The sequence below is a fragment of the Geobacillus lituanicus genome, assembly GCF_050994965.1.
In the GTDB taxonomy this organism is placed as follows: Bacteria; Bacillota; Bacilli; order Bacillales; family Anoxybacillaceae; genus Geobacillus; species Geobacillus stearothermophilus.
In genome coordinates, this window is sequence record NZ_CP194773.1 from 3,061,205 (window position 1) to 3,174,876 (window position 113,672).

Annotated in this window: 109 protein-coding genes, 1 other RNA gene, 10 pseudogenes and 1 riboswitch (2 of these 121 running past the window's edge); of the genes and pseudogenes, 28 read left to right on the top strand and 92 right to left on the bottom strand. The window is 53.4% G+C overall.

All coding sequences use genetic code 11. From position 1 onward, the window contains the following. The 8 genes from ACR1UW_RS15690 to ACR1UW_RS15725 all read right to left on the bottom strand — a co-directional run. On the bottom strand, window positions 1-113 hold the beginning of the coding sequence (locus ACR1UW_RS15690) for a Na+/H+ antiporter subunit D (RefSeq protein ID WP_498934016.1). 1,360 nt of this gene lie to the left of the window's left edge; the window shows 113 of its 1,473 coding nt (coding positions 1-113); it begins with the start codon at window positions 111-113; its stop codon lies beyond the left edge, outside the window. Continuing rightward, window positions 106-447, bottom strand: coding sequence for a Na(+)/H(+) antiporter subunit C (locus ACR1UW_RS15695; protein ID WP_237420770.1), 342 nt, complete (start codon window positions 445-447; stop codon window positions 106-108). Before ACR1UW_RS15695 ends, ACR1UW_RS15690 begins: the two co-directional genes overlap by 8 nt. Then, complete coding sequence (locus ACR1UW_RS15700; RefSeq protein ID WP_055358299.1) at window positions 448-864, bottom strand: Na(+)/H(+) antiporter subunit B; 417 nt, start codon at window positions 862-864, stop codon at window positions 448-450. Then, window positions 857-3,253: a Na+/H+ antiporter subunit A gene (locus ACR1UW_RS15705; RefSeq protein WP_498934019.1), complete on the bottom strand. Its 2,397-nt coding sequence runs from the start codon at window positions 3,251-3,253 to the stop codon at window positions 857-859. The genes ACR1UW_RS15700 and ACR1UW_RS15705 overlap by 8 nt, the downstream gene beginning before the upstream one ends. 563 nt (window positions 3,254-3,816) lie before the next feature. Then, the gene (locus tag ACR1UW_RS15710; RefSeq protein ID WP_033017188.1) at window positions 3,817-5,001 is read right to left on the bottom strand and encodes an RNA-guided endonuclease InsQ/TnpB family protein; all 1,185 of its coding nucleotides are present in this window, start codon (window positions 4,999-5,001) and stop codon (window positions 3,817-3,819) included. Window positions 5,002-5,167: 166 nt separating this feature from the next. Continuing rightward, on the bottom strand, window positions 5,168-6,826 hold the full coding sequence (locus tag ACR1UW_RS15715; protein WP_498934021.1) for an IS1634 family transposase: 1,659 nt from the start codon (window positions 6,824-6,826) through the stop codon (window positions 5,168-5,170). Between the two features lie 233 nt (window positions 6,827-7,059). Next, complete coding sequence (locus ACR1UW_RS15720; RefSeq protein ID WP_429903820.1) at window positions 7,060-8,718, bottom strand: IS1634 family transposase; 1,659 nt, start codon at window positions 8,716-8,718, stop codon at window positions 7,060-7,062. A 648-nt stretch (window positions 8,719-9,366) separates the two neighbouring features. After that, entirely contained in the window at window positions 9,367-9,525 is a 159-nt protein-coding gene (locus ACR1UW_RS15725; protein WP_498934023.1) for a hypothetical protein, read from the bottom strand. Window positions 9,526-9,697: 172 nt separating this feature from the next. Here ACR1UW_RS15725 and ACR1UW_RS15730 point away from each other — a divergent pair, with 172 nt between their 5' ends. Beyond that, window positions 9,698-10,303: a biotin transporter BioY gene (locus ACR1UW_RS15730; protein WP_498934025.1), complete on the top strand. Its 606-nt coding sequence runs from the start codon at window positions 9,698-9,700 to the stop codon at window positions 10,301-10,303. Window positions 10,304-10,362: 59 nt separating this feature from the next. Here the strand turns inward: ACR1UW_RS15730 and ACR1UW_RS15735 are convergent, their stop codons facing one another. From ACR1UW_RS15735 to ACR1UW_RS15745, 3 genes are all read right to left on the bottom strand, one after another. Then, window positions 10,363-11,361 carry an inorganic phosphate transporter gene (locus ACR1UW_RS15735; protein WP_044742701.1) on the bottom strand — a complete coding sequence of 333 codons (999 nt, stop codon included), beginning with the start codon at window positions 11,359-11,361 and terminating at the stop codon, window positions 10,363-10,365. A gap of 17 nt (window positions 11,362-11,378) precedes the next feature. After that, a complete protein-coding gene (locus tag ACR1UW_RS15740; protein WP_033006732.1) occupies window positions 11,379-11,999 on the bottom strand; it encodes a DUF47 domain-containing protein in 621 nt (206 codons plus the stop codon). Window positions 12,000-12,191: 192 nt separating this feature from the next. Beyond that, window positions 12,192-13,685: a leucyl aminopeptidase gene (locus ACR1UW_RS15745; RefSeq protein WP_498935335.1), complete on the bottom strand. Its 1,494-nt coding sequence runs from the start codon at window positions 13,683-13,685 to the stop codon at window positions 12,192-12,194. Between the two features lie 184 nt (window positions 13,686-13,869). On the opposite strand from ACR1UW_RS15745, the gene ACR1UW_RS15750 reads away from it, so the two are divergent. After that, window positions 13,870-14,682 (top strand): cobalamin-binding protein, encoded by an 813-nt coding sequence (locus ACR1UW_RS15750; protein WP_498934027.1) that lies wholly within the window; start codon window positions 13,870-13,872, stop codon window positions 14,680-14,682. 17 nt (window positions 14,683-14,699) lie between these two features. Here ACR1UW_RS15750 and spsC read toward each other — a convergent pair whose 3' ends face one another. The 5 genes from spsC to ACR1UW_RS15775 form a co-directional block, all read right to left on the bottom strand. Further along, on the bottom strand, window positions 14,700-15,338 hold the full coding sequence (spsC, locus tag ACR1UW_RS15755) for a stationary phase survival protein SpsC (RefSeq protein WP_276521810.1): 639 nt from the start codon (window positions 15,336-15,338) through the stop codon (window positions 14,700-14,702). A 275-nt stretch (window positions 15,339-15,613) separates the two neighbouring features. Next, window positions 15,614-15,937 carry a YuiB family protein gene (locus tag ACR1UW_RS15760; protein ID WP_033010687.1) on the bottom strand — a complete coding sequence of 108 codons (324 nt, stop codon included), beginning with the start codon at window positions 15,935-15,937 and terminating at the stop codon, window positions 15,614-15,616. 55 nt (window positions 15,938-15,992) lie between these two features. After that, the gene (locus ACR1UW_RS15765; protein WP_158236219.1) at window positions 15,993-16,130 is read right to left on the bottom strand and encodes a YuiA family protein; all 138 of its coding nucleotides are present in this window, start codon (window positions 16,128-16,130) and stop codon (window positions 15,993-15,995) included. A 128-nt stretch (window positions 16,131-16,258) separates the two neighbouring features. Continuing rightward, on the bottom strand, window positions 16,259-16,756 hold the full coding sequence (locus ACR1UW_RS15770) for an NUDIX domain-containing protein (protein ID WP_328062704.1): 498 nt from the start codon (window positions 16,754-16,756) through the stop codon (window positions 16,259-16,261). 155 nt (window positions 16,757-16,911) lie between these two features. After that, window positions 16,912-18,135: an NAD(P)/FAD-dependent oxidoreductase gene (locus ACR1UW_RS15775; protein WP_498934030.1), complete on the bottom strand. Its 1,224-nt coding sequence runs from the start codon at window positions 18,133-18,135 to the stop codon at window positions 16,912-16,914. Between the two features lie 278 nt (window positions 18,136-18,413). Here ACR1UW_RS15775 and ACR1UW_RS15780 point away from each other — a divergent pair, with 278 nt between their 5' ends. Then, window positions 18,414-19,412 (top strand): NAD(P)/FAD-dependent oxidoreductase, encoded by a 999-nt coding sequence (locus ACR1UW_RS15780; RefSeq protein ID WP_498934032.1) that lies wholly within the window; start codon window positions 18,414-18,416, stop codon window positions 19,410-19,412. A 161-nt stretch (window positions 19,413-19,573) separates the two neighbouring features. Here ACR1UW_RS15780 and ACR1UW_RS15785 read toward each other — a convergent pair whose 3' ends face one another. The 4 genes from ACR1UW_RS15785 to ACR1UW_RS15800 form a co-directional block, all read right to left on the bottom strand. Further along, a complete protein-coding gene (locus ACR1UW_RS15785; RefSeq protein ID WP_011232425.1) occupies window positions 19,574-19,876 on the bottom strand; it encodes a LapA family protein in 303 nt (100 codons plus the stop codon). A 220-nt stretch (window positions 19,877-20,096) separates the two neighbouring features. Then, window positions 20,097-20,462 carry a HesB/IscA family protein gene (locus ACR1UW_RS15790; RefSeq protein WP_011232426.1) on the bottom strand — a complete coding sequence of 122 codons (366 nt, stop codon included), beginning with the start codon at window positions 20,460-20,462 and terminating at the stop codon, window positions 20,097-20,099. 151 nt (window positions 20,463-20,613) lie between these two features. Next, entirely contained in the window at window positions 20,614-21,486 is an 873-nt protein-coding gene (dapF, locus tag ACR1UW_RS15795; protein WP_237420781.1) for a diaminopimelate epimerase, read from the bottom strand. Window positions 21,487-21,619: 133 nt separating this feature from the next. Then, the gene (locus ACR1UW_RS15800; protein ID WP_011232428.1) at window positions 21,620-21,859 is read right to left on the bottom strand and encodes a YuzB family protein; all 240 of its coding nucleotides are present in this window, start codon (window positions 21,857-21,859) and stop codon (window positions 21,620-21,622) included. A 171-nt stretch (window positions 21,860-22,030) separates the two neighbouring features. Here ACR1UW_RS15800 and ACR1UW_RS15805 point away from each other — a divergent pair, with 171 nt between their 5' ends. Beyond that, on the top strand, window positions 22,031-23,101 hold the full coding sequence (locus tag ACR1UW_RS15805) for an NAD(P)/FAD-dependent oxidoreductase (RefSeq protein ID WP_011232429.1): 1,071 nt from the start codon (window positions 22,031-22,033) through the stop codon (window positions 23,099-23,101). 424 nt (window positions 23,102-23,525) lie between these two features. Here the strand turns inward: ACR1UW_RS15805 and ACR1UW_RS15810 are convergent, their stop codons facing one another. Beyond that, on the bottom strand, window positions 23,526-23,894 hold the full coding sequence (locus ACR1UW_RS15810; RefSeq protein WP_498934035.1) for a YuzD family protein: 369 nt from the start codon (window positions 23,892-23,894) through the stop codon (window positions 23,526-23,528). A gap of 84 nt (window positions 23,895-23,978) precedes the next feature. Between ACR1UW_RS15810 and ACR1UW_RS15815 the strand changes: the two genes are divergently transcribed. Continuing rightward, window positions 23,979-24,221: a NifU family protein gene (locus tag ACR1UW_RS15815; RefSeq protein WP_011232431.1), complete on the top strand. Its 243-nt coding sequence runs from the start codon at window positions 23,979-23,981 to the stop codon at window positions 24,219-24,221. A gap of 236 nt (window positions 24,222-24,457) precedes the next feature. On the opposite strand, the gene thrB is transcribed toward ACR1UW_RS15815, so the two are convergent. From thrB to yutH, 5 genes are all read right to left on the bottom strand, one after another. Beyond that, window positions 24,458-25,372 (bottom strand): homoserine kinase, encoded by a 915-nt coding sequence (gene thrB, locus ACR1UW_RS15820; RefSeq protein ID WP_498934038.1) that lies wholly within the window; start codon window positions 25,370-25,372, stop codon window positions 24,458-24,460. Beyond that, complete coding sequence (gene thrC, locus ACR1UW_RS15825; RefSeq protein ID WP_498934040.1) at window positions 25,369-26,430, bottom strand: threonine synthase; 1,062 nt, start codon at window positions 26,428-26,430, stop codon at window positions 25,369-25,371. The genes thrB and thrC overlap by 4 nt, the downstream gene beginning before the upstream one ends. Then, window positions 26,430-27,728, bottom strand: coding sequence for a homoserine dehydrogenase (locus tag ACR1UW_RS15830; RefSeq protein WP_498934042.1), 1,299 nt, complete (start codon window positions 27,726-27,728; stop codon window positions 26,430-26,432). The genes thrC and ACR1UW_RS15830 overlap by 1 nt, the downstream gene beginning before the upstream one ends. Window positions 27,729-27,820: 92 nt before the next feature. Continuing rightward, complete coding sequence (locus ACR1UW_RS15835; RefSeq protein ID WP_498934044.1) at window positions 27,821-28,795, bottom strand: 2-hydroxyacid dehydrogenase; 975 nt, start codon at window positions 28,793-28,795, stop codon at window positions 27,821-27,823. Window positions 28,796-28,941: 146 nt separating this feature from the next. Then, the gene (gene yutH / locus ACR1UW_RS15840) at window positions 28,942-29,943 is read right to left on the bottom strand and encodes a spore coat putative kinase YutH (protein WP_055358899.1); all 1,002 of its coding nucleotides are present in this window, start codon (window positions 29,941-29,943) and stop codon (window positions 28,942-28,944) included. Between the two features lie 289 nt (window positions 29,944-30,232). On the opposite strand from yutH, the gene ACR1UW_RS15845 reads away from it, so the two are divergent. Continuing rightward, window positions 30,233-30,730 carry a phosphatidylglycerophosphatase A family protein gene (locus ACR1UW_RS15845; protein WP_055358898.1) on the top strand — a complete coding sequence of 166 codons (498 nt, stop codon included), beginning with the start codon at window positions 30,233-30,235 and terminating at the stop codon, window positions 30,728-30,730. Window positions 30,731-30,875: 145 nt separating this feature from the next. Here the strand turns inward: ACR1UW_RS15845 and ACR1UW_RS15850 are convergent, their stop codons facing one another. Both ACR1UW_RS15850 and ACR1UW_RS15855 read right to left on the bottom strand, forming a co-directional pair. Then, entirely contained in the window at window positions 30,876-31,646 is a 771-nt protein-coding gene (locus ACR1UW_RS15850) for a 5' nucleotidase NucF (RefSeq protein WP_033010393.1), read from the bottom strand. Continuing rightward, on the bottom strand, window positions 31,643-32,113 hold the full coding sequence (locus ACR1UW_RS15855; protein ID WP_033010392.1) for a DUF86 domain-containing protein: 471 nt from the start codon (window positions 32,111-32,113) through the stop codon (window positions 31,643-31,645). The genes ACR1UW_RS15850 and ACR1UW_RS15855 overlap by 4 nt, the downstream gene beginning before the upstream one ends. Window positions 32,114-32,206: 93 nt before the next feature. Between ACR1UW_RS15855 and ACR1UW_RS15860 the strand changes: the two genes are divergently transcribed. Both ACR1UW_RS15860 and ACR1UW_RS15865 read left to right on the top strand, forming a co-directional pair. Then, a complete protein-coding gene (locus ACR1UW_RS15860; protein ID WP_033010391.1) occupies window positions 32,207-32,476 on the top strand; it encodes a DUF3055 domain-containing protein in 270 nt (89 codons plus the stop codon). Between the two features lie 57 nt (window positions 32,477-32,533). Further along, a complete protein-coding gene (locus ACR1UW_RS15865) occupies window positions 32,534-32,818 on the top strand; it encodes a hypothetical protein (protein WP_033010390.1) in 285 nt (94 codons plus the stop codon). Window positions 32,819-32,852: 34 nt separating this feature from the next. Here the strand turns inward: ACR1UW_RS15865 and ACR1UW_RS15870 are convergent, their stop codons facing one another. Then, the gene (locus ACR1UW_RS15870) at window positions 32,853-33,128 is read right to left on the bottom strand and encodes a YutD family protein (protein ID WP_033010389.1); all 276 of its coding nucleotides are present in this window, start codon (window positions 33,126-33,128) and stop codon (window positions 32,853-32,855) included. A 112-nt stretch (window positions 33,129-33,240) separates the two neighbouring features. Between ACR1UW_RS15870 and ACR1UW_RS15875 the strand changes: the two genes are divergently transcribed. Beyond that, window positions 33,241-33,927, top strand: coding sequence for a YhcN/YlaJ family sporulation lipoprotein (locus tag ACR1UW_RS15875; RefSeq protein WP_033010388.1), 687 nt, complete (start codon window positions 33,241-33,243; stop codon window positions 33,925-33,927). A 186-nt stretch (window positions 33,928-34,113) separates the two neighbouring features. On the opposite strand, the gene lipA is transcribed toward ACR1UW_RS15875, so the two are convergent. After that, a complete protein-coding gene (lipA, locus tag ACR1UW_RS15880; protein ID WP_498934049.1) occupies window positions 34,114-35,010 on the bottom strand; it encodes a lipoyl synthase in 897 nt (298 codons plus the stop codon). A gap of 136 nt (window positions 35,011-35,146) precedes the next feature. On the opposite strand from lipA, the gene ACR1UW_RS15885 reads away from it, so the two are divergent. Continuing rightward, window positions 35,147-36,163, top strand: coding sequence for a M23 family metallopeptidase (locus ACR1UW_RS15885; protein WP_498934051.1), 1,017 nt, complete (start codon window positions 35,147-35,149; stop codon window positions 36,161-36,163). 59 nt (window positions 36,164-36,222) lie between these two features. Here ACR1UW_RS15885 and ACR1UW_RS15890 read toward each other — a convergent pair whose 3' ends face one another. From ACR1UW_RS15890 to ACR1UW_RS16030, 29 genes are all read right to left on the bottom strand, one after another. Beyond that, window positions 36,223-36,930 (bottom strand): ABC transporter ATP-binding protein, encoded by a 708-nt coding sequence (locus tag ACR1UW_RS15890; RefSeq protein WP_033016329.1) that lies wholly within the window; start codon window positions 36,928-36,930, stop codon window positions 36,223-36,225. 1 nt (window position 36,931) lies between these two features. Then, entirely contained in the window at window positions 36,932-37,711 is a 780-nt protein-coding gene (locus ACR1UW_RS15895) for an ABC transporter ATP-binding protein (RefSeq protein WP_044742717.1), read from the bottom strand. Then, entirely contained in the window at window positions 37,686-38,660 is a 975-nt protein-coding gene (locus ACR1UW_RS15900) for a branched-chain amino acid ABC transporter permease (RefSeq protein WP_429880303.1), read from the bottom strand. The genes ACR1UW_RS15895 and ACR1UW_RS15900 overlap by 26 nt, the downstream gene beginning before the upstream one ends. A 16-nt stretch (window positions 38,661-38,676) precedes the next feature. After that, on the bottom strand, window positions 38,677-39,555 hold the full coding sequence (locus tag ACR1UW_RS15905; RefSeq protein ID WP_033010381.1) for a branched-chain amino acid ABC transporter permease: 879 nt from the start codon (window positions 39,553-39,555) through the stop codon (window positions 38,677-38,679). Between the two features lie 105 nt (window positions 39,556-39,660). Then, on the bottom strand, window positions 39,661-40,857 hold the full coding sequence (locus tag ACR1UW_RS15910) for an ABC transporter substrate-binding protein (RefSeq protein WP_498934055.1): 1,197 nt from the start codon (window positions 40,855-40,857) through the stop codon (window positions 39,661-39,663). Between the two features lie 735 nt (window positions 40,858-41,592). After that, window positions 41,593-42,339, bottom strand: coding sequence for a sporulation protein YunB (yunB, locus tag ACR1UW_RS15915; RefSeq protein WP_063210254.1), 747 nt, complete (start codon window positions 42,337-42,339; stop codon window positions 41,593-41,595). Between the two features lie 52 nt (window positions 42,340-42,391). Continuing rightward, complete coding sequence (locus ACR1UW_RS15920) at window positions 42,392-42,694, bottom strand: YunC family protein (RefSeq protein ID WP_033010377.1); 303 nt, start codon at window positions 42,692-42,694, stop codon at window positions 42,392-42,394. Window positions 42,695-42,755: 61 nt separating this feature from the next. Further along, window positions 42,756-44,138 carry a bifunctional metallophosphatase/5'-nucleotidase gene (locus ACR1UW_RS15925; RefSeq protein ID WP_498934058.1) on the bottom strand — a complete coding sequence of 461 codons (1,383 nt, stop codon included), beginning with the start codon at window positions 44,136-44,138 and terminating at the stop codon, window positions 42,756-42,758. Between the two features lie 17 nt (window positions 44,139-44,155). After that, on the bottom strand, window positions 44,156-45,058 hold the full coding sequence (locus ACR1UW_RS15930; RefSeq protein ID WP_498934060.1) for a sulfite exporter TauE/SafE family protein: 903 nt from the start codon (window positions 45,056-45,058) through the stop codon (window positions 44,156-44,158). A 17-nt stretch (window positions 45,059-45,075) separates the two neighbouring features. Next, window positions 45,076-45,924: a DUF72 domain-containing protein gene (locus tag ACR1UW_RS15935; RefSeq protein ID WP_498935337.1), complete on the bottom strand. Its 849-nt coding sequence runs from the start codon at window positions 45,922-45,924 to the stop codon at window positions 45,076-45,078. A gap of 324 nt (window positions 45,925-46,248) precedes the next feature. Further along, window positions 46,249-47,436: an IS701 family transposase gene (locus ACR1UW_RS15940; protein ID WP_050368573.1), complete on the bottom strand. Its 1,188-nt coding sequence runs from the start codon at window positions 47,434-47,436 to the stop codon at window positions 46,249-46,251. A gap of 108 nt (window positions 47,437-47,544) precedes the next feature. Then, on the bottom strand, window positions 47,545-47,865 hold the full coding sequence (locus tag ACR1UW_RS15945; RefSeq protein ID WP_498934062.1) for a hypothetical protein: 321 nt from the start codon (window positions 47,863-47,865) through the stop codon (window positions 47,545-47,547). Between the two features lie 314 nt (window positions 47,866-48,179). Further along, window positions 48,180-49,577, bottom strand: a complete 1,398-nt coding sequence (gene sufB, locus ACR1UW_RS15950; protein WP_015375743.1) for a Fe-S cluster assembly protein SufB — start codon at window positions 49,575-49,577, stop codon at window positions 48,180-48,182. Between the two features lie 22 nt (window positions 49,578-49,599). Further along, window positions 49,600-50,034 carry a Fe-S cluster assembly sulfur transfer protein SufU gene (gene sufU, locus ACR1UW_RS15955; RefSeq protein WP_015375744.1) on the bottom strand — a complete coding sequence of 145 codons (435 nt, stop codon included), beginning with the start codon at window positions 50,032-50,034 and terminating at the stop codon, window positions 49,600-49,602. Then, complete coding sequence (locus ACR1UW_RS15960) at window positions 50,024-51,244, bottom strand: cysteine desulfurase (protein ID WP_061580700.1); 1,221 nt, start codon at window positions 51,242-51,244, stop codon at window positions 50,024-50,026. The genes sufU and ACR1UW_RS15960 overlap by 11 nt, the downstream gene beginning before the upstream one ends. Further along, a complete protein-coding gene (gene sufD, locus ACR1UW_RS15965; protein ID WP_063193246.1) occupies window positions 51,241-52,551 on the bottom strand; it encodes a Fe-S cluster assembly protein SufD in 1,311 nt (436 codons plus the stop codon). The genes ACR1UW_RS15960 and sufD overlap by 4 nt, the downstream gene beginning before the upstream one ends. A 17-nt stretch (window positions 52,552-52,568) precedes the next feature. After that, the gene (gene sufC, locus ACR1UW_RS15970; protein ID WP_011232465.1) at window positions 52,569-53,348 is read right to left on the bottom strand and encodes a Fe-S cluster assembly ATPase SufC; all 780 of its coding nucleotides are present in this window, start codon (window positions 53,346-53,348) and stop codon (window positions 52,569-52,571) included. Window positions 53,349-53,727: 379 nt separating this feature from the next. Next, window positions 53,728-54,582: a MetQ/NlpA family ABC transporter substrate-binding protein gene (locus ACR1UW_RS15975; RefSeq protein ID WP_498934066.1), complete on the bottom strand. Its 855-nt coding sequence runs from the start codon at window positions 54,580-54,582 to the stop codon at window positions 53,728-53,730. Window positions 54,583-54,596: 14 nt separating this feature from the next. Continuing rightward, on the bottom strand, window positions 54,597-55,265 hold the full coding sequence (locus ACR1UW_RS15980) for a methionine ABC transporter permease (RefSeq protein ID WP_020961126.1): 669 nt from the start codon (window positions 55,263-55,265) through the stop codon (window positions 54,597-54,599). Next, window positions 55,255-56,283, bottom strand: coding sequence for a methionine ABC transporter ATP-binding protein (locus tag ACR1UW_RS15985; RefSeq protein ID WP_063329821.1), 1,029 nt, complete (start codon window positions 56,281-56,283; stop codon window positions 55,255-55,257). Before ACR1UW_RS15985 ends, ACR1UW_RS15980 begins: the two co-directional genes overlap by 11 nt. Window positions 56,284-56,375: 92 nt before the next feature. Next, window positions 56,376-56,485, bottom strand: a riboswitch (SAM riboswitch). Between the two features lie 73 nt (window positions 56,486-56,558). Further along, a complete protein-coding gene (locus ACR1UW_RS15990; protein WP_498934069.1) occupies window positions 56,559-56,903 on the bottom strand; it encodes a sterol-binding protein in 345 nt (114 codons plus the stop codon). Window positions 56,904-57,056: 153 nt separating this feature from the next. Further along, window positions 57,057-57,371: a thioredoxin family protein gene (locus ACR1UW_RS15995; RefSeq protein WP_094239171.1), complete on the bottom strand. Its 315-nt coding sequence runs from the start codon at window positions 57,369-57,371 to the stop codon at window positions 57,057-57,059. After that, the gene (locus tag ACR1UW_RS16000; protein WP_429880296.1) at window positions 57,368-57,727 is read right to left on the bottom strand and encodes a toprim domain-containing protein; all 360 of its coding nucleotides are present in this window, start codon (window positions 57,725-57,727) and stop codon (window positions 57,368-57,370) included. Before ACR1UW_RS16000 ends, ACR1UW_RS15995 begins: the two co-directional genes overlap by 4 nt. Before the next feature lie 76 nt (window positions 57,728-57,803). Continuing rightward, on the bottom strand, window positions 57,804-58,040 hold the full coding sequence (locus tag ACR1UW_RS16005; protein ID WP_429880295.1) for a YusG family protein: 237 nt from the start codon (window positions 58,038-58,040) through the stop codon (window positions 57,804-57,806). Between the two features lie 74 nt (window positions 58,041-58,114). Next, window positions 58,115-58,498, bottom strand: coding sequence for a glycine cleavage system protein GcvH (gene gcvH / locus ACR1UW_RS16010; protein WP_033016348.1), 384 nt, complete (start codon window positions 58,496-58,498; stop codon window positions 58,115-58,117). Between the two features lie 93 nt (window positions 58,499-58,591). Further along, a complete protein-coding gene (locus ACR1UW_RS16015; protein ID WP_429880294.1) occupies window positions 58,592-58,969 on the bottom strand; it encodes an arsenate reductase family protein in 378 nt (125 codons plus the stop codon). Between the two features lie 79 nt (window positions 58,970-59,048). Further along, window positions 59,049-60,833 (bottom strand): acyl-CoA dehydrogenase FadE, encoded by a 1,785-nt coding sequence (locus ACR1UW_RS16020; RefSeq protein WP_033010365.1) that lies wholly within the window; start codon window positions 60,831-60,833, stop codon window positions 59,049-59,051. A 232-nt stretch (window positions 60,834-61,065) separates the two neighbouring features. Then, window positions 61,066-62,241 (bottom strand): acetyl-CoA C-acetyltransferase, encoded by a 1,176-nt coding sequence (locus ACR1UW_RS16025; RefSeq protein ID WP_050367772.1) that lies wholly within the window; start codon window positions 62,239-62,241, stop codon window positions 61,066-61,068. A 28-nt stretch (window positions 62,242-62,269) separates the two neighbouring features. Further along, window positions 62,270-64,657, bottom strand: a complete 2,388-nt coding sequence (locus tag ACR1UW_RS16030; protein ID WP_498934073.1) for a 3-hydroxyacyl-CoA dehydrogenase/enoyl-CoA hydratase family protein — start codon at window positions 64,655-64,657, stop codon at window positions 62,270-62,272. A gap of 184 nt (window positions 64,658-64,841) precedes the next feature. On the opposite strand from ACR1UW_RS16030, the gene ACR1UW_RS16035 reads away from it, so the two are divergent. Beyond that, window positions 64,842-64,991, top strand: a complete 150-nt coding sequence (locus ACR1UW_RS16035; protein WP_011232479.1) for a YuzL family protein — start codon at window positions 64,842-64,844, stop codon at window positions 64,989-64,991. A 62-nt stretch (window positions 64,992-65,053) separates the two neighbouring features. On the opposite strand, the gene ACR1UW_RS16040 is transcribed toward ACR1UW_RS16035, so the two are convergent. Beyond that, a complete protein-coding gene (locus ACR1UW_RS16040) occupies window positions 65,054-65,971 on the bottom strand; it encodes a proline dehydrogenase family protein (RefSeq protein WP_033010362.1) in 918 nt (305 codons plus the stop codon). 164 nt (window positions 65,972-66,135) lie between these two features. On the opposite strand from ACR1UW_RS16040, the gene ACR1UW_RS16045 reads away from it, so the two are divergent. After that, complete coding sequence (locus tag ACR1UW_RS16045; RefSeq protein WP_033010361.1) at window positions 66,136-66,393, top strand: hypothetical protein; 258 nt, start codon at window positions 66,136-66,138, stop codon at window positions 66,391-66,393. A gap of 15 nt (window positions 66,394-66,408) precedes the next feature. Beyond that, entirely contained in the window at window positions 66,409-66,744 is a 336-nt protein-coding gene (locus ACR1UW_RS16050; protein WP_033010359.1) for a spore coat protein, read from the top strand. Window positions 66,745-67,172: 428 nt separating this feature from the next. On the opposite strand, the gene ACR1UW_RS16055 is transcribed toward ACR1UW_RS16050, so the two are convergent. Then, window positions 67,173-68,453 carry an IS110 family RNA-guided transposase gene (locus tag ACR1UW_RS16055; protein ID WP_289651169.1) on the bottom strand — a complete coding sequence of 427 codons (1,281 nt, stop codon included), beginning with the start codon at window positions 68,451-68,453 and terminating at the stop codon, window positions 67,173-67,175. Window positions 68,454-68,595: 142 nt separating this feature from the next. On the opposite strand from ACR1UW_RS16055, the gene ACR1UW_RS16060 reads away from it, so the two are divergent. Genes ACR1UW_RS16060 through ACR1UW_RS16070 form a run of 3 tightly spaced genes read left to right on the top strand, consistent with a single transcriptional unit; the run spans window position 68,596 to window position 72,239 of the window. Further along, window positions 68,596-70,065 carry a spore germination protein gene (locus tag ACR1UW_RS16060; protein ID WP_498934078.1) on the top strand — a complete coding sequence of 490 codons (1,470 nt, stop codon included), beginning with the start codon at window positions 68,596-68,598 and terminating at the stop codon, window positions 70,063-70,065. 21 nt (window positions 70,066-70,086) lie between these two features. Then, window positions 70,087-71,175 (top strand): GerAB/ArcD/ProY family transporter, encoded by a 1,089-nt coding sequence (locus tag ACR1UW_RS16065; RefSeq protein ID WP_020961142.1) that lies wholly within the window; start codon window positions 70,087-70,089, stop codon window positions 71,173-71,175. Continuing rightward, the gene (locus ACR1UW_RS16070) at window positions 71,172-72,239 is read left to right on the top strand and encodes a Ger(x)C family spore germination protein (RefSeq protein WP_498934080.1); all 1,068 of its coding nucleotides are present in this window, start codon (window positions 71,172-71,174) and stop codon (window positions 72,237-72,239) included. Before ACR1UW_RS16065 ends, ACR1UW_RS16070 begins: the two co-directional genes overlap by 4 nt. Window positions 72,240-72,285: 46 nt before the next feature. Here the strand turns inward: ACR1UW_RS16070 and ymaG (ACR1UW_RS16075) are convergent, their stop codons facing one another. From ymaG (ACR1UW_RS16075) to ACR1UW_RS16100, 6 genes are all read right to left on the bottom strand, one after another. Beyond that, window positions 72,286-72,438 (bottom strand): inner spore coat protein YmaG, encoded by a 153-nt coding sequence (gene ymaG / locus ACR1UW_RS16075; RefSeq protein ID WP_498934082.1) that lies wholly within the window; start codon window positions 72,436-72,438, stop codon window positions 72,286-72,288. A gap of 82 nt (window positions 72,439-72,520) precedes the next feature. Then, window positions 72,521-72,733 carry an inner spore coat protein YmaG gene (gene ymaG, locus ACR1UW_RS16080; protein ID WP_498934084.1) on the bottom strand — a complete coding sequence of 71 codons (213 nt, stop codon included), beginning with the start codon at window positions 72,731-72,733 and terminating at the stop codon, window positions 72,521-72,523. 360 nt (window positions 72,734-73,093) lie between these two features. Then, the gene (gene bioA, locus ACR1UW_RS16085; protein ID WP_050367774.1) at window positions 73,094-74,473 is read right to left on the bottom strand and encodes an adenosylmethionine--8-amino-7-oxononanoate transaminase; all 1,380 of its coding nucleotides are present in this window, start codon (window positions 74,471-74,473) and stop codon (window positions 73,094-73,096) included. Beyond that, window positions 74,463-75,179 carry a dethiobiotin synthase gene (bioD, locus tag ACR1UW_RS16090; RefSeq protein WP_094239175.1) on the bottom strand — a complete coding sequence of 239 codons (717 nt, stop codon included), beginning with the start codon at window positions 75,177-75,179 and terminating at the stop codon, window positions 74,463-74,465. Before bioD ends, bioA begins: the two co-directional genes overlap by 11 nt. 4 nt (window positions 75,180-75,183) lie before the next feature. Then, entirely contained in the window at window positions 75,184-75,747 is a 564-nt protein-coding gene (locus ACR1UW_RS16095) for a biotin transporter BioY (protein WP_498934087.1), read from the bottom strand. Window positions 75,748-76,248: 501 nt separating this feature from the next. Continuing rightward, window positions 76,249-78,081 carry a pyruvate kinase gene (locus tag ACR1UW_RS16100; RefSeq protein ID WP_498935339.1) on the bottom strand — a complete coding sequence of 611 codons (1,833 nt, stop codon included), beginning with the start codon at window positions 78,079-78,081 and terminating at the stop codon, window positions 76,249-76,251. 410 nt (window positions 78,082-78,491) lie between these two features. Here ACR1UW_RS16100 and ACR1UW_RS16105 point away from each other — a divergent pair, with 410 nt between their 5' ends. Then, window positions 78,492-79,055: an FAD-dependent oxidoreductase gene (locus ACR1UW_RS16105; RefSeq protein WP_033011499.1), complete on the top strand. Its 564-nt coding sequence runs from the start codon at window positions 78,492-78,494 to the stop codon at window positions 79,053-79,055. A gap of 138 nt (window positions 79,056-79,193) precedes the next feature. Here ACR1UW_RS16105 and ACR1UW_RS16110 read toward each other — a convergent pair whose 3' ends face one another. Further along, window positions 79,194-79,661 carry a flavin reductase family protein gene (locus tag ACR1UW_RS16110; protein ID WP_033011501.1) on the bottom strand — a complete coding sequence of 156 codons (468 nt, stop codon included), beginning with the start codon at window positions 79,659-79,661 and terminating at the stop codon, window positions 79,194-79,196. A gap of 625 nt (window positions 79,662-80,286) precedes the next feature. Between ACR1UW_RS16110 and istA the strand changes: the two are divergent. Continuing rightward, window positions 80,287-81,793, top strand: a pseudogene (gene istA, locus ACR1UW_RS16115) (IS21 family transposase). Next, a pseudogene (istB, locus tag ACR1UW_RS16120) lies at window positions 81,790-82,543 on the top strand (IS21-like element helper ATPase IstB). Before istA ends, istB begins: the two co-directional pseudogenes overlap by 4 nt. A gap of 244 nt (window positions 82,544-82,787) precedes the next feature. Here the strand turns inward: istB and ACR1UW_RS16125 are convergent. From ACR1UW_RS16125 to ACR1UW_RS16160, 8 genes and pseudogenes are all read right to left on the bottom strand, one after another. After that, window positions 82,788-84,740, bottom strand: a complete 1,953-nt coding sequence (locus ACR1UW_RS16125) for a TRAP transporter permease (protein ID WP_289651586.1) — start codon at window positions 84,738-84,740, stop codon at window positions 82,788-82,790. Then, window positions 84,733-85,230 carry a DUF1850 domain-containing protein gene (locus ACR1UW_RS16130; RefSeq protein WP_033008917.1) on the bottom strand — a complete coding sequence of 166 codons (498 nt, stop codon included), beginning with the start codon at window positions 85,228-85,230 and terminating at the stop codon, window positions 84,733-84,735. The genes ACR1UW_RS16125 and ACR1UW_RS16130 overlap by 8 nt, the downstream gene beginning before the upstream one ends. Before the next feature lie 81 nt (window positions 85,231-85,311). Next, entirely contained in the window at window positions 85,312-86,313 is a 1,002-nt protein-coding gene (locus ACR1UW_RS16135) for a TAXI family TRAP transporter solute-binding subunit (RefSeq protein WP_044743770.1), read from the bottom strand. Between the two features lie 104 nt (window positions 86,314-86,417). Further along, on the bottom strand, window positions 86,418-86,627 hold the full coding sequence (locus tag ACR1UW_RS16140; RefSeq protein WP_080729557.1) for a hypothetical protein: 210 nt from the start codon (window positions 86,625-86,627) through the stop codon (window positions 86,418-86,420). Then, window positions 86,620-86,940, bottom strand: a pseudogene (locus tag ACR1UW_RS16145) (flavin reductase family protein); the annotation flags it as partial. The gene ACR1UW_RS16140 and the pseudogene ACR1UW_RS16145, both read right to left, overlap by 8 nt. A gap of 64 nt (window positions 86,941-87,004) precedes the next feature. Then, entirely contained in the window at window positions 87,005-87,652 is a 648-nt protein-coding gene (locus ACR1UW_RS16150; protein ID WP_289651588.1) for a GntR family transcriptional regulator, read from the bottom strand. A 39-nt stretch (window positions 87,653-87,691) separates the two neighbouring features. Beyond that, a pseudogene (locus tag ACR1UW_RS16155) lies at window positions 87,692-88,609 on the bottom strand (aldehyde dehydrogenase family protein); the annotation flags it as partial. A gap of 307 nt (window positions 88,610-88,916) precedes the next feature. Beyond that, window positions 88,917-89,775, bottom strand: a pseudogene (locus ACR1UW_RS16160) (dihydrodipicolinate synthase family protein). On the opposite strand from ACR1UW_RS16160, the pseudogene ACR1UW_RS16165 reads away from it, so the two are divergent. Then, a pseudogene (locus tag ACR1UW_RS16165) lies at window positions 89,729-90,145 on the top strand (LysR family transcriptional regulator substrate-binding protein); the annotation flags it as partial. The pseudogenes ACR1UW_RS16160 and ACR1UW_RS16165 sit on opposite strands and share 47 nt — an antisense overlap. A gap of 126 nt (window positions 90,146-90,271) precedes the next feature. Here the strand turns inward: ACR1UW_RS16165 and ACR1UW_RS16170 are convergent. From ACR1UW_RS16170 to ACR1UW_RS16180, 3 genes are all read right to left on the bottom strand, one after another. Then, window positions 90,272-91,171, bottom strand: coding sequence for a manganese catalase family protein (locus tag ACR1UW_RS16170; protein ID WP_011232506.1), 900 nt, complete (start codon window positions 91,169-91,171; stop codon window positions 90,272-90,274). Between the two features lie 21 nt (window positions 91,172-91,192). After that, a complete protein-coding gene (locus tag ACR1UW_RS16175) occupies window positions 91,193-91,429 on the bottom strand; it encodes a YuzF family protein (RefSeq protein ID WP_011232507.1) in 237 nt (78 codons plus the stop codon). Window positions 91,430-91,701: 272 nt separating this feature from the next. Beyond that, on the bottom strand, window positions 91,702-92,877 hold the full coding sequence (locus tag ACR1UW_RS16180; protein WP_033008925.1) for a helix-turn-helix transcriptional regulator: 1,176 nt from the start codon (window positions 92,875-92,877) through the stop codon (window positions 91,702-91,704). Window positions 92,878-93,104: 227 nt separating this feature from the next. Here ACR1UW_RS16180 and ACR1UW_RS16185 point away from each other — a divergent pair, with 227 nt between their 5' ends. Continuing rightward, window positions 93,105-93,695: a DUF6230 family protein gene (locus tag ACR1UW_RS16185; protein ID WP_498934093.1), complete on the top strand. Its 591-nt coding sequence runs from the start codon at window positions 93,105-93,107 to the stop codon at window positions 93,693-93,695. Between the two features lie 22 nt (window positions 93,696-93,717). Continuing rightward, window positions 93,718-94,143, top strand: coding sequence for a DUF6114 domain-containing protein (locus tag ACR1UW_RS16190; protein ID WP_033008926.1), 426 nt, complete (start codon window positions 93,718-93,720; stop codon window positions 94,141-94,143). Between the two features lie 449 nt (window positions 94,144-94,592). On the opposite strand, the gene ssrA is transcribed toward ACR1UW_RS16190, so the two are convergent. The 5 genes from ssrA to secG all read right to left on the bottom strand — a co-directional run bounded on the left by ssrA (window position 94,593) and on the right by secG (window position 99,183). Further along, window positions 94,593-94,944, bottom strand: a transfer-messenger RNA (tmRNA) gene (gene ssrA, locus ACR1UW_RS16195). Between the two features lie 341 nt (window positions 94,945-95,285). Continuing rightward, window positions 95,286-95,753: an SsrA-binding protein SmpB gene (gene smpB / locus ACR1UW_RS16200; protein ID WP_013144268.1), complete on the bottom strand. Its 468-nt coding sequence runs from the start codon at window positions 95,751-95,753 to the stop codon at window positions 95,286-95,288. A 79-nt stretch (window positions 95,754-95,832) separates the two neighbouring features. After that, on the bottom strand, window positions 95,833-98,109 hold the full coding sequence (rnr, locus tag ACR1UW_RS16205; protein ID WP_044743777.1) for a ribonuclease R: 2,277 nt from the start codon (window positions 98,107-98,109) through the stop codon (window positions 95,833-95,835). Window positions 98,110-98,131: 22 nt separating this feature from the next. Beyond that, window positions 98,132-98,872, bottom strand: a complete 741-nt coding sequence (estA, locus tag ACR1UW_RS16210) for a carboxylesterase (protein ID WP_033008930.1) — start codon at window positions 98,870-98,872, stop codon at window positions 98,132-98,134. Between the two features lie 74 nt (window positions 98,873-98,946). Continuing rightward, the gene (secG, locus tag ACR1UW_RS16215; RefSeq protein WP_033008932.1) at window positions 98,947-99,183 is read right to left on the bottom strand and encodes a preprotein translocase subunit SecG; all 237 of its coding nucleotides are present in this window, start codon (window positions 99,181-99,183) and stop codon (window positions 98,947-98,949) included. Between the two features lie 185 nt (window positions 99,184-99,368). Between secG and ACR1UW_RS16220 the strand changes: the two genes are divergently transcribed. The 5 genes and pseudogenes from ACR1UW_RS16220 (at window position 99,369) to ACR1UW_RS16240 (ending at window position 103,221) form a co-directional block, all read left to right on the top strand. Next, window positions 99,369-99,668 (top strand): AbrB/MazE/SpoVT family DNA-binding domain-containing protein, encoded by a 300-nt coding sequence (locus ACR1UW_RS16220; protein WP_044743778.1) that lies wholly within the window; start codon window positions 99,369-99,371, stop codon window positions 99,666-99,668. Further along, window positions 99,668-99,913, top strand: a pseudogene (locus tag ACR1UW_RS16225) (type II toxin-antitoxin system PemK/MazF family toxin); the annotation flags it as partial. The gene ACR1UW_RS16220 and the pseudogene ACR1UW_RS16225, both read left to right, overlap by 1 nt. A gap of 340 nt (window positions 99,914-100,253) precedes the next feature. Continuing rightward, the gene (locus ACR1UW_RS16230; RefSeq protein ID WP_498934097.1) at window positions 100,254-101,474 is read left to right on the top strand and encodes an IS110 family RNA-guided transposase; all 1,221 of its coding nucleotides are present in this window, start codon (window positions 100,254-100,256) and stop codon (window positions 101,472-101,474) included. Between the two features lie 254 nt (window positions 101,475-101,728). After that, a pseudogene (locus ACR1UW_RS16235) lies at window positions 101,729-102,139 on the top strand (zinc ribbon domain-containing protein); the annotation flags it as partial. 866 nt (window positions 102,140-103,005) lie between these two features. Further along, entirely contained in the window at window positions 103,006-103,221 is a 216-nt protein-coding gene (locus ACR1UW_RS16240) for a hypothetical protein (RefSeq protein ID WP_100659542.1), read from the top strand. A 100-nt stretch (window positions 103,222-103,321) separates the two neighbouring features. Here ACR1UW_RS16240 and ACR1UW_RS16245 read toward each other — a convergent pair whose 3' ends face one another. The 3 genes and pseudogenes from ACR1UW_RS16245 to ACR1UW_RS16255 form a co-directional block, all read right to left on the bottom strand. Next, the gene (locus ACR1UW_RS16245; RefSeq protein ID WP_033008934.1) at window positions 103,322-104,818 is read right to left on the bottom strand and encodes a carboxylesterase/lipase family protein; all 1,497 of its coding nucleotides are present in this window, start codon (window positions 104,816-104,818) and stop codon (window positions 103,322-103,324) included. Between the two features lie 240 nt (window positions 104,819-105,058). Beyond that, window positions 105,059-105,238 carry an RHS domain-containing protein gene (locus tag ACR1UW_RS16250; protein WP_122983948.1) on the bottom strand — a complete coding sequence of 60 codons (180 nt, stop codon included), beginning with the start codon at window positions 105,236-105,238 and terminating at the stop codon, window positions 105,059-105,061. Between the two features lie 183 nt (window positions 105,239-105,421). Next, window positions 105,422-105,832: pseudogene (locus ACR1UW_RS16255) on the bottom strand (transposase); the annotation flags it as partial. On the opposite strand from ACR1UW_RS16255, the pseudogene ACR1UW_RS16260 reads away from it, so the two are divergent. Next, window positions 105,815-106,804, top strand: a pseudogene (locus ACR1UW_RS16260) (transposase family protein); the annotation flags it as partial. The pseudogenes ACR1UW_RS16255 and ACR1UW_RS16260 overlap by 18 nt on opposite strands. Before the next feature lie 465 nt (window positions 106,805-107,269). Here the strand turns inward: ACR1UW_RS16260 and tnpC are convergent. From tnpC to ACR1UW_RS16285, 5 genes are all read right to left on the bottom strand, one after another. Next, window positions 107,270-108,718 carry an IS66 family transposase gene (gene tnpC, locus ACR1UW_RS16265; RefSeq protein WP_498934100.1) on the bottom strand — a complete coding sequence of 483 codons (1,449 nt, stop codon included), beginning with the start codon at window positions 108,716-108,718 and terminating at the stop codon, window positions 107,270-107,272. 1,194 nt (window positions 108,719-109,912) lie between these two features. After that, window positions 109,913-111,205, bottom strand: a complete 1,293-nt coding sequence (gene eno / locus ACR1UW_RS16270) for a phosphopyruvate hydratase (RefSeq protein WP_063329589.1) — start codon at window positions 111,203-111,205, stop codon at window positions 109,913-109,915. Between the two features lie 28 nt (window positions 111,206-111,233). After that, window positions 111,234-112,769, bottom strand: a complete 1,536-nt coding sequence (gene gpmI, locus ACR1UW_RS16275; RefSeq protein WP_033012091.1) for a 2,3-bisphosphoglycerate-independent phosphoglycerate mutase — start codon at window positions 112,767-112,769, stop codon at window positions 111,234-111,236. After that, the gene (gene tpiA / locus ACR1UW_RS16280) at window positions 112,762-113,523 is read right to left on the bottom strand and encodes a triose-phosphate isomerase (protein ID WP_015375781.1); all 762 of its coding nucleotides are present in this window, start codon (window positions 113,521-113,523) and stop codon (window positions 112,762-112,764) included. The genes gpmI and tpiA overlap by 8 nt, the downstream gene beginning before the upstream one ends. Window positions 113,524-113,584: 61 nt before the next feature. After that, window positions 113,585-113,672, bottom strand: partial view of a phosphoglycerate kinase gene (locus ACR1UW_RS16285; RefSeq protein WP_498934103.1) — the 3' portion only. The gene runs 1,097 nt beyond the window's last position; only the last 88 of its 1,185 coding nucleotides appear in the window; its start codon lies off the right edge, out of view — the gene reads right to left on this strand; it ends in the stop codon at window positions 113,585-113,587.

Consider the following 113,672-nt stretch of genomic DNA (forward strand, 5'->3'; position numbering starts at 1 on the left):
CCTGCTGACACGAGGGAAATCATTTTTTGCGCTTTCAATGATTTCACGCAAAACATCAAGATGACCGCTGTCGTCAATGGAATCGCAATCGGAAAAATTACGGCATTAGTCATGGTCTTCCTTTCCCCTCATCTGTTCAATATTGTCCGTCCCGATCTCCTGATAAGCACGATACGCCAAAACGAGCAAAAACGCCGTGACACCAAAGCTAATGACAATCGCCGTCAAAATCAGCGCCTGCGGAACAGGATCGACATAGTGTTCCGCCTGCACGTCAAGCAGCGGCGGCGCTCCTTTTTTCAATCCTCCCATCGTCAATAACAGCAAGTGCGCTCCATGGCTTAACAATCCCGTGCCGATAATGATCCGAAGCAAACTTTTGCTTAACATTAAGTACGTAGCGCCGGCAAACAAACAGCCGATGACAATAATCATGACGACTTCCATTTATTCATCCTCTCCTATCGTTTCGATAATCGTCATGGTCACCCCGACAACGACCAAATAGACTCCTAAGTCAAACAAGACGGCCGTATGGAGCGAAACATCCCCAAGCAGCGGCAGCATGACATGGCCATGGGCGTGCGTTAAAAACGGGACATCGAATAATAAGCCGCCAAGACCTGTTCCTAAGGCAAACAGCAGCCCGACACCAATGAGCGTGCGATACGAAACCGGGATCATCGACCGGACGGTTTTGATGTCAAACGCCAGCAGCAGCAAAATGATGGCGCCGGCGGTAACGAGACCGGCAATGAATCCGCCGCCCGGGTAATAGTGGCCGGCGAAAAAAAGCTGAATCCCAAATAAAATGATCATAAACGTGACAACGGCCGTTACCGTCCGCAAAATGAGCTCATTCATATTTGCCGCTCTCCCCTTTCGGAGCTTTCAGCTTCACTAAAGCGTAAATGCCGAGTGCCGCGATCGCCAGCACACAAATTTCAAAAAGTGTATCAAATCCGCGGAAGTCAACTAAGATGACGTTGACAATATTTTTTCCAGCCGCTTTTTCATACGCGTTTTCAATATGGTATTGAGCGATCGATGCAAAGTTTTTCTCACTGTACGCCAACAAGGCGATCACGCTGACCAACGCGCCGACGCCAAGCGAAATAAGAGCGTTCCCAAGCCGGAATCGAACGCCTTTCTCATGGTGGCTGAGCTTCGGCAAATGATAGAAGCAAAGCAAAAACAGCGAAACAGAAATCGTTTCAATGACAAGCTGGGTCAATGCCAAGTCAGGCGCCCGGAACAACACAAAGAAAAGGGAAACCGTATAGCCGACCGAACCTAACGCGATAATCGCAACAAGACGTGATTTGGCCGCCACAGTCGTCGCTGTTCCGATCAAGGCGACCAACGCCAATATCAGTTCATGGATGCCCACTTCCGCTAAATGGCTTAGCGAGAGCCTTCCATCTACTTTCAAAACAATCGTTGCGACAAGCAGCGCGATCATTACGGACAAAATATACAAGAAATACGTCCGAACATACCCGGTCATGTAACGGCTTGTCAGCGAATACGACTGCTCTTCCATCTGCCGCACGACCGTGTCATATAAGTGATTCAGTGAAAGCCGCTGCGAAAACGCGCCGTACACGCGCCGCCATGAATCAAACGTCCGATATAGCAACACGCCAAGGACAATCACTCCGATCGTCATCCACACTTCGGCCGTCCATCCGTGCCAATGACTAATGTGCACGGAAAGCCCTTCCCGACGGAACAAGCCGTTAACAACAGCATCCACCGCCGGAGCAATCACCGTGTTGGACAACACATTCGGAAACAGTCCAAAACCGATGACAAGGACGGCCAGCACCACCGGCGCCACAAGCATCCCCACCGGGGCTTCATGCGGCCGTTTCGGCCATTCCGAAGGCCTCGGAGCGCCAAGAAACGTTTTCCCAACAAAAAGAAGGCTGTACAAAAAGGTGAACACGCTCCCCACCCAAGCGAGCACCGGAAACAAGATCCCCCAGACATCAAGCGAAAACAAATGGGCGTTCGCCACCTGCACCATGGCCGCAAAAAACATTTCTTTGCTTAAAAATCCGTTAAACGGAGGCACACCTGCCATCGACAATGAACCGATGACCGCAACGGTAAACGTGACGGGCATAACGCTGAGCAGCCCGCCAAGACGCCGGATATCCCGCGTCCCGGTCTCATGATCGACAATGCCGGCAACCATAAACAAGCTTCCTTTAAACGTCGCATGGTTGATTAAGTGAAACACTGCTGCCACCACGGCCGCCATATATAAACGACGATCGCCCGGATCGCCATGAAAAGCCAGCGCTCCAGCGCCAAGCAGCGACATAATCAACCCGAGCTGGCTCACCGTCGAATAGGCGAGCAATCCTTTCAAATCTGTTTGGCGAGCGGCATGAAACGATGCCCAACAAAGCGTCGCCATTCCAATGCCCATCACCAACCAAACCCATAGCGAAGAAACAGCAAAAATCGGAGTGAAGCGAGCCACTAAATAAATGCCGGCTTTCACCATGGTGGCCGAATGCAAATACGCGCTGACCGGCGTCGGCGCTTCCATCGCGTCCGGAAGCCAAATGTAAAACGGAAACTGCGCGGATTTGGTAAACGCGCCAAGCAAAATCAAGAGCATCGCCGGAAAAAATAACGGATGTTGCGGCCACGCATCTGCCATAGCCATCCAATCGCGAATGCTGTACGACCCTCCACTCATGACCGAAAGCAATAAAAATCCTCCAAGCAAAGACAACCCGCCAAGCACGGTGATGAGCATCGATTTTTGCGCCCCATACCGCGAGCGTTCACGCTCATTCCAGTAGCCAATCAATAAAAAGGATGAAAACGATGTCAATTCCCAAAATAGATAGAGCGCCATTGCGTTGTCCGAAAGAACGACGCCAAGCATCGCTCCCATAAACAAAAGCAAATACACGTAAAAGTGGCCGAGTTTTTCCTTTTCCTTTGGCAAATAGTAAGTCGAATACAGCACGACAAGAGAACCGATCCCTGTGATTAGCAACGAAAAGAGCAGCCCTAACCCATCCATATAGACTTGAAAATCCATTCCTAGAGACGGAATCCAAGGGATCGTTTGTCCGTAGGGGGTAAGAGGGAGATGTTGAATAAAATATAAAAACAATAAGACCGGTAGTGGGAGCACAAACCATCCGGTATGAATCGAACGCACATATTTATACAAAAACGGAACGAATAAAGCATAAATCAGTGGTGAGACAATTGCCAAGTTTAACATGAACCATCCTCCTTCCCTATTGTTTCCCCTCACATCGCCCCGCTTATCCTACTTCGTATTGTATCATAAACTCCCGCCTCTGTCGGCACAACGGTCTGCTGAAAATCAAGCCAGACTTTCGCCGCCTATCTGTATACGAAAAATTCCTAAAAAAGTTTTCCCTTACGCTGCCAATCGCCTCGTTTCTATGGCACCGGCTTACAGCGCAACGAGTATAAATAAGTAGTAATCACGCAGAAAAGGAGGAGCAAGCCCATGGTTTATTTCCTGCCCCCTGCGGCATGGGCAAGGCCGTACCCGTCGGTCGACCCCGCTATCTTCTCCCAATCGGCTGCCACCGCCCAGACGCTCATGAACGATGCTGGAGTCATTATGAACCTCCCCCACTTACGCCTGTAGGCGTTGAAGTGGGGGTTTCTTGCCTTTTTCTTTCCGGGTGTTTCACGATACACCGGGTTTCCCGTGTATCTCGTGACCAAGCACGGAAACACAACAGAAAGAAATAGCAAGCAACATCATGCCAAAGCATGAAGGGTGGGAACTCACCATCTACTACTTCTCGCTTACGCGATCCGTAGATACTTGTGGTTCGTTATTTTCATCGGTCGGAATTCTCCATATAAGTGTTTTGTAAGAATATTGCATGCCGAATGGACATCCCGATGCTGAGAATAACCACAAGCACAAATAAAATTTCTAGAAGAAGGTTTTTTCTTCTTCCCGCAAACAGGACATGTTTGCGTGGTATACGATTCATCCACTTTTTCAAAAGTGATGCCTTTAGCTTCTAGTTTGTATTTCAAATAGTCGTAGAGTTTGCCAAAACACCAGTTCGATAATTTTTGGTTCACCAATTTGGATCGCTTTTTCTTTTTGTTGCGCTGGACGCCTTCGACATCGCCTATCATGAAATGTTTGACGTTTTGTTCCAAACACCAATCGACCAATTGTTTGGTCGTTTTATGCAAGCAGTCTTTTAATTGCGCTTCGCTTTTCGATAAAATATATTGCTTCGCGCGGTTATATTTTTTCCATTTACGCGAACCTTTTTTACATTTGGACATCTTTTTTTGCAGTTCTGCTATTTTTTTATTTCGAAGGCGATGAATGCTTCTTATTTTTCTACCGGTGATGATGATGCTGCTTCCGTTTTCGCTGACGGCACTAATGGCGTGAATTTCGCCAGGATCACCGGCAGCGATAGTTCCTTCTTTTTTAGTAGTTGGTTGTTCACCGTTTTCATAACTGAGGCAAAGCATGAGTTTCCAATGTTTCGCATCAAAAATGAGTTCGATTTCTTTGACAGTGCCGTTTGGAATTTGTTCTTTATCGATTTTCACTACAATAGGAGGTTGGTTTTTTCTTTCCCAGCGACCCATTTTCAGTTCAATGGTCCCATTTGGGTGAATGATAAATCCGTTATTTGCCCATTTCGTGTTGAAATATTTTTTCTGTTTGTACGGATATTTGTTATCTAGCCCTTTTTGTTTGGCTTTTTTGGCGCTGTCTCTGGCGTTCAAATATTTATGGCATACGGCTTGAATGCTTTGGCTATGGATCGGGTATTTGCCCTTCGTTTGTTTTTGAAGTTCGGTTTGGTTGATCCATTTTCCATTATTCTTTAATGCATAGTTTTTGGCAATGACTAAACAGTCATTCCAAATTTGAGCCGATATTCGGTTGCATTCGAATAATCGATCGATATCTTTTTTTGATGTTTGAAAAGGTATTTTGACCGTTCGATACATCCTTTCACCTCCTTACTTATAATATAAAATATGAATAACTCACATTTCGCACCCTAACAAGGTCAAAACAAAGGATTTTTTATTTAGTTTTTCAGAATAACTTTTTGACCAACACGACGAGCGATGGCTATCCTTTTTTTACCATCGCTGGTCGTTCCGTATGACGTTACACGTAAATGCTCTCATCCAGCCCCAACCCCTGCAGAATCCTTCGTTGTTCAGGGGTGAGGGAGCGATCCAGTGAGCGTTGGATGCGTCCATCCGGCAGCTTGAGGAGGACGACGTTCACATATTGAAACAGCTGAAAAATCGCCTGCTCCGTCGGTCGGGTCAGCTTGCGGCCTCCGGCGCCCTTTAATGGGTGTTCGGGTGTGATGAACTGGCGCACCCGGCGCTGAAAGACGCGGTAAATGGCCAAGGCCAAGAGAAACAAATAGCCCAATACCGCAACTCGTTCTGGCTTTTTGACATAGATCTCATCCGTGAAAAAAGGGTCTTTCAAAAAAGCGAAGTTCATTTCCACCGAGATCTGCCCTTTATATAGCTTCAAGATCTCTTGGGCATCCATTTGTTGACCCTTCCATTCCTCCGGAACGGTCGTGACGAGGACAAACCGGGACGCTTTCCGTCTTGCCTGTTCCCACGCGTTTTGGTCGAATTCGACGTCAAGGCGCAAGAAATACAGCGTCTCCATCTCGGGTTCCGCCCCTTTTTTCGGCCGTCCGCGCCGTTTTTTCGGGCGTACGATCTCTTCGACCGCGGCCTTGACCTGATGAAACCGTGGGCGAAGGGACATCTTGAGGGACGCCAAGGCTTGTTCAGCGTCTTCCCGGCACGAGAAAGGGTGGCGCTCCCAATGGGCTTGTTCCTCGCGAAGAAGCTCCGCTTCTTTGGTTCGTTCTTTTTCGAGCGTCTTTCCTTTTCGCTGGTCGAGCGCACTCGATTCGACGACGATCAGCCGAACGGGGTGGCCTTCATAGGTGGAGGATGTTTCCCATACCCGGTACGTGGCGCCGTTTCTCTCCGCCAGCGTAAAGGGGTCGCTCCACGGGATGTGGGCCGAATCGGCCTCCGCGAATGCCCGTTTGACGATGCGGAGCGACGAAGGGCCTCGGGTGATCAAAAAGGCGTTGGCCGCTTTGGTTTGCGCCAGAGTGTCTTTTGTCATCGCGGCGGAATCGGCCACATAAATCCATTCGTCTTCCATCTTGGCTTGTTTGAGCTGTTCGTGGACACGGGACAGCACCTCCGGATTCCACGTTTTGTCCGGCAGGTTGCCGTCGTGCACATCGCCGTAAAACGGGATGCCGTCCTCGTTGCCGATCAGTCCGAAACCGATCTGTTTTTGCCAGCGATGATGCCGGTTGTAGCCATGTGTGATCTGCAAAGCCTCTAATGAGGCCGATTCATACGCGCCGTAAACCGTCTTGTCCGTCGTATCGGCGTGAAAGGCTCGGAGGGAAAGGCCTTCTTTGCGATAAATGTGAATCAAGCAAGTGCTGATCACCTTGTGAATATCGGCCTCATACAAGCGGTCGAGATGACGAGCCAAGGCATCGTCGTTCAACCAGGAAGGATGGAGATCGGGACGGATGAGTTTCTCACAATCGACCTCCTGAGCCCAATGTTCCAAGTGAACAAGGGCTTGCCGGCCGTCAAACATATTGTAGATGATGGCCTGAACGGCATCGCTGACTCGAGTCTGGCACTGTGGATCAACGGGAACGAGATGGTCAATCAATTGGGGCAGGCCCAGTTTCTTGAATAGGGCACTTATTATATTCAAATAATCATTACGATAGACCTTTTTGACTTGAACGTTCATGAGAGAAAAACTCCTTCACTTTCCTTGTGTGTCAAGGATTCATTCGACATCGGAACGAAAAAATCCTCCCGATTTTCGTTGGGAGGGTGCGAAATGTGAGAATAACTCACATTTCGCACCCTAACAAGGTCAAAACAAAGGATTTTTTATTTAGTTTTTCAGAATAACTTTTTGACCAACACGACGAGCGATGGCAATCCTTTTTTTACCATCGCTGGTCGTTCCGTATGACGTTACACGTAAATGCTCTCATCCAGCCCCAACCCCTGCAGAATCCTTCGTTGTTCAGGGGTGAGGGAGCGATCCAGTGAGCGTTGGATGCGTCCATCCGGCAGCTCCAGGAGGACGACGTTCACATATTGAAACAGCTGGAAAATCGCCTGCCCCGTCGGTCGGGTCAGCTTGCGGCCTCCGGCGCCCTTTAATGGGTGTTCGGGTGTGATGAACTGGCGCACTCGGCGCTGAAAAACGCGGTAAATCGCCAAGGCCAACAGAAACAAATAGCCTAATACTGCGACCCGTTCTGGTTTTTTGACGTAAATCTCATCCGTGAAAAACGGATCTTTCAAAAAAGCGAAGTTCATTTCCACCGAGATCTGCCCTTTATACAGCTTCAAGATCTCTTGGGCATCCATGGGTTGGCCCTTCCATTCCTTCGGAACGGTCGTGACAAGGACAAACCGGGACGCTTTCCGTCTTGCCTGTTCCCACGCGTCTTGGTCGAATTCGACGTCAAGGTGCAAGAAATACAGCGTCTCCACCTCGGGTTCCGCCCCTTTTTTCGGCCGTCCGCGCCGTTTTTTCAGGCGTACGGTCTCTTCGACCGCGGCCTCAACCCGATGAAACCGGGGGCGAAGGGACGCCTTGAGGGACGCCAAGGCTTGTTCGGCATCTTCCCGGCAGGAGAAGGGGTGACGCTCCCAACGGGCTTGTTCCTCGCGAAGAAGCTCCGCTTCTTTGGTTCGTTCTTTTTCAAGCGTCTTTCCTTTTCGCTGGTCGAGCGCACTCGATTCGACGACGATCAGCCGAACGGGGTGGCCTTCATAGGTGGAGGATGTTTCCCATACCCGATACGTGGCGCCGTTTCTCTCCGCCAGGGTAAAGGGTTCGCTCCACGGGATGTGAGGCGAATCGGCCTCCGCTAATGCCCGTTTCACGATCCGAAGCGACGAAGGGCCTCGGGTGATCAAAAAGGCGTTGGCCGCTTTGGTTTGCGCCAGAGTGTCTTTTGTCATCGCGGCGGAATCGGCCACGTAAATCCATTCGTCTTCCATCTTGGCTTGTTTGAGCTGTTCGTGGACACGGGACAGCACCTCCGGATTCCACGTTTTGTCAGGCAGGTTGCCGTCGTGCACATCGCCGTAAAACGGGATGCCGTCCTCGTTGCCGACCAGTCCGAAACCGATCTGTTTTTGCCAACGATGATGGCGGTTATAGCCATGTGTGATCTGCAAAGCCTCTAATGAGGCCGATTCATACGCGCCGTAAACGGTCTTGTCCGTCGTATCGGCGTGGAAGGCTCGGAGGGAAAGGCCTTCTTTGCGATAAATATGAATCAAGCAAGTGCTGATGACGTTGTGAATGCCAGCCTCATACAGGCGATCGAGATGACGGGCCAACGCATCGTCGTTCAACCAGGAAGGATGGAGATCGGGACGGATGAGTTTCTCACAATCGACCTCCTGAGCCCAATGTTCCAAGTGAACAAGGGCTTGCCGGCCGTCAAACAGATTGTAGATGATGGCCTGAACGGCATCGCTGACTCGAGTCTGGCACTGTGGATCAACGGGAACGAGATGGTCAATCAATTGGGGCAGGCCCAGTTTCTTGAATAGGGCACTTATTATATTCAAATAATCATTACGATAGACCTTTTTGACTTGAACGTTCATGAGAGAAAAACTCCTTCACTTTCCTTGTGTGTCAAGGATTCATTCGACATCGGAACGAAAAAATCCTCCCGATTTTCGTCGAGAGGGTGCGAAATGTGAGGAATAATCGAAAATCTATATTCTTTTTTCATCGATTCTCCCATTTTTTTACTTTTTTTGATCAAAAGTAAAAAAAGGACGCCGCGTATCCCCCGCCTACGCTTCGCTTAGAGGCGGGGGACTTGCGGCGTATGGGTTGTTAAAATTTTACTGGAAATTTTAAAAAAAAAGGGACTTTATTACTATATAAGTTGAAATTTTGTTTTACATCCAACTGATTCCCCGCCATGCTACACCGTATCAGCTCGTATCGAGATGAAAACGGAAACGAAAAATTCGGAAATTCTTTATTGCAACTTATATATATCAAAAATAGGCATTTATTCATAAAAATCAATCAATTCGTTTCCTACTATTCCTTTCATGCCGAAAAACCCACTGAAAAACGAGCACGACATTCGAGCCGGCAGCATTTTATCAGAACGACAAGACCACTCTAAGGGAACTCGATGGGGAGGCGGCCATCTTTTTTCGCTCGATCCTCCGGCTTTTTCGAGGCGCGAATCGGTCCAAGACGTTTTTCTTTCCTGTCGATCCGCGCCCCTTCTTTTACGCATTGCCGTTTTCATCCGTCGGCTGCCGAGCCCCGATTTCCGCCGGGGTGCGCAAATCGTAGCCGTCGTCGTGTTTGCTTGTATGGATGATGTCTTCGTTCGCTCCGATTTTGCTCGCCCGTTTCAGCTCCTCATCCGGCACGAACCGATCCATTGACAAGACCTCCTTTCACGCTCCTCGCCGCGTTGTCCGCATGAAGCGCTCGAGGAGTCGTTTTTCTTATCATCCCCCCAAGCCGCTTTATCATCCGCCGAAAAAAGAGAATTGACAGCCTAGCGGTTGTTCGGTACGATTTTGTTAACGAACAAAAAAAGGGGGTTTACATATGGAGCGACGGACTTCGCTTCGACCGATTGACATGACGCTTGCCGCCATGTTCGTCGCCTTGATGGCGATTGGCGCGAACATTACGTCGTGGGCGCCGTTTTTGGTCGTCGGCGGTGTTCCCATTACGCTGCAGACGTTTTTCTGCGTCTTGGCCGGAGCGGTGCTCGGGCGGCGGCTCGGTGCGGTGGCGATGATTGTGTACATGCTCGTCGGCCTCGCCGGCGTGCCGGTGTTTGCCAAATTCAGCGGCGGACTGTCGATGATTTTCCAACCGATATTTGGCTTCATTCTTTCGTTTATCGTTGCCGCTTATGCGACCGGATGGATCATCAACCGCGGCCCGCAGCCGGCGTCAAAAGCTCGTTTCGTCACCGCCGCACTCGTTGGCATGGTCATCAACTATGTCATCGGCACGAACTGGATGTACATGGCGTACAAACTATGGGCGGAAGCGCCGGAAGGGCTTTCGTACGGCATGGTGTGGGGCTGGATGCTTGCCCCGCTGCCGAAAGACATTTTGTTGTCGATCGTCGCCGGCTTGATCGCTCCAAAGCTTTGCCGGGCGATTGGACGCTCCTCTTCCGCGAGCCGTCCGGCGGCATAAACGAAGCGCGCCTGTTTGACAACAGGCGCGCTTTTTGTTTGGAAACCCTCGATCATGGATTAGAAGAATAAACGAAGGATCTGGTACACAAACCCCGCAATCAACGCTGACACCGGCAAGGTGATGATCCACGTCAGCACAATGCGGCGAGCGACGCCCCATTTGACGCCTTTCACCCGTTGGGCGGCGCCGACTCCCATGATGGCCGAGGAAATGACGTGCGTCGTACTGACTGGCAAGTGGAACATCGTCGCCGAAAGAATGACGAGCGCAGACGACAAATCGGCCGCCGCCCCGTTAATCGGGCGGATTTTCATAATTTTCCCGCCGACCGTTTTAATGATCTTCCACCCACCAACGGCCGTTCCCAACCCCATGGCCAAGGCGGCAGAAATGCGCACCCATTCAGGAATGTCGGTCGTCGCGTGGTATCCGCCGGCGATTAACGCCATCGTAATGATCCCCATCGCTTTTTGAGCGTCGTTTGTTCCGTGCGTATACGCCTGAAACGCCGCCGTCACAATTTGAAACATCCGAAAGCCCCTCGTCGTGCTGTATAAGTTGGCGTTTTTAAAGATAAAACGAAAAATGTTCATCATGATAAAGCCGACCCCTAACGCCAAAAACGGGGAAAGAATCAGCGATTGTAAAATTTTCAAAAACCCGCCATAATTCAAAATCCCAACCCCAGCCGCGGAAATCGCCGCTCCGGCAACCGAACCGATGATCGCGTGCGAAGAGCTGCTCGGGATGCCGTAATACCACGTGATCAAATTCCAGGCAATGGCTGATGTCAACGCCGCTAAAATAATGAGCGGCCCATTTTCTAGGGCAAACGGGTCGACAATGTCTTTCGTAATCGTTTTGGCGACACCGGTGAAGGTGAGCGCGCCGATAAAGTTCATCGTTGCAGCCAAAATAATGGCTTGGCGCGGCGTGAGCGCTCTCGTCGACACCGACGTCGCAATGGCGTTCGCGGTATCGTGGAACCCGTTAATAAAGTCAAACGCCAACGCGAAAACCACAATGAATATCGTCAAGACTAAAATCATATCCATAAAAACAACGTCCCCTTTTACGCGTTGCGCATAATGATCGTCTCGAGCGTATTCGCGACATCTTCACAGCTGTCAGCAATCTCTTCCAACATTTCGTAAAGCTCTTTGTATTGGATGAGCTTAATCGGGTCTTTTTGCGTCACAAACAAGTTTTTGATCGAAGCGCGCAAAATTTCGTCGCATTTCGTTTCGTAATCCTTGATTTTAATGGCGTGCTGGCGCATGTCAAGCAACTTTTTGTGCGACAGCAGTTCGAGCGCATGAACGATTTCGATCGTGCTTTGGTAAATATAGTCGAAGAACTTCACCATATGTTCGTCAATGTCCGTGAATGAGAACATTTCAAACCGGGCGGAGCATTGTTCAAACCCATCAAGCACATCATCCATTTTCATCGCCAGCTGATGGATGTCCTCCCGTTCAATCGGCGTAATGAACGTTTTGTTCAATTGGACGACAAGCTCATGGATGAACGAATCGCCTTTCCGTTCATACTCTTTCATGACGCGGGCGAATTCTTTCAAGTCGCTCACGCCTCGGATTTTATACTCAACAAAGTATTGGGCTGCTTCCTTGACATTTTCCGAAATCGTAAACAACATGTCGAAGAAAACATCCTTTTTTGGGGAAAAAATCATACCGGACACCCTCCATTGTTAGAATCAAAAATCACCGCTACTTATTGTAGCAATTTGAACTTTATTTACAATAAGTAAAAAGAAACTTTACACTAAATTTACATTCCCTTTACATTTTGTTCGCCTTTCTTACTATGTAGCGTGGCAAAAGAACGCCGAAGCTATGCACCATAGCTTCGGGCTCTCGTTCACTTATTCAAATCGTTCGACAAACGCCGCCAGCGTCCGCACCATGACACCCGTCGCCCCAGCCGGGCCGAGGTCGCCATCTTTCTTTGCAGTCGCCGTGCCGGCAATGTCCAAATGCACCCACGGGGTGTCTTCGGCAAACTCGCCAATAAACGCCCCGCCCATAATGGCGTGCCCTTCGCGCCCCGGAGAGTTGTTCAAATCGGCGATTTTGCTGCTTCGCACCCGCTCGCGGTCGTGTTCGGTGATCGGCAGCCGCCAAATGAACTCCCCGGTTTCCATCGATGCTTCCAGCAGCTGCTCAAACAGCGCCTCGTTGTTCGTCATCGCCCCTGTTTTGTCCGTGCCAAGGGCGACGATCACTCCGCCTGTCAGCGTGGCGACATCGATGATATAGCTGGCGCCGTGCTGTTTCGCATAAGTCACCGCATCGGCCAAAATGAGCCGTCCTTCAGCGTCCGTGTTGCGGACTTCGATCGTTTTTCCGGACAGCGATGTGATGACATCATCCGGTTTGAACGCCTCGCCGCTGATCATATTGTCAGTCGCCGGGATGACGGCGAGCACGTTTTGTTCCGGCCGCAGTTCGCCGATCGCTTCCATCGCCCCGAGCACCGCCGCCGCGCCGGCCATATCCGTTTTCATATCAACCATGCTGTCGCGCGGCTTCAGGCAGTAGCCGCCTGTGTCGAACGTCACCCCTTTGCCGACGAGGGCGATCACGTCTTCCCATTTTTCTTTCCCTTGATATTTCAACACGATCAATTTCGGCGGCTGCTTCGACCCTTGGTTGACCGCGAGCAGCGCTCCCATGCCGAGCCGCTCCATGTCTTCTTTCTCCAAAATTTCATAGTCAAAATCGTATCGGTCAGCGAGCTTTACGGCATAATCCGCCAAATCGGACGCCGTCAGCAAATTCCCCGGCGTGTTGACGAGCGTGCGCGCCGAGTTCGTCGCCTTCCCGTACACCGAACCGACGAACAAGCTCGCCTCGATGTCCGCTGCGTCCGCCCCCGTATAAACGGTGAGCGATTTCATCTCATAGTCCCGCTCTCGCCTGTTTTGCTTGTATCCCGGGAACTCATACGTCGCCAAATAATACGCTTCGGCAAGCGCATGCGCGGCTTCGTTTTCGTCGACGTCCCCGGTCGTAAACGTGTCAAGCGCGACCGCCGCTTTCGTCCGCTTCGCCTGCTTCAACGCGCGAAACAGCTTGCCGAACACCTCGCGCAGCCGCGCAAACGTCAGCTCCTCTTTTTTGCCGAGCCCGACAAAATAGAGTCGTTTCGCCCCGGCTGGCAAAAGCGGGTGAATCACGGCGATGCTCCCCCGTTTCGCGGAAATGTCGCCTTCCTTCCACAGTCCGGACAGCTGTCCGCCAAGGCGGGCGTCATACTCGCCGGCAAGGCCGGCAAACGGCTGCCCCCCTTCAAACAAGCCGATGACCAACGCTTCCTCGTTCGTTTCGACAGACGGCAATGGCTTTACCGTAAACATCGTCTCATCCCTTTCCATGTTGATTCATTCCCACCTTCATTATAGCGAAGCAAAGCGATTCTTTCGACTATCTAACTTTTCTTTCCTTGCGTTCATGCAAAAAAATCAGCTGAAACGGACAGGAAATCACGCAGGGCAAGGCGAATCCGTAATCATCACGATGATTTAGAAAGGACCGACGCTGATGAGAATCGTTTCCCTTTGTCCAAGCAACACCGAACTGCTTGCCTATCTCGGCCGCCTTGGCGATGTCGTCGCCGTCGACGATTCGTCCGACTGGCCGCCCGAGGTGAAGCAGCTGCCAAACGTCGGGCCGGATTTGCACATTGATATGGACCGCGTCGAGGCGCTCAAGCCTGACCTGGTCGTCGCCTCTTTAAGCGTGCCCGGCATGGAGCGCAACGTCGTGGAACTCAAACGGCGCGGGCTCCCGCACCTTGTCCTGGCGCCGAATTCACTTGAGGACATCGCCAACGATCTCCTTCAGCTCGGCGAGGCGCTTGGCGAAACGAAAAAAGCGGCCGACCTCGTCCGCCGCTACCGCGCATTTCTCAGCGAATACCGCGAGCGGGCCGCAACGGTGGCGGAGCCGGCTCGCCTCTATTGGGAATGGTGGCCGCGGCCGATTTTCACGCCGGGCGGGGCAAACTGGCTGAGCGAACTAAGCGAACTCGCCGGCGGGCGCAACGTGTTCGCCGACCTTCCAGAAGCGAGCGTCCAGACGGAATGGGAAGACGTCGTCGCCCGCAACCCGTCGCACGTGCTGCTCGTTTGGGTCGGCGTGCAGACGAAAAACATGAACGCCAACGCCGTTATCGCGCGCCCGCACGCCGACAAGACTGAGGCGGTCCGTGCCGGGCGCATCCACGTGTTGGAAGAAGCGCTCTATTGCCGGCCGTCGCCGCGCCTCTTGGTCGGATTAAAAAAATTGGCGCCGCTTTTGCATCCGGCGCTGTTTCCTCCCGCTGACGGCAGCGATCCGCTCCTTGGCGGCTGACGGGCGGGAGCCCTCCTTTAACTTTTCGATTCCAAATATTGCTGCCGGAACACTTGCATCGTTTCATCCTCGTTCAACCGCGTCAATTCTTCCTCCGACAGCTTGCCGTCCCCTTTTTGGATAATGTAAACTTGCACTTCCCTTTTTCCCCAATATTTATAGACATCTTCGACCGTTTCATAATATAAATCGAGACGATGGCCTTTGATCGCCCCACCTTTGTCGGCGACGACGCCAAACCCGTATCCGGGGATGAACAAAATCGTGCCGATCGGAAAGATCGATAAATCGGCAGCAATCGTCGAGTAAAGATCGCGCTTCACGCGCACGCCGGAGTACGTAATGCCATACTCCGGATGATCGGGCGTTTTCCCGGTTGATTCGACCCCAGCCGTATAGCCGGTCGCCACCACTTCGACAGACGGGTATTTCGACCAGTCAAACTGATCTTCAAGCCGCGGGGCGGAGCGACTGCCGCTTTTCGGGCGGCCGTTTGTCCCGCCACTCGGCTCATGCTCGACCAATAATGCGCTCGACAAGGAGCGGAGAACCGTTTCCGCCTCGACTCCGGAAACAGACTGGAACGTCGCGGTGAGCGCCAGGAAAAACAACACCGTCATCGCGGTCCGGCGTGCAAACTGCCTGAACCTATCCAATGATCTCAACTCCTCTCACACCTCTATTTATCTCCAACCAAAATCGAAATATTCATTGCAACGGCGGGCCAATCGAAAAAACGCATGACACCGGACTCCAAGCGCCTGTTCCGCGGCGCCCTCCGGCATCGCCGCAACATGAAAAAACGCCGCCGCAGACACGGTGGCGCGCAAAAATAAAAAACGCCCCCGCTTGCGCGGAGACGCCTGAACACCTTTGATACCCTTTCGCGAAAAATACAACCGATCGGGCAGCATGATCGATCCGAAATGTCTTAGAACATTTGATAGCCTTTCGCCCGCAGCGTGCGGATCGCCCAGCCGGCGCAAAGGGCGCCGGCAAAGCCGCTCGCCAAAATCAACAAATCAGCCGTTGCCAGCGAGGCGATTTTCCGGCCGAGCGCCGAAAACGAGGCGGCCGGATCGGTCAAATACTGCGTCCATGGCACGTCGTCAATAATGAACACCGCAATGACCGGAAAGCAAACAGCCATGATCCATGTCATGCGCAACAACATATTTAACAAAAATCCGATGCCGAAAAATAAGACGAAAAATAAAAGCATCGAAATGAGTACAACCGGCAAACTCATTTGCATCCGCCCTTCCCTCCCTTACACCCTTTTTCAGTGTACTGGATGGGCGGATGACAAGTCAATGCTCATCGTCGTCTTCCGTCTCGCTTCCCGTCCCTTGGCAGCCGTAGCACGTTTCCGATCCGCCGAGCAAAAGCTGGACGTATCCGTGGCCACCGCAGTACACGCAATCGGTCGTCGTCGCCGTTTGTGCCATTCTTCTTCCCTCCACTTCTTTTTTGTTAATATATCAAAATTTTCTGTAAAAACAAACAGCGATTCTTCTCTGTTTTCGTTCATGTAATCGAATACATCGGCGCCTCGCTTTCATTTTCTCCATTATTCTTATGATTTTGACGATTTTAAGTAAAGGCGGTACTTCGTGTACCCAAACGGATCACCCGGGTTCAGCCCGTTATGCGGGGGAAGGGAGACGAGCGGCTCAAGCGCCAATAAATAGCGAAGCAGCCCGGACGTGTTCGGGTCGTCGCGGAGCGCCGCCTTGCTTAAAAAAGCAGCGGCCGACAATTCGCCCGCCTGCACGGTAATGGCGGCCGACAATGGGCGGAGAAGAAACATCGCCAAATTGTCGCTGATCTCTCCGTCGATGACCCCGGTGCGCAAACCGAGAAACGCAACCGGCTCGGCGTCGATTCCCGTCTCCTCTTTCACTTCGCGGACGGCCGCCTCGTCAAGCATCTCCCCCGGCTTGACGAATCCAGCCGGCAGCGACCATTTGCCTTTCAGCCCGCTGTAGGCTTTCTTGACGACAAGCCATTCGCCCGCTTCGTTGATCACAAGCCCGGCCGAGGCAATCCATACGTTTCCGCGTTTGTGGTCCATCATCCTCATCCTTTTCCCACCGTTGTCCCTGTTTGTATTTCGACAAGAAAGCAGCCGTTCCCTGTCAGCCGCCATATAAAAAAGAGCCGGCCCGAACGGAAACATCCATGAGAAAAGGCGCCCCTGGCGATGGGAGCGCCCTCTTTTGGCCTTCATCAGAAAAACTTGAATTTCCCTTTTTTCATGACGAGCGATGCACCGCCGATCAAATACAAAGCGCGGTTGTCGACGACTTTTTTCATGAAGCTCGCTTTCGTTCCCCACAACTTTTTGCCGAACACAACGCCGATCGCATCGTCATGGCCGAGCGAGCAAACCGTCCCTTTAATATCCGGCTTAAACGGCTCCAGCTCCCCTTGTCCACGGATGAGCACCGCCAAGTTTTTCGCGCACAGCTGGCCTTCTTGCATGGCGATTTGCGCCGTCGGCGGATACGGGCGGTTCGTTTCTTCATCAATGACGAGCGAACAGTCGCCGACGACGAAAATGTCTTCATGCCCCGGGACACGCAAGTACGGGTCCACTTTAATGCGCGCCCGCGCCGCTTCAAACCCAGATTCCTCGATGACGCGGCTGCCGCGCACGCCCGCCGCCCACACGACCGTGCCGGCTTTAATTTCCTCGACATCATCACCTTTAGCGACAATGATGCCATCCGGCGTGCACTCTTTAATGGCGGTGCCGATTTTAAACTCCACTCCCTTGCGCTCGAGCTGGCTCACCGCGTATTCGACAAGCTCCGGATCGAAGCCCGGCAGCGCGGTCGGCGCCGCTTCGACGCAAATGATGCGCACTTTGTGCGGATCGATGTCATATTCGCGGCACAGCTCCGGAATGCGGTTGACGAGCTCGCCCAAAAACTCGATGCCGGTGAACCCGGCCCCGCCGACCACGATCGTCAGCCGCTCGTCTTTCTTTTCCTCTTCCGCGTTGTACGTCGCAAACTGGTACTCGATATGCTCGCGGATTTGCCGCGCCGCGTTGATGTTGGCGATCGAGAATGCGTACTCTTTCAGCCCTTTGATGCCGAACGTCTCCGATTCGAATCCGAGGGCGATGACGAGATAATCGTACGTCAGCTCGCCATTTTCAAGCAGCACTTTCTTTTCGCCCGGCACGATTTTCGTCACCGTATCTTGGACGAATTTCACCTTGCTGCGATCAATGACGTCGCGGATCGGATAGCGGACGCGGTCATGGTGCAACGTGCCGGCCGACGCTTCATGGAGCCATGTCGTTTCATAATGGTAGTCGTGTTTGTTGACAAGCGTAATGTTCGCCTCGTTCACCCCGACAAGTTTTTGCAGGCGGACGGTCGTCATGAGCCCGCCATAGCCAGCCCCTAAAATGACAACGTTTGGTTTTCTCACTTGAATCACTTCCACCCTTTTTAATTTTTTCCCACACGTTTTTGATAGCTTTTGCTGCGGCCCCCATTTTTATTGAGCGAAGTTTGTGAAAGTATTCACGTTAACCTTCAAAAAAATGTTGACAGATTGTCACAAAAAATTAACAATCTATCCACAACCATATTAGTTCTTTTTTTGCCTCTTTTCAAGCCCTTTTTTTCCGCCGGCCCGGCAAAAATTCGCCGTTATAACGGCGCGCATTTATGGTAAGATAAACTTGTAATGCCATTATTTATATGCGGGGAGGAATGTCGGTGAAAGAGGATCGGAATCTTTATGACGTCACGATCATCGGCGGCGGGCCGACCGGGATGTTTGCCGCGTTTTACGGCGGCTTGCGGCAAATGAAAGTCAAAATTATCGAAAGCCTTCCGCAGCTTGGAGGGCAGCTGGCCGCGTTATATCCGGAAAAACACATATACGATGTCGCCGGGTTTCCGAAAGTGCGCGCCCAAGAGCTTGTCAACCAGCTGAAAGAGCAGCTGAGCATGTTTTCCCCCGCCGTCTGCCTGAACCAATCGGTCGAAACGCTGGAAAAACAGGAGGACGGGACGTTCAAACTCGTGACCGATAAAGAAGTGCATTATTCCAAAACCGTGATCATCACCGCCGGAAACGGCGCCTTCCAGCCGCGCCGGCTCGAACTTGAGAACGCTTCCCTATACGAAGAGAAAAACTTGCATTACTTTATCAGCGATTTGGAGCAATTTGCCGGAAAGCGCGTGCTCGTCTGCGGCGGCGGCGATTCAGCCGTCGACTGGTCGCTCATGCTCGAACCGATCGCCGAAAGCGTCATGATTGTGCATCGCCGTGACAAATTCCGCGCCCATGAACATAGCGTCGAACAGTTGATGAAGTCAAGCGTACACGTGAAAACGCCGTTTGTGCCGGTCGAGCTCATCGGCGATGACCAAGGCATCCGTCAGGTCGTCCTCGAGCATGTGAAAGAAGGCGCGAAAGAAACGGTCGATGTCGATGCCGTCGTGGTCAACTACGGCTTTATTTCGTCGCTCGGCCCGATCAAAAACTGGGGGCTTGACATCGAAAAAAATGCGATCAAAGTCAACTCGCGCATGGAAACGAACATCCCCGGCGTGTATGCGGCCGGCGACATTTGCACATACGACGGCAAAATCAAGCTGATCGCTTGCGGCTTCGGTGAAGCGCCGATCGCCATCAGCAGCGCGAAAACGTACATCGACCCGACGGCGCGGATGCAGCCGGCGCACTCGACATCGCTGTTTTAATGGCGCTCCGTCGGGAAAACAAGCGGAAGCGAAGGGGCGCTCGGCATTTCGCCTTAACGCCGCATCCCGACTGATTGGAGCCATTCATATAGCCCGCCCCGTCCACACCCGTTTTTCAAGCAAAAGGCGCCCCTCTTTGTTGGGGGCGCCATACTCATGCCTCATCCCTCTCGCTCCAGCGAAACCGACTCGCCATCAGTATTCCCAGCCTTGTTTTTCGTCCATTCCTCCCGCTCTCTCTCGAGCAGCTTCACCTGCCGGCGCAGGCTGAACAAACGCACCCATCCGAGCATGCCGACGACAAGGCCGCCAAGGACGGCCGAACCTAAAATGACGATAATGAGCGGCAAGCGGGTTTCGCCGACTAAATAATGGATCGTCACCTGCTCGACATTCGCCACCGCCAGCAGCGCCACAATGAGCGCCAAGACAAGCGCCAAGATGACATTGATTTGTCCTTTCATCGTTTCTCCTCCTTTGGCGCTCCCGAAAAGGCCGATGTTGGAGCGCGGCCGTTTTCCCCAATTTCGTGAGGGAAAGACCACCCTTCCAACATTTCGCCAGTCGGTACACGCCCGCGTTTTCAACCGGCCGTGCGGCGAAAACCGGCCTTCTCAAGAGCCCGACGTCACGGCAAGGCAGGCCGTTTTCCTCTGCCAGGCAGATGGACGTCATCCCGCCTGCTTAGCATTGCTCCGGCGTGCCGGCATTGGTCGCTGTGCGGAACGAGGAGCCGCAGCCGCATGTCGCAATGGCGTTCGGATTGTTGATCGTAAACCCGCCGCCAAGCAGCGACTGTTTATAGTCGATGACCGTTCCGCGCAAAATCGGCGCGCTGTCGCGGTCCACCAAAATTTTGATGCCGTGCTGCTCAAATTCGATGTCATCCTCACGCCGCTCATGGTCAAAGCCCATGCCGTACGACAACCCGCTGCAGCCGCCGCCATGGACGCCGACGCGCAAGTACGCGCCCTCTTCTTCCTGCTCTTTCATCATATCTTTGATTTGAAACGCTGCCGCTTCTGTCAGCGTAATAACTGCCTCTGCCATCCATGATCCCTCCTTTAACGGTTGACACTGGCCAAACAGCTTGGCCGTTTTTCGACAGGTTCGCCCGCTTTCACCCGACGGCTCAGATGGGGCGAATCCCTTGAATGATTCCGATCTTACTTCATAGTATACCGTCTTTGCCTTTCGATGCTCAACCGTTCCGCCCGCCTCGGTAGTAATAAACGCCGGTGCACACGGTCTCCGCCGGACCGGTCATGTGCACGCGCCCGTCGTGCCCCCATACGATCGTTAAATCGCCGCCGGCCAAATGGACGACCGTTTCCTCCCCGCGCGCCGTTTTGCCGTTCAACACCGAAGCGACGACGGCCGCGCACGCTCCGGTTCCACACGCCTGCGTCACGCCGGAGCCGCGCTCCCAGACGCGGAAATGAAGCTCGCGCTCGTTCACCACTTCGACAAACTCGACGTTCACCCCTTCCGGAAAGCGCGGGTCCTTTTCCACGAGCGGGCCAAGCGTCGTCACCGGCGCTTTTTGGATGTCATCAACGTAAAAGATCACATGCGGGTTGCCCATGGACACCGCCGTAATTTCATATTCGCCCCCAGCGATGGCAAACGGCTCGGCGACGACCCGCTCCGCTTCCGGACCAAGCATCGGAATGGCGCTCCGCTCAAGGCGCGGCTCGCCCATATCGACCGTCACGCTTGTCACTTCGCCATCTGCTACTGCAACACGGGCTTCGACAAGCCCGGAGAGCGTTTCAATCAAAAAGGTGCGGTCGCTGACGATGCCGTGCTCGTACGCGTATTTCGCCACGCAGCGCAAGCCGTTGCCGCAGTTTTTCCCTTCCGAGCCATCGCTGTTAAAAATGCGCATTTTGACTGGCGCCTCATCGGACGGGCAAATGAGGATCAAGCCATCCGAACCGATGCCGGTGTTGACATCCGACACGCGGCGGGCGATCGCCGGCAACTCCTCCTCGGGCAATGTTTCCCGGAACAGATCAACGTATATGTAGCTATTACCCAATCCATGCATTTTCGTAAACGAAAAAGAACGCACATGACTCCCTCCTGAACATTTTTTGCGCTTCGCATGTATAATGGCGGCATCTCCTGGGCACAATGGGAATATCCCCCGTTTTTTCATTATACATTGAAGAGGATGCCGCATCGCGGACATCCTCCTTTTTTCGTTAAAACATTGGGTTTTCCTCGAGATGCCGATAAATATTTTCCACGAGCTGCTCAGGCGTTTCGCCGCTGACAAACTCGCCGTTGACGAGCGCAAACAGCGTTTCCGCGCAGCGTGTGCAATAGCTTAAGCAACTGTATTCAATGATGTCCAAGTTCGGATCCTTTTCCAACATTTCCATTGCTTTGTACGACCCGCTGGCTAAGTTGCTGATGCAAAATTCGATGATTGGCAACATCATGCGCATGTTCACCTTCCTGCTTCCCATCGTAGCGGTTTTCCGGCGCGGCGTCAATGAACATGCTCGTTCGATCGAGGAAGCGGAAAAATGATTGTTCTTTTGTCACAATTTCGTTATACTTTTCTATGGCATTGTCGGCTTTAGAAACTCGACAAAAGGGGATTTTTCACGATGAGACAACTTGTATTGCTTGGCGGAGGATACGGCAATATGCGCATTTTGCAGCGCCTCCTCCCGGACGAATTGCCAAACGACATTCATATTATCCTCATCGACCGCGTTCCGTACCATTGTTTAAAAACGGAATATTACGCCTTGGCCGCGGGAACGGTCAGCGACCATCACATCCGCGTCCCGTTTCCGGAACATCCGCAGCTTGTGTACCAATTCGGCGAAGTCGTCTCGATTGATCTCGACCAGCAGCTCGTCCATTTAAAGGATGGGAGCAGCGTCCGCTACGATGATGTCGTGATCGGATTGGGCTGCGAAGACAAATACCACGGGGTGCCGGGCGCCGAGGCGCATACGTACAGCATCCAGTCGATCGATAAGGCGCGCGCCGCCTATGAAGCGCTGAACAATTTGCCGCCGAAAGCGACGGTCGGCATCGTCGGCGCGGGATTGAGCGGCGTCGAGCTGGCCAGCGAACTGGCGGAGAGCCGTCCGGACTTGCACATCAAGCTGTTTGACCGCGGTGAGCGCATTTTGCCGATGTTTCCGAAACGGTTGAGCGATTATGTGGAAGGATGGTTCGTTGAACACAAGGTGGAAATCGTCCGCAACTCCAACGTCACGAAAGTCGAACCTGGCGTCTTGTACAACCACGACGAGCCGGTCAAGTGCGACGTCATCGTCTGGACGGCCGGCATTCAGCCCAACCGCGTCGTCCGCGAACTGAACGTTGAAAAAGATAAACAAGGCCGCGTCGTCTTGACGAAGCGCCATCACATCCCCGGCTATGAAAACGCCTACGTCGTCGGCGACTGTGCGAGCCTGCCGCATTCCCCGAGCGCCCAGCTCGCTGAAGCGCAAGCCGAGCAAATCGTCCAAGTGTTGCAAAAGCGGTGGAACGGTGAAGAACCACCGAGCGAATTCCCGCCGATCAAATTAAAAGGCATTCTCGGCTCGCTCGGCAAAAAGCACGGCTTCGGCTTGCTCGCCGACCGCCCGCTCACCGGCCGGGTGCCGCGTTTGTTGAAATCAGGCATTTTGTGGATGTACAAGCATCACCATGGGTACTGACAGCACAACTGGCCCTTATTCGGCGAAAAAGGCGGAGTTCATCCTATTTCGCGCAGGAGACTCCCACTTCAACGACCAAAGGGAGTAAGTGGGAGAGGAATGCGCGTTCCCCTTTTCTTTTGTGTATGATATAATAAAGGCGTGGAGAAAACCGTTTAATAAAGGCACTCCAATAACTGCTACTCGATGTATGGAGTTGGTTACAGGAAACGTTGTAACCGTAAAACATCGAGCGTAGATCCGTCTGTTGTGTGTGGAAGCCAAGTACTGCCAACAGACACACCGAGAGAATCGGTAACGATGCAGGCATGACCTGCGTCGTTGGGTAGTTGTCAACCTGCCCTGATGCAACCCCAAGTCAAGGAAGGAGGACGAAGTCCGCTTGTACTTCTGGGGAGTTGCAAGCCCCCACTTCAAGCGTTAGCTAAGTGGGGGTAGTTGACTCCGCCTTTTTCCCTTCCGGCGTCGACGGTTGATACCCGAATTTTTCCATTTCTGCACAAATCGCTTTGAGCCGCGGGTTGCCTTCGGCGACGACGTTTCCTTCGATCACCACGACCGGATACACCCAATCTTCTTCGACGATCGTCTGCGCGAGCTCCCGCTTCTCCTCGTCATCGGCCGGCGGCGCAAAAATGTCGACGTACGTCATCACAAACGGCTGATCCGGATACTTGCGGCGCAGCGCGGCCTCGAGCCACTCGTACGTTTCTTTCGACGACGGCAGCTGCACGCACGACGGACAAATGATGTCGGCCCCGTACACACAAATTTCAACCGGCTTGAATGTCATCGTTGTCACCCTTTGCAAAAGCAAAATTTATCATTAGATTTTTTTTGTTACTATGATTATAATAAAAACTAAGGAAAGGAGTCGATGGAAATGACGGATCAAGAAATCAAAGAACAAGTGCAAGAAGTTTTAGATAAACTGCGTCCGTTCCTGCTTCGCGACGGCGGCGACTGCGAACTCGTCGATGTCGAAGACGGCGTCGTGAAACTTCGCCTCCTCGGCGCGTGCGGCAGCTGCCCGAGCTCGACGATTACGCTCAAAGCCGGAATTGAGCGCGCCTTGTTTGAAGAAGTGCCGGGCGTCGTCGAAGTGGAACAAGTGTTTTAATATGAAAAATCCGAACAGCGGCCGCTGTTCGGATTTTTTTATCGCCAGCGGGGCGGCGAGCCGACGGGAAGGCTGGTGATGGGCAGCCACAACCCGCCTGATCGGGCGCTTCTCCGTTTTCGTTTCCTTCCAATTGTGCAAGGAAAACCGTCATATCTTTCGCCCGCTCCCAAGCGCAGCGGCGAAACGGCCAGGCCGCTGAACGGACTTCTGTTCGCGCCGGCGCCCAAGAAGGTTCAAGCTTCAAGCGCCAGCTTGTAGACGCGGCTGCCGCGCGGCTCGACGGAAAGACGCGCGATGTCGCACGTTGGAAAATGCGGGCGCAGCTGGTGCGCGAGCCGCTCTCCTTGGCCCGGTTCGGCAAAGACGAGCACTGTCGGCCCCGCCCCGCTCAGCGCCGCGCCGATCGCTCCGTATTCAAGAGCGAGCGCCTCCGCCCGCTCGAGTTCCGGAACGAGCGGTTTCCGGTACGGCTGGTGGAACAAATCGGCCGCCATCATCCGGCCGGCGAGCTCCCAGTTTTTCGTGAGCAAGGCGGCGACAAGGACGTTGCTGACGGCGCTCGCCTCGACCGCCCGCTCTCTCGGCCATTGTTCCGGCAGCTGCCCGCGCGCTTTTTTCGTTTCTAGTTCATACTCCGGAATAATAGCGACAAGCTCCACATCCAATTGTGGAATATGGACGACATCCACGCCCGCCTCGCGGCAGCAGCCGATGACCAGCCCCCCGTACAGCGAGGCGCCGACATTGTCGGGATGCCCTTCATAGCGGGCCGCCCATTCCATCTTTTGTTCGCGCGACAGGCCTAGCTCGAGCAGCGCGTCGGCGAGCTCAATGCCGGCGACGACCGCCGCCGCGCTGCTCCCGAGCCCGCGCGTAAACGGAATGTCGCTGTACACATCGACTGCACAGCTCGGCAGCCGGCGGCCGTAAACGTGCGCCGTCTCCGCCGCCACTTGATACACCAAATTGTCCGTCCCGCGCGGAATGCCGCTCACTTCCGCCGTTTTCGGCGCAAACGACCACGCATCCGCCAAGCGGACGTCAAGCGTCAAATAGCGATTGACCGCTAGCCCGATCGAGTCAAACCCGGGCCCTAAGTTCGCCGTGCTGCCCGGCACGATGATTTTCAACATCTCGTCTTCTTTCATGTGCGGACAACCCCTTGCAAACGCTCCAAGACAGCTCGTTCATCGTTCGGCAGCACGACCGGCTCAATCGCCGCCGTCTCCAAGGCGATGGCCGGGTCTTTCAATCCGTTGCCAGTGAGAACCGCGACGACGAGGCTGCCGCGTTCGATTTCGTTCCGTTCGCGCTGCTTGATCACCCCGGCGATGGCCGCGCATGACGCCGGTTCGGCAAAAACGCCTTCCGTCCGGGCGAGCCGCTTGTAGGCGGCCAAAATTTCGGCATCGCTCACCTCATCGATTTTTCCGCGCGATTCGTTGGCGGCCTCGACCGCTTTTTCCCAGCTCGCCGGATTGCCGATGCGGATCGCCGTCGCCACCGTTTCCGGCTGTTCAATCACCCGGTTGCGGACGATCGCTGCCGCTCCTTCCGCTTCAAAGCCGCGCATTTGCGGCAGCCCGGTCCCTTTGGCCGCATGGTACTCCTTAAACCCTTTCCAATAGGCGGTGATGTTGCCGGCGTTGCCGACCGGAATGGCGAGCACGTCCGGGGCGCGCCCAAGCTGGTCGCACACTTCGAACGCCGCCGTTTTCTGCCCTTCGATCCGGTGCGGATTGACCGAGTTGACAAGCGTAATCGGCGCCGTTTCGCTCAGGCGGCGCACCATTTTCAGCGCCTCGTCAAAGTTGCCGTCAATCGCGAAAATCTCCGCGCCGTACATCGCCGCTTGCGCCAGTTTGCCAAGCGCGATTTTCCCGTTCGGCACAACGACGAGGCAACGCATGCCGGCGCGCGCCGCATAGGCGGCCGCCGACGCCGACGTGTTGCCAGTTGACGCGCAAATGATCGTATGGCTTCCTTCCTCTTTCGCTTTCGCCACCGCCATCACCATGCCGCGGTCTTTAAACGAACCGGTCGGGTTCGCCCCTTCAACCTTGACATACAAGGTGATCCCAAGCTCTTCCGACAGACGCGGCAGCGGAATGAGCGGCGTGTTCCCTTCGCAAAGTGACAGCCTCGGCGTCGCCGCCGTAAGCGGCAAAAAATCGCCGTAGGCGTCAAGCAGTCCTTTCCATGCCATTACCGTTTCTCTCCTTCCACTCGATACGAGCTTTGCACCCGTTCGACGATTTCCAAATCGCCGAGCTGCTGCAAAATGTCTTCGTAGTCTTGCTGCGAGGCGTCATGCGTAACGATGACGATTTCCGCTAGGCCATCCTCTTTCAGCGGCAATTGCAAAATTTTCTCAAAGCTCACCCCGCGCTCGGAAAACAGCGTCGTAATTTTGGCAAACGCGCCGACCTGGTCTTTGACATGAATGCGCAAAAAGTATTTTGAGAAAATTTCCGCTGGCGCTTTCAATTGCTTTTCATATTGTGGGGCGACCGCGGAATGGCCGTTGACGCCAAGGCGCATGTTTTTCATCACCGCGACCAGATCGGAGACAACGGCTGTCGCCGTCGGCAGGCTGCCCGCCCCCGGCCCGTAAAACATCGTCTCCCCGACCGCTTCGCCATACACATAGACGGCGTTGTATTCGTTATGCACCGACGCAAGCGGGTGCGAATCCGGCAAAAACGTCGGCTGGACGCTCACTTCGACCTTCTGCCCGTCGCGCTGGGCGATGCCGATCAATTTCATCGTGTAGCCGAGCCGCTTCCCGTAGTTCAAGTCTTCCTCCGTCACTTGAGTGATGCCTTTCACTTGCACATCGTCCAAGTCGATGTCCATGGAAAAGCCAAGGCGGGCCAAAATCGCCATTTTCCGCGCCGCATCGAGCCCTTCAACGTCTGACGTCGGATCGGCTTCCGCAAACCCGAGCGCCTGCGCTTCAGCGAGCACGTCCTCATAGGAAGCACCGTTTTGCGACATTTTCGTCAAAATGTAGTTCGTCGTCCCGTTCACAATGCCCATGAGCTTGGTGATCCGGTCGGACGCCAAGCCGTCGACCAGGCCGCGCAAAATCGGAATGCCGCCGGCGACGCTCGCTTCATAAAACAAATCGCAACGGTGCTCCGCCGCCACCCGAAGCAGCTCTGAACCGTAGACAGCCATTAAATCTTTGTTCGCGGTCACCACGTGCTTCCCTTGGCGGAGCGCCCGCAACAGCCACTCTTTCGTCTCCTCGACGCCGCCCATCACCTCGATGATGACATCAATGTCTGGATCGTCAATCACCTCAGCCGCACTCGTCGTAAGGAGCGACGGGTCAACGGCGACATCACGCGGTTTCTGTACATCCCGGACAAGGATTTTTTTCACCTTCACCGGGCACCCGACTTGATGCATCAACTTTTCCTGATGGTTTTCAATAATTTTGACCACGCCGCTCCCGACCGTTCCTAGTCCTAACAATCCGACCAAAATTGGTTTTTCCATGATTCCCGCTCCTTCTGTTTACGTACAGTAGACATTTGTATTTTTATAGTAGACATTATAAAAGACGATCAGCCATTTGGCAATGAAAAGTTTTACGACAGCTCGTTCACCGGGGTCAACGGCGACCGGCCTTCCAAGACAGCGATGATGTTGTCGCGCGCCAACGTCATCATCGCTCGCCGCGTTTCGTACGTGGCGCTGCCGATATGCGGCAAGGCGACGACGTTCGGAAGCGAAACGAGCGGATGATCGGCGGCGACCGGCTCGTGTTCAAATACATCCAATCCCGCCGCGGCGATCTCCCCGCCGACCAGCGCCTCATACAACGCCTGTTCATCGACGACCGCTCCGCGCGCCGCGTTAATGAAAATCGCGGACTTCTTCATTTGCCGGAACGCCTCGCGGTTGAACAAATGGCGCGTCTCGGAGGTGAGCGGCGTCAAGCAGACGACAAAATCGCTCTCTGAAAGCAAGTCGGCGAACGGACGATAGACGGCGCCAAGCTTCTCTTCCGCCTCCGGACGGCGGGAGCGGTTGTAATACAGAATGTTCATGTCAAACCCCTTCGCCCGTTTCGCCACTGCCTGGCCGATGTTCCCCATGCCGACGATGCCGATCGTTTTATGATGGACATCGGCGCCCGCAAGCAAAAACGGACTCCAGCTTTTCCATTTCCCTTCTTTCAAAAACATAGCCGCTTCGACAAGGCGGCGGGCGGTGGCCAATAAAAGCGCAAACGTCAAATCGGCCGTCGTATCGGTCAATACATCGGGTGTATTGCAAACGAGAATGCCTCGATGGGCCGCCGCCGCTACATCAATGTTATCGTAGCCGACGCCCATATTGGCGACGACTCGGAGCGTCGAACCGGCGGACAAGACGTCTTCATCGATCGGATCAGACACCATCGGCAAGATGGCCGTCGCCCGTTTCGCCTTTTCCACGAGCACATCGTGTGGCACGGCCATATCTTCATGGGGCCACATCTCTACTTCAGCGATGGCCAAAAGCGGCGCGACCACGTCCTCGGGCAATTTTCGCGTAATGAATACATACGGCTTCGTCATGGTGCAGCCTCCCGCATCGTTTTTTCTAAATCTTATCACAACTTTGGCCGAAAAAAAAACGGGAAGTTGTCCTTAGGGTTTAACGGCAGGGAAGCGGTCGTTTTTTCGTTTGGGCCAAAAAAAAGCGGGAAGCTGTCTTCCCTGCGTTACGCCGGCGGCAGCCACTCGACCGCCGGCAGGCGGATGCGGTTCGAGATGCCGGCGATCTTGGCAAACGCGGCCAAAAATCGTTCATATTCATGCGATCGATCGAGCAAGCGCCGCAACTCCCCCTCCCGCCTTGTCCGTTCGCTCTCATCCACAGCGATATAATATGCCTCGACACATTCAAAATAGGAAAGCGGAAACAACAACCTGGCGTAAACGAGTCTCCAAGCAAACGGCGACAGCGGCGCCGCATGTTCATACTCTTGAAAAAACTGCCGCACCGCCCGCTGACAGCCAAGTCCGCTCTTTTCGTACAAATGGCGCACCCATTCCGCCAAATCGCGGGCGCAATGGTCATACACCCAGTCGGTCGGCAGCTTCGCTTCGATCCCCCCAACCCACTTCGCCTCGGGGAGACGCTCATGGCAAAATGCCGCGTAATCGATGCGCCCTAGTTCTTCGTCAATCTCCGTGTCCGCCACGTATTGCACCGCGTTTTCCGCCAATCCTAAATAATACGGGAACGATTCGATAAACAGACGATCAAACAGCGACGACGGCCCGGAAGCGAGCTTGCTCGACCAAAACGCCTCCATTTGATCGATCCGCTTCGCCCACAGCTCCCGCCATTGGCCGATGCGCCGGCAGGCGACGATCGGCCATGGACATGTTCTCCCGCATTCATGCATCACCGCCAATTCCCTTCCGAGCGAACGAAAGCGAGCCGCCGGAAGCGGAGCGCGAACGAGCGCCAACGGCTGTCCATTATAGGAAGCGATATACGTTCCGGACGTCGTTTTGACCAGTTCTCCGACGCCGTCCACTCCTTTTGCCCGCAAATAGCGGCTCATTCGCTGGCGCTCTTCCATTTCCGCTTCGCTTTGCCCATCGGCGGGAACGAGCAAAAAACGCTCCTGCCGATGCCAAAAGGCCGCATGCCGTCCGCTTCGCTCCAACCTCTCGACGCGCATGCCATACTGTTCACGCACCCATTCTTCCATCGCCGCGCCTCCTTTTTGCCGAAACCAGTCAATTCCGCTCGTTCCACACCTTCATCTCATCGTCGCCCCATCAATGAGCCGATTCCGCCTCCGCTCCAGCATGAAACGGCCCCATTCACGCGCCTATGTTGATCAGCCAACGCATGGCCGCGGAAAAAGAGGGCTACTTTTTATATATGACAGCGGGCGCCAAAAAAGCCGATGAGCATTTTTCTTTATATGACGGACTTATTTATGACATGATACATATATATAGAAAACGACTTTCTAAAAGAAACAGGTGAAGTTCATGAGCGAATTCATTATGAACAATCTGGAACAAACGGCTCGGCGCTGGCTTGAGGAACGGGGGGTGACGGTGGAAAAAATTGCGGAGCTTGTTTATTATTTGCAATCGAAATACCATCCGGATTTAACGATGGACGAATGCATCGAAAACGTCAACCGCGTCATCTCGAAACGCGAAGTGCAAAACGCGATTTTGACCGGCATCCAGCTCGACAAGCTCGCCGAGGACGGTCGGCTTGACGAGCCGCTGCAATCCATCATCCGCCGCGATGAAGGGTTGTACGGGGTGGACGAAATTTTGGCCCTTTCGATCGTCAACGTGTACGGATCGATCGGGTTTACGAACTACGGTTATATCGACAAACAAAAACCGGGCATTTTGCAATATTTAAATGACAAATCAACCGGCAAATGCAACACGTTTTTGGACGACATCGTCGGCGCCATCGCCGCGGCGGCGTCCAGCCGCCTCGCGCATCGAGCCGCCAACGCCGAGTGAGCGGCGGCGCGAAGCATCCCTGCAAAAGACGAAATAGCAGCACCCCACAAGCCAAACACGATTTGTTGGTTCGCATCGATGGCTTTGCTGCTGCACCCGGTCATGAGAAAGGGTGCCCCGAACCTTTCGGGACACCCCTCTTGCTTTACAGGCGCTCCATCCATTCGCGGAGCGAATCAGCCGTATAGGTCGGCTGCCGTTCGTAGCGGGCGAGCATCTCTTTCGTCGTGACGCCCGTATGGACGAGCAGCGTATCGATGCCCGCGTTCATGCCGGCTAAAATATCCGTCTCGTAATAGTCGCCGATCATCAACACATCTTCCTTTGGAACGCCAAGCACCTTAAGCGCCTGCTCCATAATGATGTTTTCCGGCTTGCCGATAAACGTTGGCTTCACTTGCGTCGAAACGGCGACGACGGACGTGATGGCGCCGTTGCCCGGCAGCAGCCCGCGCTCGGTCGGCAAGGCGATGTCGCCGTTTGTCGAAATGAACATCGCCCCGTTGCGGACGGCAAGGCACGCGATGGCAAGCTTCTCGTACGTCAGCTGGCGGTCGATGCCGATGACCACCACGTCTGCGTCCTCCCCAGCGAAGCGGAACCCTTTTTCCGCCAACGCGGTGCGGATCCCTTCCTCGCCGATGACATAAACGGACGCGTCCGGCTTTCGCTCAAAAATGTAGTTCGCCGTCGCCTGGCTTGTTGTGAAGACATGCCTCTCTTCCGCCGGCACGCCGAATGAGCGCAATTTTTCCGCCACTTGCGCCGGCGTGCGCGACGAGTTGTTCGTGACAAACAAATACGGGAGGCTGCGGCGGTGCAGCTCGTTCACAAACTCGCGCGCCTCGGCGATGCATTCTGCGCCGCGGTACATTGTCCCGTCCAAGTCAAGCAAATAGCCTTTGTATCGTTTCAACGGTTGTCGGTCTCCTTTCCGTCCATCGATTCGCTGCCAAACGCCGACACCGGGCCGAGCTCGCTTTCCAAGTAATGGCGCACCGCCTTCGGGTACGCCTCAAGCGCCGGCAGCTGTTCGTTCAAATCCGCGAGCAGTTTCGCGTGATCGACGTTCGTATAGTTTTGGACGAGCGCTTTCCGGTGGGCGATGAACGCTTTCAGCCGCTCGCCGTCCTCAGCCGAAATCACCTGCTCGTCAGCCAAAATGTCAATAATGTCGTTATAGCTCCCCGGGTCGCGCATAATAAAGCCGTCAATCATCGCGTTGCCGACATCGAGCACCGCCTCGATGAGGACATGAGCGATCCGCTCGAGCGCCAGCCGCTCAAGCGCGCCGTCCCAGTGGCGCTGCGCTTTGTAGTGCGCCATCAGTTGCTCCATGCAGCGAAGCCGCTCTTCCAATTTGTTTCGGTCGACAAAATACATGGCTCGTCCTCCTTTTTCTTCCCCGCCTTCCTCCCTTTTTCGCCGTTCGTCTGCTATGATGGACATGGGCGAAAAATAAAGGGAGGAATGGAGATGAGTGAACGGTTTTACTTATACGATGATACGGTCGAGGCAGCGGTCCGGTTCGTCAGCTTTGTCGGCGAGCGGCAGCGGTTCGATTTGGCGTTAATTGAAACTGACCGCTTTTATGGGAAATATTTGGTGCTGGATTTGCAAAGCAACCGGTTTGCCATTCTTGGCCGCGACGATTTGGAGGAGCCGGGCTATATCGAACGCGCCTATGCACTCAGCGAACAAGACGCCGACGAGCTGCGCGCCTTTTTGGACGAATGCCTTTCATAACCTTCCTCGGTTTTGGGCATCTTATGAAACACCCCGGCAGCAAGGAAGGTGAGACGAATGGCGGAACGGGAACAATATGCCGACTTTTCCGTCGTCGAAAAACAGCGCAACTTTTTAACCGCCGAAGAATTCCCGGAAGGTCCGTACGGCTCGCCGCGCCGCGATGACGCCCTGGTCGAGAACAAAAGCACGCCGTGGAAGGAAGGGCAGCGCCATTACAGCGCCTTCAACTATGAGTTCAAATCGTTTCACCAAAACATTCCAAGGCGCGATCCGGCCTCCCATCCGCCGCACGACGACCCGCGCCAAAGCGAGCAGTTTCCATACAACGAAGGCGAATGACGTGCGGCCGCCCGGCAGCGGGCGGCTGCCGCCTTTACCGCTTCACCTTGCGCAACACAAAATAGGCGCACCCAAAATTGCAATATTCATACAAATACTCGGACAGCGTGCTGATTTTCGTATCATACGTCGCCTTTTGGTTATGGTCATCGAAAAACCCGCGCAGGCGAAGCTGATTGTATCCCCAATCGCCGACAATGTAGTCGTACTTCCCTAAAATATCGGCGTATCGGGCGCGAAACGCCTCTTCGTTAAACGCGTTTTTGACGTTTTCAACCAGTTCATAACAATGGTTGTTAATGCAAATCACCGCTCTCACCTCGCCTTTCCACTTTCATCATAAACGATGCACCGCACCCAATCAATTACTGTTATCAAACAGCGAACCGCGTGCCACCCTAAAAGCGAGGGGGGTGCTGACGATGAACCGATGTTGGATCGTCGCCGCGTTCGGAACGGCGATCGCCCTGGCCGGCTGCGCGCAGACGGCGCAGGACGAAAACACCGACGTCTACAAACGGAGCGGCAATACGATCAATGTGACCGACCGCAATGAGCTGTACAACGAAAACGGGGTGCCAAACGGCGATGACACGCCGATGAACAACTTCGGCTACGTCCGCCATCAAAAAAGCCCGATCCTCGGCGATGCAAACGGCTATAACGACATGCCGTCGTTCAACCGCGAGCAAGCCGCCGATTTAATCAGCAAACTGTGCACGCAGCTGCCGGGCGTCAACGACGTCGCCACGCTCGTCACCGATGAAGAGGTGCTTGTCGTCTATGACGCCGACACAAAAAATCGGCAGCAAACCGCCGACCAAGTGAAAAAGACAGCGCTGTCCGTCGTTCCCCGCTACTACCATGTGTATATCGCCGACAATCCGCAGCTGATGAAAGACATTGAGCGCTTCGGGCGCCTTGATTCGAACGCGCGCAATATCGACCAACTTCTCGATGCCACGATTCAGCGGATGTTGAAATATCCGCAAGGGAAAAAGCTGAGCGACGGGGAAAATGAAAACGGCGAAATGATCAACGAGACAAACGACCACCTCGACCGCGACTTCCGCGACGGCACGCCGCGGCCGACGCCGGCCGGACGGTAGCGAAAGAAAACGGTCTGCCTGTTTCTTAAAGAGGCACGACCGTTTCTTTTTTCCGGCAACAAAAGCCGCCAGTCAAAGTGTTTGCCGCCTGGGCGCGATGCCCGCATCTCCCCTCGCAGGCTGTTTGGCGGCAGCGAGGGGGGCGGACGCCGGCTTTGACTCCGCAAGCCCGGGCGCCTGCCATCTTCACGCCTTCAGCTGCCGCGCTTTCGCCGCTTCGTTCACCTGCTCGTCGGCATGGTACGACGAACGGACGAGCGGACCGGCCTCGCAATGGCTGAACCCTTTGCTCAGCGCGATTTCTTTCAGCTCTTGGAATTCGTCCGGATGGTAATATTTGACGACTTTCAAATGTTTTTTCGTCGGCTGCAAATATTGGCCGATCGTCAAAATGTCGACATAGTTGGCGCGCAAATCGTCCATCGCTTCGATAATTTCCTCTTTCGTTTCCCCAAGGCCGACCATGATGCTCGATTTCGTCGGAATGTCCGGCTGCAGTTCTTTCGCGCGCCGCAAAAACTCAAGCGAACGTTCATACGTCGCCCGGGCGCGCACTCTCGGCGTCAGACGGCGCACCGTTTCGATGTTATGGTTTAAAATATCGGGACGGGCGTCCATCAGCGTTTTTAAGTTTTCATACACGCCGCCCATATCCGATGGCAGCACTTCAATCGTCGTAAACGGATTTTTCCGGCGGATGGCACGCACCGTTTCCGCAAACACCGCCGCCCCGCCGTCTTTGAGGTCATCGCGGGCGACGGCCGTAACGACGACGTGTTTTAAATTCATGATGCGCACCGACTCGGCGACGCGTTCCGGCTCTTGCCAGTCAAGCTCGGTCGGGAGCCCGGTTTTGACGGCGCAAAAGCGGCAGGCGCGCGTGCAGACGCTGCCCAAAATCATAAACGTCGCCGTCCGCCTTACCGCCCAGCACTCATGAATGTTCGGGCACTTCGCCTCTTCGCACACAGTATGTAAACGGTTTTCCCGCATCAGCTTCTTCAATCCGATATAATGTTCATTCGTGTTCAGTTTAATCTTCAGCCAGTCCGGCTTGCGGACATGTTCTTCGTTTGTTGCCATCGTTCTCACTCCACTTGTCGAGGATTGTTCCATTTTCATTATAAATGAAAAACGCGAAAAAACACAAAAAAATAAGCCGCTTTCCTCTTTTTAACATTTATGAATCGCCTGTTTCTCCCCAAACTAAACATATGAAATGGGCGAAAAGGGGGGATTCCACGTGCACCGATGGTTTGTCGCCCTATGGGTGGCGACGGTGTTGTTCATAGCAGCCAGCGCGGCTTCCGCGGCGGAAAACGACGACGCAGTATACGAACAGCGCATGGAGCTGTATAAAAAAGCGGAGACGGTTTCGCTCATTCCATGGTATTACTTTGCCGCCATCGACCAGTATGAACGGAACATCCGGCAAGCGCGCCGCGACTTGCCAAAACCAACCGGCGTCCTCGGCATTTATATGAAACCGGACGTATGGGCCGGACCGCTGAACAAAAATCCGCACGATACGAACCCGTTTACGATTTCCCAGTTTGGCGGGCTCGGTGTGGACGGAGACGGGGACGGCAAGGCGCGGGCGGATGACGACGACGACGTCATCATGGCCATGGCGCGCTATTTGCAGACATACGGCATCGATCATCGCCATATCAAAATCGCGCTTTGGAACTATTACCAGCGCTCCAAAACGGTGGATTTGATTTTAGGAAAAGTGAAGATTTACAAAAAATACAAGACATTGAAACTGGATGACCATGTCTTTCCGCTCCCGCTAGGGGCCAATTACAGCTACCGCGATACATGGGGGGATGCGCGCGGCTGGGGCGGGCGGCGCATTCATGAAGGAACCGACATTTTCGCCGGCTACGGCGTTCCGGTGCGCTCGACGTGCTACGGCATCGTCGAGCTGAAAGGGTGGAACAAATACGGCGGCTGGCGCATCGGCATCCGCGACATCAACAACACGTACCACTACTTTGCCCATTTGAACGGCTTCGCCGCCGATCTTCGCGAGGGGCAAATCGTCGAGCCGGGGACGATCATCGGTTCGGTCGGCAGCTCTGGCTACGGTCCGCCGGGCACCGCTGGAAAGTTCCCGCCCCACCTCCATTACGGCATGTACAAAGACAACGGCTATACGGAGTGGGCGTTTGACCCGTATCCGCACTTGAAAGCGTGGGAGCGGGCCGAGCGGCAGCAACAGCGGCGCCGCTAGCAGCGGCGGCTGGACAAAAAAGAGGCCGATGTCGGCCTCTTTTCGTCTTTCTGCTTTCGTTAATGCCCGCCCAAATACGCCTGTTTCACTTGCTCGCTCGCCTGCAGCTCGCTCGCCGCCCCCGACAGGACGACGCGCCCGGATTCGATGACGTAGGCGCGGTCGGCGATGGAGAGCGCCATGTGGGCGTTTTGTTCGACAAGCAAAATCGTCGTTCCCGATTCGTTGATTTCCTGAATGATGCGGAAAATCGTCTTCACCAGCAGCGGCGCGAGCCCCATCGACGGTTCGTCAAGCAAGAGCAGCTTCGGGCGCGCCATGAGCGCACGGCCGATGGCGAGCATCTGCTGCTCGCCGCCCGAAAGCGTGCCGGCCAGCTGCTTGCGCCGCTCCTCGAGGCGCGGGAACAGCTGAAAGACTTTGGCAAAGTCTTGTTGAATGCCGTCTTTGTCTTTGCGCAAAAACGCGCCAAGCTCCAAGTTTTCCTCGACCGTCATATTGGCGAACACGCGCCGCCCTTCCGGCACGTGGGAAATGCCTTGCTTGACGATCGTTTGCGCCGCCTTGCCGGCGATCGAAGCCCCTTCGTAGACGATGTCGCCGCTTTTCGGCTTCAACAAGCCGGAGATCGTTTTTAGCAGCGTCGTTTTGCCGGCGCCGTTTGCGCCGATCAGCGTGACGATCTCGCCTTTGTTCACCTCAAGCGATACGCCTTTTAAGGCATGAATGTTGCCGTAAAACACATCGATTGCCTCCACTTTCAACACGTCACGACACCTCCTCGCCAAGGTAAGCCTCGATCACTTTCGGGTTGCTGCGCACTTGTTCCGGCGTGCCGTGGGCGATCAATTGGCCGTGGTCCAACACGTAAATGCGCTCACAAATGCCCATCACAAGCGACATATCGTGTTCGATCAACAAAATCGTCAACGCAAACCGTTCGCGGATAAACGCGATCAAGTTCATCAATTCTTTCGTTTCTTGCGGGTTCATGCCGGCGGCCGGCTCGTCAAGCAAAAGCACTTTTGGCTGCGCCGCCAGCGCCCGGGCGATCTCAAGCCGGCGCTGCTGGCCGTACGGCAAGTTTTTCGCTTTCTCGTGCATGACGCCGTCAAGCTGGAAAATTTTTAAAAACTCGATCGCCTTTTCTTCCATTTCCTTTTCCCCGCGGAAATGGGACGGGAGGCGGAGAATGGAGCTCGCGATCGAATGGCGGGCGTGCGCATGGTAGGCGACTTTCACATTGTCGAGCACCGACAGCTCGCCGAACAGGCGAATGTTTTGAAACGTCCGGCTGATCCCTTTGCGCGTAATTTTATACGGCGGCAGTCCGTTCAACGTCTCGCCGTCAAGCATAATCCGCCCGTCAGTCGGCACATACACGCCCGTCAACAAGTTAAACAGCGTCGTTTTCCCCGCGCCGTTCGGGCCGATGAGCCCGACAAGCTCCCCTTGATATAGCTCCATCGTCACACCGGAGAGCGCCTTGAGCCCGCCAAACTGGATGCCGACGTTTTCTGCTTTAAGCAACGGTGTTTTTGCCGCCATGATTCATTCCTCCCTGCGCTGCCTTCCGCCATTTGAAGAGCGAAGATAGTTCTTTCGTCCCCATCAACCCGGTTGGACGGTACAGCATCACCAAAATCAAGACGATGCTGTAAATGATCATCCGCGTTTCCGGATAGTTTTGCAAGAACGTCGAAACGATCGTCAGCAGCACCGCCGCCACCACCGCGCCGGATAGGCTGCCGAGCCCGCCGAGCACGACGAAAATCAAAATGTCAAACGATTTCAGGAAGCCAAAGTTCGATGGCTGAATGATGTAAAAGTGATGGGCGTACAGCGCCCCGGCGATGCCGGCGAAAAACGAACCGATCGCAAACGCCGCCACTTTGTAATACGTCGTATTGATCCCCATGGCATCAGCGGCGATTTCATCCTCGCGAATCGAAATGCACGCCCGTCCGTGCGTCGAGTTCGTGAAGTTGGCGATCACCAAAATCGTGACAAACAGGCAGGCGAACACCCACGGCCATGTCGTCATATGCGTCACCGTCATGCCGCTCGCCCCGCCGACGTAATCGATGTTCAAGAGCGCGATGCGGACAATTTCGCCAAACCCAAGCGTGGCGATCGCCAAATAATCGCCTTTTAAACGCAAGCTCGGCACGCCGATGATGAGGCCGGCGAGCGCCGCCGCCACCCCGGCGGCCAAAACGCCGGCCGCAAACGGCAGCTGCAGCTTCATCGTCATAATCGCGGAGGCATAGGCGCCAACGGCGAAAAAACCGGCATGGCCAATGGAAAATTGTCCGGTGATCCCGATAATTAAATGAAGGCTGACGGCCAAAATGACATTAATCGCCATAAAAAAGAGGGTATTCACATAAAAGATGTTTAACGTTCCGCTTGCAATCAGCCACTCGACAACAACGAAAAAGGAGAAGGCCAGTATGACGGAAACCCAAAATCCACGCGTCCGCTTCCAAGTTGCCATTGTTCCCTACCATCCTTTACACTTTTTCTCGTACGTTCTTGCCAAACAATCCGGCCGGCCGGAAAATGAGGATGAGAATTAAAATGACAAACGCCACTCCGTCGCGCCAAAGCGAGTAGCCGAGCCCGCTGACGAGCGATTCGATGACGCCAAGCAAAAGCCCCCCGACCATCGCTCCCGGAATGATGCCGATTCCGCCCAACACGGCGGCGACAAACGCTTTTAATCCGGGAAGAATGCCCATCAATGGCTCGATTTTTGTATAATAAATGCCGAAAATAACGCCTGCCGCCCCCGCAAGCGCCGAACCGATGGCGAACGTGGCCGAAATCGTATTGTCGACGTTGATTCCCATCAACCGGGCCGCTTCCGCATCATGAGAGACGGCGCGCATCGCTTTCCCGATTTTTGTCCGGTGAACAATGAACTGAAGAAGGACCATCAAAACGAGGGACGTGCCGAGGATGAACAGCGACTGGCTGCTGATGACAACGCCAAACAGCTCCAAGTTCCGATCTGACAGCAACGTGCTCGGATACGCTTCGGGCTGCGCCCCACGCAAATAAATGATGACGTACTCAATCAAGAGCGATACGCCGATCGCTGTAATGAGCACAGCAATGCGCGTCGCGTTGCGCAGCGGCTTGTACGCAATCCGCTCAATGACTACCCCGAGCACGGCGCAGGCGGCCATCGCCAACAACAGCGCTGGGAAAAAACCGACGCCGAGCATCGTCACAGCGTAAAAACCGACGAATGAACCAATCATAAAGACGTCGCCATGGGCGAAGTTAATGAGCCGGACGATGCCATACACCATCGTATAGCCAAGCGCGATGAGCGCATAAATGCTGCCTAGCGAAATGCCGTTGACCAGCTGTTGAATGAGTTCCATGATTGCACGCTCCTTAACGAAAACTCGTCGTTGGCCAAAAGAAATGCCGGATGGGAGGGCGCCCCTTAGGGGCCTCCCCTGTCCACGCATCCATCCAGCCTTTTATTACGGATTCACTTTTGTTTTAAATTGCTGCTGCCCGTCTTTGTATTCCAAAATAATGGCCGATTTGACAGGATTGTGGTTTTGATCGACCGTAAATGTTCCCGTGACAAGCTGCAAATCTTTCGTTTGCGCCAGCGCGTCTTTAATTTTCACCGGATCGGCGCTGCCAGCCCGTTTGATGGCATCCGCCAAGAAGTATGCCGTATCGTAGCCAAGGGCGTTAAAGGCGTCCGGCGCTTTATTGTATTTCGCTTGGAACGCTTTGACAAATTCTTGAATTTTCGGATCCGGGTCGCCCGACGAATAATGGTTCGTGATGTACGTGTTGTTCAACGCGTCTTTGCCCGCGATCTCGACCAGCTTCGGCGAATCCCAGCCGTCGCCGCCCATGATCGGCACGTTCAAGCCAAGCTCGCGCGCCTGCTTGACGATGAGGCCGACTTCTTCATAATAGCCCGGCAGGAAAATGAACTCTGGATTCTTTGATTTTATGCGCGTCAGCGTGGCGCGGAAGTCGGTGTCTTTCGCCACATACGCTTCTTCGGCAACAATTTGGCCGCCGCCGGCTGTAAATGTTTCTTTAAATGACGCCGCCAGCCCTTTCGAGTAATCGCTCGCGCTGTCGATCAAAACAGCCGCCTTTTTTACTTTCAAGTCGTTCAGCGCAAATTTGGCCGCCACCGTTCCCTGGAACGGGTCGATAAAGCACGTCCGGAAGACGAACTCGTTCACTTTGCCATCTTTGACGGTCACCGTTTCGCTCGTCCCAGACGGTGTAATAATCGGAACTTTATTGTCATTGGCAATTTGCACTTGAGCGAGCGTGTTCGTGCTCGTCGCCGAGCCGATGATGGCGACGACTTTATCCTGGCTGATCAACTTGATCGCGCCGTTTGTCGCTTCGGCCGCTTCCGATTTGTTGTCGACTTTCACCAACTCCAGCTTTTTGCCGTTGATTCCTTCTTTGTTGATTTCCTCAAGCGCCAAGTCGAGCCCTTCCGCAATCGACTGGCCGTATGACGCGACCCCGCCGGAGAGCTCAAGGTTGGCGCCGATTTTAATCACATCGCCGCCCCCTCCTCCGCCGCTGTTTCCGCCTGAAGAACTGCCTCCTTGCTGGTTGCCGCCGCAGCCGGCCAAAAGACCCACCGTCAGCATCAATGAGAAAAAGACACCTGTTGCTCTTTTTTTCTTCATTTCTTGTTCCCCCCATTGTTCAAAATGTTCTGTCACCAGAGCGCACACCTTTTTCTGCATACTATATCGATAGAGTCCTCGTGCGCCGCGCCGGATGGCGCCGCAAACTGATGCATGCCTTCCGATGCCGGCCGTTCATTCCCCCTCTCAAACTGCTATATAAATAATAAAATTATTTTCAATTTAATATAATATTACAAAATTCGAACCAACTCGTCTAGTTGTTTTCTATTTAAAAAACAAAAAAGCTGTTTCCTCTTGACAAACGCCAGAGAAACAGCCAAAGCCCCTTCGCCGGGAAGAACACTTTTTTTGCATAATATTTCCATGTTTCTGTAAAAACCATTCCCAACGGCTGACGCGGGCACCCGTCAACCTAACGGAACTATATATAAGTTGAAACTTTGTTTTACATCCGGCAGAGCGCCCGCCGCATTCTATCAAAGTCGACTTGTATGAAGGGAAAACAGAATCGAACAATCGGAAAATCTTTATTGCAACTTATATAGATGCAATTTGAAGCTTTGCCATTTGCAGCTTTTACCCCGAGTATTTGATCGACTGTCGGGCGACCGAACAACGCCGCTTAAAGACCCATATATGGGTCTGTGAAGCAGGCGGTTGTTCGATCCTCCGTCACGCCTTGGCTTGCCTTCGACAGTCGAACGAGAACGATCGATTTAGGAAGATGACAGTCGCCGGCCTTTTAGAGGCGCACATTGACAGCCTTTCCCACTAGCGCTTCGGAAGCTGGATGGACGGGCCGACTTGACCGCCGTTTTTGTTGTAAAATTGCGGCACTTCTCCCGGAATAAAGCGCATCACAACTGGAATATCTGTTGTCACATTGGAAATTTTCGATGCAAAAGGAATGACGACTTGGATGTCGACCGATACATGAATATCAATTTCAATAAAAAAACTGTTAATATCATACGCTCGAATTTCTTTCGTCACTTCCGAGTCGACATTGCCAACGATCTGAAACTGCACCGGAATGCGCGGGCCAAGGTTGGCGAGCAGCACGTTGTTCGTCACTTGGCCGAGCGGGATATAGTAAATGATCCCGCGGCTGTCCCCTTGGCCGGATTCGACCTCAGGCAGCACCATCCGTTCGATCCGTCCTTCTGTCGCCGCCTTTAAGCTTTCCATCACATGATCATCCGTCTCCGATAAGATGCGATTGATCACCGCGGTGTCAAAATCGACCGACACAATTTTGCCGCTTTCGTCCTTTTGAACCGTGACCAGCTGCCGAAATTCAGGGTTGTCTTTTTGAAACTGCTGCTCAATGGCGTTATTGATCACCAAGTTGGCAATCCGCTTCGTTTCCGTTTCCGCAATTTCCATCAGCACCGGCTCAATGCCTTTATTCACGATCCAAAGCCCGGCCGCTGTGGAAAACATAAAAAAAACGAATGTCAATAAAAACACGTAGCGGAACGGAAGCGGCCCTCTCCGCACAAATCGGGGGCGCAGCAAAATGAAATCCCTCCTTTACAAGCTATATGTATGCTTGCAAGGAGGGATTTTTTCACCGCATTTTCAACAGCGCGTCTTTTCCTTTCATTCCCCGTTTGATGCCAAGCTCCTCGGCGGCGACTGTCACCGATTCGAGCGGCGCCTCAAGCAGCTGCTCGACCGTGCGCACCCCGACCGCCCGTCCGGCGACAATGCCGCGGTCGCGCAGCTTTTCGTTCAATAACGCCACATCGAGCGCCCCGCACATGATGTACCCTTTTTCACTCGCCACCGCCAGCAAGTTCGTTTTCGGCAGCTGGACGGACACCGCGACAAACGGATGTCCCTCAATGATAATCGGCTTGACTTCCACCATCGCCGCAGTCACTCTCCTTTCCATACTCCAATGTATGAAGCATGGAAAAAGAAGTGCCTGCCTATTGGGCCAATTTCCAGGCGAGAAGATCGCGCAAAAACTCCGGCATATAGTACGTTTTCTCCGCCGCCCGCTGAATTTGCGGGTAAAAATGACCAATGGCAAACATGTCGGTCGTCGCCACGTCATAGGTGCGCTCCGGCTCGAGCGGCTCGCCGTTGATTCGAATGGCGCGGATATGCCAGGCGCCGTCTTCTTCCAGCTCCGTTTCGATCTCGACGCCGTCGTACACCATTTCCCCCATCACTTCGCCGCGGAAGCCAAACCCTTTAAACTGCCAATGCTTCATCCGTTCCGTATTGGCCTCAAGGATAATCTCTTTGAGCTCCGCGCCGCGCAGCTTCACCTTGCACGGGTTGAGCGGATGCGGGCAAATGCGATGCAAATCTTTTTTCGTCACCGGTCCTCTCGCAAGCGGTTCAAGCAGCACCCCGGCGTTCACCATCCCGATGTCCGCCTGGCACCATTCGCGCAGCGCAGATGCAAGCAAACGGGCAAGCGGCGACGGGGCGAACCAGTCAAGCGGCAAGTCATCATGGAGCACAGCGACTTGTTCCGCTTCAAGCCGCGCCAAACTTTCCTGCTCAAGACAAACAAGATGGCGCTCGACCGCCTCGGAGCGGGGCAATGGTTCGACATCCACGACCGTCGCGGATGCCCTGGACAGCCGGTTTTGGTCAATCTCCAGCTTGACCACCCCAACATATTTTCCGTATTTCCCCGCCGCGCAAAGCAGTGTTTGATTCAATGTTTTTCCTTCTGGAAACACATGGTGGGTGTGAGCGCCTAAAATAATGTCCACGCCTGGGATCGTCGCAGCGATTTTTTCATCCTCATTCACCCCAAGATGAGACAGCACAACGACGCAATCGGCCTTTTGCCTCACTTCCTCCACCGCCGCTGCCAACATGTCAAACGGCGGAACGATCTTCCAGCCGAGCAGCTCGTAAAAGTGAGAAAACGGAGCGGTGGCGCCAACCACCCCAATGCGAAACGTCTCCGTCGCCGGGATGACGACATACGGAAGCGCCCAATGCGGCCGCACGCCATCGCGGCGAAACAAATTGGCGACCACGACCGGAAACCGAGCCTGTTCGTACAACGTATCCAGTTCATCATGATCAAGGGTGATCCCTTCGTTGTTGCCGATCGTCACCGCATCATAGTGAAGATCGTTCAATAAGTCCACATTCGCTTTTCCACGCGTCGCCTCGGTAATCGGGTGCACGCGGTCGAGAAAATCGCCGACATCAAACAAAAGCATCGCCTCGTTGCGCGCGCGATGCTCCCTTCTCCGTTCTGACAAAAAGCGGGCGATTTGCGGCCAATGTTCAAAATGGCTGTGCACGTCGTTCGTATGATAAATATAGACGGTTTGCTTCAATGCGCAAGCCTCCTTGGTTACGAAAAACTTTCGATCACAAGCCGAAGGCCAAGCAAAACGAGCACCATCCGAAGCACGACGACAAGCGTCCGGCTTGGCATCCGCTTATTGATCCACGCCCCGGTTTTCGCGCCGATCCATACGCCAGGAATGAGGGCAAGGGCAAACGACCATTGCACATTTCCCATCGCGACATGGGTGAGCGAACCGACGAGCGAGGACAAAAAAATCATCAACATCGACGTGGCGACCGCCACATGGGGCGGAAAGCGAAACAGCACGATCATCGCCGGCACCATGAGCGAGCCGCCGCCAATGCCAAACAACCCGCCGAAAAAGCCGACCACAAACGCGATGGCGATCGCGGCGAGCGGATAATAGCCGTACACGAACGTCTCCCCGTTCCGCTCCGTGTACGTGCGCATGACTTTCCGCGCCCACCACGATGCCCGTTTCAAGCGGGTTTCCGCTTTCGTCTCGGATCGGGATGACTCCCGTTCATTCTCCGTCGCCGCCGCCGTCTCGTCAGCCGAACGCTTCGTTTTCTTTTGACTCAGCGACAAAAAGAGCGACATGGCGATTAAAAACAGCCCAAAATACAATGAAAAATGAGCGGCGCTCAGCGTATTGTTCACCCAAGCGCCGATGACCGCCCCGGGAACGCTGCCAAGACAAAAGAGCAAGCCGCTTTGATAGTCGACCATTTTGTCTTTCATATACGACAATGTGGACGATAAGCCATTGAAAATAATGACGACAAGCGACGTGCCGACCGCCACTTGCGGCGTCACCGCCGACAGCCAGCCGAGCGCGCCGAAAAACAGAAGCGACGGCACGATGATCACCCCGCCGCCAAGGCCGGCCAAACTGCCGACCGTCCCCGCGATAAAGCCGATCAAAAAAAGCAACATATACGCCATTTTGTCTCTCCCCCGCTTCAAAACAAACCAAGCTGCCGCGGCGCAAGGCCCGTGTATTCAATGCCAAGCAAATCGATCAATTGTTTGGCGTTGTCAGCGGCATCGCCGCCGGAGTTGTTGTTAAACAGCACGTAAATTTGTTTTGTTTTTTGCTTTAATGTCTCGATATGGCGCACCCACTCGCGCAGCTCGCGCTCGTTGTATCGATACAAGTAGCGGACCGCCCGCCAGTTCTCGCCGGCCGTCGCCTTGTTCCAGCCGTGAACATTCCGTCCGTGCAGGCGGATGAGCGTCTTTTCTCGGTCGGTCGGATGCAAAACGGTCGGCACCGACCCTTCCCCCGCCTGCGGCTCGTCGCAAATCGCGTGAATCCACCCTTCCTCTTCCATAAAGCGAAGCGTTTTTTCATAAAAGCGCGGCGAAAACCATGATTGGTGCCGAAATTCGAGCGCCGCCGGCACCTCCCCCATCCGCGCTTTTGTCCAGCGCAAGTACGCCACATGCTCGCGCCGACAGTCAAACCACGGCGGAAACTGAAACAGCACCATCGCCAATTTCCCCGCTTCCTGAAACGGCGCGATCGAGTCCAAAAACGCGGCGAACATCGCTTCCTTGCTTTCATACGGAATCGGGCCGCGCTCATGCCCGGTCATTCCTTGGTATGCCTTCACGATAAACTGAAACGACGGCGGCGTCTCGCGAATCCACTTTTCCACGTTCGAACGCGGCTGAATGGCGTAAAAGTACGAATCGACCTCGACCGTCGGAAAATGGGCCGCATATTCCGGCAGTTTGTCCTTCGCAGCAAGGCCCGGCGGATACAAACTGTCATGATCGCCCCAGCCGGTCAGTCCAATATAAATCATGGCCATCACCAGTTTATTCAGCTTTCAGATATTTTAACTATACCATAAGCAGGTCGGCCATGAAATCAAAACGACTATTGGCACGTTGCTCTAAGGGGGAATGGCCTGCGACGCGGCAAGCAACGTTATTCTTGCGTCAAGTAATTGAAATGTTTATCCGTGATATAGGTGAGATCAATATCAAAATTCATCTTATCTAAGATCGGTTGAATGTACTCGATTAAATGTGTGCCAACCCCAAAATAATCAGGGAACTTCGTAACTGTAGATGAGCATTTTTCATTACAATAATTTCCATGGTTAGAGAGATAAACAGGGTACCCCTTACGCGATACGGAGCTGTTTTTTGATCACATCAATGGGAATATCTTGCTTTGCAGCGTCATAAATGAACTCGACGACGCTGTGGTCTTTCCGCGACCGAAGAAGCTCCAGCCCGGTGGAGAGGTTTTGGCGGGATTCGGCGATGCTGTACACGCAGGAGAGCAGCACCACCGCCCAATACCGTTTCACCGCCCGAATGTGGCGAACGCGGTATCCATCCAGCTTCAGTTGATCTTTCGCCTGCCGGAAAAAGCACTCGATCGTCCAACGCTGAGCATAGTAACGCAAGATGTCTTCGTCCCCGAGTTCCCGGTCGGTGCTCAAGATGCAATGAAGATGTTCCGGCGCCATCGGCTGATCCGCCTTCCAAGCCAGCAGCACCACCGCGTCATCGAGGCCATGGATGGCCCCCTCATAGCGATACACGCGATAACGCTCCTGCCCCACCGTGACGAGGCGGGTGTCTTTGGACTCGATATAGCGGGCGAACTGCTTGGCTTGGATGGCGATGCCTTTCGGGTAGAGAATCCGGTTCGTCTTGAGCATCGCGATGACATGGAATCCCTGTTTCAGACAGGCTTCGATGAGCTTCTTAGACGGATACCACGAATCCATGAGCACATACACCCGCTGAGCCCGCTTCACCTTGAGCGAGGAAAGCATCTCGATCGCCAGGTCGATCTTGCTTTTTCCCGCTTTCTTGTCATACAGGCGGAACGCAAATGGGAACGCCTGCGTGAAGGTGTGCACCATCAGCCAAACGAGCGAATGCCCCCAGACCGATTGATGATCTTTATGCGAGTAGTGCCAGTCGCACCCTTGAATGGCGTGCACAGCCCGTGACGAAGGCTTTGTTTTTTGGCAAATCGTATCATCAATCGAAACAAAAAGGGGTTGATTCTTCCGTTTGGCCAGTCGTTCGACCTGGGAAAGGATCCACTCTTGAAGCTTCCCAAGCAGCCTTTCCTCGTTCCAAGGGCTTTTCGTGAAAAAGTGACTGAGCGTCGTTCGATGATTCGGATGAAAGCTCCAGTAATGAATATCAGTCAATGTTCCCGAGAATCCCTTGGTGGTCAAGGCATCGACAATATGAATGAGATGCTTGATGACCGGTTTGGAAAGCTGCAGCGTCAACCCCAGCGTGAAGAAAAACTTGTGGATTCCTTGGTGATGTGCTAATCTATTCATGAGACATGAACCTCCTTGTGGATAGTTGGTGGTACATCTATTCTAACCAAGGAATCGGGTTCATGTCTCCTTTTTTGTTTAGTTGTCAATTTATGTCAGTGAATTTGCTCATCTACAGTTCGTAATATAAAACGAATGATTATTATCACAATCGGGCTTATGTTCAACTAACCCTTCGATGACCTCAATGATTCGGTCCACCATATGTTGTTCTAATGTTTTCTCTGAAATGATGACCGTGTGGATATAATTCTCCGCGCCTTCAAATGAATCCTCATCCTCGATTCCCTTTAAAATGGGAAAATCATCGAGAACACTAGGTCTCCTGTAATCCAAAATCAATAACATACAAACCGTTTCACCATCTTGGTCATCTAAACGAAACAACTCCAGATCTCGCAACTTCAACATTCTGATCAATTTCCACATTCCTATCATCTCTTTCACGTTCCACTCTCTTTTTCATCGTTATATTTTCAAAATAATGAAACATCACCAATCCGATTATAGATCATAACAAAATATTCATAAATAACCATTCCTTCACAAATCTGAAATGGACGATCATCGTTATGGACGCTTTTAGCACGGATAGAGCATGCCAGCATAACAATGACCGCTGACACCCACTCCATGTGACTCAAAACATTGAGGATGAGACACTGAAGTGGGATCAGCGGCACTTGAAAAAAATGATGGGTGCAGCGCTTCGTTTGAACGCTGTACCCTTGATATGATCAAGATTATCCAATGCTTCCTTCCATCTCGAATTTGATCAAGCGGTTCATCTCGACCGCGTATTCCATCGGCAACTCTCTTGTAAACGGCTCAATGAAGCCCATGACGATCATTTCCGTCGCTTCCTGCTCGGAAATGCCGCGGCTCATCAAGTAGAACAGCTGCTCTTCCGACACTTTCGACACTTTTGCTTCGTGCTCAAGCGAGATGTTGTCGTTTAAAATTTCGTTGTACGGAATGGTATCGGATGTCGACTGGTTGTCGAGAATGAGCGTATCGCATTCGATGTTCGAGCGCGAGCCGGACGCTTTGCGGCCGAAATGGACCATGCCGCGATACGTCACCTTGCCGCCTTGTTTGGAGATCGACTTCGAGACGATCGTCGATGACGTATTCGGGGCCAAATGGATCATTTTCGCCCCGGCGTCTTGATGTTGCCCTTTGCCGGCGATGGCGATGGAGAGCGTCAAGCCGCGCGCCCCTTCGCCTTTTAAGATGACGGCCGGGTATTTCATCGTCAGCTTCGAGCCGATGTTGCCGTCGATCCATTCCATCGTCGCGTTTTCTTCGCAGACGGCGCGCTTCGTCACCAAGTTGAAGACGTTGTTCGCCCAGTTTTGGATCGTCGTGTAGCGGCAGTAGGCGCCTTTTTTGACGATGATTTCCACAACCGCGCTATGAAGCGAGTTCGTCGTGTAAATCGGCGCTGTACAGCCTTCGACGTAATGGACGTGCGCCCCTTCGTCCACGATGATGAGCGTCCGTTCAAACTGCCCCATGTTTTCCGAGTTGATGCGGAAGTACGCCTGAAGCGGCGTATCGACTTTGACGCCTTTCGGGACGTAGATGAACGAACCGCCCGACCAGACGGCCGAGTTCAAGGCCGCAAATTTGTTGTCCGTCGGCGGCACGACTTTGGCGAAATACTCGCGGAACAAGTCTTCGTTTTCCTTCAGCGCCGAGTCGGTGTCTTTAAAGATGACACCGAGTTTTTCGAGGTCTTCTTTCATGTTATGGTAGACGACTTCCGATTCGTATTGCGCCGAGACGCCGGCCAAATATTTTTGTTCCGCCTCTGGAATCCCTAATTTATCGAACGTCGCTTTGATCTCCGCCGGCACCTCATCCCACGAACGGCCCGATTTTTCCGTCGGTTTGACGTAGTACGTAATTTCATCGAAATCGAGGCTTGACAAGTCGCCGCCCCATTGCGGCATCGGTTTGCTGTAGAAGATGTCGAGCGCTTTTAAGCGGAACTCGAGCATCCATTGCGGCTCGTTTTTCATCCGCGAAATTTCTTCGACGACTTCACGCGTCAGGCCGCGCTGGGCGCGGAAGACGGAGACGTCTTTATCGACGAAGCCGTACTTGTATTCACCGATTTCCGGTGCTTTTTTCGCCATCTCGGTTCACCTTCCTTTAGACTTAGTGGTGATGCAGTCCTTTTTCGAGCGCTTTCCACGCGAGCGTCGCGCATTTGATGCGGGCGGGAAATTTTGAAACGCCTTGGAGCGCCTCGATGTCGCCAAGGTCGACGGAATCGTCGTACTCTTTCCCTTGGATCATGTCGGAAAAAATGTGGGCGAGCCGAAGCGCTTCTTCCACCGTTTTCCCTTTGATCGCCTGCGTCATCATCGACGCCGACGACATCGAAATCGAACAGCCTTCCCCTTCAAATTTGACGTCGGCGACTTTTCCGTCTTCAACTTTCATCGTCAAGTGGATGCGGTCGCCGCACGTCGGGTTGTTCATGTTGACATCGACGTTCGTTCCTTCAAGCACCCCGCGGTTGCGCGGGTTTTTATAATGATCCATAATGACTTGGCGGTAAAGCTGATCCAACGGATGGTTAGAAGACATGGCTGAAGTACTCCTTCGCTTTCTGTAATGCGGCGATGAACCGGTCGATTTCCTCTTTCGTATTGTAAAGGTAAAAGCTCGCCCGGGCGGTCGCCGTCACGCCGAGCCATTTCATGAGCGGCTGGGCGCAATGGTGGCCGGCGCGGATGGCGATCCCTTCGGCGTCAAGAACCGTCGCCACATCGTGCGGATGCACCCCGTCGATGTTGAACGTGACAAGCCCCGCCCGTTCTTTCGGGCCATATACCGTGACGCCGTCGATGCCAGCCAGCCGTTCGAGTGCGTATTGCGCCAGCTCGTGCTCATGGGCGGCGATGGCGTCCAAGCCGACTTGTTCAAGGAAATCGATCGCCGCCCCAAGGCCAATCGCCCCGGCGATGATCGGCGTGCCGCCTTCAAACTTCCACGGCAGCTCTTTCCACGTCGAGTCGTACAGCTCGACAAAATCGATCATTTCGCCGCCGAACTCGACCGGCTCCATCTGCTCAAGCCATTTCTTTTTGCCATATAATACGCCGATTCCCGTCGGCCCACACATTTTATGGCCGGAAAGGGCGAGAAAATCGCAATCAAGTTCCTGAACATCGACCTTCATATGCGGAGCGCTTTGCGCCGCATCGACGACGACGACCGCGCCGCGCTCATGGGCGATGCGGGCGATCTCCCGCACCGGGTTGATCGTCCCAAGCACGTTCGATACATGAGCAATGGCGACAATCTTCGCTGCTTCGGTGACGGTCGCCTCGACATCGCGCAGATCGATCGTGCCGTCTTCCTGCATTGGAATGTATTTTAACGTCGCCCCCGTTTGCTTCGCCAGCTGCTGCCACGGAATCAAGTTGCTGTGATGCTCCATGTACGTGATGACGATCTCATCGCCTTCTTTGACGTTGGCGCGCCCGTAGCTTGCAGCGACCAAGTTGAGCGCAGCGGTCGTGCCGCGCGTAAAGATGATTTCCTGCGCCGATTGAGCGTTTAAAAACCGCCGCACTTTTTCGCGCGCGCCTTCGTACGCATCGGTCGCCTTCGTCCCGAGCGTATGGACGCCGCGGTGGACGTTCGAGTTGTACTCGCGGTAATAGCGGTCAAGCGCCTCAATCACCGGCAGCGGCTTTTGCGATGTCGCCGCGCTGTCGAAATAAACGAGCGGATGGCCGTTGACATCCTGATGCAAAATTGGAAACAACGCGCGAATGTCGTTTACATTCATGATTGAACTTTCCTTTCAATCACTTCAATTAATTGGTTTTTCACGCCTTCAATCGGAATTGCTTCGACGACCGGCGCCAAAAAGCCGTGGATGATGAGCCGTTCCGCGTCGCGTCTCGGAATGCCGCGGCTCATTAAGTAATACAATTGGATCGGATCGACGCGTCCCACCGATGCCGCATGGCCCGCCATGACGTCGTCTTCATCAATGAGCAAAATCGGGTTCGCATCGCCGCGCGCTTTTTCGCTCAACATCAAGACGCGCGACTCCTGCTCGGCGTTCGATTTTGACGCGCCGTGCTCAATTTTGCCGATGCCGTTGAAAATCGAGGTCGCGCTGTCGCGGACAACACCGTGCTTCAAAATTGTCCCTTCTGTATGCTTGCCGTAATGGATGACGCTCGTCGTAAAGTTTTGCACTTGCTCGCCGCGGCTGACCGCGACCGTTTTCGTATCGCCGAACGAGCCGTCGCCGACAAGGCGGGTGATGTTCTCGGAGACCGTATTGCCGTCATTCATCAGCCCGAGCGCCCATTCGATCCGTCCATCGCGCCCCGCGATGCCGCGCCGATTGACATACGTCGTGGTGCCTTTGGCCAAATGGTCGACAGCGGCGAAAAAGACGCTTGCGTTCGCTTGAGCAAACACCTCGGCGACCACATTAACGACCGCGTTTCCTTCGCGGCTTGCTGATATATAATTTTCGACAAACACGACGCGGCTGTTGTCTTCCGCCACGACGATGACATGGTTAAACAAGGCGATGTCGTCTTCGTCTTGAATATAGACCGCCTGAAGCGGCGTTTCAATCTCCACATTTTTCGGGACATAGACAAACACACCGCCGTTGAGCAGCGCCGCATGGAGCGCGGCAAGGCGGTGCTCATCCGGCTTGACCGCCGTCATCAAATAGTTTTTCAGCAAGTCGCCATGCTCGCGCGCTGCGGTGAAGATGTCGGTGAAAATGACGCCCTTCTCCTTCAACTCATCGGACAGCGACACATACGCCGGCGTATGGTTGCGCTGCACGTACAAATTTTTCGTTCCTTCGCCGGCTTGCATGAGCGCCTTGACCGCTTCAGGCAAGTCATCGAGGCCGGCATATGGCGCACTGTCAACGGCATGGCGTGAGAAGCCAGTGAAGTTCCAATTGTCGATTTTCGTTTTCTCCGGTTTCGGAAGCGGCAGCCGCTCCGCCAACCGAAGCGCCTCAAGGCGCCGCTCGGTCAGCCAGCCCGGTTCGCCGCGTCCGCTTGAGAACGTGCGGATGTAGGTTTCATCGAATGGGATTTTCGTTTCTGTCGCCATAGTCCTCCTCCTAACGCTTACGCTTCTTGTCCGACCGTTTCGTCTTCGATGCCGAGTTCTTTTTTGATCCAGTCGTACCCTTCCGCCTCAAGCCGCTGCGCCAGCTCCGGACCGCCGGACTTGACGATGCGCCCTTGCATCATGACATGCACATAATCCGGGGTGATGTAGTTGAGCAGCCGCTGGTAGTGGGTGATGATCAAACAGCCGAACTCGCTGCTGCGCATTTCGTTGACGCCTTTGGCGACGATTTTGAGCGCGTCGATATCGAGGCCGGAGTCGATCTCGTCCAAAATGGCGATTTTCGGCTCAAGCATCATCAGCTGCAAAATTTCGTTCCGCTTTTTCTCCCCGCCCGAGAATCCTTCATTCAAATAGCGGTGCGCCATATCCGGATTCATTTCCAAAAACGCCATTTTTTCATCGAGCTTGCGGATGAATTTCATGAGCGAAATTTCGTTGCCTTCGCCAAGCCGGGCATTGATCGCCGCGCGCAAAAAGTCGGCGTTCGTCACTCCACTGATTTCGCTTGGGTATTGCATCGCCAAAAACAGGCCGGCGCGCGCCCGTTCGTCGACTTCCATCTCAAGGACATCCTGGCCGTCGAGCGTCACCGATCCTTCTGTCACTTCATATTTTGGATGGCCCATAATGGCCGATGCCAGCGTCGACTTCCCCGTTCCGTTCGGACCCATGATGGCGTGGATTTCCCCACCTTTGACTTCCAAGTCCACTCCTTTTAAAATTTCCTTTCCCTCCACGGCGACGTGGAGATTGCGAATCGTCAATACCGCCATGCAGCATACCTCCAATTCTCAATTGAGAGTCAATTCGCTCGCTTGTCTTCTAGCGATCGCTCATTCTCATTTTATTCTCATTACAATTTTATAACAAATGAAAACTGCCTGCAACTTCCCTGCTCTGTTTTTCACGATGGCCGTGTGAAAAACCGCATCTTTTATTTATTTTACACGAAAACCGCAAGCTTGTACGAGTTTTTGCAAAAAAAAAGACCCCGTTTTTTCCGGAGTCTAGTGAGCCGCCGTACTGGCGCGTTTGAACGGCCGATGAAGAGCGGAGAAACAGGTCGGCCGCGGCGTCTCTCCATCCAAAGCGGTTTTGAACTTTCGGGCGGCTCTTTTTTGTGCAAAAAATAACGGAAGCGATTCGCTTCCGTTATTGATTGTTTGTCGCCGCTGGAATGACGGCGCCGTGGTATTTTTCTTTGATGAAATCTTGGATTTCTTTCGATTGCAGCACTTCGACAAGCGTTTTGATTTCTTTCCGGTTTTCATCGCCTTTGCGCACCGCAATAATGTTCACATACGGATTGTTTTTCGGCGATTCGACGGCGATCGGGTCTTTCGCCGGATCCAAGCCGGCGTCAAGCGCATAGTTGGCGTTGATCAAAACCGCATCGCCTTCGCCGTTTTTGTAAATTTGCGGCAGCAGCCCGGCGTCGACGTCGGCTTTAAATTTCAAATGTTTCGGGTTTTCGACGATGTCGTTGACCGTTGCTTTCGTTTTGTCGACGCCCGGTTTCAGCTTAATGAGCCCCTTTTCTTGCAGCATCGACAAAATGCGGCCATGGTCGGCGACCGAGTTGCTCATGATGATCGTTGCGCCATCCGGCAGCTCTTCAATGCTTTTGTATTTTTTGGAATACAGGCCGATCGGCTCAATGTGAATGCCGCCGGCGTTGACGAAATCATAGCCGTGTTCTTTCATTTGCGATTCCAAGTACGGAATGTGCTGGAAGTAGTTGGCGTCGATTTCTTTATCGGCCAACGCTTTGTTCGGCAAGATGTAATCTTGGAACGTAATGATCTCCAAGTCGATGCCTTTTTTCTTCAAAATCGGTTTCGCTTTTTCCAAAATTTCCGCGTGCGGCACGTTCGACGCGCCGACTTTCAGTTTCACCAATTCGCCGCCTTTGCCCCCCTCGGCCGCGTTGTTGTTGTCGTTGCCGCCGCACGCCGCCAAAGCGAAGACAAGAACAGCAGCGAACAGGGCGCCGAGCCATTTTTTCATCGTTTTCTTCCTCCTTATCGTTTATCAATTTTGGAAGTGACAACGTCACCGATCAACTGAATGACAAAGACAATGACGAGCACCAACACGGTCGCGACAAACGTCACATCGTTATGGCTGCGCTGGAATCCTTCCAAATACGCCAAGTTCCCAAGCCCGCCGGCGCCGATGGCTCCAGCCATCGCCGTATAGCTGACGAGCGACACGGCCGTCACCGTAATGCCGGAGACGAGCGCCGGCAACGATTCCGGCAGCAGCACTTTCCAAATGATCGTCCACGTTGAGGCGCCCATCGCTTGGGCTGCTTCGATGACGCCTTTATCAATTTCGCGAAGGGCAATCTCCACCATGCGGGCGTAAAACGGCGCGGCCCCAATGACCAAAGCCGGCAGCGCCGCATTGGCGCCAAGCATCGTCCCAACAAGCCAGGTGGTAAACGGAATGAGCAAAATGATCAAAATAATAAACGGAATCGAGCGGAAAATGTTCACAAACGCCGCAATCACTGTATTGACAAACCGGTTTTCCCATAGGTTGCCCTTCGCTGTCAAAAATAGAAGCAAGCCAAGAACGATTCCGAGGACGAAAGTGGCCGCCACCGCCACTCCCGTCATATACAGCGTCTCGACCGTCGCCGCCCACATTGTCTCCCATTGGACGTTCGGCAGGAGGTTAGCGAGCATCGTGAATCACCTCCACCGCCACCTGCTGGCTTTGAATGTAGTCAAGCGCCCGGGCAATTTCATCCGCCGCCCCATCGATGTGCACAAACAGCACCCCATAAGCGCCTTGATGGGTTTGCGAAATTTTCCCTTGCAAAATATTCATATCGACGGCAAATTGCCGCACGACCTGGCTGATGAGCGGCTGGCCGGCCGCCGCGCCGACAAACGTCAGCTGCGCGATCAGCCCGCTCGGATATTGGCCAAACAAATGGGAAATCGCCTCTTCCGTCTCTTCCGGCTCGACGAGCTGCTTGACGAACCGCTTCGTGATCGGCTGCTGCGGGTTGCGGAACACGTGCAGCACGTCGCCCTGCTCAACGATTTTGCCGTTTTCCATCACGGCGACGCGGTCGCAAATTTTGCGGATGACGTGCATCTCATGGGTGATGAGCACGATCGTCAGCCCGAGCCGCTTGTTGATGTCGACAAGCAGGTCCAAAATCGCATCGGTCGTCTGCGGGTCGAGCGCCGATGTCGCCTCGTCGCAAAGCAGCACTTTCGGGTTGTTGGCGAGCGCCCGGGCAATGCCGACACGCTGCTTTTGCCCGCCGCTCAACTGCGACGGATACGCCTCTTCCCGCCCCGTGAGCCCGACGAGCTCGATCAATTCATCGACCCGTTTTTGCCGCTCCGCTTTCGGAACACCCGCAATCTCGAGCGGAAACGCAATGTTTTCCCGCACTGTGCGCGACCAAAGCAAGTTGAAATGTTGGAAAATCATCCCGATCTCTTGACGCGCCTTGCGCAGCTCCCGCCCTTTGATGCGCCCCATGTCGCGGCCGGCGACGATCACCTTGCCGCCCGTCGGCTTCTCGAGCCCATTGAGCAAGCGGATGAGCGTACTTTTCCCCGCGCCGCTGTAGCCGATAATGCCGAAAATTTCCCCTTCGCGAATCTCAAGCGACACATTGTCGACGGCCGTGACCGAGCCGTTAGCCGCTTGATAGATTTTTGTCACATGTTCGAGTGTAATCATCGTTTCACCTTCCTTCCTCCCCAAGGCGGCGGAGCGCAAAAAGAAAACCTTTCTGCCCGCAGAGAACAGAAAGGTATGATGCACCATTCCGTCTCTTATCTCTCAAAGCAGGCCGCTTTGTGTGAATTGGCACCTTTTCAGCGCAGGCGCTGACGGTTGCCGGGCTTCATTGGGCACATCCCTCCACCTCTCTTGATAAGAGCGCAACAATCGCCTATTCGATTGATTACAGCTGTGATTGTATCACCTTGTGTCGAACATTGTCAATAAAAATTTCACCCAACATGCCGATACGGCTTGGCCAAATGGAGGAGCGACTCAAGCAGCAACAGATGGCGAAAGCTTCCCGATACATGCACTTCGCGCAGCCGGACGAGCTGCTGCAGCTTCAGCTCGCCGCCTAAAAGCGAGCAGAGCGCTTTTTTGGAGCCGCGCACCGTCAAGACGTTCCGTTCATCGGGTTCCCTTCCGGCGGCCGGCTCCTTGCCGAGCGCCACCATGGCGGTCTCTTCCTCGCTTTCAAAGCGGACATACAGCTGCTCATCCGGCAAAATCGGCAACAAATGGCGCAACGTTTGCATCCGTTCCATAAACTGCCCTACCAACTCGCGCATTTCCATTGAGCATCCTCCCCCCATCTCCTTTGTCCTTTTATTTCCATGCCGAGGGGGGAGAATCCTTTACAAAAATCTCGACAGCCGCCGTGGCGAACCAACGCCGTTTTTGTCATTTCCCAAGAAATGTGTCAAACGGCGTCAAAAAACGGCGGATCGTCAGCGCGGCAAACGGGCGCGGATCGCTTCGTACAAATAAGGGACCGAATGGAACGCATACCATTTGCCGATGATCTCTCCGCCGGCGAAAAGAAGCAGGCACGGAACGCTTTCAATTTTCCACGCCGCCGCCTGCTCGGGGATGTAGTTGATGTCCGTTTCGCAAAACGGTATGTCCGGAAACAATTGTTCTAGGACAACAAGCATGCGCCTCGCCAACTGGCACGTGCCGCACAGCGGGGTATACAGCGAAAGAGCCAGAAGCGGCTCCCCTTCCACCATTCGCTTAATATCGTTTCGACCGATTGTGTTCACTCGCCTCTTCCTCTCATGAACGATTCGATACGGACGTCAAAATGGGCGCGCAGCAGCACATGCGCCAAATGCCAGATCGGAGCGGCCGCCACTTCGCGATACGCCCGGTCAATGTAAATATGCCCCGCTTCCGGAAACGCGCGGCGGAACTGCCGGCGCAATTTTTCCCCCGCCTCGTCGGCATCGGCGAGCACGTACACATCCCGCCCTTCGAGTTCATCGGCCAGCTCCTCGAGGCGCGCATCGCTGATCGTGCCGTTCGTGCAAATGATGACAACCGGCTCGTTCAGCACGGCCGCCACTTTTTCCTTATCTGACCGCCCTTCCACAATAATCACTTTTTCCGCTTGTCGCATGTCCGACCCACCTAACGTGAATGAGGATACAATATTGTATGGCAACAGAAAAGCAACGGCCATCCGCCGTTGCTTCCTAACACCAGCCCGCCTCCCCGTCGCAGTCGACATATTTTTGATCCGGTTCAACGGTAGCGGTGACCTGCTTGTAAATTCTTCCATTTTGTTCGCTATACCCGTTTTTCCACGCGACGGCCGCCGGAAGCGGAAGGCGGCCGATGAGCTCGCCTTCCTCGTACAGCTCGATCGTGCGGCCGTTCCATTTGCCGGTGACCCGGTCCGTGACATCCAGTTGCTTCGTTTGCAGCACCATTGCGAGCACCCCTTTTTTCATCAAATTCCGGTATGTATAGGGTGCCCGGCTCGAAGCGAACTTTGCAGGAACGTTTATCCTTCGTTGATCATCGCTTCGTATTGTTCGGCCGTCAACAAGTTGTCCACTTCGCTCAAGTCTTTCGGCTCGATGACGATCATCCATGCTTTTTCATACGGCGATTCGTTCACATATTCCGGATTGTCGTTCAACGCTTCGTTCACTTCGACGACCGTGCCGCTGATCGGCGCATACAATTCCGAGACGGTTTTCACCGACTCAACGCTGCCGAACGGCTCGTTCGCCGTCAGTTCCGCGCCGACTTCCGGCAGCTCGACGAAGACGATGTCGCCCAGCTCCGATTGGGCGAAATCGGTGATGCCGATGCGCACTTTGTCCCCTTCGACGCGCACCCACTCATGCTCTTTCGAATAACGGAGTTCTTTTGGCGTGTTCATCAAATCCCTCCAGTGCGGCAAGTTGTGTTCTTTTTCATCATAACCGATTTTTCGCCAAAACTCACTGAATTCATTTCATTTTGGCCAAATTTTTTATGTTTCCGTCGAAACGCGCCCGGCGAAAAACGACTCGTAGTCTTGTTCGCGGAATCCGACCACGACCCGCTCGCCGTCCGTTAAAATCGGCCGCTTGACGAGCATGCCGTCCAAGGCGAGCCACGTGAGCATCTCGTCTTCCGAGGCGCCATCGAGCTTGTCTTTCAATCCGAGTTCGCGGTATTTCATGCCGCTTGTATTGAAAAATTTTTTGAGCGGCAGCCCGCTTTTTCGATGCAAGTCGGCGAGCTGTTCTTTCGTCAGCGGCTCGTCGACCAAATGCACCGTTTGCACCTCAATGCCGTGTTCATCGAGCCAACGCTTCGCCTTCCGGCACGTTCCGCATTTTGGATACCAGTAGAGCGTCAGCGCCATCCGCATTCCTCCCTTTCATTCGACGGCTTGGAATTCATGGAAAAAGAAGCACCAGGCAAACGCCTGGCACTTCCCATTATCACACAATATACCGTTCCGCTTCAATGAGGGCGGCAGCCGCCTCGCGTTTTTTCGCGATCACATTGATCGGCGTATGGCGCGTCAACCGGCGGAGAGCGGCGAGCATCATCCGCAGCGTGTCGCCTTGTTCGACGGCGACAAGCGTTTCTTTCGCATGCGCCTCAATTTCATTGAACGCCTCTTGGCAGAAAATTTGCGTATAGAGCAATTTTTGTTTATGTTTCTCTTCCCCGCCCGCATTAATCGCTTTTTCGGTGCGGAGAAGCGCCGATTCCATGGCGTAGATGTTGGCGACAATATCGGCGATGTTCACGAGCACTTCTTGCTCTTCCTCAATTTTCGGACCGAATTTTTGCGCCGCTAGCCCGGCGACCATCAAGGCGATTTTTTTCGCGTTGCGCACCAAATATTTCTCTTGTTCGAGCGCGCCCGTTCCCGGTTCTTCGGCCGTCATCATCATCAGCTCTTCTTGCAGCTGCTGCGCTTTTTGGAAGAGCGGCAGCTCGCCTTTTAGCGCTTTTTTCAAATACATGCCCGGCACGAGCAGGCGGTTGATTTCATTCGTCCCTTCAAAAATGCGGTTGATGCGCGAATCGCGGTAGGCGCGCTCAATTTCGTATTCCTGCATGAAGCCGTAGCCGCCGTGGATTTGCACGCCTTCGTCCACGATGTAATCGAGCACCTCGGTCGCGAAAAACTTGTTCAGCGAGCACTCGATCGCGTATTCGGCGATCGATTTCGCCACTTCCTTGCCGTCTTTCGCTTTTTCCCCATCGAGCAGGCCCATCCGTTCATCGAACAAGCCGACCGTGCGGTACACCGAGCTTTCCGCCGCATACAGACGCGACGCCATCGTCGCAAATTTTTCTTGCGTCAGCGTAAACTGCGAAATCGGGCGTTTGAACTGCTGGCGTTGGTTCGCGTATTTGAGCGTGATTTCGAGCGCCCGTTTCGCGCCGCCGACCGCGCCCAGTCCGAGCTTGTAGCGGCCGATGTTTAAAATGTTGAAGGCGATGACGTGGCCTTTGCCGATTTCACCGAGGACGTTTTCTTTCGGCACCGGCACGTCTTGCAAAATGAGCGTCCGCGTCGACGAGCTTTTGATCCCCATTTTCTTTTCTTCCGGACCGGTCGAAACGCCCGGGAAATCGCGCTCAACGATAAAGGCTGTGAAATGCTGGCCGTCCACTTTCGCGTAGACGACGAACACATCGGCGAATCCGGAGTTCGTGATCCATTGCTTTTCGCCGTTTAAAATGTAATGCGTTCCTTCCGCGTTCAATTTCGCCGTCGTTTTCGCGCCGAGGGCGTCCGACCCCGATCCCGGCTCCGTCAAGGCATAGGCGGCGATTTTTTCGCCGGTCGCCAACTGCGGCAAATATTTTTGCTTTTGTTCTTCCGTGCCGAACAAGACGATCGGCAGCGAGCCAATCCCGACGTGCGCCCCGTGCGAAATCGCAAAGCCGCCGGCCGGCGCCATCTGTTCTGCGATGATGGCCGAGCTCACTTTATCCAAGCCCAAACCGCCGTATTCTTCCGGAATGTCGGCGCTTAGCAAACCGAGTTCGCCCGCTTTGCGGAGCAGCTTCACCGAGCGGTCAAACTCATGGTTTTCCAAATGCTCCAGCTGCGGGAGCACTTCATTGTTAACATACTCTTCCGTCGTTTTGGCAATCATATGATGCTCGTCGGTGAAATCTTCCGGCGTAAAGACGCGCTCGGCCGGAATGTCTTCGATTAAAAAGCTGCCGCCTTTGATCGCTTCTTCCATTGTTTTCGCCATCGTTCGTTTCCTCCCCCGAAAAATGATGGATAATCCGGGCGGCATCCGCCCAGCAACCTTTGATCGTGTTGGCCTAGGCGCCCTGGCGGCTGCGCCGGGGCGCGATTTTCGTCAGTTCTCTAATCCAGCATTCATCTCCTTGTTTCGGCCCTCTTGCCGACTTGGGACCGGCAGCCGAACCGCTTTGACCTAGGGCGGCCGATCCGTCCGACGGCCAACTCGTCCGGCTTCCTTATGGCAGCAGTTCAAACACGCCGGCTGCGCCCATGCCGCCGCCGATGCACATCGTCACAATGCCGAACTGGACGTTGCGGCGCCGCATTTCATGAAGCAACGACAACGTCAGCTTCGCGCCCGTGCAGCCGAGCGGGTGGCCGAGCGCAATCGCCCCGCCGTTGACGTTGACGATCTCTTCGTCAAGCCCGAGCTCGCGAATGACTTGAATCGACTGGGACGCGAACGCTTCGTTCAGCTCGATCAAGCCGATGTCGGACAGCTCAAGGCCGGCGAGCTTCAACGCTTTCGGCACCGCCGCGACCGGGCCGATCCCCATCACTTCCGGCGGCACGCCGGCGACGGCAAACGAGCGGAACTTGCCAAGCGGCCTTAAACCGAGCGACTCTGCTTTTTCACGGTCCATCACCATGACCGCCGCCGCCCCGTCGCTCATTTGCGACGCGTTGCCGGCTGTGACCGTGCCGTTGGCGGCAAACGCCGGGCGCAGTTTCGCGAGCGTTTCCATATTCGTGTCCGGGCGCACGCCTTCATCTTGTGTAAAGACAACTTTCTCCTCAACGAGTTTGTTGCCTTCTACTTTGCGCACCGTCACCTCGACCGGCACGATTTCTTCATTGAATTTCCCTTCGGCAATCGCCTTCGCGGCGCGCTGGTGGCTGCGCACCGCGAACGCGTCTTGATCTTCGCGGCTCACGCCGTATTTTTTCGCCACTTGCTCGGCCGTGTGCCCCATCGACATGTAATATTCCGGCGCCTCTTCGGCCAGGCGGGCGTTCGGGCGGACGACATGGCCCATCATTGGCACCATGCTCATCGATTCAACCCCGCCGGCAATGACCGTATCCGAATGGCCGAGCATGACCCGTTCGGCCGCATAGGCGATCGCCTGCAGGCCGGACGAACAATACCGGTTGATCGTAATCGCCGGCACCGTGTACGGCAGCCCGGCGAGCGCCCCGATGTTGCGGGCGATGTTCAGTCCTTGCTCCGCCTCGGGCATGGCGCAGCCGATAATTAAGTCGTCGATATTCCCATCATAGTTCCCTGCACGCTTCAACGTTTCCTTGACAACGAGCGCTCCCAAATCGTCCGGCCGCGTATGGGCGAGCGTTCCTTTTTTCGCCTTGCCGACCGGTGTGCGCGCTCCCGCGACAATGACCGCTTCTCTCACGCCAGTCTCCCCCCTTGAATCCCCCGCTTTAGTTGCGGAGCGGTTTTCCTTTCACCAACATATGCTGCATGCGCGCTTGCGTCTTCGGCTCGCCGATGAGGCTCAAAAACGCCTCGCGCTCGAGATCGAGCAAATATTGCTCGTCGACTTCCGTTCCGTACGGCACTTTTCCGCCGGCCAGGACGTACGCCAATTTTTTCGCGATTTTCAAATCGTGCTCGCTGATGTAGCCGGAATGGAACATCGACTGCGCCCCAAGCAGCATGGCCGCATAGCCGCTTTCGCCGGCCACCGGCACTTTCTTCCTTACAGGTGGCCGATACCCTTCCTCATACATCGAGAGCACCGCCTGTTTCGCTTCATACAAGAGATGGTCGCCGTTCATCGTGATGCCGTCGCGGCTGCCCAAGAAACCGAGCGCGCGCGCCTCGGCCGCCGACGTCGACACTTTCGCCATGGCGATCGTTTCAAACACCTTGGCAGCGAGTTTGACGTAGTCCACTTCTGCGCCGCTTGGCAGGCTGTTCAACTGTTTGATGTACAGCTCCTTGTTGCCGCCGCCGCCCGGAATCAAGCCGACGCCGACTTCGACGAGCCCGATGTACGTCTCGGCCGCCGCCTGGATGCGCGAAGCCGCCAACGTCACTTCCGCCCCGCCGCCTAACGTCATGGCAAACGGCGCGACAACGACCGGTTTCGGGTTATATTTGACGCGCATGAGCGCTTGCTGGAACTGGCGGACGGCAAGCTCCAATTCAAAGAAGTTTTCATCTTGCGCTTCCATCAGCATCATCGCCAAGTTGGCGCCGACGCAGAAGTTTTTCCCTTGGTTGCCGATGACGAGCCCTTTGTAATTGCGGTTCACTTCCTCAAGCGCCTCGTTGATCATGTACACGATGTCCGCACCGATTGCGTTGTTCGGCGAATGGAACTCCAAAAGCGCCACGTCATCGCCGAGGTCGATGAGGCTTGCACCCGCGTTTTTCTTGATGACGCCCCGCTGTTCCTTCAGCCGGCGGATGTGGATGACTTTTTCGCTTTCTTCTACTGGTTTATACCCACCCGGCGCATAATAGAACAGCCGGCCGTTTTCGGTTTGATAGAACGATGCGGCTCCGTCGGCGAGCATGTCCGTAATCCACGCCGGAACATCGCGCCCTTCCGCCTGCATTTTCCGCACCGACTTCTCGAGGCCGATCGCATCCCACAGTTCAAACGGGCCTTGCTCCCAGCCGAACCCCCACTTCATCGCCCGGTCGATCGCCACGATGTCGTCAGCGATCTCCCCGACAAGGCGGGCGGTGTACAGCAACGTCGGTGCGATGATGTTCCAAAGGAGCGTTCCCGCGCGGTCGCCGTCCGCATAGACGAGCGTTTGCAACTTGGCGGCCGTTCCTTTCGCCTGCTTCGCCATTTCCACCGCCGGGGTGACGAGCTTTTTGCGCGGCTCGTATTGCATCGTGACGTAGTTCAGCTCGAGAATGTCTTTTCCTTGCTTGAGGAAAAACCCTTGTCCAGATTTGCTGCCGAGCCAGCCGTTTTCAAGCATCGTGTTCATAAACTCCGGCACGCGGAACGCCTCTTTTTCTTCCCCTTCGACGTTTTCATACACATTGTTGGCGACATGCACGAACGTATCGAGTCCGACGACGTCAAGCGTGCGGAACGTCGCGCTTTTCGGCCGGCCGATGAGCGGCCCCGTCACCGAATCAACCTCGCCGACGCTGTAGCCCCCTTGCATCATCTCGCGGACAGTGACGAGCAAGCCATACGTGCCGATCCGGTTGGCGATGAAGTTCGGCGTATCTTTCGCCATCACGACGCCTTTGCCGAGCACGTCTTCGGCGAACGTTTTCATATAGGCGACCACATCCGGATCGGTATGCTCCGTCGGGATGATTTCAAGCAGCTTCAAATAGCGCGGCGGATTGAAGAAATGCGTGCCTAAAAAGTGTTTTTTGAAATCATCCGAACGCCCCTCCGCCATCGCGGCGATCGAGATGCCGGATGTGTTCGAGCTGACGATCGTCCCCAGCGTCCGCACCTCGTCAACGCGGGCGAAAACGCTTCGTTTGACATCCAAGTTTTCGACGACGACTTCAATGATCCAATCAACATCCGCCAGCCGATGGAAATCGTCTTCAAAGTTGCCGGTTTCAATGAGCGCCAGATTGTCTTGAGCCATCAGCGGCGCCGGCTTTTGCTTTTTCATCCGCTCCAGCGCCTGATTGGCGAGGCGGTTGCGCACTTGTTTATGCTCGAGCGTCCAACCTTTTGCTTCTTCCTCTTTCGTCAATTCCCGCGGCACGATATCCAACAGCAGCGTCGGAATGCCGACGTTCGCCAAATGGGCGGCAATGCCCGAACCCATGACGCCGGACCCAAGCACCGCAGCGCGCCGAATGCGTTTTGCCATTTCGGTTCCCCCTCACACCATTGAATGAATCATCATTCATTTTTCGGCGAAAAAAATAGCCGTGAAAACGTTCTCTATATTCAATATATAGTATGTTGGTAATTTTCGCAATATATTTGCGCACATTTTTTTTCACATCGCCGCCGTTCTTTCAATCCATACTAACAACCAGGAGGTGAAGACGATGGCCCGGCTGAAAAAAAATCCGTCTGAACGCGGCGTCAGCGCGGCGAGCGTGAAAGGAAACGCCGGCCCGACGGTCGAAGCCGACGGCGGCGGCAAGCGGACGAGCCAAAATCAGCAGTACAAAAAGCACAACATGCAAGGGGACTGAACGCCTAAGGGCGTCCGTCCCCTTTTTGCCTGCTTGACTTTCGCGCTGCCGGGCGATGAGCGTCACTTACGGAACATGCCTTTGACGACGAACGCCACGTTGGCCGGGCGCTCGGCGAGCCGGCGCATAAAATAGCCGTACCAATCGGTGCCGTACGGCACGTACACGCGCATCGTATACCCTTCGCGCGCCAGCTCGACCTGGCGCTCCGGACGAATGCCGTACAACATTTGAAATTCAAACTGACTGTTCGGGATATTGTATTCCTTGACGAGCTGCTTCGTATATTCAATGATGGCGTCGTCATGCGTCGCCACCGCCGTGTAGTTGCCGTTTAGCATATGCTGCTTGATGATCTTTTTAAAGTTTTCGTCCACATCTTTTTTGTCTGGAAACGCCACTTCCGGCGGCTCTTTGTACGCCCCTTTGACGAGCCGCAAGTTCGGGCGGTACGGCTTCAGATCTTCAATGTCTTGCTCCGTCCGGTACAAATACGCCTGCAGGACCGTTCCGACGTTATCGTACTCTTTTTTCAACGTTTTAAAAATGTCGAGCGTCTTTTGGCAGCGTGAATAGTCTTCCATGTCGATTGTCACGAACACGCCGCGCTCTTTCGCCGCATCCAAAATGCGGCGCATGTTGCGCATGACAAGATCATCGGAAATGTCAAGCCCCATCGACGTCATTTTCAGCGACAGTTGCGAATTCAGCTTCTCGCGGCTGATCGCGTCGATCGCCTCTAGGCAATGGTTCGCCATCTCGTTCGCTTCTTGCTCGTTATCGACAAACTCTCCCAAGTAGTCGACCGTCACGGCCAGCCCTTTTTCGTTCAGCCGGCGGATGACATGCACCGCTTCCTCGATCGTTTCGCCGGCGACAAACCTTGACGCGCCGAAGCGGAGGCCGTATCGCTTCGCCAACCGGGTCAACGTCTTATTTTTGGACAAGAACAAAAAAAAGTCGCGCATCAGCTGTTCCACTGTTGCAAGCCCCCTTGTACGGAAACGCATTCATAATCCTTATTGTACCATGTTTCCGCCCGATTGAATATGTTTTTTCCGCACGGTTTATCTTTTATATGTGAATAATTTTCCACTCACTGCACAATCTACAAGCGAACAAACCATGAAAGGAGCGAAACGCGATGCAGCAACAACCGCAAATGAACCCGCAGACCGCGATGCCCGAGCCGCCGCAAATGGTGTCATCAAAAGACGCCATGTATTTTTCCGATATGATGTCGTGGAACTTGCTCGCGGCGAAAAAGGCGCACTTTTTCGCCGCGCAATGCCGGGACCCCGAGGTGGTGCAAGCGATCGAGCGCGCCGGACAAATGCACCAGCGCCATTACAACATGATTTTGCGCCATTTGCAAAACCCGCCGCAGCCGCCGGTGATGTGAAAGGAGGGACGCCCGATGAACCAAAAACAAGTGCAAAATCCAGAGACGCAAGTGCCGAAAACGCCGCAAATGAACGAACGCGATTTTTTGAACGACATGTTGACAACAGAAAAATACATGACGTCGGCATACAGCGTGTACTTGCATGAGGCGAGCAACCAACCGTTATATCAAGAAATGATGAACATTTTCACAGAAACACAAAACTGCCAGCGCGAACTGTATAACTTGATGTTCAAAAAAGGCTGGTACAAACTTGAAGCCGCCGATCCGCAAAAGCTTCAGCAAATGTACCAGCAGTTCCAAGGGTATACGAATCAGCTCCCTTATCAAGGGAATGTCATGCAGTAGACGGAAGCAGCCGGGGATGTCCTACACGCGTGCGGACATCCTCCCTCTAGAAATGTTGATTTATCAAGGCTTTTCGGCCCCTCAGGGGTGTCCAAAAAATATTTTTCGACAAAATCCCTTACATCCTTTTTCAGTTTTGTGGATATCTTACAGACCTAGGGTGCGCTTCGCGGCCACGGCTGGTTATATTTTCCTTCCGTGGGGGGGAAGCGTATTCGATGCACCCTTTGGATCTCCGCGTCGCTGATGAGGACGAACCCTCCCATGTCTCCGGGCGTCTTCGCGCCAACATTCCCTCGTTCGGTCTCGTCATCAGGCGGAGGCCGGCCAAGCTCCTTTGGGGACTCAAGGTCGAATGGATAAAATCACGCCAGCTTCTCCGGTGTCATCTGGTTGTCCAACGATTCTTCCGTTCGCAGGGGGAGGCCTTAGGCCGCCCGTTGCACCTGGGACAAGACGTCCTGTTTCATTCGCTCCGCGTCAAAGGCTTGTTTCTTCGTACAAATCGCAAACAGCACATTCAACAGCTTCCGGCATAATGCGACGATGGACTGCTTTCCGGTCAGCGGGTTGACGGGGCGGGTCGTGTAATATTCATGCAGCTCGCGAAACGCCTCGTTGTGCCGGATCAGCGGAATCACCGCCCGAAACAGCACCGAGCGCAGCCGTTTCCGTCCCCGTTTGGAGATGTGCTTTTGCCCTTTGCGCTGGCCGGAGGAGTTCTCCTTGAGCGTCAGGCCCGCCAACTTCACCAATTGGCGCGGGTCCCGATAATGGGCGAAGCTGCCGATCTCCGCCAACAGATCGATAATCGTGGCGTCTCCCAACCCGTCGACCGTTTTCAGCCATTGATACTCCATCGTCGTTTGAACCAATGCCTTCAACTCGGCGTCCAACGCGGCGATCTCAGCCTCCAATTGGCGGTATCGGCGGACGAGCGCGGCGATCTCAAACCGGGCCATCGTCGTCCCTTCCGTCACCCCAATCGAGTCCTTCGCGGCGTTGATCAACGCCTGAATTTTGGCCTTCTGCGGGCATTTCAGCCCTTCGCTTTGCCGGTACACCTCGATGAGCTCCTCGGCGGATCGGCCGGCCATATCGGCCGGAAGCGGCGTCCACTCCAGCACCGAAAGCGCCGTTTTCCCCAGGTCGCGAAACACCGTCCAAAACTCCGGAAAATATCGGTCGGTCCAGCGGACGATCGCGTTTTTCACCGCCGTCTGTTCCTTGCGGAGCTTCTCTTTGAGCGTGCTTCCCACGCGCAAATCGGCTTCGATCTCGTGCAGCAGCCGGGGGACGAGGAATCGTCCGTCTTTCCCCAGTCTGGCAATGACCAGGGCGTCTTTGGCGTCGTGTTTCGTCGGCAGGTTGTCATCGAGTTCTTTCGACCGGCACACATGCGCCGGGTTGACCATGACCAACGGGATCCCGTGCTCCTCGAGGAAGTAGGCCAGGTTCAACCAGTAGTGCCCGGTCGGCTCCACCGCGACGATCACCTCTGACTTCCCAAACGCTTGCATCGCCTCCTGAATCGCTTTATACAGCTGCTGAAACCCCTCTTTCGACTGGAAGATCGGGAACGACTTGCGAAGCACGCGCCCCCGGTCATCCACGAAGCAGGCGTAGTGGGTTCGTTTCGCGATATCGATGCCCACGACAAGCGTTTGTTCCGTAACTTGATCAATTTTATAGTTTTGTGTACAATTCATCTGAAGTCCTCCTTGGCATGATGGTAGGTATTGTTTGACACCCCTGCATCATACCAAGAGGGCTTTTTTTGATCAAGTCCCCGGAAAAGCTCCTAACGGGAATGCTCTTTTCTCATCAGGAACGAAAAAGGGGGGAAGAGGGATGACAGCCCCTCCTGAATCCGTATGGACGGCGCTGCAAACGTTAGGGAGTTCGATGGACTTCCAAACGAAAGTGTACCGGAACGAAACATCCGGTCTCCTGTTATGGGTGTCGTATGTCGAGCCGATGGTTGAGATGGAAACTGTTGTTCGCTCGATTTTCCCTTACTTGTTTCATTGTCCGTTTTCATCTTTGGAAGATATGCGCCAAATTCTTCCGATCGACGACGCCTATATTTCTAGCGATCCGGCTGATGTGAAAGCAAAATTGTTCGAAGGATATTTATTCATTCGCCTTCATGAAACCGATGAAACCGGGCTGCTTGTGAAGGCGCAAAAAACATTGGAACGGACACTCACCATCCCCGAAGTGGAATTTAGCGTCGTCGGCCCGAAAGAGTCGTTTATTGAATCGTTGGAAACGAATTTATATTTATTGCGCAAACGAATCCCTATAGACCGTTTGACAGTCAAACTGACAAGGGTCGGCACGCTGTCGAAAACGAAAGTCGCTGTCGTCTATCTTGACGGCATTGCCAATCCCGACAACGTCCAAACGGTTTTGCAGCGCATCAAACAAATCGAATTTGACGAAATGATCGACAGCTCTTATATTGTGCAAATTATTTCAGACAATCGGCATTCCCCCTTTCCGCAGCTGCTCGATACCGAGCGCCCGGACCGGGTTGCGGCCGTACTGGCCGAGGGAAAAGTGGCGATTATGGTGGACGGATCTCCGCACGTGTTAATCGGTCCTACGACATTGGTTGAATTTTTTTCATCCTTTGAAGACTATTTTCTCAATTGGACGATCGCGTCGTTTTTCCGTCTCATTCGCCTGTTTTCCGTCGCCTTTTCCATTTTGATTACACCGATGTATGTGGCGACATTAAACTACCATTATGAATTGATTCCAAAAGACTTGCTCGGCACCTTGATCACCTCAAGAAGGGAGATTCCGTTCCCGCCGATTTTAGAGGTGCTGTTTCTCGAACTGACGATTGAACTGCTGCGGGAGGCAGGCGCACGGCTTCCGACCAAGGTCGGCCAAACGATCGGCATTGTCGGCGGGATTGTCATCGGAACGGCTTCCGTGGAAGCCGGCCTGACAAGCAATGTGTTGTTAATTTTAGTGGCGCTTGCCGCCCTTGCTTCCTTTACGACGCCTGTTTATAAAATGGGCAATACGATCCGCCTCATACGCTTTCCGTTTTTATTGTTTGCGGAAGTCTGGGGGCTGCTTGGCGTTGCTTTTTGTTTTTGCATGGTCATGACCCACCTGCTTTACTTGACGTCGCTCGGCCGGCCGTTCCTTGCTCCTTTATATCCGCCGCGTTGGCGGGATTTAAAAGATGCGTTCATCCGTCTGCCGTTTACCAGCCAATCGAAACGGCCGGAAACATTACGGACCGAGCAACCCATTCGCTTCAGCGGGAAAAAGGTCAGAAAAAAACGAGACATCGACGAATAGCGAACAGACAGGAGGACGACGATGGCTTCTGTTGCCGAACGTCTACAAGTTTCACCTTTCATGACTTTTTATATTATCATGTCGATGCAAATCGGTGTCGGGGTGCTCGGTTTTCAGCGGGTCATCGCACAAACAGCCGGACATGACGCATGGATTTCGGTCCTGCTGGCCGGCGCCTCGTCCCATCTGATTCTCATCGTGCTGTATTGGCTGTTGCAGCAGGCGGACGGCGATTTCCTCCTCCTCCATCAGCGCCTGTTCGGCCGCTGGGTGGGAGGGGCATTTTCATTATGGCTCGCCCTTTACTTCGCCGCCATGTCATTTGTTGTTTTGCGCACCTATATCGAAGTAATTCAAGTCTGGATGTTTCCCGACTTGCAAACATGGGAATTTTCACTCGCTTTTTTGCTTCTTTGTTTGTACATTACGGTCGGCGGATTTCGCGTCGTTGTCGGCATTTGCTTTTTTTGCCTGATCATTCCCAGCTATTTGCTGTTTACTTTTTGGTTTGTCCTGGATCATGCCGACTTTCACCTCTTGCTCCCGATATTGGACCATCCGCCTTCAGCTATTGTAAAAGCGGCGGGACAGACGACGTTGACGATGCTCGGGTACGAAACGATTTTGCTCTTTTATCCGTTTATCAAGCGCGGAGCCCAATCCGCCAAATGGGCGCATGCCGCCTTATTGGCAACGACATTGTTTTATACGCTGCTTACCGTGCTGACATTGGCTTACTTTAGCGAGAAACAGCTGCAGCGGCAAATTTGGCCGACATTGACGATGTGGAAAATGGTTGAGCTGCCGTTTATTGAACGGTTTGAATACGTCGGCATCGCCAATTGGCTGCTGATCATTTTACCGAACGTCTGCTTAGGGCTGTGGTGTTCTTCCCGTATATGCAAACAGCTTTTTCCCATCCGCCAAAAAACGGCTTTGCTGATTATTGCCGCCATTTGTTTTTTCAGCACGCTGTTCGTTCATGATCGCAAACAAGTCGACCTCATTAACACCATTTTAAACAGAACCGGCTTTTATTTTCTCTATATATGGATTCCTTGTGTCGCAGTCATCACCTATATCGTGAAGAAAGTGAGAGGAAACGTATGAGAATGCGGACCGCCCTGTTGGCTATGGCCATCGTCGCCATCTTGTCCGGCTGCCTTCGCAAAGAAATTTTAGATGATATCAATATTGAAAGCGCCGTTGGATTTGATGAGGCGGGAAAAGACAAAGTTCGGGGAACCATTCTCATTCCGGTTTACAAAAAAGGAGAAACAGCGAACAAAACGTTGACGGCCGTTTCCACTACGGCGAAAGATGTGATGGAAGAACTGCAATACAAAACATCCGAACCGCTCGTCAGCGGAAGCATTGAGACTGCCTTGTACGGGGAACGCCTCGCCAGAAAAGGAATATTTCCGTTCGTTGATCAACTTCGTCGCGATGCAAGCATCGGGACGCGACTTTATTTGGCCGTGGTGGACGGGACGGCCAAACATCTGCTCGAGGGAAATTATGGCCGCCAAGGAAGCGGCATTTACCTTTCCAACTTGGTCAGACAAAATATCGAGCAACGGGATTTGCCGAAAACAAATTTACATTTATTTCTAAAATCATACTACGCCGATGGAAAAGACCCGTTTTTGCCATACGTACGCCGGGCCGGTGAAGATGTACAGGTGGCCGGCGTAGCCTTATTCCGCGGCGACCGGGTTGTCGATACGCTGAAACGAAACGACATGTTCTACTTTAAAATCGCCGTGGATTCTTATAGTGAAGGCACCCATACCATCCGGCTCGCCAACCAAAACTTCGTATCCATTAAAAACATCTCGACAAAGCGGACCATTTCTTTTTCAGGCCCCAAAACCCGACCGTCCATTCATATTCATATCGCCCTTGAAGGCGCCGTGCGCGAATACAAACGCGGGGCGTTCACATTCGCTGTCCGCCGGTCTGTCGAAAAAACATTTGCGCAACAAATCCGCTCGAAAACCGGGGCCCTTCTCCGCCGTTTTCAAGAACACCAAATCGACCCGGTCGGCCTTGGCGAATTTGCCGCCAGTCATTATCGCCGCTTTCACTACCGTGATTTTTACAAGCATTACGACCAGCTTCCGATCCGCGTCACCGCCGATGTGACGATCCGTGACAGCGGCATTATCGAATAAGCATCCCTGCTTCACCGGCGGGATGCTTACTCTTTAAGGCTTCGTTTCAATACCACCAGCCTGGATACGGCGGATACGGCGGATACGGATAAAACGGGCGCGGAGCTAGAGCGCCGCCGAGCAATCCGCCCAAAAACCCGCCGATGAACGGAGCGCCAAACAGCAAACCTGGAAATGGCATCGTTCTTTCTCCTTTCATTCATGAATAGGATGCGATACTTTATTCATATGCACATAACAAAAAAGAGGGTGGGCCGTCCGCCCAACCCTTGTTTGTTTTCTCACCACCAAACCGGGCCATACCAATACGGGTAGAAAAACGGCGGGAACAAGGCGCTGCCAAGCAGCCCCCCTAAAAAGCCGCCGAAAAACGGAGCGCCAAACAACGGGAAGCCGAACGGCCGCCAAAACCACCAAGGCCGCCAAAACCACCAAGGCCGCCAAAACCACCAAGGCCGCCAAATGCGTTCATCCGCCGCTTGGAGATGGCTCATCGTGCTTTCCTCCTTCCGTCTGTTTACTCCCACTGTATGTATGAAAAACGCCCGGTGCTTAGGCTGGCACCTAGAAGACGGGGAAAACAATCGTTTTCGCCCTTGGCGTTTTGGGCTGCCAAGGAAGAGATGATCAAAAAGGTTCTCAGCTTGACAAGAACGCGTTTCGGGCCGATACCTGCCCTAAAAGAACGGGAAAGGCAACGGACTCCCCGCAGCCGATGGCCCGCACCGCCCTGTTCGCCTCGCTGGACGCTTTGGCCCCACCTCCGTGCGAAAAGCCCCGTTTCCAAACAAAAGAGGCTGCCGTTGTTTCCTGTATTCCGCAAATGAACAAAGGCGGCTGTCCGCCGCCCCCGCTTATACAAGCTCCGCCTGCACTTGATTGTACAAACAGGCGATCGAATCAAACAAAATGCGCACCGCCTCGGCCATTTCGTCTTCGCTCATGGAGAGAACCGGAATGAATGTCAACACCGGGCCGAGCGGGCGGATGACAAGCCCCCTCCGGCGCGCCTCAAGGATGATCCGGTGCTCCACCATGGCCGCGCGCGGAAACACTTCTTTCGTTCTTCGGTCTTTCACGATTTCAATGCCGCACATCAAGCCTTTTTGCCGGATGTCGCCAACAATCGGAATGTCATACAACCGCTCAAGCCATTCGGCCAGTCGGCGCGCCTTTCGTCGAACATCATCAAGCAGGCCGCGCGTTTCGATGAGCTCCATGTTTTTCAGCGCAACGGAACAAGTGAGCTGGTTCCCCGTGTACGTATGGCCGTGGTAAAACGTTTTGTCTTCGTCCACATCGCCGAGAAACGCCGCATACACGTCTTCGGTAACGAGCGTGGCCGCCAGCGGCAAGTACCCGCCGGTGATCCCTTTCCCAAGGCAGACAAGATCCGGCTTCACCTCTTCCTGCTCACAAGCGAACATCGTGCCCGTGCGGCCAAAGCCGACGGCGACCTCGTCGCAAATGAAGAGCACCCCATATTGCCGGCAAAGCCGTTCCACTCCTTTTAAAAATCCGCGCGGATGGACGATGATCCCCGCCGCTCCTTGCACAAGCGGTTCCACGATCACGCCGGCAATGTGCTCGTGCTGCTTTTCAAGCACCCGTTCCAGCTCGCGCAAACAATAGTCGACGATCTCCGGCTCGCTTCCGTATTCCTCCATGCGATACACGTACGGCGACGGCACTTCGATCCGCTCAAACAAAAGCGGCGCAAAAATACGGTGGAACGTTTCCATGCCGCCAACGCTCACCGCCCCGACCGTATCGCCGTGGTATGCTTCCTTCAACGAGACAAATTTGTTCTTCTTCGCATATCGAACCGGATCGATATTTTTCCAATACTGATAGGCGATCTTGAGCGCGATTTCCACCGCCGCCGCCCCGGTGTCGGAATAAAACACTTTTGACATGTGCGGCCAATATTCCAGCAGCCGTTTGGCCAGCAAAATCGACGGCACATTCGCCGAACCGAGCAATGTCGAATGGGCAATTTTCTCCAATTGCTCGCGAAGCGCCGCATTCAGCTCCGGGTCGTTATGGCCGTGGACATTGACCCATAGCGACGCATAGCCGTCTAGGTACCGGTTGCCGTCGACATCGTACAAATAGCTTCCTTGCCCGCGTTCAATGATCAGCGGACGTTCTTTCGCATACTGTTTCATTTGCGTGAACGGATGCCAGACGCACTGCTTGTCCCACTGTTCCAATTGCTCGTAGCTATACGCCAACGCTAAGCACCTCCAGCCATTGTTTCGCCTTTCCTTGTTCGATCCACTGTTCGGCCAGGTTTTCTAGTTCCTTCCTTGATACAGCAGGAAGGAGCGGCATGACCGCCAGCACCGGGAGTCGAAGCAACGCGGCGATCGTTTCGACATTGTTTTGGTGGATGATCTCCTGCTCTTGAAACTGATTGAATACAAGGCCAAGCAAGCGGATGCCTTTCGCCTCGGCATACGCCGCCGTCGTCACCGCGTGGTGAATCGCCCCAAGGCTTGAGAGCGACACAAGAACCGCCGGCAGCTGATAATCACGAACGAAATCGCTCGTCATATACCATCGTCCATCGCGCTCGCACCACGGAACAGCCAGCCCGCCCGCTCCTTCGACGAGCACGACATCATAGCGCTGTTTCAGCTGTTCGAGCCGCTCGGCAATCCGCTCCGGTTCGATGGACGTGCCGGTCAACGCGGCTGCCAAATGCGGCGACATCGCCGGCTCCATATAGTACATGCCTTCTGATGCGGAAAGCTTCGCCACTCGTTCATACCAATATTGTTCGGCAAACGACACCCCGTCTTCGGCCAGTCCAGTCTGAACCGGTTTAAACACGCTTACGCTCATCCCAAGCCGCTCCAACGCCAATGCCACAATGGACGTCACCACCGTCTTGCCGATTTCTGTTCCTGTTCCCGTCATGAAAATGGCTTTCCCCATTCTCTTATCCCCCCATCCCTCGAGTCATCATGATCGGTCGGACGCGCGGCCAGACGCGCACCGCGATGACCGAACAAACAGCGCAAAGCGCGAGATCCCCCGGCACCGGAAGAAGAAATCCGAACCATAGCGTTTGGCCGATGGAAAGCGGAGTCTCGGCGATCCATTTCATCGCTATGTACAGCCACGTGCAGCCAAACGCATACACCGTCAATAAGGCCGCCAAATTCGCCTTCCATATGTCCCGCGCTCTTGTCCATTGAAAACGGTGGACAAGCGAACCACATACATACGCCCCGGCGATGAAGCCAAGCAAATAGCCAAACGTCGGCTTCCAAATATAACCGAGCCCTCCTCCTTCCGCAAACACCGGCGCACCCGCCAGGCCGATCAAGACATATAGAAGTTGGCTAAGCGCTCCGATTTTGGGGCCAAGCAGACAGCCAGCCAGGTAAACCGCGGCGATTTGCAGCGTAAACGGCACATACGGCACCGGGATTTTGATGAACCCGCCGACCGCTGTCAGGGCGGCAAAAAAGGCGGCCCAAACAAAGGAACGGATGTGCACGTTTCCCCTCCTCTCCCAATCTTTGTTTCTATTGTGCCGGACATAAGCTTTATTTGTCAACCTTATTTTTATAAAGGTTTACATTTAAATAGAAATGAGGGGGCCAAAAGAACCGCCCCCTCTTTCACCGCTATATCCACGCTTACTGCTCCTGCTGCACTAAATATGTTTTGCCTGCCCTAAAAGGTTGGTGAAAAACAACTGATTTTGCCGAACCCATTGTTTTCGGTCGAAAGAGAAGCGTTGATTTTGCAAGACTTCTCTATTTGAGAAAAAAGTCCGTTTTTCCGCGATTTTTCACTAAATCACCGGCCTTCTAAACATCCCCGAACTCTAAAATGCATAACGTTGCAGCATTGAACATAGGGATATTTTCCATTCGTCCGATGGGGATGTTTTCGTCAAGAAAGTCTGTCTTGAAAACAGGCGGCCGCATGTCGGTGAGCTTTTTTGGTTCAATTCACTGTGCCAACTACATACAGTGCATGTTGCAGCCAGCTCTCACCCTCCTCTCTCCCACAAATCGAACGAACTCATCCGTTCGCCGGCTGTTTTCGGCGCCGCCAACAGTCCGCTCCGTCCCCCTTCCTTTTCCAGCAGCGACGACAGCAAGCGCACCGCTTCGGCAATATACCTTCCTTTGTTCAACATGATGCATTGCGCCTGCTTCCCGAGGAAAACGTCCGAAATTTCGGCGCGCGACGGAATGCCCTTTTTTGCCATTTGTTCGAGCACCTGCGTCGCCCAAATGACGGGGATGTGAGCCGCCCGACAGAGCGCCAAAATGTCGCGCTGGACGGCGGCAAGATGGTCAAAGCCGATCTCGAGCGCCAAATCCCCGCGCGCAATCATCACGCCAAACGCCGGAAGCTTCAATCCCTCAAGCAAGATGCGAACGAAGTTATGAAGCGCCGTCCGCGTTTCGATTTTCGCAATCACCGGCAGGGAGCCCGCCCCTTGTTCAGCAAGCAAATGATAAAGCTTTCGCAAATCATGCGGCGCCTGAACGAACGACAGCCCAACGATATCGGCATGGCTAGCGATGAACGGAATCCATTCAAGGTCGCGGTCCGTAAGCGGCGGAACGGCCAAATGAAGAAACGAATCGGGAAGATGGATGCCTGTTCCTTGCTTGATTGCTTTCCGCTTTCCGCCATCGGCAACGACTTTGGCCTCGACATGCTGCTCGTGCACTTTGACGACCCGCGCCGCAATTTGCCCGTCGTTCAAGTAAAGGCGGTCCCCCACCCGCACGTTGCGCCACGCTTTCGCCAATGTCGTCATCATTTTCACTCCACCGCCATTGTGCGCCGCCGCAAACGCAGCGTCATCGAAGTAAATATAAAGCGGTGTACCGATCGTGACAAACGCTTTCATCGGAATGAACAAAACGGAGGAGAGGGTGAACAAAGCCGATCCGTTCCGCAGTTTCATCCCTTTTTGCACATAGGCGGTCTGTGAGAGCAACACTTTAAAACAGGACGGCGCGATTTGTTCCGCCACCCGCAGTTTTCGTTTTTTTCCGCGCACGTCGGTAAACAGCAGCTCATCCCCTTCTTCGACGGCCGCCCCGTCCTCAGCCGTCAACTGCCAAAAGAAAGAAATTTCACGGGGGAGCGGAGACGGCGGCGGGGAAGAAGAGAAGGAAATGAGGCCGAAGAGCGGCTCCATTGCCTCTCCATATTGATTTTTCTTGATAGAAAGCTTCATCGGCCCCGCGTCGACCGCCAAGCGGTCCACCCGAATTTTCGGCCCCGGCAGATCCATGTAAATGCGGCATCGCCTTCCCTGCAGCTGTTGCTCCAACTGCTTTTCGGTTTGACGAATAACAGCCAAAAGCGCCTCCCACGTTTCCGGCGAACCGTAAGCGCAGTTGATGCGGGCAATGTCCATGCCATAAAGGAGCAGCCGTTCGATGACGCTCGGTTCATCCATCCATGCCTCGTCCATCGTCACCATAATGCGCGTCGAACAGACGGAACTCGAGCTTCCGAACACAGCCTCCGCCCGTTTATGAAGCAACTGTTTCGCTTCCCTCCTTGTCACCTTTCGAAGCTCCCATCCGCCATCAACCGGCGTGCGCAAATAAGCCAAAACTTGTTCGACCGCGTCGATGAGATGAGCCTCTTGCCCCTCAAGCCGCCATCCGGCGTCTTCCATCGCTTCACGCAAATCCGACGGCATGTGCCCCCTCATATATAAGTAAGCAAGCAACTGATCGCAGCTCTCCTCGTGAAAGGAAAGAGGAACTTCCTTCCGCTTTTGTCCCACCCACTCCGCCATCTCTCGGTAAAAAGCGGCCAAGCGGGCGCCCAAATCTCGTTTGTCGTGCATCAGCGGCACCAACCCTTGTGAAAAATGCGGTTTTACTTTTATATATTCGCCGCTTTCGTAAATGAGAAGATAAAAAAACCGGCGCCATTCGCCGGTTGAATGCGACAGAAACAGGAAGCCGCTTTTCGCTGTATTATTTTTGCACAACCATTTTCATCCCGCACTGGCAAAGCAATGAATGTTTCAGCCGCCGAATAGGCTGGCGGCATTGTTCACAAATCATCGGCTTGTTCATCGATCTTTCTCCCCTTTGCACTCCTTCTACATTCTATTATACACACTTTTTGTTTATATTAAATATAAATTAAAAATTATTATTAAATGATAGTGCGGATGATTTGGTTCCGCTTCCCATTTGTGCTACACTCATAGTGTTAATATTCTAGCAAATAACAAAGGGAGGATGCACGATGTACGACATCGCCATCATCGGCGCCGGGCCTGCAGGGGCAAGCGCCGCCATTTTCGCCGCCAAAGCCGGGAAGAGAACGGTCTTGTTTGACAGCGACAAAGGCATGACAAAGCGCGCTTGGGTGGAAAACCATTACGGCGTTCCGCAAATCAGCGGCCCGGAATTGGTGGAAACCGGGAAAAAGCAAGCCGCAAAATTCGGAGCAGAATTGGTGGAAGCACAAGTGACGGATGTGCAAAAAACAGACGGGGGATTCCGTCTCGAAACAGAAGCTGGATCCTATGAAGCGAAACACGTCATCTTCGCCACCGGTTTGGCGACCGATTTAGCGGAAAAAATCGGCCTGCGCACCAAACCGGGTACGGAGCCGCGCATTAAAACGGTGCTTGACGTCGACGCCAACGGCAAGACGAACATCGACGGCATTTGGGCGGCCGGGACGGTCGCTGGCGTCAGCGTCCATACGATCATCACAGCAGGCGACGGGGCGAAAGTCGCCATCAACGTCATCAGCGAGCTGAACGGCGAACGGTACGTCGATCACGATGTATTGAAAAAATAACAACGAAGGTGTCCCAAACAGCGGGACACCTTTTCTAAATAGCGCCATGGAAACGGCCGAGATGCAAGATGACGGGCCTGAAACGTCTGTCGCGTCGTCCCCGCATGACAATAGCGGCCCCGATTCATCCAAGGACGCTTATTGTCCAATGCTCCGGTACTTCCCTTCAAAAAACAAGAGCGGGTCGCCCGGTTCGTCTTTCATCAAAATATCGGTCACTTCCCCAAAGTAAAGCGTATGATCGCCGGCCACGTACGTGCTGTGGACGTTGCATAAAATATTCGCCAACGCCTCCGGCAAAATCGGATGGCCGTTCACCCAATCGAACGAAACAGGGCGTTCTTCTTTCAGCTGGCCAGCAAACAAGCGCGACAACTCCTCTTGATCACGCCGCAAAATGTTGACAGCAAATTTCCCCGTTTGCTTGACAATGTCATGCATTCGCGCTTTATGGCCAATGGAGACGACCACCAGCTTTGGGTCGAGCGAAACGGACATAAACGCGTTCGCCGTCATCCCTTTCGCTTCCCCTTGAAACGCGGTCGTCACAACCGTCACGCCGGTTGCGAATTTCCCCATCGCGTTGCGGAATGTGCGGTCATCCATACGTTCTCCCATCCTTCCCTTTTCATCATCTAGCTGTGATTGGCTGCTCCCGGAAGGCCGGTGAAAAACTGCGATGTCCTTCCATCAATGATTTTTATTGCTCAAAAAAACATTCATGAGCAAGCCTTGCTCCCCACCCTGGCATGAAAATGACGCATTAAGGCGGCGCATTTTCACAGAAAAACAGACGTTCTCAATGAAGGAAACCTTTTTACATTGGCCTTTTTCAATCACCGGCCCACTAGGCGGGCAGTTCTCAGCCGCTTAGGCGCCTGTTTCAGGCAAGCTGCCCGGTTTTCTATAGTGAAAGCCAACCAAATCTATCCCCATCATAGCAAAAACAAAACAAGGAAACAACGACGACGCGCCATCAGCCATTGCCGCGTCGGAGATGTCCTTGCTCAAAGCCGACCGGTTCCTTTTGATCGCCTAAACCGTTTCCCATTTGATGCCCAAAAAAGCAGCTCCGACTTTGCTGTTGACGCTATTCTTTGTTTAGTGCAAAATACAGAGTTCTGCAACAAAAAAGTGCAGAGCTTCATGGCATAAAAAAAGGCTTGCCAGCTCCTGAAATTCCCTCTACTGTTAAGGTTGTGAAGAACAAAACAGTGGAGGTAAAGAAAGGATGCTAGCAATGCCTGAAATTCATCATATCAAACATTTGCGTGAAAAGAAAGGGTTATCGCTTTCCGAAATTGTCCGCAGGACGGGATTTAACTGGAGAACAGTCAAGAAATATGCGGATGGAGACATTTCGGTCAGACAAAAAATAAAGAGAAAACGGGGAATGATGGAGGAAGAAGGATACGGTCAAATCATTGATGACTGGCTGGAGGAGGACGCCAAACTGCCAAGAAAACAACGGCGGACAAGCAAGAAGATGTACGAACAATTAAAGCAGGAACATGGCTTTAAAGGGTCTTATCGAACGGTTTGCGCCTACGTTCAAAAACGAAGACCTCAGCTTAAGCTGGAGAAGGAACGGCGTTACGAGAGGCTGGAACACCCTCCGGGGGAAGCGCAGGTGGATTTCGGCACCATGTCCGTTGTGACGAAGGAAGGAAAAGAGGAAGACCGATCAATTCTGATTTTGAGCTTTCCGTACAGCAACGCCGCGTATGCGTATCCATTGCCGGCGGAAAACAGCGAATGTTTTCTTTACGGGCTCACTCAGCTGTTTCGCCAAGCCGGAGGCGTCCCGAGAAAACTGCGCATCGACAATTTGGCGGCGGCGGTGGTTTCGATTCGAAAAGGAGGCGAACGTCAATATACTGAAGCATTTGAGCGATTCCGGCTTCATTATGGGTTTGACGTACAGGCGTGCAATCCGTATAGCGGACACGAAAAAGGGAATGTCAAACGGAAAGTTTACTATACTCGTCAACACTGCTTTGTCCCTGCTCCGTTGATCGAGGGGGGATGAAGAACTGGCGGAGTGGCTGCATCGCAAGATGATCGAAGATCGAGCCCGCCCCCACTATGAAAAAGGGAGAACCATTGAGGAATTATGGCAGGAAGAACAAAAGGAGTTGCTTGTCCTGCCGGAGAGAGATCTCCCGATCTTCTCCTTCCACCACGCTAATGTCAATAAATACGGGGAAGTAACGGTGGATGGGGAGGCGTTTGTGGTTCATGGGATCCCGGTTCCCAACCGTGTCCTTGTCAAAAAGGAATGGGATCGTTTCATGGTTTTGTCCCAGGAAGGGGAGGTGTACCTGGAAGCGCCAAGGCCGTACACGAAAAAGCAACGGGAGCTCCCTTGGAAGGACATTTTGGCGGAATGGGCGCAAAAGCCCCGGGTGGTGGAGTATTCGCGGTTTCGAGTTTACTTGCCGGAGGCCATTAGGAAATACTTCATGGAACAACCGAAACAGACGGCATCACTCATTCGAGGAGTGCAGAAGCTGCTGGAGCGGTACACCGTCTATGAGATCGCCCAGTGGCTTGACAAGTATCAACGGTGGGATTTGACGCCCCATGAGATCGGGGTGTTGATGGAGGCGAAGCGTTCGGAGTATCCCGCGAAATGGGAAGAAGCCTATACCCCTTCCGTTTTAGTCGACTATGAAACCGATTTACATGTGTATGATCAACGTCTTTGTCCGTCAAGGGAAGGGGGAAGCCGGGCATGAAGATGGATTTAAAAGAGATTTGTAAAGCCCTGCATTTGGCGTACATCGCGGATCGATTCGAGGAGGTGGCCTACGAGACCAAGGAACAGTTTTTGCGTGATGTGTTGGCGTTGGAGCTGTCGTTCCGTCAGAAAGCAAAACAGGCTCGATTGATCAAGAAGGCGAAGTTCCGGGAGTTGAAATGGCTCAAAGATTACGAATGGTCGGATCAGATTCATTGGCCGACCACGACCTCCAAGGAAGAACTTTGCGACCTTCGCTTTTTGGAGCAAAAAACAGAACGTCCTGCTTTTCGGTTCGCCGGGAACAGGAAAAACCCATCTCGCCACCGCATTAGGGTGAAAAGCGTGTGAACGGGGCCATGAAGTTCGGTTTTTCCGTGTCGCCGATCTTGTCGCCCAGCTCGAAGAGGCGTTAAAAGACGGCACCCTTGGGCGGCTCAAACGGCAAATCGACACATGCGAGCTGTTGATTTTGGACGAACTCGGCTATGTACCTTTTCAAAAGCAGGGATCGGAACTGCTGTTTCACATCATTGCCGATTGTTATGAACGAAAAAGTGTCATCGTGACATCGAATTTAGAGTTTGGACAATGGAATCGGGTGTTTGGGGACAACCGCCTGACGGCGGCGCTGGTGGATCGTTTGGTCCATCACGCCCACATTCTCGCGTTTACGGGAGAGAGCTACCGCTTGCGGCACGCGCTTTCTGCCGTTCAGTCGCCCCCTTCTCGCTCGGTTGGACGATAAATTCATGGAGCAGGCAAGCCTATGTATTTTTTCTTGCAATTCTCTGCACTTTTTGCTTGCAAAAAACACGCTATTCTTTTCTTCAGTGGCAGCGCAAGAAACTGGCGGGCCTGCATCCATAGATGAAAACGCAATAGCTTGTCCGCAAAGCGCTAGATGATGTCACCGCCCCGTCGCAACCGCAAGCAAAAGGCAGGCCTCGTCTAGATGAGCGCCTGCCTTTCGGTTTGCTCAAATCGGACTTTTATGACGCCGTTTTCTGCGTCCGTTCCCGTCTTCCGGCTGCATATTGAATGGCAAACATGGCCGCAAATAAGACCAATCCAACGATATCGCTGATTGTTTCCGGATAAATCAGCAGCAATCCTGTCACAACCGCCATGGCGCGTTCAAGAATGTTGAGCTTCCGGTACCAAAAGCCGATCATTCCCGCGCTGATGGCGAGCATGCCGATAAATGCCGAGAATACGACCCAAATCAAATACGGAACGGTCGTGTCAATCATGAGCAAGGCCGGTGAAAGCACGAACATGTACGGGATGATAAACGCCGAAATGGCGAGTTTCGTGGCGATGACCCCGGTCCGCAGCGGGCTTCCTCCGGAAATGCCGGCGGCCGCAAACGCCGCCAACGCCACCGGCGGTGTAATGTCGGCGACAATACCAAAGTAAAACACGAACAAATGCGCAGCCAGCTCCGGCACGCCGGATGCGATGATCGCCGGCGCCGCGATCGTCGAAGTGATGACGTAGTTGGCCGTTGTTGGCGAACCCATGCCGAGAATGAGCGAAGTCAGCATCGTGAAAAAGAGCGTCAACAGCAAAACGCCGTTTGACAAATCGATCAAGCCGTTTGCCATTTTCAAGCCAAGGCCGGTTTTCGTCACGACCCCGACGATGATGCCGGCTGCGGCGGTCGCCGCCGCCACGGACAGCGCGCTTCTCGCCCCGTCGACTAGCGCGTCAATGATGTCGCGCCACCCCAGCCGCGTTTCCTTTTTCAAGCCGCTGACGACAATGATCGCCACGATCGACCAGAGCGCCGCCCGCATCACGCTCATCCCGCTCATCAGCAGCAAAATGACAACGATGATCGGAACGAGCAAGTAGATTTTTCCGAGCACTTCTTTCCGGTTCGGCATTTCTTCCTCTGTCAACCCGCGCAGCCCGATTCGCTTCGCTTCAAAGTGCGTCATCATCCAAATGCCGGCAAAATATAGAATCGCTGGAATCGCCGCTGCTTTTGCGATCTCCCAATACGAAATGCCGCCGATAAACTCCACCATCAAAAACGCCGCCGCTCCCATGACCGGGGGCATGAGCTGGCCGCCGGTGGACGATGTCGCCTCCACAGCGCCGGCAAACTCTTTTCCATATCCGAGACGTTTCATCATCGGAATCGTAAACGCCCCGGACGTCACGACGTTCGCCACCGAGCTGCCGCTGATCGTTCCTTGCAGCGCGCTTGAGAACACCGCCACCTTCGCCGGACCGCCGATTCGCTTCCCGGCGACAACGAGCGCCAAGTCATTAAAATACTCCCCGACACCCGTTTTCACTAAGAAGGCGCCAAACAACAAGAAGACGAAAATGTATGTCGCCGACACGTACAGCGGCGTGCCGAAAATGCCTTCCGTCGTAAAAAACATCGTTTTGACGAGCCCTTCCAAATCAACGCCCCGATGAGCCAAAAATCCCGGCATATACGGCCCGAAATACGCATACAGCAAAAATAGCGAGGCGATGATCGTAATCGGCAGCCCGACCGCCCGCCTCGTCGCCTCAAGCACAAGCAGCACGGCGACCAAACCGACCGTAAAGTCAAGCGGCGTCATAATGCCGATGCGTTGGACGATGTCATCGAGCATCAGCGGCAAATATGCGCCGACCCCGATCGACAACAGCGACAAAAGGATATTCACGATGCCGACGTCGGCGCGATGAAGATGTTTTTTCCGCGCCGGAAACAATAAAAAGATAAGCGACAAGGCAAACCCTAAATGGATCGACAATAAAATTTGTTTTGGAAGCGTTTGAAAAATCGAAGCATATAACTGAAAGAGTGAAAATGAAAGCAGCCCGAAAAAGACAATCCAGCCAAGCGGCCCTTTCAATTTGCGCGTCGCTGCTTCCGGATCGTATTTTTCCAGCAATTGTTGCTGCTCCTCAGCGGATAGCTGTTCAAACTTCTCAGTCAAACAAGTTCACTCCCTTCCAGCATTGAACCAATGATAGTCGTGTCACCTTGATGCGGACAATGGAGCCGGGAGGGATGACTGTTTTTAATGTCACCATCTTCCCTTCATAAACGACGCGATGGTTGGCGACAACCCGCCCAATGCTCAACAAGATGGATGGAAATTTGCGCTCCATGCCGGTAATATAGTATTTTCCATTCCGAAGCGTAAATGTCTCCCCTGGCGCCGCGTTCGCCGGCATCCCGACCGCCGTATCCTCATAGGTAAGAGCGATTTGTTCAATCGTCCCGTCAGCCAACACCTTATACGTTTCCTCGACATCTGAACGGTGGATCGAATGCGTATAGCGAATCGCGAACGTATCCCCTTGAGAAATCGGGATATACGCAGCGACCCGGCCATCCTTTTCAAACGCCAGCACCTGGCGGAAAGGAAGGAAGAAGACTGCAACCGCCAGAAGTGCACTGACCGCTGCGAACCATTTTCGCATCAGCCGCCCCCCCCCTTCGTGGCCGGCAGAAATAAGGAAGGGCTGGCGCCATGAACCCGGCCAGTCCTTCCCGTGACACCGTTATTCCGCTTTAACTCCTTTTTCATCAAAGTATTTCTTCGCCCCCGGGTGAAGCTCGATCGACATGCCATCCAGCGCATTTTCCAGCTTGATTTGCTGGGCTTTGGCATGTTTGACCTTATCCAAGTTTTCAAAAATCGCTTTCGTCACGTTGTAGACCGTGTCTTCCGGCAAATCCGCCCGAGCGACGAGCATCGCGCGCACGGCGACCGTCGGAACCGCTTCCGCTAGCTTATACGTCCCTTGAGGCACTTCGTCTTTCGCATAGTACGGGTATTTTTCAATCAGCGCATTGATTTTGTCCTCAGCGATCGGCACAATCACAACGTCTTCCGTCGCTGACAAGCTTTCTACCGCTCCTGTCGGCGTTCCCGCCGTAATAAAAGCGGCGTCAATCGTGCCATCTTGGATGCCGGAGACGGAATCATCAAACGACAAATTGCGCGCTTTAATATCATCAAACGTCATGCCGTGAACTTCCAAAATTTGCTCCGCATTTGCCCGCGTCCCCGAGCCCGCTTCCCCGACAGAAACGACTTTCCCTTTTAAATCCTCAACGGACTGAATGCCCGATTTTTTCGTGGTGACAATTTGAATCGTTTCCGGGTAAAGGGTCGCGATCCCTTTCACGCTTTCAATTTTCTCTTTAAACATTAATTTTCCTTCCGTCGCGTATGTCGCGATGTCAGTTTGCGCAAATGCAATTTCCGCATCGCCCGCATCCAAAATCGCCATGTTTTCCGCCGATGCCCCCGAAGTGATGGCATTGGCGTCGATGCCCGTTTCATCTTTGATAATATCGGCAAAGGCCCCGCCAAGCGGATAATACGTTCCGCCTGTCCCGCCAGTGGCAATGCTGAGGAATTTCACGTCGCCGCCTTGCTTCCCGTCGGCCCCTTCTTGCTCTGTCCCTCCATTGCCGTTACCGTTTCCACAAGCGCCAAGCAACAGCGACAGAGAAAGAACAGTCATTGCGCGCGCAAACCACTTTCGCTTCTTCATCGTCATCATCTCCTTTGCTATTTTCGGTTTCCCTTTATGATTATATTGCATCGAACATATTTTCACAACCATCATAATATTATTTCCTTAGTTCTATTTTTCTATTAATCATGCAGAACGGCAGGGAAAACCCCACACTTTCCGACCAAACCGTGGTTGCAGAAGGAAGCAAAGTTCAAGTTTTGCAAAGCTTCCCTATTTGACAAAATCCGGATTTCACCCCGCATTCCCTCATAAATCATCAGTTCGTTATCACTAAACAACAGATAACCGGCCGGCTGTCCGCCGGCCATCACGACTGTCTCATCATGCATGATCAACACTCCTGTACTTCCCTTCAAAAAATAAGAGTGGGTCACCCGGTTCGTCTTTCATCAAAATATCGGTCACTTCCCCAAAGTAAAGCGTATGATCGCCGGCGACGTATGAACTGTGGACGTTGCATAACATATTCGCCAACGCCTCCGGCAAAATCGGATGGCCGTTCACCCATTCAAATGAAACCGGTCGTTCTTCCTTCAACTGGCCGGCAAACAAGCGCGACAACTCCTCTTGGCCGCGCGTCAAAATGTTAATGGCAAACTTCCCTGTTTGTTTGATGATGTCATGCATTCTCGCTTTGACCCCTTTTATATTGATAGCGCTTTCAAATCATCATTCTCCCGCCAGGCCTCCACCCGGCGGAAGAAGATCAGCGCCGCCGCTTAAACGCTTCGGCGGTGTTGATTTTGTGTTGACGGACGTATTGTTCGATTTCATGCGGCGGCGCCTGTTCATGCAACAGACGGATGATCTCTCTATGTTCTTCGATCGATGCTTTCGCCCGCTGCGGGACAAACGTAAATCCGTACAAGCGGATGCGCTTCATCCGCTGCCAAATTTGCTTGATTTGCTCTTCGAGGTAGGCGTTGCCGCAATGGGCGTAAATCAAGGAATGAAATTCATAGTTCAGCTCGCTGAACCGTTCCAGCTCCAGCTCTTCAAGCGCCCGCTCCATCCGTTCGTTCAACCGCTCAAGCTCGTTGATCGCCTCCTTCGTCAAATTGGCGGAGCCAAGCGCGGTCGCATAGCCTTCCAGCACAGCCAACACCGACAGCGTCTCGATATATTCTTTCTCGTTGATGTTGCTCACAACGGCGCCCGTATACGGTTTGAACTCGACAAGCCCTTCCGCTTCAAGCTGGCGGATCGCCTCCCGCACCGGGATGCTGCTGAGTCCAAGCTCGCGGGCGATTTGGTCGATGACGACCCGGTATCCCGGGCCATAGACGCCGTTTTCAATGCGAGAAAGAATATACTCGTAAGCCAATTGGGTTTTGTTTTTCGCTTTCGTTTCCATACGTTTATCATATACTAGATCGTATACATTGACTAGCCATTATGCCTGTTCGGCAGACAAGGCGGTCTGTTTCTCCCCTTTGCCGAATGCGGGGATTGGCGGATCGCCGACCGCGACGTGGACAACTTGCACTTCCGTATAGAAATCAAAGCTGTAATGCCCGCCTTCGCGGCCGATGCCGCTGTATTTCGTCCCGCCAAACGGGATGCGCAAATCGCGGACGTTCGGTGAATTGACCCACGCCATCCCGCTTTCGATCGCTTGGGCGACGCGGTGGCCGCGCTTCATGTCGTTCGTCCAGACGTACGCCGCCAATCCGTACTTCACATCGTTCGCCAACCGAATGGCCTCTTCTTCACTCGTGAAAGACATGACGGCCATGACCGGTCCGAAAATTTCTTCCTGCGCCACTTTCATATCGTTGCGGCAGTTAAGCAATAATGTCGGGGGCACAAAGTTGCCGCGCTCCAGCCCTTTCGGAACGCCCGGGGCATAGACGTCCGCCCCTTCCTGTTTGGCGATCTCAATATAGCGGTTCACCCGCTCCCAATGATCGCGATGAATGAGCGGTCCCAGTTCGGTCGCGGGGTTCATCGGATCGCCGATGACGATGCGGTCGACGCGCTCTTTCAGCCGGGCGACAAATTCATCGTAAATCGACTGTTCAAGCAAAAGCCGCAAGTTGGCCGTGCACCGCTCGCCATTGAGCGAAAATACGCCCCACACCGCTGCGTCAAGCGCCCGATCGAGATCGGCGTCGGCGAACACGATGAGCGGCGACTTGCCGCCGAGCTCCATCGATGTTTTTTTCAACGTTGCCGCGCTGTTGCGGATGATCTCCATGCCGGTCGTCGTCTCGCCGGTAAACGAGATGAGGCGCACGTCCGGATGGGCGACCAATGCGGCGCCCGCCATTTCGCCAAACCCGTGCACGACGTTGAACACCCCGCGAGGCAGCAGCACCGGCCGCCGATGGGCGTTGATCGTGTTGGCCGGCTTCATATACAAAACCGGGCCCTCCGGCGGCTTTTCATACGGCGGGGCGTTCATTTCGGTTGACAACGCTTCCCACTCCTTTTCATCATTCAGCGCCACCCCGTACATCGCCCCGTCAACAGGCGCAGCCCATTCCCATTCATCGATGCGGTGCGTCCGATCGCCAAACGACACCGTTCCGCTCCAAGGATCCGCCTTCGCCTCAATCGCCCGCCCCATGCCGGCCAGGCGCAAGCGCACATTGACCATCTCTTCTCCTCCCACCCCGTTATGCCGTTTTGGATGGCTCTTCGGCCAGCAGTCCGTATTTGACGAGCGTGCGGCGGATTTGCCGCTGATGTTCTTCGCTTGGCAAATCGAGCGGCAGCCGGAGCTTCGAGGTGATTTTCCCCATCATGCCGAGCGCTGCTTTGACAGGGCCTGGATTCGTTTCAATAAACAGCACATCATTGTGACCGCCGTCCGCCCCGGAATGTTGTAGACGATGATCGGAATGTCGACCGCCTCGGCCACCGCTTTAACTTCCCTCCGAAAGAAGTCTCCTACTTCTAAACGTGAAGGTGCGCCAGCACCAGTGAAAGTGGGAGATGAATTTCGGTTGGCGTTAGCCAACGAATATGATAGAATATGGCTAGAACGGACACCTTCGGAACGAAGGGAAGCGTAAAGGGTTCTTGTGTGTGGCTTACCGTTCAGCGAACACACACAAGTCGCTTGAAGCCCCCACCTCTAAGCGAAGCGTAGGTGGTGGGTAGTTCACAATGTTTATAGAGAGCAGCTTGAGACGGGCGGTTGTAATACGGGACGATGACCATCGCCGCATCGGCGCCAATCTCCTGCGCAAATTTAGTCAGCTCGATCGTTTCCGCATGGTTCGTCGAGCCCGTCCCCGGCACGAACGGCACCCGACCCGCCACCGCTTTTTTCGCCGTTTCCATCACCTGTTTCCGCTCGTCAAGCGTCAGCGAACTTGGCTCTCCCGACGTTCCCGTGACGGAAATGCCGTGCGTGCCGCTTTCAATATGCCAATCGATGAGCGCGGCAAGCGCCGCAAAATCCACGTTTCCTTCCTCATCAAACGGCGTGTTGCCGGCGCAATGGAAGACCGGCCAAACCGCGTTATACATGCGCGATTTTGCGGATTGGCCGCTTCTCCTTCTCCACCGGGTGCACGGCGCCGGACAGTACGAGCGGGTCATCGAGGAATGCCGCCGCCATGGCTTTGAACCGAACGTTCTATGCGAATGCCCGGACGCGACCATATTGCTCTCCCTTGTCGCCCAAGGCCTCGGGGCCACCATTGTGCCGCAATCCACTGTAGCCTTGTTTCGCCTCCCCGTCATCAAGGTGCTGGAGATCATCGACTCTTCGATGACAGCGGAAGCCGCCGCCATCCTCGACCGACAACGGTATTTTCCAAAAAGCGCCTGAACATTCCTCGACGTGCTCCAAACCGCTGCGGCCCGCGCCGCCGGCGGACAACATGAAGAAAGATAGCGATTCCTCCAATCATGGACGCTCAAGTGAAGGGAAAAAACAACATTGGCGTCATCTCTTCGTTGCGCCGCCCTTTTTGTTCAACGACCGGCTTTCCAAAAAAATCAGGCGCCGTTGGGCGCCTCATCACAACCCTGCCGACCGTTGCAGCCGCTTGGCGATTTCGAAAAAATCTTCGGCCGAAATCCCGGGGGCGAATTCTTCCGGCACTTCGTCCAAATCGGGGATCGCCCCCCCTTGGGGCGCTCCTTCGACCACCTCGAGCGGCTGTCCATCGCTTGGATGGGTTCCTTGCCAAATGCGGACGATTTCTTTGTAATAGCGATCGCTGAACGTATAAAGCCGGCGGTGGACGCCTTGATCCTCATACTTTCTCGCCTCGTCGAACACACGGTTATCCAACTTCGGGATCGGCAGCAGTTTCGTCACATCGACCCCCGTAGCCACTTCGATCGCTTTGGCGTACGCCAAAATATGAACGCCCCCGCGCACAAGCAAGTAGCCGATCATCTCGCGGGCGGTAGGGTGGTCCGTCATTTCATAGACGCGCATTTTATGCGTGCGCGCTCCGCATTCAAGGAAAAAGTTGTGAAGCAAATCCAAAATCAAGTTGCCGCTGTTGAACACGTACTCCCCCGTCCACGCCTTCCCCATCGAATCGCCGGGAAACGCCGTCTGCGCCGTCGCGATAAAATGATACGTATTGCGCTTGTCTTTCGCATCCTTCATCGGCGCTGTATCCGGATCACCTGGATGGGTGGAGCCGGTCAAGCAAAGGTTGATCGCATTGGACACGAGCTCCACATGACCAAACTCTTCGGCGGTGATGCTCGCCACCAACTCGTAAAACGGGCGCAGCTTCTTTTTTTGCCGAAAATTGAATGACTGAAACAAATAATTGTTTAACGTCGACATTTCTCCGAAACGGCCGCCAAGCAGCTCCTGAACAGCGGCAGCCGCATTGGGGTCCGCGTATTTGGGCTTCGGCAATTCAATCGCCAGCCGGTCGATCCGCTGAAATACCACGACTCTTTTCCTCCTTTTCCATTAATTGCTGAGGCGAACAGACACCACTTGCGCCAAGCGGATGTAATAAACCGCCTGATGCGCTGAGATGACGATATGGTCTGGCTTCACATCCCTCACCGTTCCTTGGATCGAACCGCGGACGGTTTCCACTACCACTTCTTTGCCGTTCAAAGCTTGGAAAGCGTGGTACACATACGGGTCAACCAAGGCAATAAGCTGCGGCGGCGAAGCATGGGACGCGTAGGGCTGGTTCATTCTCATTTCCTCCCTTTTGATGCGTTGAAGAAGATTCCCTTTTTATCCATATGCCGCCCCGTGCCAAACATGACAAAAAACCAAGCGCCCTAAAAAAGAAAGCGGCCTTGATGCCTACTCATCAAGCCGCTTCCAACGATGGTTACGCCGCGAGAAAGCGGCGAACGCTCGGAATCTTTTGCACCACAAAACGATCAAACAGCCAAAAAACGGTGAGCAATCGGCGAAAATGGTGTGAAATGAAACGGCCGGAGACAGACCAGTCCGCCTCGTCATCCAATCAACCCAAGGCGCAGCGCCTTCGCCACCGCTTCCGTCCGATTTTTGGCGCGAAGCTTCCTTAAGGCGCTCGAAATATAGTCGCGCACTGTAAATTCGCTCAAATAAAGCTGGCAGGCTGCTTCCAATGTCGAGGCTCCGTCCGCAAGCAGCTTCAAAATCTCCATTTCTCTTGGCGACAAGGATTCCGTCATTCCTTCCCATTCTTTTTTTGGCGCCTCGATCCATTTCAGCAGCAACTCCCCCGCGCTTTGACCAAATTTCATCAGCGCGGGAAACAGGCGGCGGTCAACGGCAAAGAAGCGGCCCGGTCCGCGGTCGAGAACGACGCCTCCAATCATCCGCCCTTCCGTCGGCACATACACCGGAACGATCACCAGCGAGGCCAAACCGAACAGGTCCACATACAGGCGCGGAAACTGTTCGCTCGCCCTCGGCACATAAATCGGACGAAAATGGCGAAACTCATGCACTTCCGCTTTCAATTTCCCCACACTTTCTTTCAACATCGGAATGCTGTCCAATTCCACGCGCAAGCGCTGAATTTGCCCGTTGTCCACGCCATACCCGTGCAGGCCGATGGCTGTGCTCTCCTGATTGACAAATTGAAACAGAGCGCAGCGGCTGAAAGGAAGAAAATAAGAAAAACCAAAACAAATATGCGCCGCCGATTCCTCAAACGTCTGCGCCCGCAAAATCCATTCGTTAAACAAAATGACGGCGTCTTTCCACAAGGATTCTTTTTTCCACGCGGAATCGCTACTGGGTTTGAATGATTGTTCATTCACTTCATACAACAACCATTCATTCCATTTAAAAAACAAATACCGCACGGCTGGGTGCAGCGCAGCAGCCGCTGACGCATGCGCCTTCAACACTTGATGAACCGTATTTTCCATTAAATTCAGGGAAAATATGACCATCTCCGGATGAAACGCCGCAATGCGTTCGAGCTGCCCATTCGCTGGATGGTCACCCCCGTACGGGAGCAATCTTGCCTGAACGAATGCGCACAGCGTGGAAAACACCTCTTGAACCCGCGCATTCCGCTTGCCAAGCGCTTCGCCGATCCGCTTCCATTCCCGGTTCAATTCCGCCGCATACCTATGCAAGATGTCGGCCGCTTCATGAAGCAAACGAAGCAAATGATCATTTAATTCCTTCGACATCCCCATCCTCCCCCCGCATCCCCGCTAGTGATCGACTACTTTGATCATCTACTTTCTTAATTCGATCGGTCAATTCCTTCTTTTGCCCGTCACGGTTGTCCAACAGCACTTAAAAAATCCGACAAACATAGGGATGTAATGGAATGTATAATTGTCATAAAATTTAAACAGATTCACTAAAGCGCTTACAGCGCTGATCATTCAAAAAAAGGGGGAGGAGAAACGCCATGGAAATGGCAACAAAACCGGTCATCATTGGGGGGCGCACGGCGAAAAAGCCGCTGATCGCCGCACTGTTGGGAGGGTTCCTGCTGTTAGGCGCCTTGCTGTCGATCTTCGGGCTGACAGGCGTCGCCTATGCCGTGCCGATCAGTGGGGTCGGGGAGTTCACCGTTCAATTTGACAAACTGAACGGCAGCGGGTTTAAAATGTACGGCGGCGTGGCGGAAGCAGGCAATGCGCCGCAGACGCCGGTCTTCGTCAATGAAATGGATAAAGCGACGATTCAAGGTCTTCGGATTTCGAAAGACTTCCCGACCTTGGGCATTCGCGTCGTCATTGTCGCGAGCGAGCCTGTCTCCATTGACGGCCTCGTGCAAAAAGCGACGCAAATTAACGGCAACATCTCCTTCGGCAGCTTGACGATGAAAGAAAGCTATGTCGGCGATACGAGCAACCCAGTCGAGAAAGCGGCCAAAGAATTCACACAAGGAGCCGACAGCATTACGATCGAAAACGGTGATATTAAAACCGTCTACTTGTTCCAGCAAAAAGTGTCGCTGCCGGGCATGAAAGTGTACTTTGAAAAACTCAACTAATTCTCGGTAAGGATGAGGGACATTGGGCATCATTCGTTCCAGCTGGCAGGCGTTCGGTCGCTGGTGGAAACGCCGCCCATTTTGGGGGGCAACGTTTCTCTTGTTATCAAGCCTTGTGATTTTATGGGTTCCGATGCAGCTATACGAAATTTCTCTCGTTCCCGGAAGCATGGTGTTCGCCGGCTTTTTCCTTGGTGGCATGGTCATGTTGATGGGGATTCTTTCCTACGCCATGCCGCGGCTATCCACCTTGCTCGGCATCATCGGCATGTTCAGTGCCATTCTGTCGATCATGGGCGCCTTGGGTGGCTTCTTAGTCGGCACCATTCTCGGCATCATCGGCGGGGCGCTTTGCATCGCCTGGCGCCCGCAATGGGCTGAAGCCGACGCTCCTGCTGCTCATCATGAAGCGGCGGCGGACAAAGAGCCATCCGCCGCAATCGACTAACAGGCGCCGATCGCTCGGCCGAACGAAGCAAAATATTCGTTCGTTCGGCCTTCTTTTTTTATCTCTTTTTCCCGATCACGAATCCATTCATCATGAACAAACGAGGCGCATATTCATATTATGGGCCCATCATCGCTGCAGAACAAGATCGGCGCTAGAGCTGAGGCCGCCTCCGAAGATTGTAGGCATCCATCCTCGCGCCTAGATACACGCTGGAAGGATGCCCAAATGCCTCTCGTCCCTTTGGCCTCAAGGGATGAGAGGCATTTTGTTTACTTAGTCACTGTCGAACTCGGTATACAATGCAAGGTAAAAACGCGGTGCAAAATTCGTGCAAAATTTTTTCGTATTCTATCGTTTTTTGGGGATTCCCAAAAAATGAAAAACGACTGCAAATGCAGTCGTATCAAGGGTTTCACAGTTTCTCGTCCGAACCGTTCGGATATCGGAAATGGAGACGGTGGGAGTCGAACCCACGTCCAGAGGCATCGCCACTTAAGCATCTACGAGCGTAGTCGGTATATTTCGCTTCGCCGTCCGTTCCGCCTACCGACAGGCCTCCCGGCGGCTAGCCTGGTTCGTCTCTTCCCTCATCCTCAGGCGGCGGATTTGGGCGTAGCCCGCTTCATATGAGCCCCTCGAACGCCACGCGGGCGATGGCGGGAGGAGCTAGCTGCAGCAATTAGGCAGCTAAAGCGTAGTTTTGTTTGCCAGTTATCTTTAGGTGACGTTTTTACGAGGACGTCCCCCTCGGCTCGCCGCTTAAGCTCGACCTACCCCTGTCGAATCCGGATCGTCCCCGCGGTGCGAAGAGATCGGAACAGCTTAAGCATGGAATAACTGGCTGTTGCACTTTTTATTATACCATGACGCGGTGCATTTTCAATGGGAATGTTTTCAATCTCGCCAAAAAACAGGCTCTTCTCCGAATGTTGTGCCGGATGATTGAGAACACGGCTTCTTGGCACTTGCCAAGAAAAATCAGCCCATCCCATTTTCCGTACACGGCGACGCAAGAAATGCCCCCGCTTGCCGCGATGAACCAAACATCCCTCCGCCGTTCCCAAACCGGCAATGCCCGCCAAAAGCCCGATGTTTCAGGCTCCCGCCCTCGGCAAATGCCCGCTCGGCGGCTTGCCTCTCTACAGCTTTTGCCGCTCGCGGAACGCCCGCTCGATTTCGCGCTGCGCTTCTTTCCGCTTCATGTCTTCCCGTTTGTCGTATTTTTTCTTCCCTTTGGCCACTCCAAGCTCCACTTTGGCAAAGCCATTTTTAATATACAATTTCAGCGGCACGAGCGTATACCCTTGCTCTTTCGTATAGCCGATCAGCTTGTTGATTTCGCGTCGGTGCAGCAAAAGCTTTCGCGTCCGCAGCGGATCATGGTTGTAGCGGTTGCCTTGTTCATACGGACTGATATGCATGTTATGGAGAAACACTTCCCCTTTTTCCACTTTGGCGAACGAATCTTTCAAGTTCACCCGGCCGTTGCGGATCGATTTGATTTCCGTCCCTTGCAAAACGAGGCCGGCTTCATACGTTTCTTCGATGAAATAGTCGTGGTGCGCTTTTTTGTTTTGGGCGATCACTTTTCCTTCGCCTTTCGGCATCCGTTTTCCCCCTCCTCATCGGCGTTTCTTATTTTACCAAAAACGAAAAGGAAGGAAAAGCCGCCCGTTCGGCTTTTCCTCACCGTTTTTTCTTTTTCTTCTTTTTTGCTTTCGCGGCGCGGCCCGCACCGGTTTTTCCTTTTGCCTCTGCTTTCGGCTTGCCGTTCTTTTGTTTTTTTCCTTCAATAACGACCGGCGCGGCTTTTGCCTTCGGCGGGCGGCGTCCTTTCATGCCGACGACTTCAAAATCGACGATCCGTTCGTCTTTGTTGACGTTGATGACACGGACGGTGATTTCATCGCCGATGCGGTACATTTTTCCCGTCCGCTCGCCGATCATCGCATAACTGCGCTCGTCATAGCGGTAGTAGTCGTCGGTTAAGTAGCTGACGTGCACCAGGCCTTCGATCGTGTTTGGCAGCTCAACGAACAAGCCGAAGTTCGTCACCGAGCTGATGATGCCGTCAAATTCCATGCCGATTTTGTCTTCCATAAACTCGGTTTTCTTCAGATCGTCCGTCTCCCGCTCGGCCTCGACGGCGCGCCGCTCCATGTTGGATGCATGCTCGGCAATCTCCGGCAGCTTTTCCGCCCATTTTCGCTGCGTCTCCGGATCCATCTGCCCGTTGATCAAGTAGGTCCGGATGAGCCGGTGGACGATCAAGTCCGGATAGCGGCGGATCGGCGACGTAAAATGGGTGTAAAACTCAGTCGACAGCCCATAATGGCCGAGGCTCTCGGCGTCATAGCGCGCTTGCTTCATCGACCGAAGCATGACGGTGGAGATCACCATTTCTTCCGGCTCGCCGCGCACCGCTTCGAGAATTTGTTGGAGGGCGCGCGGGTGGATTTGGTTGCCCGTTCCTTTCACGACATAGCCGAAGTTCGTGATGAACTCCAAGAAACGTTGCAGTTTTTCCGGCTTTGGATCCTCATGGACGCGGTACATAAACGGTACGTTCAGCCAATGGAAATGCTCAGCGACCGTTTCGTTCGCCGCCAACATAAACTCTTCAATCAACCGCTCGGCGACCGACCGCTCGCGCAAGACGACATCGTACGGCTTGCCGTTTTCATCGACGAGCACTTTCGCTTCTTTGAAATCAAAATCGATCGCCCCGCGCTTCATCCGCTTCGTGCGCAAAATGTCGGCGAGCTCAGCCATCAGCTCAAACATCGGCACAAGCGGCGCGTATTTTTCCCGCAAGGCTTCGTCTTTGTCCACCAAAATTTTATTGACATCGGAATACGTCATCCGCTCTGTCGTGCGGATGACGCTTTGGAAAATGTCATGGCGGACGACTTCGCCTTGCGGGGTGATCTCCATCTCGCACGACAGCGTCAGCCGGTCGACTTTCGGGTTGAGCGAACAAATGCCGTTGGACAGCCGGTGCGGAATCATCGGGATGACGCGGTCGACCAAATAGACGCTCGTGCCGCGCTCATACGCCTCGCGGTCGATCGGCGAGCCTTCTTCGACGTAATGGCTCACGTCGGCGATGTGGACGCCGAGCTTATAGTTGCCGTTTTCCAGCTTCGTCACCGTCACCGCATCGTCTAAGTCTTTCGCATCCTCGCCGTCAATGGTGACGATCATCTCGCCGCGCAAATCGCGCCGCCCTTCCAAATCTTGCTCGGTAATCACATCGGGCACACGGTTCGCATGCTCGATGACGTCATCGGGAAATTGAAGCGGCAGCCCATGCTTATAGATGATCGACAAAATGTCGACGCCCGGGTCGTTTTTATGGCCGAGAATTCGGACGACTTCCCCTTCAGCGCTCATCCGTCCTTCTGGATACGAGGTGAGCCGGACGACGACTTTATGCCCTTCGACCGCACCGTTCGCGGCGTGTTTCGGAATGAAAATGTCGTTGACGATCCGCTTGTCATCCGGGATGACAAAGCCGAAATATTTGCTTTCGGTGTACGTGCCGACGACTTCTTTCACCCCGCGCTCCACAATGCGGACGATCGTCCCTTCACGGCGCGCCCCCGATGAATCGGCCTGGACGCGCACAAGCACGGTGTCGCCATGCATCGCGTTTTTCAATTCGGACGGCGGGATGAAAATATCATCCAGTCCCGGCTCCTCCGGTGTGACAAACGCGAATCCTTTCGGGTGGCCAATCACCTTGCCGCGCACGAGATTCATCCGCTCGGGCACGCCGTAGCGGTTGCTGCGCGTCCGGACGATGAGTCCTTCCTCTTCCAGGGCGACAAGCGTTTTGACAAACTCCTTGAATCCATCGGCATCCTCGATGCCAAACGCTTCTTCCAACTCTTCGACCGTCAGCGGCTTATACGCCTCATCGCGCATAAACGTTAAGATGCGTTCGGCCAACACATGATCCATTGTCCATCCCCTCCTTTCTCCATTACCAATCTAACGATTCAAGAAATGCATAAATATCTTCATGCAGCTGATCTTTTTCTTGATCAAGCGTAATCACATGGCCTGATTGCTCATACCACTTGATTTGTTTGACCGGCGATTCAATTTCGTTATAAATGATGTTCGCGCTGTCCGGGTTGATCATCTCATCATGGCGCGCCTGCACAACAAACGTCGGGGCATAAATCAAATCAAGATGGTCACGCACATCGGCGATCAGCTCCTGCAGCGCCTTTAACGTCTTCATCGGCGTCTGCTTGAACTTCTCCATCTCCTGTTCGATCTGCTCCTCTGATTTTCCTTCCCGCTTTTTATACTCGCGCGCATACTCGAGCACGCCTTCGTACATCGTTTCCTCGCTTTTGATGTACATCGGCGCGCACATCGTCACAATGCCCTCTATAGGTACAGTGTAACCTAATTTCAATGAAAATACGCCTCCAAGCGACAGTCCGGCGACGGCGATTTTTTCGTAGCCCTTGTTTTTCAAAAACTCGTAGCCGTTCATGACATCTTGCCACCAGTCATCCGGCCCGGTGTGGACGAGCTCCTCAGGCGGCACGCCGTGTCCTTTGTAAATCGGCGCATGGCACGTATAGCCTTTGGATTCTAAAAAACGCCCGAGCATCCGAACATCAGCGGAATTGCCGGTAAACCCATGCAACAGCAGCACCGCCCGCTCCCCGGCTTCAAAGAAAAACGGCTTCGGCGGAACAATTTTCATCATTCGTTCTCCTTCCTTTCTTGCTGAAATAGAAAAGGCAGCCCGCTTCCCTTTGGACCGCCCCCGTTTTTTGCTTATGATGGTTGGACATAAACAACAAGAATCGCCAACACAAAGAACAAAACGGCCAACACAACCGTCACGCGCTGAAACACCGCATCGAGCCCGCGTGCTTTCTGCTTCCCGAACAATTGCTCGGCGCCGCCGGTGATCGCCCCCGACAGCCCGGCGCTGCGGCCCGACTGCAACAACACCACCGCAATCAGCGCGATCGACACAATGACAAGCAGCGTCACAAGCAAGGCATGCATGCTTGACACCTCCAACGACCGATATTGCAATAATTTCACTATACCATAGATCGCCGTTGGCGGCAACTGGCGGGCCTGTCTCAACACGACGAAAGCCCCCTCATTCCTTTTTTGGTGAAACATGTAATCATTTTGAATCATTTTGTATATACTGTGTAGATACATTTAGGAACGGAGATGATACAATGAATTCAAAACAAAACAACAGCGTAAAAAAGAAAGGAGAGAATGTGATGTCTACTGTCATCGTGCAAAAGTGGGGGAACAGTTTGGGCATCCGCATCCCAAAAGACGCGGCTGACCAAATCGGGATTCAACAAGGTTCTGAAATGGAATTACATGTCATTGAAAACGAAGGAATCATCACATTAAAGCCGAAAAGAGCACGGAAGAAATACACATTGGAAGAGCTACTCTCACAAATTACCCCTGAAAATCGACATAAGGAGATCGATTTTGGGGTAGAAGGGCGTGAGTGGATCTAATGGCCGCAGACGCGCCGGAAAGAGGAGATTTCGTTGTGTTGAACTTCCATCCACAAGCTGGCCATGAACAAGCAGGAAGAAGAATTGCTCTTGTTTTATCTCCACAAAAATTCAATCAAGCAACAGGATTTGCAGTTGTTTGTCCCATCACCAATCAGAAGAAAGGCTATCCGTTTGAAGTGGATTTGCCAAAAGAAGGAATACTCCTTGAAGGCGGCGCTCCCATTACAGGGGTCATTTTATCTTAATTAGGCGAGAAGACTCCCACTTCAACGAAGCGAAGCGGAGTAAGTGGGAGATGAATCGCCTTAACTATATTTTGCTGAAAATAGGATAGACTCCCATGACAAAAAAATTTCGTCACCATCGGAAGGATGAAAACAACCTTCTGTCGAATGGTCTCCTTGCAGCTGGGGTCATGAGGTCGTTGTATCTATGGTACGTAAAAGTCCGAAGGATAGACAGACCCCAGTAGTCTGGTGCACCACGGAATGTCGCTCCCTTGAGGGAAGCACGCAGGATAGAATGCTTGAACAAAGGCTACTGCACCAGCTGTTTTTGAGAACGAAGCAGGGAGGGAGACCGATGCGCGTCTTGTATGAACGCTGTTGCGGATTGGACGTGCATAAGCAATCGATTACGGCTTGCGCCCTTACCCCTGAAGGAAAAGAGATTCGCGCGTTTGGTACGCTGACCGACGATCTCGAGGAGTTGGTGGATTGGCTGAAAGAAAAAAAGGTGACGCACGTTGCCATGGAGTCGACGGGCGTATATTGGAAGCCAGTGTATAATCTCCTCGAAGCAGAGCCGATCGAAGTGCTTGTCGTCAATGCCCAACACATCAAAGCGGTTCCCGGGCGAAAGACCGATGTCAAAGATGCCGAATGGATCGCGGACTTGCTTCGCCATGGATTGCTAAAAGGGAGTTACATCCCTCATCGGGCTCAGCGGGAGCTCCGGGAACTGGTCCGTTATCGGCGCAGTTTGATCGAGGAACGGGCACGGGAGCTCAACCGCATCCAAAAAGTGCTGGAAGGAGCCAATATCAAGCTTTCTTCGGTCGTATCCGACATCAACGGGATGTCGGCCCGGCTCATCATTCGCGCCCTTATCGAAGGAAAAGACGATCCGGCGGCCCTCGCCCAGCTCGCCAAAGGGCGGCTGAAACAAAAAACGGAAGAGCTCCGGCGCGCGTTGAAAGGAGTGATAGGGCCGCATCAACGCATGATGCTGGCCGAGCAATGGCGTCATGTGGAGTATTTAGATGAAGCGATTGCCCGGTTGGATCGAGAAATCGAGGAACGAACGAGCCCTTTTCATGAAGCGCTGGAGCTCATCGATACGATCCCGGGAGTGGGGCGGCAAAGCGCGGAACAAATTGTAGCGGAAATCGGGACGGATATGAGCCGGTTCCCTACCGCCGCGCACTTGGCCTCATGGGCCGGAATGGCTCCCGGGAATCATGAGAGTGCAGGGAAACGGTTGTCAGGTCGAACGAGGAAAGGGAACAAGAAGCTGAGGTCGTGCCTCGTGGAATGCGCCCGTGCCGCCGCCCGAACGAAGAACACGTACCTATCGGCCAAGTATCATCGGATCGCCAAACGAAGAGGAGCGAATCGAGCGAGTGTCGCGGTCGGGAGAACGATTTTAGAAATGATCTATTATATCTTAACTCGAAAGGAACCGTATAGAGAGTTGGGAGCCGACTACTGGGATCGGCAGCGAGAAGCGAGCATCGTGCGTCAAACGGTGAAACGATTAGAGGGGTTAGGGTACGAAGTGAAACTAGAAAAAACGAGTGCATAGCACTTATTAACCATATATATACTGAAATACCTTCCTTTGGAATCCGATTCCGAAGGCTAGGCGGGCTCCGTTTTTTGTCTTAAATGGTGTTTTCAGGATAGATTCAGTAAAATATAGTATAATATAGTTAGATGGGGGGTGAAAACATGTATTTTTGTATCAAACAACAGCTAAATGGTTTGACCAAAGAAGAATACTTGACTCTTCGAGAACTGTGCCATATTGCCAAGAACATGTACAACGTCGGATTGTAAATTGGCAAACTTGTCATTGGCTATGCGGAAACATGGCAACGCAATATTAATCTAGGAAAAAAGACAAATCAAAACTTTGTCAATATTCCTCTCGGTAACATAAAAGAAAAACTAGAATATCTTTGTAAATTTTACGGCATTGAATTCTTGAAACAGGAAGAATCCTATACGTCTCAAGCCAGCTTTTTTGACGGCGATGAGATTCCTGAATATAATGCCGACAATCCAAAAGAATATAAGTTCAGCGGCAAACGTATTAAGCGCGGCTTGTATCGAACAAAGTCTGGCAAACTAATTAATGCTGATGTCAATGGCGCATTAAACATCTTAAAGAAAAGTAAAGCTGTAGACCTGAGTGTCTTATGCTCTAGCGGCGAAGTGGACACGCCTCAAAGAATAAGGATTGCTTGAAGCAGTCAAACTTCTTTGGAAGCCCCCACTTCAAATTTTCGCTAGAAAATTAAGTGGGGGTAGTTCACCCGACCAAATCAAATCATTGGATTGGAAAGCTCGTCATCTAAAAATTTTAAAAAAATACAATCGAGAAGATGCGCAAATAGAGGAAATCGACGAAATCATTGACGAATGCCTGGCTAAAATCGCCACATATCTGACTTGACCACATCGATGGAGCCGCGAACGAATGAAACGATGCTGAAGAAAAGGCGACAACTCCTTGCCTTTCTCATCCATTCAACGGAATGGCAACGGGAGCGCAGCAAACATTCGCTCCCTCTTCTCTTTGGCAGAGATGAAGGAACGTTTCATCCTCCATCTGCTTGACGCTCCGTCAACTACCCCCACTTAGCTAACGCTTGAAGTGGGGGCTTGCAACTCCCCAGAAGTACAAGCGGACTTCGTCCTCCTTCCTTGACTTGGGGTTGCATCAGGGCAGGTTGACAACTACCCAACGACGCAGGTCATGCCTGCATCGTTACCGATTCTCTCGGTGTGTCTGTTGGCAGTACTTGGCTTCCACACACAACAGACGGATCTACGCTCGATGTTTTACGGTTACAACGTTTCCTGTAACCAACTCCATACATCGAGTAGCAGTTATTGGAGTGCCTTTATTAAACGGTTTTCTCCACGCCTTTATTATATCATACACAAAAGAAAAGGGGAACGCGCATTCCTCTCCCACTTACTCCCTTTGGTCGTTGAAGTGGGAGTCTCCTGCGCGAAATAGGATGAATCGGATGCGGTATGATCATTGTCGTCCACCGCCGAAATGCGTTACAATAGAAAGCAAATCGGCAACGACTGGAGGGACTTCAATGGCAAGACCGGACGAACGAGTCGTCATCGCGATTGACGGCTATCAATTCAAACGGGCGCGTGAGGCAAAGGAAGGGAAAATTTTCGTCACCTCGCCGATCGGGGTGAACTTTACGTTTGACATCAACGTCATGCGCAAGCTGCTTGAGGCGATCGACCGCGACCCGGCGCTCGCGGAACAGTTTGGGCTTCCTTCTCAGGGGGCAAACGAATAACAAAGGAACGGCGGTTGGCCGTTCCTTTGTTGGTTTAGCGGAGAGAGGCCGAAGCTCCATTTTTCCGCAGACGGCGGTGCTCCCTCACGAATCAAATCTTCTAGCGTCCTTGCCATGCCGCCCGCTCGCGGCCGAACGGGTCGTCCTCGACATGGCTGGCGGCCGAAAAGACAAAGGCCGCCTTGCGCTCGCTCGTATACGCCGGCCATGCTTCCGGCAAGTGAGCACCGTTCGGGTCTCCGGTGCGGGCAAACGAGAGCCAAGCGTAATGCATTTCATTGGCGATCGCCTCGCGCTCCGGCCGGTTGCCGACGAAATTCGCGACGCCCGGCTGATGGAGATTGTGAAACACAAACGGCAGCTCGAGCGCGTGGCATGCTTTCAGCTGGCCGCCGAACACCGGCGTCTCATAGTCAAAGCGGTACATGTACACATCCGCCCCTTGCGCCGCTTGGGCGTCCGCCGTCCGCAGCATCCCCTCGACAAACACGCGGTACGTCATGATGCGAAGCCACGTTTGCCAAGTAGGCGCCGACGGCTCCGCCGTTTCTTTGTAATAGCGGATGGCCTCTTCTGGCACCGGCCCGACTTCCCGGTTGATTCGGTCAAGAAGTTCCTTTTCGCCAAGCTTTGTCCATGACGGATCCGTCAAGGTAAACAAGTTGTACTCGTCTTTCGTCACGCCGATGAGAATCGGAATGCCGCTGGCCGCCCCGTCGCGGAGCGCTTCAATCGGATGGCGGCGCAATACGCGGCCATCCACCACCGGACCGTACATGACCCCTGAACCGAGCGACAGCGCCGCCCGCAGCAGCTCCTCGGCAGGAATCGACAACAGCCGTTCGCGGTCGCCCGGACGGATGCCAGCCTTATCGAGAATGCGTTCGGTCATCGCCATCGCGGTCTCCGGCGAACGGAGAAGAAGCGATCCCGAACCGCTTTGCAACATGGCGCGCCGAAACAGCCCCTTCGCCTCCGGAAGCGACAACAGCACGCCGACGCTCGCCGCTCCCGCCGATTCACCGAAAATCGTCACATTGTCCGGATCACCGCCAAACGCCGCAATGTTCTCCTTCACCCAGCGCAGCGCCGCCACTTGGTCCAAAATGCCGAGATTCCCGGCTTGCGCGTACGCTTCGCCGAACGAATCACCGAGATGCAAAAAGCCAAACACGTTCATTCGGTAGTTGATCGTCACGACGACGACATCGCCGTGTTTCGCAAACGCCGTCCCGTCATACCACGGCGAAGAACCCGAGCCGAACAAAAAGGCGCCGCCGTGAATCCAGACGAGCACCGGCCGCTTCTTCCCATCCGCCGCCGGCGACCAAATGTTCAAGTACAGCCCGTCTTCGCTCGGCGCCTCGCTCATCCGCCCGAGCAATCCGCTGAAAATCGGATCCGACGGCTGCATCACGACAGGACCGAAGGCAGTCGCCTCCCGCACCCCATCCCATGCCTCAGGCGGCTCCGGCGGCAGAAAACGGCGTTCACCGACCGGCGCTTTCGCGTACGGAATCCCTTTCCAATAGAAAACCCCTTCATTTGTTCCCCCGCGCAACCGACCGTACTTTGTTTCAACAACGGTTTGTTCCATCTTTATCACTCCTGAATATTCAAATGATTCAAAAATAGTATAAACCACCACCTCACCCACGTCTATCGTTTTGCGCCCGCATGAGAGGTGTTCATGCCGCTTCGAAAAGAGAGATGCCTCGCCCATGTACAAAAGTAAAGATAGCCGCAGCCGAAGCAGTGAACACCATGAAGGAGATGATTCGAGGCGCGATCACGCCAAAAACATTTTGTTTAAGTCACTCCATGCATGGTATCAAACTCAAGCCCCCAATGTATACGGATTTCCCGGACTGCCGCCAACGCCAGCGCGCCGGTTCACAATGTTGCCCCATGCGTCATACTCGTATTGGACAACGACATTTCCGCTTGCGTCCGTCAATGCCACGACATCTCCATGACCGTTCAAATGATAGTAGTAAGTGGCTCCGCCTTTCGTCATCGTGACCGGGTGGCCCAATGCGTCCCATGTATATTCCGCTGTGATGATGTTGTTGGCGTCTGTTTCAGCCGATAAACTAAGAAATACGTATCATCCCCTAAAAACAGATCCATGATGCCAATCCTAGCATCATGGATGCTCATTAGTTAAAGAAATGGACGATCCATTCCATATCTTCCAACTATAACACATAATAATCACATCGCTTTCGTTACACCATTCTCCTATGATTTGACGTTCTTCCTCCGTCAACTTCTCTAGGCATTAGCTCAATAACCGGCAAACGTAACGAACATTTCCGTGTTTCTTGCCCCCCTTTGTCCACATATTTGCGACAACGTTCTAACACATCGGTAAACAGCTGAATGACATGAAAATAATCCACCACATGTGTCGTCTCTGGGCAAACCCCTTGAATCGCTTTTTTCATCGCTTGGGACCCAATCGCTCACGACACACATGAGTCCATGCACGTCCAATGGTTTCCTGTTCTTTCCTGCTTCACTGGCATACACTTCTCCCGGCATCCATGATCGCCACTCCGTAGTCATGCCCTTTTCGAAAAGCAAACTCATTTTCACGAAAAGCCCTTGGAACGAGGAAAGGCTGTTTGAGAAGCTTCAAGAACGGGTTCTTCCCCAGATCGAACGCCTGGCCAAACGGACCCCAATCAGCCCCTTTTCCTTTCGATGGATGATACGATTTGCCAAAAAACGAAGCCTTCGTCACGGGCAACGCACGTCATTCAAGGATGTGATTGTCATGACTCCCATAAAGATCATCAAATGGTCTGGGGGCATTCGCTCGTTTGGCTGATGGTGCACACCTTCACGCAAGCGTTTCCGTTCGCGTTCCACTTGTATGACAAAAAGGTGGAAACCAGCAAAATGGACCTGGCAATCGAGATGCTTTCCTTGTTCAAAGGGAAACGGGCTCGTCCGATGTATGTGCTTATGGATTCATGGTATCCGTCCAAGGAACTCATCGAAGCCTGCCTGAAACAGGGATTCCATGTCATCGCCATGCTCAAGACGAACCGGATTCTTGATCCGAAAGGCATCGCCATCCAAACCAAGTCGTTGGCCCGCTATATCAAGCCTCAAGCCCCCGCCTCGTCACGGTGGGTCAGGAGCGTTACCGCGTGTATCGCTATGAGGGGTCGATCCATGGCCTCGATGACGCGGTGGTGCTGCTGGCTTAGAAGGCGGATCAGCCGATGACTCCGGACCATCTCCGTGTCTTCTTGAGCACCGATCGGGAGCTTAGCGACGAAGACATCTCGCGTTACGATGCCCAGCGTTGAACGAGCAAATGCGCTTTCCAGCAGGCGAAAGAGCAACTGAAGCTAGATGGATACCGCGTTCGCCATGTTCGGGCGGTGAAACGGTATGGGGCAGTGGTGCTTTAGCCTGCGTGTACAGCATTGCCGAATCCCAACAAACCCTTTCCGCTGGGCTGGAGTTGCTTCGATCGCGGAAAGGCCACAGCATCGTCGAGTTCATTGATAACGCTGCGAAGCAAGATATTCCCATTGATGCGATCAAAAAACAGCTCCATGTCGCCTAAGGAGTACCCTGTTTACCTCTTATGACATGGAAATTATTATAATGAAAAATACTCATCTACAGATAAAAAAACTATTTAAAACCTTTCTATATTTTGTTAAAATTATATAAAAGATTTTGTTCAATCCATTTTCCAGTAAAAGGTGAAAGTGTAAATGAAGAAAATAATTCTTCCTGTAATTTTATTTATCAATCTTGTTTTTATAGTGGGTTACCTCATAGATACCGGGTTCCCCTTCGGTTCTTTATGGCTGGTATGGCTACCCTTTTTCGTTGCTGGTATCATCCTGTCCATTATGTTTCTAGTTCGTTATAGAAAGGAATCCAATGCCAACCTATTTTTATCGCTTGCTGTCTTGTTAAGTAGCCTTAGTTCTTTAGGTCTTTGGAGTTGTAACTATTCACCCCAGTGCTAGTGTATAAAAAAGCCCAGCACAAATAGGGCATTTCGGTCATAGAAAATGCCCTAGGTAGCGGAAAGAACTCGATCGATCGTTTCGCCTGCCAACAGAAGACATAACGAATCCCACACGTTTTTTTCGTGTTTCGTCAGTGTGGAAACGATGCTTCTTGCGATGCAAAACGACTGCGCGAATGTTTCTTCGCGAAACGTACCCGAAATGTTCTCTTTGACTTTGACCATGCGAAGATCGCGTTCGGCTTGGTTGTTGTCAAAGGGAACATGTACTTCACGTAAGAAACGCAGCGCTTCTTCCTTTCGTTTTTGAAGCCGTCGAACAAAAGCAAGTGCTTTTTTCGGAAGAGGCGTCATCGTTTCTAATCGGTGTTGTGCTCTTTCTAGGATGCGATCATACACTCGTTCCCACCGTCTCGCTTCTTCTTCGGAAAGTGCACCGTGATGGGCTTCGACGGCTTGCTTGGCGGCTAACAGAAACGTGGTCATGCGCATCGCCCACGTATGCCCTTGTTCGATGAATCCTTTTAACTCACGCAAATGATGGGCGTGACAAAGGGCATGGGTGGCATGTGTGTATTTCGGATATGTACCGAACGCATCGTGCATCATCGTCCCTTCATATCGGGGAAGAATCCCGATATCATCGGTCGCTTTTTTTCCACGAGAAGCGTGAGGAGCCAAGTATGTATATCTCGATGTACACGCGACATGCACCCATGCGAGTTTCCCATTGATGCGCAAACTCGTTTCATCGACATGCAGGATGTTGGATTCAAGTAAGGCGTCTTCGATGATGTCCATATTTGATTCCAGCGCTTCGCGTCCTCGTTTCACCATATTGGCAAGAGTTCCCGTACTAATCGAGTGTTGATATAACGCTTCGATTGTATCACTTAAACGCTTGTACGGGATCAATTGGATATGATGTAAATAAACAACGAGCGCCGTGAGCCGTGGACCGTATTGCACATGATTCGTGACATGGGATGGGAATTCGGCTTGTTGCACGCATCGACAATGTGGACACGATTTCACTTCACGTTCATGTTGTGTCACCTCGATCGCCACACGAGGGACATCAAACACTTGACGGATATCGACTTTGAACGGTTTGACGTCACGCAAAGAAGCTCCACATCCTTGACACGTATGCACACGGTGGACGACACGATGATGTGGATGTTCCACTTGACGGAGCGTCGTTCCTTGATGTCCTTCTTGTCCGCCTGGCTTGTTGCCAGATGGTTGACGAGAAGAACGTGTGTTGGCAAAACGGTCAGAAGATGGGGGCAAATGGCTATTAGAGCTGTTTTTTTTCGTGCGTGCTTCCAGCTCTTGAACGCGATACTTGAGTTGTTCATTTTCTTTGCGTAGCTGTTTGTTTTCTTTCAACAGTTGCTCAATGACTTGTTGTTGGTGAGTAATGAGCTGCTTTTGTTGTTGGACTTTGCTGATTAAGCTTTCAACTGTAAATACAGCTTGTTGTACCGTCAACATGTGATTCACCTCCTTGTCTATCAATATTCACATCATAGACAAGGAAAGAAGAAAATATTCAGCTCACTTTATGATGTGGCTGAATAGTTACTTGGAGTTTTTATTATTATTTAGCCCGTGTTATGGGAGGATAAGAGCACGAAAAGAGAAGGTTGGAATAGACCTTCTCTTTTCATAAAAACATTTAGAAAATGCTACCTAATTTTCCTTGCGAGCACAATAATCCAAACTCGGCAACCATCCACCAGCCCGGATCATAAGTAGCGTATGCACAGAGATATCATTCGTAATCGCAACCATCGTCTCCTTTCCCAAAATTAGCCCAACAACGATCGTGAGCTTGGCAGCATCGGTCTAATGCGTTAATTGGTGTTCCACTTCTACACTTGGCTCCAAAGTAATTTTGGTAACAATATTTTTCATTACCAGAACCATAGGAAACTAAGCATCCCTCATACCAGGCTTCGGGTGCGATTTCACCTTCCATTATTTTATCAGTCCCCATTGGTTTTTTAAGCTCTTCTACAAACAAGAAGTAAGAAGCTTCAAAAGGAATTTCAACTTATCTCTAGGAGCCCGGTGATTTACTTAGCAACGAGGTAAAACCTATATTTTCTCAAATTCAGAAACCTTGATAAAACGTGCTTTTGTTTCTCATTCAGCTTCGTCGATTTCTCAAGTATCCTCGTTTTTCACCGGCCTTCTAGAGACAAAGATGTGATTGTTTAAGTATGAGAGTGAAATCATGGGAAATATTTGCAAGAAAATTAAAAATATAATCAAATCAAAATTGATCTTCTCAAAATAGTTAAGTGTATTGATTGTTGTACGGAAGATGAAAAAGAACTTTACCAGAACAAAGAAGTGACAAGCTTGTTGCCCAAATGATTCGCCGATTTGTTTGAAATCCCTAAGACCCAATATTCAATCACTGTGTATGTAATGGGTGTAATATGGGAAAACGATTGCCTTCTTTTTGTCTCCACCGCCCTTGACGATTCTTTCCCACCTTTGTCGGGTGTTGGTCAAGGGCGACTCCATCCTTGAACATCCCTCCGATACTCAAGGGGATGGTCTATGTGGAGTCTTCATAACGCGCTTTTGACGCGACCCTTTGCTATCCTCGCCCGCCGCAAAAAAAGGCACCTTTCTTGGCAAACAGCCGAAAGGTGCCTGTAATGATTCTGTTATCGGTTATTTTTTCAAATTGTAGAACGAACGGATGCCTTGGTAAATGGCCGTATGGCCGAGTTCATCTTCAATGCGGAGCAGCTGGTTGTATTTCGCGACGCGGTCGGTGCGCGACGGCGCGCCTGTTTTGATTTGGCCGGCGTTCGTGGCGACGGCGATGTCGGCGATCGTGCTGTCTTCCGTTTCGCCGGAGCGGTGCGAGACGACAGCCGTGTAGCCGGCGCGTTTCGCCATTTCGATGGCGTCAAACGTTTCCGTCAGCGTGCCGATTTGGTTCACTTTGATCAAAATCGAGTTGCCGACGCCTTTTTCAATGCCTTCCGCCAGTTTTTTCGTGTTCGTGACGAACAAGTCGTCGCCGACAAGCTGCACTTTTTTGCCGAGCCGCTCGGTCAGCAGTTTATGGCCTTCCCAGTCGTTTTCATCGAGCCCGTCTTCGATCGAGATGATCGGGTATTTCGAGACAAGTTCTTCATACCAAGCGACCATTTCTTCGGACGTTTTGACAACGCCTTCGCCTTCCAAATGATATTTGCCGTCTTCTTTGTTGTACAGCTCGGATGAAGCAACGTCCATGGCGAGCATCACTTGCTCGCCCGGTTTGTAGCCGGCTTTTTCGATCGCTTCGATGATCGTTTGCAGCGCTTCTTCGTTCGATTTCAAGTTCGGGGCGAAGCCGCCTTCATCGCCGACCGCGGTGTTGTAGCCTTTCGATTTCAGCACCGCTTTTAAGCTGTGGAAAATTTCCGCCCCCATGCGCAGCGCTTCGCGGAAGCTTTCCGCCCCGACTGGCATGATCATAAATTCTTGAATGTCGACGTTGTTGTCCGCATGCGCGCCGCCGTTTAAAATGTTCATCATCGGCACCGGCAGCGTTTTGGCATTAAAGCCTCCTAAGTATTGGTACAGCGGCAAACCGAGCTCGTCCGCCGCCGCGCGGGCCACGGCAAGCGAAACGCCCAAAATGGCGTTGGCGCCAAGTTTGCTTTTGTTTTCCGTGCCGTCAAGCTCAATCAACGCGCGGTCGATCGCCACTTGGTCGGTCACTTCAAGGCCGATGATTTCCGGAGCGATCACTTCGTTGACGTTTTCGACCGCTTTTAACACCCCTTTGCCGAGGTAGCGGTTTTTGTCGCCGTCGCGCAGTTCGACTGCTTCATATTCCCCAGTCGAGGCGCCGCTTGGCACCAGGGCGCGGCCGAAACCGCCTTCTTCTGTATACACTTCCACTTCTACGGTTGGGTTGCCGCGCGAATCGAGCACTTCGCGGGCGTAAACATCAATAATCGCAGACATGAACACACACTCCTTTTCCTTCGTATCGTTATTTGACAATCAACGATTTCCCTGTCATTTCGTTCGGCTGCGGCAAACCGAGCAAATCAAGCATCGTCGGCGCCAAATCTCCTAAAATGCCGCCGTCTCTCAGCTTGATGCCTTTTTTCGTCACGATCACCGGCACCGGATTCGTTGTATGCGCCGTTTGCGGCTTGCCGTCCGGCGTCAGCACTTCATCGGCGTTGCCGTGGTCGGCGGTGATGATGGCGATGCCGCCTTTGGCCAAAATGGCGTCGACGACTTTGCCGAGGCATTCGTCCACGGCTTCCACCGCCTTGATCGTCGGCTCAAGCTTGCCCGAGTGGCCGACCATATCCGGGTTGGCGTAGTTCAAGATGATCGCGTCGTACTTGTCAGCTGCAATCTCTTTCAGCAGCGCGTCTGTCACTTCATAGGCGCTCATTTCCGGTTTCAGGTCGTACGTCGCCACTTTCGGCGAGTTGATCAAAATCCGGTCTTCGCCTGGAAATTTCTCTTCGCGGCCGCCGCTGATGAAAAACGTCACGTGCGGGTATTTTTCGGTCTCGGCGATGCGCAGCTGGCGCAAGCCGTGCTGCGACAGCACTTCCCCGAGCGTGTTGTCCAAGTTCGTCGGCTTGAACGCCACGTACCCTTTCACCGTTTCGCTGAAATGGGTCAAGCAGACAAAGAACAAATGCTTCGGATGTTTCGGGCCGCGGTCAAATTCGCGGAAATCTTCATTCGTAAACGTGTTCGAAATTTGAATCGCCCGGTCGGGGCGGAAGTTGTAGAAAATAATCGCGTCGTTGTCTTGAATCGTCGCCACCGGCCGGCCGTCTTCGCGGACGATGACCGACGGCAGGACGAACTCGTCGTAAATGCCGTGTTGGTACGAATCTTCGATGCACTCAAGCGGATCGCGGTACGTCGGGCCTTCGCCGTACACCATCGCCCGGTACGCCTTCTCGACGCGGTCCCACCGCTTGTCGCGGTCCATCGAGTAGTAGCGGCCCGACAACGTCGCGATTTCACCGACGCCGTACTCCTTGATTTTTTCCTGCAGTTCTTTAATGTATTGCGGCGCCGTTTGCGGGCCGACGTCGCGGCCGTCCAAAAAGCCGTGGATGTACACGCGCTTCACGCCTTCTTTCGCCGCTAAGCGCAAGAGGGCGTACAAATGGTGAATATGGCTGTGCACCCCGCCGTCGGACAGCAGACCAAACAAATGCAAGCTTGTCCCATGCTCTTTCACATGGTTCATCGCTGCCAAAAACGTTTCATTCCGGTCAAACTCGCCTTCGCGGATGGCAATGTTGACCCGCGTTAAGCTTTGGTATACAATGCGCCCGGCGCCGATGTTCAAGTGTCCGACCTCGGAGTTGCCCATCTGCCCTTCCGGAAGCCCGACCGCCTCGCCGCATGCCTTGAGCGTTGTGTGCGGGTATTCGTTCCAATAGCGGTCAAAATTGGGCTTGTGAGCTTGGGCGACCGCATTGCCGTACGTTTCCTCGCGCAGCGCAAACCCGTCCAAAATGATGAGCGCAACCGGTCGTTTACTCATGGCGCCCCGCCTCCACCAATTGCAAGAATGAAGCCGGCTCCAAGCTCGCCCCGCCGACTAAGGCGCCGTCGATCTGTTCTTGCGCCAAAAAGTCGCGGATGTTGTCCGGTTTGACGCTGCCGCCGTATTGGATGCGGATCGCTTCCGCCGCTTCCGGGCCAAACAGGCGCGAGACGACCGAACGAATATGGCCGCACACGTCGTTCGCATCTTCCGCCGTCGACGACTTCCCCGTGCCGATCGCCCAAATCGGCTCGTAAGCGATGACCGCTTGCTTCACTTGATCCGGCGTCAAGCCGGCGAGCGCTTTTTCCACTTGTGAAGCGACGACCGCATTCGTCTGCCCGGCTTCCCGCTCCTCGATCGTTTCCCCGCAGCAAACAATCGGCACAAGCCCACGGGTGAAAGCCGCCAATACTTTTTTATTGACGGTCTCATCCGTCTCCGCAAACATCTGCCGGCGCTCCGAATGGCCGAGGATGACGTACGTGACGCCGAGGTCTTTCAGCATGACCGGGCTCACTTCGCCGGTGTACGCCCCTTGGTCGGCAAAATGCATGTTTTGCGCCCCGATTTTTAAATTCGTGCCGTCTGCCGCTTGCACCAGCCGATCCAAAAAGAGAAACGGCGCGCAAACGACGGAATCGACTTCATCGGCCGGCGGCACGAGCCCTTTTACGTTCTCGACAAATTGAACCGCTTCCGCTAATGTTTTATGCATTTTCCAGTTGCCTGCAATGATCGGTTTTCTCATCGTTCACCCTTCCTTTCGCTGGGCGGCGTCAGCCGCCATGCGCCAAATCCGGCGCCGTGGGTCATTTGTCTTCGAGCGCGACGACACCCGGCAGCTGTTTTCCTTCCATAAACTCGAGCGAAGCGCCGCCGCCGGTGGAGATATGATCC

Excerpts from the sequence above, each read along its gene's own strand:
- ACR1UW_RS15695 (WP_237420770.1), bottom strand. The coding sequence starts at position 447 with ATGGAAGTCGTCATGATTATTGTCATCGGCTGTTTGTTTGCCGGCGCT.
- ACR1UW_RS15700 (WP_055358299.1), bottom strand. The coding sequence starts at position 864 with ATGAATGAGCTCATTTTGCGGACGGTAACGGCCGTTGTCACGTTTATG.
- ACR1UW_RS15705 (WP_498934019.1), bottom strand. The coding sequence starts at position 3,253 with ATGTTAAACTTGGCAATTGTCTCACCACTGATTTATGCTTTATTCGTT.
- ACR1UW_RS15710 (WP_033017188.1), bottom strand. The coding sequence starts at position 5,001 with ATGTATCGAACGGTCAAAATACCTTTTCAAACATCAAAAAAAGATATC.
- ACR1UW_RS15715 (WP_498934021.1), bottom strand. The coding sequence starts at position 6,826 with ATGAACGTTCAAGTCAAAAAGGTCTATCGTAATGATTATTTGAATATA.
- ACR1UW_RS15720 (WP_429903820.1), bottom strand. The coding sequence starts at position 8,718 with ATGAACGTTCAAGTCAAAAAGGTCTATCGTAATGATTATTTGAATATA.
- ACR1UW_RS15725 (WP_498934023.1), bottom strand. The coding sequence starts at position 9,525 with ATGGATCGGTTCGTGCCGGATGAGGAGCTGAAACGGGCGAGCAAAATC.
- ACR1UW_RS15730 (WP_498934025.1), top strand. The coding sequence starts at position 9,698 with ATGGAGCGACGGACTTCGCTTCGACCGATTGACATGACGCTTGCCGCC.
- ACR1UW_RS15735 (WP_044742701.1), bottom strand. The coding sequence starts at position 11,361 with ATGGATATGATTTTAGTCTTGACGATATTCATTGTGGTTTTCGCGTTG.
- ACR1UW_RS15740 (WP_033006732.1), bottom strand. The coding sequence starts at position 11,999 with ATGATTTTTTCCCCAAAAAAGGATGTTTTCTTCGACATGTTGTTTACG.
- ACR1UW_RS15745 (WP_498935335.1), bottom strand. The coding sequence starts at position 13,685 with ATGTTTACGGTAAAGCCATTGCCGTCTGTCGAAACGAACGAGGAAGCG.
- ACR1UW_RS15750 (WP_498934027.1), top strand. The coding sequence starts at position 13,870 with ATGAGAATCGTTTCCCTTTGTCCAAGCAACACCGAACTGCTTGCCTAT.
- ACR1UW_RS15760 (WP_033010687.1), bottom strand. The coding sequence starts at position 15,937 with ATGCAAATGAGTTTGCCGGTTGTACTCATTTCGATGCTTTTATTTTTC.
- ACR1UW_RS15765 (WP_158236219.1), bottom strand. The coding sequence starts at position 16,130 with ATGGCACAAACGGCGACGACGACCGATTGCGTGTACTGCGGTGGCCAC.
- ACR1UW_RS15770 (WP_328062704.1), bottom strand. The coding sequence starts at position 16,756 with ATGGACCACAAACGCGGAAACGTATGGATTGCCTCGGCCGGGCTTGTG.
- ACR1UW_RS15780 (WP_498934032.1), top strand. The coding sequence starts at position 18,414 with ATGTCGGTGAAAGAGGATCGGAATCTTTATGACGTCACGATCATCGGC.
- ACR1UW_RS15785 (WP_011232425.1), bottom strand. The coding sequence starts at position 19,876 with ATGAAAGGACAAATCAATGTCATCTTGGCGCTTGTCTTGGCGCTCATT.
- ACR1UW_RS15790 (WP_011232426.1), bottom strand. The coding sequence starts at position 20,462 with ATGGCAGAGGCAGTTATTACGCTGACAGAAGCGGCAGCGTTTCAAATC.
- ACR1UW_RS15800 (WP_011232428.1), bottom strand. The coding sequence starts at position 21,859 with ATGATGTTGCCAATCATCGAATTTTGCATCAGCAACTTAGCCAGCGGG.
- ACR1UW_RS15805 (WP_011232429.1), top strand. The coding sequence starts at position 22,031 with ATGAGACAACTTGTATTGCTTGGCGGAGGATACGGCAATATGCGCATT.
- ACR1UW_RS15810 (WP_498934035.1), bottom strand. The coding sequence starts at position 23,894 with ATGACATTCAAGCCGGTTGAAATTTGTGTGTACGGGGCCGACATCATT.
- ACR1UW_RS15815 (WP_011232431.1), top strand. The coding sequence starts at position 23,979 with ATGGAAATGACGGATCAAGAAATCAAAGAACAAGTGCAAGAAGTTTTA.
- thrB (WP_498934038.1), bottom strand. The coding sequence starts at position 25,372 with ATGAAAGAAGACGAGATGTTGAAAATCATCGTGCCGGGCAGCACGGCG.
- thrC (WP_498934040.1), bottom strand. The coding sequence starts at position 26,430 with ATGGCATGGAAAGGACTGCTTGACGCCTACGGCGATTTTTTGCCGCTT.
- ACR1UW_RS15830 (WP_498934042.1), bottom strand. The coding sequence starts at position 27,728 with ATGGAAAAACCAATTTTGGTCGGATTGTTAGGACTAGGAACGGTCGGG.
- ACR1UW_RS15835 (WP_498934044.1), bottom strand. The coding sequence starts at position 28,795 with ATGACGAAGCCGTATGTATTCATTACGCGAAAATTGCCCGAGGACGTG.
- yutH (WP_055358899.1), bottom strand. The coding sequence starts at position 29,943 with ATGGAAGAATGGGTGCGTGAACAGTATGGCATGCGCGTCGAGAGGTTG.
- ACR1UW_RS15845 (WP_055358898.1), top strand. The coding sequence starts at position 30,233 with ATGAGCGAATTCATTATGAACAATCTGGAACAAACGGCTCGGCGCTGG.
- ACR1UW_RS15855 (WP_033010392.1), bottom strand. The coding sequence starts at position 32,113 with ATGTATTTTGTCGACCGAAACAAATTGGAAGAGCGGCTTCGCTGCATG.
- ACR1UW_RS15860 (WP_033010391.1), top strand. The coding sequence starts at position 32,207 with ATGAGTGAACGGTTTTACTTATACGATGATACGGTCGAGGCAGCGGTC.
- ACR1UW_RS15865 (WP_033010390.1), top strand. The coding sequence starts at position 32,534 with ATGGCGGAACGGGAACAATATGCCGACTTTTCCGTCGTCGAAAAACAG.
- ACR1UW_RS15875 (WP_033010388.1), top strand. The coding sequence starts at position 33,241 with ATGAACCGATGTTGGATCGTCGCCGCGTTCGGAACGGCGATCGCCCTG.
- lipA (WP_498934049.1), bottom strand. The coding sequence starts at position 35,010 with ATGGCAACAAACGAAGAACATGTCCGCAAGCCGGACTGGCTGAAGATT.
- ACR1UW_RS15885 (WP_498934051.1), top strand. The coding sequence starts at position 35,147 with ATGGGCGAAAAGGGGGGATTCCACGTGCACCGATGGTTTGTCGCCCTA.
- ACR1UW_RS15895 (WP_044742717.1), bottom strand. The coding sequence starts at position 37,711 with ATGGCGGCAAAAACACCGTTGCTTAAAGCAGAAAACGTCGGCATCCAG.
- ACR1UW_RS15900 (WP_429880303.1), bottom strand. The coding sequence starts at position 38,660 with ATGGCAACTTGGAAGCGGACGCGTGGATTTTGGGTTTCCGTCATACTG.
- ACR1UW_RS15905 (WP_033010381.1), bottom strand. The coding sequence starts at position 39,555 with ATGGAACTCATTCAACAGCTGGTCAACGGCATTTCGCTAGGCAGCATT.
- ACR1UW_RS15910 (WP_498934055.1), bottom strand. The coding sequence starts at position 40,857 with ATGAAGAAAAAAAGAGCAACAGGTGTCTTTTTCTCATTGATGCTGACG.
- ACR1UW_RS15920 (WP_033010377.1), bottom strand. The coding sequence starts at position 42,694 with ATGGTGGAAGTCAAGCCGATTATCATTGAGGGACATCCGTTTGTCGCG.
- ACR1UW_RS15930 (WP_498934060.1), bottom strand. The coding sequence starts at position 45,058 with ATGGCGTATATGTTGCTTTTTTTGATCGGCTTTATCGCGGGGACGGTC.
- ACR1UW_RS15935 (WP_498935337.1), bottom strand. The coding sequence starts at position 45,924 with ATGATTTATATTGGACTGACCGGCTGGGGCGATCATGACAGTTTGTAT.
- ACR1UW_RS15940 (WP_050368573.1), bottom strand. The coding sequence starts at position 47,436 with ATGAATAGATTAGCACATCACCAAGGAATCCACAAGTTTTTCTTCACG.
- ACR1UW_RS15945 (WP_498934062.1), bottom strand. The coding sequence starts at position 47,865 with ATGTGGAAATTGATCAGAATGTTGAAGTTGCGAGATCTGGAGTTGTTT.
- sufB (WP_015375743.1), bottom strand. The coding sequence starts at position 49,577 with ATGGCGAAAAAAGCACCGGAAATCGGTGAATACAAGTACGGCTTCGTC.
- sufU (WP_015375744.1), bottom strand. The coding sequence starts at position 50,034 with ATGTCTTCTAACCATCCGTTGGATCAGCTTTACCGCCAAGTCATTATG.
- ACR1UW_RS15960 (WP_061580700.1), bottom strand. The coding sequence starts at position 51,244 with ATGAATGTAAACGACATTCGCGCGTTGTTTCCAATTTTGCATCAGGAT.
- sufD (WP_063193246.1), bottom strand. The coding sequence starts at position 52,551 with ATGGCGACAGAAACGAAAATCCCATTCGATGAAACCTACATCCGCACG.
- sufC (WP_011232465.1), bottom strand. The coding sequence starts at position 53,348 with ATGGCGGTATTGACGATTCGCAATCTCCACGTCGCCGTGGAGGGAAAG.
- ACR1UW_RS15975 (WP_498934066.1), bottom strand. The coding sequence starts at position 54,582 with ATGAAAAAATGGCTCGGCGCCCTGTTCGCTGCTGTTCTTGTCTTCGCT.
- ACR1UW_RS15980 (WP_020961126.1), bottom strand. The coding sequence starts at position 55,265 with ATGCTCGCTAACCTCCTGCCGAACGTCCAATGGGAGACAATGTGGGCG.
- ACR1UW_RS15985 (WP_063329821.1), bottom strand. The coding sequence starts at position 56,283 with ATGATTACACTCGAACATGTGACAAAAATCTATCAAGCGGCTAACGGC.
- ACR1UW_RS15990 (WP_498934069.1), bottom strand. The coding sequence starts at position 56,903 with ATGGAAATGCGCGAGTTGGTAGGGCAGTTTATGGAACGGATGCAAACG.
- ACR1UW_RS16000 (WP_429880296.1), bottom strand. The coding sequence starts at position 57,727 with ATGCGACAAGCGGAAAAAGTGATTATTGTGGAAGGGCGGTCAGATAAG.
- ACR1UW_RS16005 (WP_429880295.1), bottom strand. The coding sequence starts at position 58,040 with ATGGTGCTGCAAACGAAGCAACTGGATGTCACGGACCGGGTCACCGGC.
- gcvH (WP_033016348.1), bottom strand. The coding sequence starts at position 58,498 with ATGAACACGCCAAAAGAACTCCGTTATTCGAAAGAGCATGAGTGGGTG.
- ACR1UW_RS16015 (WP_429880294.1), bottom strand. The coding sequence starts at position 58,969 with ATGGCGCTGACGCTCTACTGGTATCCAAAATGCGGAACGTGCCGGAAG.
- ACR1UW_RS16020 (WP_033010365.1), bottom strand. The coding sequence starts at position 60,833 with ATGGCGAAAACAATGGAAGAAGCGATCAAAGGCGGCAGCTTTTTAATC.
- ACR1UW_RS16030 (WP_498934073.1), bottom strand. The coding sequence starts at position 64,657 with ATGGCAAAACGCATTCGGCGCGCTGCGGTGCTTGGGTCCGGCGTCATG.
- ACR1UW_RS16035 (WP_011232479.1), top strand. The coding sequence starts at position 64,842 with ATGGCCCGGCTGAAAAAAAATCCGTCTGAACGCGGCGTCAGCGCGGCG.
- ACR1UW_RS16045 (WP_033010361.1), top strand. The coding sequence starts at position 66,136 with ATGCAGCAACAACCGCAAATGAACCCGCAGACCGCGATGCCCGAGCCG.
- ACR1UW_RS16050 (WP_033010359.1), top strand. The coding sequence starts at position 66,409 with ATGAACCAAAAACAAGTGCAAAATCCAGAGACGCAAGTGCCGAAAACG.
- ACR1UW_RS16055 (WP_289651169.1), bottom strand. The coding sequence starts at position 68,453 with ATGAATTGTACACAAAACTATAAAATTGATCAAGTTACGGAACAAACG.
- ACR1UW_RS16060 (WP_498934078.1), top strand. The coding sequence starts at position 68,596 with ATGACAGCCCCTCCTGAATCCGTATGGACGGCGCTGCAAACGTTAGGG.
- ACR1UW_RS16065 (WP_020961142.1), top strand. The coding sequence starts at position 70,087 with ATGGCTTCTGTTGCCGAACGTCTACAAGTTTCACCTTTCATGACTTTT.
- ACR1UW_RS16070 (WP_498934080.1), top strand. The coding sequence starts at position 71,172 with ATGAGAATGCGGACCGCCCTGTTGGCTATGGCCATCGTCGCCATCTTG.
- ymaG (WP_498934082.1), bottom strand. The coding sequence starts at position 72,438 with ATGAAAGGAGAAAGAACGATGCCATTTCCAGGTTTGCTGTTTGGCGCT.
- ymaG (WP_498934084.1), bottom strand. The coding sequence starts at position 72,733 with ATGAGCCATCTCCAAGCGGCGGATGAACGCATTTGGCGGCCTTGGTGG.
- bioD (WP_094239175.1), bottom strand. The coding sequence starts at position 75,179 with ATGGGGAAAGCCATTTTCATGACGGGAACAGGAACAGAAATCGGCAAG.
- ACR1UW_RS16100 (WP_498935339.1), bottom strand. The coding sequence starts at position 78,081 with ATGCACGACAAACGAGATTTGGGCGCCCGCTTGGCCGCTTTTTACCGA.
- ACR1UW_RS16105 (WP_033011499.1), top strand. The coding sequence starts at position 78,492 with ATGTACGACATCGCCATCATCGGCGCCGGGCCTGCAGGGGCAAGCGCC.
- ACR1UW_RS16110 (WP_033011501.1), bottom strand. The coding sequence starts at position 79,661 with ATGGATGACCGCACATTCCGCAACGCGATGGGGAAATTCGCAACCGGC.
- ACR1UW_RS16130 (WP_033008917.1), bottom strand. The coding sequence starts at position 85,230 with ATGCGAAAATGGTTCGCAGCGGTCAGTGCACTTCTGGCGGTTGCAGTC.
- ACR1UW_RS16135 (WP_044743770.1), bottom strand. The coding sequence starts at position 86,313 with ATGAAGAAGCGAAAGTGGTTTGCGCGCGCAATGACTGTTCTTTCTCTG.
- ACR1UW_RS16140 (WP_080729557.1), bottom strand. The coding sequence starts at position 86,627 with ATGCATGATGAGACAGTCGTGATGGCCGGCGGACAGCCGGCCGGTTAT.
- ACR1UW_RS16150 (WP_289651588.1), bottom strand. The coding sequence starts at position 87,652 with ATGGAAACGAAAGCGAAAAACAAAACCCAATTGGCTTACGAGTATATT.
- ACR1UW_RS16175 (WP_011232507.1), bottom strand. The coding sequence starts at position 91,429 with ATGAACCAGCCCTACGCGTCCCATGCTTCGCCGCCGCAGCTTATTGCC.
- ACR1UW_RS16180 (WP_033008925.1), bottom strand. The coding sequence starts at position 92,877 with ATGTCGAAGGAATTAAATGATCATTTGCTTCGTTTGCTTCATGAAGCG.
- ACR1UW_RS16185 (WP_498934093.1), top strand. The coding sequence starts at position 93,105 with ATGGAAATGGCAACAAAACCGGTCATCATTGGGGGGCGCACGGCGAAA.
- smpB (WP_013144268.1), bottom strand. The coding sequence starts at position 95,753 with ATGCCGAAAGGCGAAGGAAAAGTGATCGCCCAAAACAAAAAAGCGCAC.
- rnr (WP_044743777.1), bottom strand. The coding sequence starts at position 98,109 with ATGGATCATGTGTTGGCCGAACGCATCTTAACGTTTATGCGCGATGAG.
- estA (WP_033008930.1), bottom strand. The coding sequence starts at position 98,872 with ATGAAAATTGTTCCGCCGAAGCCGTTTTTCTTTGAAGCCGGGGAGCGG.
- secG (WP_033008932.1), bottom strand. The coding sequence starts at position 99,183 with ATGCATGCCTTGCTTGTGACGCTGCTTGTCATTGTGTCGATCGCGCTG.
- ACR1UW_RS16220 (WP_044743778.1), top strand. The coding sequence starts at position 99,369 with ATGAATTCAAAACAAAACAACAGCGTAAAAAAGAAAGGAGAGAATGTG.
- ACR1UW_RS16230 (WP_498934097.1), top strand. The coding sequence starts at position 100,254 with ATGCGCGTCTTGTATGAACGCTGTTGCGGATTGGACGTGCATAAGCAA.
- ACR1UW_RS16240 (WP_100659542.1), top strand. The coding sequence starts at position 103,006 with ATGGCAAGACCGGACGAACGAGTCGTCATCGCGATTGACGGCTATCAA.
- ACR1UW_RS16245 (WP_033008934.1), bottom strand. The coding sequence starts at position 104,818 with ATGGAACAAACCGTTGTTGAAACAAAGTACGGTCGGTTGCGCGGGGGA.
- ACR1UW_RS16250 (WP_122983948.1), bottom strand. The coding sequence starts at position 105,238 with ATGACGAAAGGCGGAGCCACTTACTACTATCATTTGAACGGTCATGGA.
- tnpC (WP_498934100.1), bottom strand. The coding sequence starts at position 108,718 with ATGTTGACGGTACAACAAGCTGTATTTACAGTTGAAAGCTTAATCAGC.
- eno (WP_063329589.1), bottom strand. The coding sequence starts at position 111,205 with ATGTCTGCGATTATTGATGTTTACGCCCGCGAAGTGCTCGATTCGCGC.
- gpmI (WP_033012091.1), bottom strand. The coding sequence starts at position 112,769 with ATGAGTAAACGACCGGTTGCGCTCATCATTTTGGACGGGTTTGCGCTG.
- tpiA (WP_015375781.1), bottom strand. The coding sequence starts at position 113,523 with ATGAGAAAACCGATCATTGCAGGCAACTGGAAAATGCATAAAACATTA.